The organism is Leptospira kanakyensis, from assembly GCF_004769235.1.
In the GTDB taxonomy this organism is placed as follows: Bacteria; Spirochaetota; Leptospiria; order Leptospirales; family Leptospiraceae; genus Leptospira_A; species Leptospira_A kanakyensis.
Genome location: NZ_RQFG01000019.1, coordinates 345,213 through 460,555, shown reverse-complemented (window position 1 = coordinate 460,555; position 115,343 = coordinate 345,213). Strand labels below are relative to the sequence as shown.

The window sequence follows — 115,343 nt, the reverse complement described above, 5'->3', positions numbered from 1 at the left end:
CAAATTGATGAACGTTTGTGTTTTGATGAAATCGCTTTGGAAAAGGATGTGGACGGAGTCACGACCATTTCATTTGGAAAGTTATCTATGAATAGTGAAGCCTATTACCCGTGCACTCCGTACGGAATGGTGTTATTACTTCAAGAATACGGAATTGATGTTTCTGGAAAACATGCCGTAGTTGTGGGAAGATCACCTATCCTCGGAAAACCGATGGCCATAATGCTTACGAACTTAAATGCGACAGTTACCCTTTGTCATTCTAAAACAAAAAATCTTCCGGAACTTGTGAAACAGGCGGACATTGTGGTTGGGGCTGTTGGTAAACCAGAGTTCATCCAAGCAGATTGGATCAAAGAAGGTGCAGTGATTTTGGATGCTGGTTATAATGTAGGAAATGTGGGAGATATCGAAGTTTCGAAAGCTAAGGATAAATCTTCTTATTACACTCCAGTTCCAGGAGGAGTTGGACCTATGACTATTTCTGTACTTTTACTTCAAACCATGTATAGTTTTTTAAATCAATTTTCACCTAAGTTGGATTCTCATGCCTCAAACAGTTAGTTTTGATGAATGTTTCCAAACAGTTCCGAAACTGGACCCTCCATCGGATTTAGATAGTTTTTGGAAAGAAGGGATTTCTGAATTAAAGAAAGTACCAATCAAAGCCACTTACAAAACGGTTTTGAAAGGATCTTTCATTTGGGAATCTTTGAATGATGTTAGTTTTCAAAGTATCGACAATCATGTGTTACATGGAAAGCTAGCGATTCCGAGAAAAAGAGGAAATAGGCCAGTTGTTGTTTATTTTCATGATTATTTAGCTGTTCCGGAAGAAATCCAAAAAGGATATTCTGATTTGGGTGTGGCCCAACTCCATATCACTCTTCGTGGTCATGGAGAAGAAATGATCCATGCGCCAGTGGATCCAGTCACGGGAAAGGCACCGATTGGTTGGACACCCAATTATTTTGCACATGGACTCGACCAAAAAGAAGATTTCTATATGCGAAAACTTTATTTGGATGTGATTCGAACCATTGAGTTCTTACGTTTGACTGACGGGATTGATGGTGATCAAATCATTTTACATGGTAAGTCCATTGGTTCTGCCCTTTCTGTATTTGGTGCGGCCTATTCCGATCGAATTAAGGGACTTATTTTAGAAACACCTTCCTTCTGTTATATTGATAAAGACCAAATTTCTTTAAAAGGAAATCCATGGATTCGGGAACTCACTCCCTTTTTAGAAAAAAGAGCCACCAAAAAAATTGATTATAAAAAGGAATTGGCGTATTTTGATGCGCTAAACTTTGCCAAAAAAATCAAAATCCCTGCTCTCTTCTCTTGCGGAATGGAAGATGTGATCTCTCATCCAAAATCCACTTTTGCTTTGTTTAACCATATGAACTGTGATAAACGGATGCAGTTGTATCCGACAGAAGGAAATGAAGCAGGGAAAGACAAACAACCACAAGCAAACTTAGAATTTGTAAAAGAAATTTTTGCCTTATGAGTTTAGTTCCCTTTGTATTTCAAAATTCAAAATCGGGAAAAAAGGAAACATTTGTTCCGAAAGATCCTTTGAATGTATCCATTTATTCCTGTGGGCCAACCGTTTATAATTTTGCACATATTGGAAACATTCGATCTTTTTTATTTGTAGATGTACTTCGCCGTTCTCTACTGCTCGGTGGATATAAACTCAACCAATCCATGAACATCACAGACATTGATGATAAAATCATCAATGAATCGATCAAAAGAAAAATTTCCGTCGAAGAATTTACAAAACCATGGACAGAGGCTTTTTTTAAAGATTTGGAAACTCTCCACGTCCAGAAATTAGAACATTATCCAAAAGCCACTGAGTCCATTGACGATATGGTAGGACTTGTAGAAACACTTCAGAAGAACGGCCTTGTTTACGAAAAGGATGGGAATTTATATTTTTCCATTCAGAAGTTTAGTCGTTATGGAGAACTTTCGAAAATCGACGTTTCGGGTATGAAGTCTGGAGTTCGGTATGATGCCGATGAGTACACAAAAGATGATGTTCGTGACTTTGTTCTTTGGAAAAACCAAAAGACAGAAGAAGAAAAATGTTGGCATACAAAAATCGGCACGGGCCGACCAGGTTGGCATTTAGAATGTTCGGCGATGATTCGCAAAGTATACGTATCAGGTGTGGACATTCATACCGGCGGGATTGACCTCCTATTTCCTCACCATGAAAATGAAGCCGCACAAAGTTATGGGGCATATCCTGAGGAAGAATTTGTCGGAACTTGGCTACACTGCGAACACCTTCTGGTGGACGGAGAAAAAATGTCGAAAAGTAAGGGAAACTTTTATACCTTACGTGATATTTTAGAAAAAGGATATGATCCAAACTCAATTCGTTATCATTTGATATCTGCACATTACAGAAGTAAGTTGAATTTTTCGCTTACTAAGTTGGAAGAATCCAAAACAGCAATGGAACGAATTCAAAATACCATCTACCGAGTGTTAGAAACTGGTAATTTGTGGGAAAACGTACCTAAATCATCAAAAGGTTTTGAATTTTCAAATTCTGAACTACAAAAAATAAATTTGGATTTTATGAATTCTTTGGCTGATGATTTGAATGTTCCGAAAGCCCTTGCTTCCGTTTTTGAACTGGTTCGGGTTGTGAACCAGTTTTTGGATTCCAAAACGGAGTTATCTGATTCAACATTCTTAAAAGAATCTTTGGCATTGTTTTATAAAACAAATGAGCTATTTGCTGTTTTTTCCTTTCAAAAACAAATCCAAACTTTGGATGGAATTTCAGAAGATTGGATTCTTGGCCAAATAGAGGCCAGAAAGACCGCCAAACAAAACAAAGATTTCTCTACTGCCGACAGAATTCGTAAAGAGTTGGAAGAAAAAGGAATCCTTCTCGCTGATACAAAAGAAGGAAACACCACATGGAAAAAAGCCCAGTAGAAATACTTTTTGGAAAACGTAATTTTTATGAATTTTTAGAGTCATTGGAGCAGATGGCGCCTGAACGTGGAATCAAAACCATTCGCGAGGTCATTGTCAAAGACTCCATGGGAACAGAAGAAAAACAAAGAATCCGAGGTTATATTCCTAATTCTGTAAAATTCACAACCGTTTCCACAAGGGAACTAGATCGAATTGCCTCAGATAAAAACCACCAAGGTTATGTCATCATTCGTACCAAACAAAAATCCTTTGCATCACTTGGATTCGAGCAGTTCAAACAAAATGTAGAAGCAGGAGAAGGCCCCGTACTCATTTTGGATCGAATCCAAGATCCAGGTAATTTAGGGAATATCTTGAGAACTGCCGAATGTATGGGCGTTAAACATGTGTTAATGTCTGATCGTGATACCTCCCCCATCACACCTGTTGTGGAAAAAGTTTCTGCAGGTGCAGTCCACCATTTACAAATCTATCGAGTGGCAAACCTCATGCATGGGATGGAATATCTCAAAAAAAATGAATATTGGATCCTTGCTACCGATGAAGAAGGTGAAGAATCCATTTGGGAAACATTACCAGATGCAACGCAAATGGCAATCATCATGGGAAATGAAGGTGAAGGAGTCAAACGTCTCTTATTAGAAGAAGCTGATTATGTGGCTAGAATCCCACTATTTGGGTCTGTGACTTCTCTTAATGTTGTTGTTGCATGTGGAATTACTTTAGATCGGGTACAAAATGTTTCGCGTTAGGCGAAATATTTTATCATATTTAGTTTTACTTATCATAGGGGTTTTTGTATTCCAATCTTGTGTTTATGATTTTTACAGAAAGGAGTTTGTATCGGAAAAACGGGTGAACAACGCTGCCTTGTTTCTTGCTTGGTTCGGCCTACTTTCCAATCCCAATCAAAAGTTATTTGGTTTTTCTTCAGGTTATTCTCGTAATCTTTCTGATTTACAATTCATTGGTTCTGAGTTTTTTCCAAAATCTGCAAAAAAGAAAATAGTTCTCATTCATGGTTGGAACCCAGCAGAAAGAGATGCTGATCCCATTACGGGTGATGAGAAAAAAATTCAGAATATAAAAAATACTTTTTCTAATGGTCTCATTCACTTTCAGGAAGGACGAGATTCAGCGAATTCAGAATTCGATTTTTATCTTTATACCTATCGAACTTCCAATAGTATACTTGTCAACGGACGCCAGTTTCATTCTACCTTACGTGGTTATTTTATCGATTCTGATCAAGTTTATATTGTGGCCCATTCCATGGGAGGTCTTGTCACAAGAGTTGCCTTGTCAAAAGAAGTGGGAGACCTTCCCTTTGTTCGGCTGGTTGTAACTTTGGGAAGTCCCCAATTTGGTTCTCCTTTTGCTACATCTAGTTTTTTAGCAAGTAATCCCTTCCTAAATGATTTGGGTAATTATCTTGTGGGTACTCAAGGTGGTTCGGAACTGGGTTATACCAACAATGGCACTGGACAAACGGCACTGGTGGGCGCAGAAAATTTAGTGTTGGATACACTGAACCAGTCTTTTCTAGATACAAACTTAAATAGTAAATTTATTAGTTTTGCTGGAGTGATGAGTAATTGTACAGTTGCTGAAACCTTTTATTATAATTCGGGTTGTAATATCTTATCGAATGCTGGTTTTACGCAATCAGATGGAATCGTGCCGGCTAATAGTGCCAGACTAGGAAACTTAACATACAAACAAATCAATGTAGCAGATTGTGATCATTCGATGATGGCTTTTCAAACTACGAATATTGATGATACTAAAAGCCGTAATCTGTTTACACAGGTGATTACGGAAATTCGATATTCACCTTATTAAGTAGAATTTACATTTCAGATCGATTTTGTAAGGAACGAAGGGATAGGTAAAGTCCAAGAAGTCCTAATAGAAAAAAGAGAAGTCCAATCAAAATTTCTCCATCCTTCCACATGAAACATTGGATAGAATACAATCCACCAAACACAAACGACAATCCAGAAAGAGTTCCAAGTAAAGATACATTCAACCTATTGGGATATATGATTTGTGTTTGATTCTCTTTTTGAAAGAGTCCCTTCCAAAAAAAATAAGGTGGTTTGGTTTTAGTGTAAAATTGAAGTAAGATATTACTACTTGTATTTGGAAATATGTAGGTCGAAAGGATGAGTAAAACAGCCGAAGAAACCGCTGTATAAAGAATCGAATAAGGAAATTCTATCTTTAAGTAAATAGAAAAAAGTAAATACAATAAAGGTGAAAGGATAAAAGCCAAAATTTCGGTCCAGGCAGAGATCCGCCAAAAGAACCACCTAGCAATTAAGATAAATCCAATCCCAGAAGATGCTTCGAGTAAAAACACCCATGCTCCTTTAATGGTTTCCATTCCGAAAACGGCAAGAAAAAAAGAACAAACAGCTGTTATAATCTGCACTGCATACGATACTTTTAAATAGTAGGAGTCGGATTTTCCTGGTTGTACCATTGGTTTCCAGAGGTCATTGACTAGATAAGAAGCTCCCCAATTTAAATGAGTGGCCAATGTGGAAAGATAGGCTGCAAGAAAGGCACTGAGCATAAGTCCAAACATCCCCTTAGGCATTCCCTCTTGTAAAACCATAAGAAATCCTTTTCCACTTTCCTTATCTGACAAATTTGGATAAAGAATTACGGAAACAAGTGCAACAAGAATCCAAGGCCAGGGACGAACAAAATAATGAGCAATCACAAACCAAAGAGAACCTTTGAGTGCTGCATTTTCATTTTTGGTAGCAAGGATTCTTTGAGCAATATATCCCCCACCACCTGGTTCAGAGCCAGGATACCAACTCGACCACCAAAGAACTGTTAGTAAGATTAAAAAATGATCCCAAGGGAGTGTTCCTGAACTTCCGTTGGGAAAAAATAAAATTTTACTGCTGTCAAGTTTGGATCTTAGACCATCGAGTCCGCCAATGGATGGTAAGTTGACCGCAAAATAAGCAAAGAGGATACAACCGATCCAAGCTAAAAAGAATTGGAAAACATCAATGTAAGAAATCCCGCGAAGTCCTGCGATCGATGTGTAAAAAACGCCAAATAACAATAAATAGATGAGTATATGAGATGGTGTCCATTCTGGAAAAAATACGGGAATGATTTTTAACATCGCGAGATTGACCCAACCAAGGATGACTAGGTTTAGTAAAAAACCAATGACAAAGGCTTTGATTCCTCGTAGGAAATTTGCTTCTTTCCCGCTGTATCTAAGGCCTATAAGTTCCAAATCAGTAGAGGCACCAGAACGTTTCCAAAGTTTGGAAAAGAAAAAAACGGTGACAAAACCACCAACCGCCATATACCACCAGATCCAATTTCCCGCAATCCCTTGACCTCTTATGATCTCTGTTACCGCAAGAGGTGTATCAGCAGCAAATGTTGTGGCCACCATCGCAGTGCCTGCAACAAACCAAGACAAACTCCCTTCGGCCTGGAAATATTCTTTTGTGGATTTTTGTTTCGAACGAAAACGAAGGAGAAGGAATAAAATGACTACAAAGGGAAATAAAAAAAGTAAGGTATCAAAAATGTGGAAAGGAATCATAGTCGCACTTTGATTCCCATCTCTTTCATAGTTTGTTTGGTTTCTTGGATAGAAAATTCTCCAAAGTGGAATATGGAAGCTGCAAGAACTGCATCTGCTCCGCCACGTAAAATGACTTCTGCCATATGTTCAGGATTTCCAGCACCACCAGAAGCAATGATCGGAATCGAAAGATTGGAGGTGAAGGATTTCATGAGTGTGATATCAAATCCGTCTTTGGTTCCATCTTTGTCCATGGAAGTCAGTAAAATTTCACCTGCGCCCATTTCGAAGGCTTCTTTTCCCCAATCGAGTGCATCTCTACCAGTTTCTAACCGACCACCATTCAAGTACACTTCGTACCTTTTTCTTTCTGGATGGAATTTGACGTCTATAGCGCAAACAATACATTGTGATCCATAAATTTCACTCGAATCTTTGAGTAATTTCGGATTTTGAAAGGCACTGGTATTGATAGAAACTTTATCCGCACCTTTATTTAATACTGCTTTTACGTCTTCTATGGTACGAATCCCGCCACCAACTGTAAAAGGGATAAAAAGTTTATTGGCAACTTGTTCTACTAAATTTAAAAGAATATCTCTTTTGTCGGATGAAGCTGTGATATCCAAAAAACAAAGTTCATCTGCTTTGTTTTCTTCATAAGCAACAGCACAAGAGACGGGATCTCCGGCATCAATTAAATTTACAAATTGAACACCTTTGACTACCCTTCCTCCTTTGATATCCAAACAAGGGATGACTCTTTTGGTTAGCTCATCCATGTTAGGTGATCTCTTTCGGGAGTGGTAATTTTGTAATTTCTAGTTCAGAAACAGATTTTGCATAACTTAAAAGTTTGGATTCATCAAAATGAGAAGAAGTAATTTGTAATCCAATCGGGAGCCCAGTGGAATCTACACCTGCAGGACAACTAATGGCAGGAACTCCTGCTAAATTGACCGAAGTGGTAAGGATATCTGCTTGGTACATTTGGATTGGATCTTTAGTTTTTTCACCTACCTTGAATGCTGTTGTAGGTGATGTAGGTTGGAAAATGATATCAACCGATTTAAAAAATTCTGCATATTGTTTACGAATGAGAACTCTTGCTTTCTGGGCTTTTCCATAATAAGCATCGTAATAACCAGAACTTAAGGAAAAAGTTCCGAGTAAAATTCGGCGTTTGACTTCGGGACCAAAACCTTGGGTTCTGGATTCAGAATACAAATCATCCAATTTTCCACTGCCTTCTTTGCGTAGTCCGTAACGAATTCCATCAAACCGGCTGAGGTTCGACGAACATTCTGCAGTAGCAATTAAATAATAAACCGGAATGGCATACTTTAAAAGGGAAAAATCAAGAGGAACGAGAGTGGCTCCTTTGGATTCCAATTCTTTTAAAAGATCCGTATAACGTTTGTTTACGTCTGGTGAAAAATTAAATTCTTCTGACTTCATCACTCCAATTCGTTTTCCTTTCCAATCAACAGAAGAAACTGAATTGGCCTCAAAGTGATTTACTTTGGCTGTGGTTTGGTCTTTGGGATCAAGACCTGAAATGATTTCTAGCAAATCGGAAATCCCTTGTAAATCATTGGAAAAGGGACCAATTTGATCTAGGCTTGATGCATAAGCAATGAGTCCATACCGAGACACACGACCATATGTAGGTTTTAATCCCCAGATTCCGCAGAGAGCTGCAGGCTGGCGGATCGAACCACCGGTATCTGATCCGAGAGAAACTGGTAACATAGAGGCTGCCACAGCTGCCGCCGAACCACCGCTAGATCCTCCAGGAATACGACTTGTATCAAAAGGATTTTTTGTGGTTTGGAAAGCACTGTTTTCTGTAGATGAACCCATGGCAAATTCATCCATATTGAGTCTAGGGAAGAAAACAAATCCTTTGTCTTTGAGTTTTTGGATTACGGATGCATCATAAGGAGAACGAAAATTTTCTAAAATTCGGGAAGAACAAGATGTGATTTCGCCAGTGATACAAATATTGTCTTTGATTCCAATAGGAATTCCATCAAACTCAGAAAGTAACTTTCCGGACTTCCTTCGATTGTCACTTTCTTCAGCTTGTTTTAAGATATGATCTTTATTGATTTCCAAAAATGCTTTTACTTTGGAATCAGCACCTTCGATTCGTTCGAGATAAGCAGAAACTAAATCTTTTGATTTTAATGAACCGTCATTTAGTTTGGCTTTGATTTCGGAATAAGTGAGAAATATTAAATCTTTCATGTTTCAATTACCTTGGGAACCACAACATAACCATTTTCATAGGAAGGAGCAATTTTAGCTAAATCATCTCTTTTTAAACCATTTTCAGCTAAGTCTTTTCTTAGTTCATAAAAGATTTGTTCATATATTTCATCATCACCTACGCTGGAGGTATCAAGGTTTTTGATTTCATCCACGTATTGTACAATCCGAGAAAAATCACTTAACATTGATGATACTTCCTTTTCTTCAATGTTAAGTTTTGCCAAGTTGGCAATGTTTTTTAATTCTTTTTCATCCATAAGTTTTCCTCAGTATGCATTCCTATCTATAATTGTTTTTAGAGGTGTGAGTAAAATGATTTTGATATCGAGAAGGAGTGACCAGTTTTCTATATAAAAAATATCTGCTTCGATTCGTTTTTCGATGGAGGTGTCTCCCCGAAAACCTTGCACTTGTGCCCAACCTGTAATTCCCGCTTTTGCTGCATGGCGTCTCATGTATTGTTGGTGTTCATTTCGAAATTTTTCTACATAAAAAGGACGTTCTGGTCTTGGCCCCACAACAGACATGTCCCCGAGTAATACGTTAAAAAACTGTGGTGTTTCATCTAGAGATAACTTTCGTAATACGGCACCAACGGCAGTGACACGTGGGTCATCTTTGACTGTCCAAAGTGTATCCGATTTTTCTTTTGTTTGCACAACCATGGATCGGAATTTTATCATTCCGAATACTTTGTTATCAAGCCCTACTCGTTCCTGTTTGTAAAAAACGGGGCCCTTACTTGTTAATTTTACAAGTAAGGCTATCAGAAGATAAAAAGGACTAAAAAGAAGAATGAAAAATAAAGAAAACAATATATCAAAACTTCTTTTAAGGACTAAATTATATCCTAATCGCAGCGGGATATTGCGAATAGAAATGATTGGAATTCCATCTAATACTTCCACTCGTCCTTTGGCTGTGACGATTTCTTCGTAACTAGGAATTACTTTTAAATCGATCCCATGGAAGTCAGCAATGTCTATGACTTCTTTTAAGGAATCTCCTTCTTCGTGGGAAAGTGCATAAACAATTAGATCAATATTGTTTTCTTCTACATAAGATTCCAATTTCCCAGTGGTTGTGACTGTATGAAGTTTTTTAGAAGATAAATTCTTTTTCCCTGCAACAAATCCTTTGACCGTATAACCGTAAATCGAATGTTTCCTAAGAGTTTCTGAGAAGTTACTCGCAGATTTACCTGTTCCAATGATGAGGACAGATTTTAGATTGAATCCTTTGCTGCGTAAATACTGCATTAGCGAACGTAAAACAAAATGAGAAAAGGAAGTTAGGATTACTGTACAAACTGCAAAGTAACCAATCACAAGCCTTGAAAAACTTTCTCCACGAAAGAAAAATAATAACGATAACACTACAAGTAAATTTAAGATGACTCCCGTGATGATCGCAAAGAGTTCATCGGAAAATGATAAACCTCTTCTTGGATGGTATAAATCAATCGATAGAAATGCCAAAACTTGTGAAAAACCAAGCACAATCCCTAAAATCAAATAATTAATAGGTTCGATTGTTTGGATTTGAAATGAAGAATCAGGAGATAGATAGTAACGAATGACATAAGCAAAGACAAAACTTGTAAGAGCAATGAAAAAGTCTGTCACTAGGAAAAGTAGTTTGAAGGATTGGCTTCTTTCTTTTAACATTTTAAACTCATATGTTATTCCGTTAAATCAGTGGACGTTCCATCAAGGGGACGTTTTCGGAATCTATACAATCGAACACGTGTCGCCTGTGCAGAAGCAGAATCTCCAAAACTGAAATTGGTTAAGTTTACTGAAAAGTATACTGATTGGTCATAAAAAGTCAATTGGTTGTTCATTGTAAGACCCCCTGGTAGAGCTCGTAAGTTCATACTGTAACCTAAACGATATTCCCAGTTATGGAGATCTAATTTTAAAGTCATCATAAAGCGGTTGATGTTAAAAACAGTTTTTTGTCTTTGGGTTTGGCCTTGGGCGCCTGTTCCCGCTGCTAAATCTTCCCAAATAGTCGTTTGGTCATAGTTAGTTCCTGTTTGTGAGGTATACAATTCAGGACTTGTATTCATTGCATAAAATTGGCCTTGTGCCAGGGCAGTCAAACGCCAAGGTTCTGTGACTCGGGAATCGAGTTCCAATTCCAATCCCGAATATCTTGTGACTTTTACATCTGTTTTAAAGAAAAATCGATAACTGTCTAAATACGTATCTTTGTAAACATGATACCAAGTAGATCCAATTTCTAAACTACGAAAGGCTCGAATGATAGGCCAAGAAAAACCACCCATTTTATAAGAAACTGTTAAGTTATTCGAAAGTGAGCGATTTTGCGGAGTGTGGTGGACGTAATCATTGTTTATGAATACACCAGAATAAAAGTTTCGTTTTCTTTCTAAAAGACTTGGTCTGCGAGTTGTAAATCCATCTACAAAATCAAAAAATCCACCAATTCTAACAACGGTATAATACCATCTTTGCATATTGGTAAGTCCAGGATTGTAAGTAGAAGAAAATTGTCGTAAGTCACGAATGGTTCTTACAGAAACATCCCAATCATTCAGAGCATAACTTTCTAAGGCAAATTCAGCTTCATGTTGACGTAAATTCCCAAGGATTGGATCTTTTGCCTCTGCTTTATCGGCATCTAAACGACGGTATGTTGTGGACAAAAATATTTCCGGAATCCCCATTCTTACAGTGTGTGCCTGACGGACATACTGGTAGGATTGTTGTTTTAACATGGTTGCATAAGCTTTGTTAATGTCGCGATCTGGACTATTCAATTCATTTCCAGATCCTGGATATTCCACTGTTTGTTTGGTGGCACCTACATAAACCGAAGGTGTAAAAGACATATAAGCACCCATAGCAATGGGAGAACGAAATCCCGTTTCACCAATTACGTTGGTTTGTGAACGTAAAACAAAATCTTGGTATTGGCTTCTTGGATCCACCACCCCTGTTGTTGGATTGGTTTTTTGTTGGGGAACACCGTAGATACGATTGATATTGGTTTGGAAAAATAAGTCCCAATAGATTGGACTACTGGTTCCAGGAACAAGTCCAATATTACTTGAGTTTCTAATCGTTACTGCAGGTAAAGTATCTTGAGCCGCAAAATACTGGTTAGCTTGGATTTGGTAAACCAAAGTTCGGCTCATTGCAAATCCAACACTCAAATCTCCTCGGTTTTCAGTATAACTTAAGTTCCAGTTCAGTAAGTTACGAATGAGTCCAAACCTTACATCTCGGTATGTGTAAAGTGACTGCAGGGAATTGGATGGTTGGTATCTGTTTCCAAATTCATAATCAAAATTTCGATTACTATAGTTTTCGTATTGTAACTGAACGTTTCTTGTATAATCCTTTGCAAAGTCGTTGAATTTAGCATTCAAACGAATGTCTGTTTTCCACCATGGGTCATAGTTAACGCCCGTATTACGATACGGCAATCCGCTATTTGGAAACATTTCTCCACGATCGACATTGTTTGTGGTTGCCACGGTTCCAATTCCATAATCTTTAAAACGATCTTCGTAAACAGGAGTGATCGCGTTATTTTTATAATTTGCATAACCAAGATTGATATTGTAATTTAGAAATGGGGATAATTTCCACATTTCTAACTGAGCGGCTTGGCCCGTTTTTTCATACATATCAAATCTAAATTTATAACCGTTTGCAAGAAAGATACTATTGGGATAAGAATCAGACCATTGGTATGAGTTTTGCCAAAACCAACCTTGGGTATTGTTTTTACCTATTTGTGTTGTGACTCCATTTCCTGATTCTGAATTGTATAAAAATGGAAGCCAAGCCATGTAAGTTCCACCTACTTTGTAGGAAACACTGTATGCTACGACTGACTTATCATCATGAATAAATATTTTCGAGGCTTGAAAGGATTCATGAGGAAGTTCCGCATTACAAGCGGTAAAGTATCCCATTTCTAAAAGGTATCTTTTTTCATCCAAACGTTTTAATTTTTGCCCAATAAAGTGAGATGGGAACATACTGAGTTTGGAATTATAAACTACACCTTGATTGATTTTTAAATCATAAATCATTCGGTCGCCATTGACTTTGGCATTACCGTCTTTGTATTCTACTCCACCCTCTGCATAAATTTCTTGTCTAGTCGCATCAATGGAAACAGAGTCTGCAACCAGTTCACCCGATTTGATTTTTAAACGTACTTTTCCCCGAAGGACAAGAACTCCACCTTTGGTTTTATCGATATTTAATAATTGGCCTTCTGCTGCATTTTGAATTTGGATGGGAGGACCTTTTTTGGGTTGTGAACTGAGTAATGATTCAGGAGTTAACGCCTGTTCTTCTTCGGGAACAAGAGCTTCCCTAAGCCTTTCTCTTTTGGTATAAATAGTTCCGGAAGGACTTAGTCCTAAATTACGAAGGTTGTCTTCCACCTCCCGGTCGGACATGGCATCCACTGATTTGCGAACCAGTCCTCTTTGGACTTGGGCTGTTGTTTGTTTTTTTTCTTCGTCTTGTGAATTTTTCCCAGGTCCTTGGGCCTCGGGAAATAGGAGTTTGATCCCATTGATATCCTGCGCCAGAATTTCCATTCCGAAGAGAAAACCATAAAATAATATAAGGAAACGAATGGATTTTTGCACAGCGGGCTTTGAAAGTATAGAACGAGAGTTTTACACCGGTCGAAAAAATCAATGGAAAACCAGCCTGAATTTCGATCCAGAATCTTGTATTTTACCGGAAAAAGAGGTTGCTTAACTATTCCTGTAATGGACATAATCAAATGGCTCAATCTTTGGGCATCCGGGAGTTTTGAATGGCAAAAACCTACTCTGGGGAACGTGTTCCAGGCACTTTGCGTTACAATCTCAAAGTCAAAGAGGGAAACACCGAACTTAATTTCCTGGTTCCTGAACCTTCCATCCAAATTCCTACGGAAGGGTTTGGTCCTGACGAAAGTGCCAACCGATTGGCCTTAGCCATCCTTCTTGACTTCACAAAAAATCCACAAACATCCTTTTCGTATTATAAAGATTTTAATTTTTTTCTCGCTGGTCTATTTTTGGAAGACAACTGGATGTTGCACTCGAGTCGGATCGAACTATTTTTTAAATTATTAGAAGAGACTCCCCGTTTTTCCAAACCACTTGTTTTGGGAAAACGTTAAACCACTGTTATAGTGGTTTGATGATGGGTAAGGTAAAAAACCAAGAAGATACAGCATCGTCTCGGTACATTTTCCCCTTATGTTCGGAGATGATACTTTTTGTGACTTCGAGAGAGTTCATTTGTGAAATTCCTTTCATCAAATCCTCGGATCCATTGTCTTTGATTTGAATCAGAATGTGGCTTGTTCCCTCTTCTTCTGCTTGTTTTAAAATGACGTTTATTTTTCTACCAATTGTATCTTCTCTAGTATTGACTCGGACCCGAGCATCTTGGATCAGATTGAGAAGAACCTGTTTGATTTTTTGAGGTTGGCAATATGCCAGAGGAACATCCCCAAGTTCAATTTCACATTGGATTCCTTCTTTTAAGAAGTATTGGTGAAGGAAGGAACGAGTGTCGTTAGCGATACTTCCCAAGTTGGAATAGTTCCATTGTGAGGAAGTGGACTGAGAATAGGAAACTAGGTTTTTTATGATTTTAGCAATTCGATCCGATTCTTCGGCAATTTTTGAAGCCTTTTCTTGTAAGGAATTACTTCCTAATTTTTTCGCTTCCAGTGCAATTAATTCTGCTAAATTCAAAATGGATGTGAGAGGGTTATTCACTTCATGAGAAATTCCTGAAGCCACAAGAGCAATGGTTTCCCATTTTTGATTTTCTGCAAGCCGACTCTCCACATTCCGGATGTGTTTTTGGACTTGTGATTTATAAATTGCCATCTCGACAGAGATGTACAAATCACGACTGTTAAAAGGTTTGATTAGATATCCAAAAGGTTCTGTGGCTTTGGCTCTATTGATTGTTGCTTCATCCGAATAAGCAGTTAAGTAGATAACAGGTATTTCTTTTGTTTTTTTAATAATGGTTGCAATTTCGATTCCGTCCATCGGACCGTTTAACATAATATCCATTAGGACTAAATCAAAATGTTCATTTTCAATATGTTCGATGGCATCATTTGCGTCAGAAACATAAGTGGCGTTGTATCCATATTGTTTCAGAGTGGAACAAATATTGATGGCAATGATCCGCTCATCCTCAACGACAAGGATTCTTTTAACGTCTGTTTCTTTATCTGATCCCACAACTGCTGTCATATTTTCTAAAACCGGATTCCTCTATCAAATAGAATAATTAGAGTTTGTCAACAGAATCCATACAACAAATCTCTGTATTGTGAATGAGGAATTAAACGAGGCCCAAAAGGCAGTCATTCTGTCTCCTCCAGGCGCTATCTTAGTGGTCGCTGGAGCTGGGACTGGAAAAACAAACACAATTGTTCATAAATTGGCCTCTCTCGTTCAGGCGGGGATCGATCCTAGTTCCCTCCTACTCCTTACCTTTACAAGAAGGGCTGCAAAAGAAATGATCAATCGTGCAAGTAGCCTTCTTGATTCAAGAATGTTTTCCGTACAAGGTGGTACCTTTCATTCCTTTTGCCACAAATTCCTTAGGAAGTATTCCTTAGCTGTTTCCCTTAATTCCAATTTTACAATTTTGGACGAGGATGATGCCGTAAGTTTTGTTGGAATGGCAAGAGACCAAATTGTCTCTAAGGATTCAAAAGTTAGGTTTCCCAAAAAAGAAACATTGGCAGAGATTTTTTCTGCCTGTTTTAATTTACAAATTTCCTTGGAAAAAGTACTTCAAAAAGACTATCCAATGTTTCTTGGTCTCACAAGAGAAATCCAAGAAATCAAAACCAAATTTGCAGAACTTAAACTAAAACATAATTCATTAGATTTTGATGATTTGTTGGACTTCACAAGAAAGATTTTGATGGAAGAAGAGTCCATTCGCGAACGGATTGGATTGCAGTATCAATATATTTTAGTAGATGAATACCAGGATACAAATCGTATCCAAGCACATATTGCATGTTTACTTGCTAGCAAACACCAAAACATCTTAGTCGTTGGCGATGATGCTCAGTGTATTTATGGTTTTCGTGGGGCCAACGTAAACAATATGTTGGATTTCCCAAAAATATTTCCAAAAACAAAAACGATCCATCTAACAAAGAATTATCGCAGTACACAACCCATTTTGGATTTGGCAAATGCAGTTTTGGAAAAAAGTAAAGAAAACTATAAAAAACAATTGGTTTCTTCTTTAACAAAACCAGTCAGTCCAAAACCTCAACATATAAAATTTGAATCGTCCGAAGAAGAAGCTACATGGATAACAGATCAAATTTTGGAATTGTATGAGAGTGATATTTCTTTATCCAAAATCGCCGTTCTTTTCCGTGCAGGTTTTTTATCGAATCTTTTAGAAGTCAAACTTAAGTCCAAACAAATCCCCTTTCGTAAATTTGGAGGAAAACGTTTTTTGGATTTGGCACATGTCAAAGATATGCTTGCTTACCTTCGTATCATCGAAAATCCAAGAGATGTACTTTCTTGGAATCGAGTTTTACTCCTTGAAAAAAATATCGGTAAAAAATATGCGCAAGTTCTTTATAAAAACCTTGAATCAATCAACTTTCAATATGAAACTTTAGAAACATCTCCCACGTTTTTTTTAGGTATTCCTGAAGCTCCAAAAGTATCATTTCAAAACTTAATCAAAATTCTAAATTCGAATTTAGATTTAGGAAATAGTATGGCAATTGTAGAAGTTGTCCTTTCACATTATTTTCCTATTTTGGAACAGGAATATGATGATTTTGATAAGAGAAAATATGATTTGGAGTCTTTTAAAATCTTAAGTAAATCCACACCAGTTCTATCTGATTATTTAGCAAACTTAACCCTAGATCCAACTGAAAAGTTAGATACAAATGCCCCAGAAAAAGAAGAAAATGAGTTTTTAACACTCTCTACAATTCATTCTGCCAAAGGATTGGAATGGGAATATGTATTTACCATACAAGTTGTCGAAGGTAGTTTACCCAGCTCTCGTATAAAAACCATCCAAGATTTGGAAGAAGAAAGAAGGTTGTTTTACGTAGCAATTACAAGAGCCAAACAAGGGTTGTTTTTAACTTCGCCTGTATTTTCTGATAAAAATAGATTAACAACTGTGAGTCGATTTTTAGCTGATTTACCAAATCTAAACGATTTAGTCGAAGAAGATTCCCCTAAAAATAAAGAAGAAACTTCTATAGAGGAAAATCCGAAACCAGAAAATGACAACTTTCAAGACATCCAACGATACTTTTTGAATTGATTTCCTAAAAACAATCCTCTACCATAGATTCAAATTTGGAGGACGTATGAAATTATCCTTTCGCCTTTTGGTTTGTAATCTTTTTCTTTTGTCCATGCTTGTGGCCTGTGCTTCACAAGACACAAAAGATGGATCGGACCAAACAAACGCAGATACAAAATCGAATTCACGAAATGCCAACTTAGAAGATCCTGAAAAAGGTGGAAAAAAGTTTGGTTGTATTGAAGGGAATTGTGTCAACGGAATCGGTAAGTATGTTTACGATAATGGCGATGTTTATACTGGCTCTTTTAAAAACGACCTCCGCGAAGGTGCCGGAAATTTCCTCTATTCCGATGGTGAAAAATTCAATGGTACTTATACGGAAGATAAAAAACAAGGTCCCGGTGAATATAATTTCAAAAACGGAGATAAATATGTAGGGGAATTCCAAAACGGACAAATCAACGGAAAAGGAACTTATAGTTTTAAGGACGGTAAGTCGGTTTCCGGTGATTTTACCTCTGATGGCCAAGAAGGAATTGGTGTTCTCACCGATGACGGAAAGGCAAGAAATTGTAAAATTGCAGGAAGAAAACTTCTCTGCGAATAATACTCACCTTACAGTTGGCAGTTGGGACGTTTTCCTTCTGCCTTTGCTTTCTCCCAAAGTGCCAACGCATTTCCCATCGCCGCATTTAAATTTTTCATTCGAGTCGCATCCGATGGGTGTGTCGATAAAAGTTCGTTTGGTTTGGATCCGCCAAGAGCACTCATATTTTTCCAAAGGTTCACGCTCTCCCTTGGATCAAATCCAGATTTTGCCATGAGTTCGAGTCCAATCAAATCCGCTTCCGATTCGTGTTCTCTTGAAAATGGCAACAAAACTCCAAATTTTGCACCAAGGCCTAAGGCACCAGCAACAGTCGGTTTTCCAAGGCTTTCAAGGATTTTGACAGATCCCCCTGCCAATTGGTTTTGGGAAACTCGTTCGTTTCCATGTCTTGCAATGACATGGCCAATTTCATGCCCAATCACAGCTGCTAGTTGGTCTTTGTTTTTGGCTACCGAAAACATTCCTGTATAAACACCAATTTTTCCACCAGGTAGTGCAAAGGCATTGGGAGTGTTATCTCTGAAAACAACAACTTCCCAGGATTCGACTCCCGTGGTATCTGTCGTTACGGCTAACTGTGCAGATACGATACAGTTTACATAAGAATTTGCAGAAACACTAGAATCAATTGGTGTTTTAGTTTTCATCTCCGAAAAGGCATCTGTTCCCATTTCATTCATTTCTCCATCTTTCACGAGGATGATTTGTCTGCGACCGGTGGGTGATGTACTACAGTGGATGAATGTTAAAACCACTAACAAAAGATAAAAATTTCGAATCATGTTTTTTCCTGTTTTGAATTGAACTTTTTGATAAATGGGACAATATCTTCGTTTCCAATGGGTTTGGATAACCAATACCCTTGGATTTTATCACATTGAAAAGATTTGAGAAGTTCTAGTTGTTCCAACTCCTCTACTCCTTCTGCCACTACGGAGTAACCTAGGTCATGTGCCATATTGATGATGGATACGAGTAAAAAACTTTCTTTCGTACCTACTTCCACATTGTTTAAAAAAGATTTATCAATTTTTAAAATGGAAAGTGGTAACTTTTCTAAGTAAGAAAGAGAAGAAAATCCAGTTCCAAAATCATCCAAAGCCACTTTCACACCAATATCAATTAAGTTAGAAAGGATTGGTACGGTTTCAGACAAATTTTTCATCGCCAAACTTTCAGTAATCTCTACTTGTAAAGAAGTATAAGGAATGTTTCTACGATTGTGTAAATCAACGATCCAATGAAAAATGTTTTGGTCAAAAAACACTTGAGGGCTTAGATTCACAGCAATAGAAATCGGATGGCCCTGTTTTAATTGAACTTCTTCAATGACATCTGCTGCTCTTTCCAAAACAAATTTGGTAATAGAAACGATGAGACCAGAATCTTCTGCAAGGGGAATAAATTCTCCTGGAGAAACCATTCCTCGTTGGGGATGTCGCCACCGAACGAGTGCCTCCCAATGCCCTATTTTATTTTCTTTAATGTCAAGGATGGGTTGGTAATAAACAAAAATTTCATTTTGTGTTAATGCCTTTTTTAAATCATTTTGGATTTCCAACTGGAAGTGGATTTTTTCCTGCATGGCTTGGTTAAAAACAGAAACCGTTCCCACTTTTTGGGACTTAGCATGGAACATTGCAATTTCTGCATTTCGAAGAAGGACATCTGCTTCCTTCCCTCCAAGTCCAAACCCAGAGATTCCGGAAGAAGCGGTTAAATAAATAGAATAACCACCGATGGGAATGGGATCTCCTAAACGTTCTAAAAGTCTAAATGCAAAGTTGACCCCTTCATCAATGGAAAGGATATGGGTCAGTAAAATGGCAAAATTATCAGCACCGAGTCTAGTAATGATGGCATCAGAATCAGAATATTTCTTTAGTCTCTCAGCAAAAATCTGAAGGACTTTGTCCCCTGCTTCATTTCCAAGTGAATGATTGATTCGTTTGAAGTTATCAATATTGATGCAGAATAAAATTGGGTATCCTGAATCTTTCATATTGTAGGCAAAGATTTTTTGTTCAATCCTCGCAAGAAACAAAGCTCTGTTTGGTAATCCTGTTAGGTTGTCATAAAATGCGTCATGAGTTAATTGTTGTTCCGCAAGTTTCCTATCTGTAATGTCATGATGAATGGCAATGTATTGGAATACAGATTTGTCTTGCCCGGTGAACGGAACGATGGTGGTATCCGCCCAATAATCGCTACCGTCTTTTTTGATGTTTCTAATTTCGCCGCGCCAAACCTTTCCTTTTTGAATGATTTCCCAGATTTTAGTCCAATCTTCTTTGGTTTTGTCGGTTGACTTCATGATCCTATGGTTTTGACCAATGAGCTCGGAAACGCTATAACCAGTTACTTTGGAAAATGCATCATTGACATAAGTGATGATCCCGTTGGCATCGGTGATAGAGACAATATTTGCCTGGTCCAACGCAAATTTTTGAAGTTGGATTTCCTTTAAGGATTGGTAAAGGAAAGTTTCCGTGGTGTTTTTTTCTTTTCTGTAGACTAGTTCCCTTCTTTCTCTTTCCAAAACCTCTGTTAAACGAAGTAGGTTTTTTCGATCAATGATATCATTGACCCCTGACTTCATATAACTTAGGTTTTTCGTGAATTCTTCAGAATCGCTGAGTAGAATCACTGGGATATCTAACTTTTTGTCGTTTAGATACTGTAAATATATGGGAATTTCCGAATGGAAGGGTTCTCTTGTGCTACAGAGGATGGCATCCCAATCTTCTTCGTGGACGGTGGTTTCCCATGATGGGAAGGATTCAACGACTCGGTATAGAGGGCTTAAGCCACCCGACTTCATTTCTCTTACGAGATCAAATACACTGTTAGAATCGTTTTCGAGTATTAGAACGCTGATTGGACTGCCCATTATTTTTGCCGGTGTGGCTTATCTCTCCCACTAAGAAATCGTATTTTTCTTAAAATCTCAACCTAAAAATGATTCGAAATTCTTTGGAAATTTCGTCTCATCTCTAACGTGCATCCTAAAACATTCGAAACTTGCTATATCAGAAAAGAATATTTAGAGCATGAGTTACGGAAATTACTCTTAGATATTAGCGATTTGGATTATAAAGAACTCAATGATTACGACAAAGGTGGTTATGATGGTTTCAACCAAGCAATCACCTTGGTTTTAAAAAAACTTCAAAACTAGGGTTTTTTCTAATCAAAATGGCAAAACATTGGAACGAATTAGTTTCTACAAAAATTCTTTACAAAATTGGCAAGTAAACAGATTGTATACGTGCCAGTAGGAAGTTCAATGAATTTCACAACAAAACAAGTTAAAAATCATACAGTTGTTACTCTAGAGGGTTCCCTCGATATTTACTCTGCACCCGCTTTAAAAAAAGAACTCCACAAAATCATCGATGACGGGGCGGAATCGGTAGCGATTGATATGGTCAATATCAAACTGTTGGATTCTTCCGGAATTGCCCTCCTTGCAAATCTCCAAAAGAAACTCAAATCAGAGGAAGGTCAGTTTTTCCTCTTAAACGTAAGCCAGGATGTGATGGTCATTTTGAAACTATCCAGTTTGGATAAGTTTTTTACAATCCTTGGCGGAGAATCGGAACTCCCGTAACCCCACCTTTGTTTCTCTCTAGAGCCGGAAGGACTTCACTTCCGCTCGCACGACTGGCTCTTCTGTCGATTTAGGTTTTGTCCAATCCCCATTTCCATTTTGGATCCATTGCCCAGCTTCCCGTTTTTCACCTGATCCTGTCACGAGTTTGATCTGACCCTGCTCTCCGGAAATTTTCACAGAAACCACCAAATCATAGGGCAAATTTAAACCAAAGGAACCAAGTTGTAAGGTTGCAAGATTTCCTTCGATTTTGACTTCATCACAAACCACTTCCCGACCATCTCGTAACTTAACTTTGAGTTTGGATGGAGTTTTGGAAACCGGTTTCTTAACGACGAGATTCTCTGTTTCTGGCGCTTTTTTGGTGATGGGATCAGGAAGATTTTCCGGGACAATAGGGATTTTTTCTTCCGAGACAACAAGGGCAAGTTTTGTAGTTTCCCCTTTGGAATCTTCTAGAGACTCTCGGATGTTTTCTTTGATTTGGTTGAGTTCTTTGGTTTCTTCGGCACTCAGATTGGTTGGTGTTTCTGCCTTTAATACCTTTTCAATGATGACTGGTTTTAATACTAAACTTTTTCCTTCTTCAATATTTTCAGCAGCTTTGGTATCACCTAACTTATTTGCTTCTTCTTTCGAAAAAGCCACAAGGGACTTGTTTTCTTGATAAAAATTTCCAATCAGTAACAAACGTCTGTTGGCACGAATCGCCACTTCTTTGTTATCTTTTTGTTTGACAAGTTGGATGTATTCTTTGACCGCATTGGATGTTTTTCCTAGTTCTTCCATGGCGCGGGCTTTGACATAGGATTGGTCTTTTGTGAGGATCGGAATGTTTTCTAAAGTTTTTAAAGTTTCTTCATAATCTCCACTTTGGAAAAGAGAATAAGCCAACTCTTCCGGAGATTTTTTTTTGTTTTTTAATTCTTCTTTTTTCTTTTCACCTTCTTCTAAAAAACTAATGAGAAGGCTGGCATTCTCCGCGTAATGGCTTCCTGGAAATAAATCAATGGTTTTGGTTAGTTTGACAAAAGCCTTTTCTCTTTCTCCCATCATCACCAAACAGTAACCATGGTGAAGGAGAGTGAATGCCATTTCATCGGATAAAGATGAGGTGATTGAATCTTCCAGTTCTTGGTATTTTTTGGAAGCAATAGGATACTTTCTTGTCCTTTCCATATAAAATGCAAACTGCAAACGAATGATTGTATTTTGTTGTTCTTCCAGTTCCAGTGCCGGTTTGAAATTTAAAAATCGAACTGAATTGATGACATAAAGACCAAACCTGTCCAAAGTTGCCATTTTTATATCCAAACCTTCTGTTTCGGAATTCATAATCCCCGATTCCAAAATGTTTACTTTTACCTCGGACATATAATCATCTTTGGAAAGGAACATTTGTTTCAAACGCTCTCTTAGAGTTTGAGATGAAAGTTGGTAATTCATTAGTTGGTCTCTTAAGATACCAAACCGTAGTTCTTGTAACTTAACACTTACGATGGCTTGGGAGGCCACTGCAAAGAAAAAAAACAGAATGAAAAAAAGAGAAAAAAAGAAAAACTTTCTCATTCCGGTACATCAAGGATAATCATCGTTACATCATCCTTATATTCCTCATGTTTTTCTTCGAGTAACTCCATTGCTTTTTCTACAATTTCAGAGTTGGAAAGATGGATGTTTTCTAATACGATTTCAGTGAACCTCTCGAGTCCGAATAGGCCCCCTTCTTTTATGGGAGTTTCTACTACCCCATCTGTATAAAGGACAATTTTATCACCGGGAAGGACGGGAAAAGAATCGAGCGAATATTGGATGTCATCACCCATACCGAGAGGAGGACCCGAACTATCGATATAAGTAATTTCTTTTGTAGAAGGACGGACAATAAAAGGAGCGTTGTGGCCTGCGTTGACAAACTTAACAACACCTGGTTCTTCAAAAACAACAAAAACACCAGTGGCAAAAAAGGAGGCTTGTAATCTGTTGGCAATGACCTCTCCCAGTTGGTTGATGGCTTGGATGGCAGAATGGTTTTCTTTCATGATGGCTTGTAAAGACATAGCCATAACAACCGTTACAAGGGCAGCAGATACTCCATGTCCAGATGCATCCGCCAAAAAAAATCCATAAAAATCCTTTTCAGGAATTTGGAAGTATTGGTATAAATCTCCCGAAACCTCTCGCATGGGACGGTATAATTTTCCAATATTGAATTTTTTAAATTTTTTAACAGATGGTAAAAAGAGCTCCTGCACTTCTTTACCAATTTGAAGTTCTTGGTTGATTTCTTCGTTCAGTCGTGTAATGGTTGTGACTTTGTTTTGAATTTCCTCAGCCATTAAGTTGAACGACTTTCCTAAACTATCCAACTCATCATTACTTTTAAAACTCCAATCTACCCTAGATTGTAAATTTCCAGTTGCCATTCCTTTGGATGCAACTTCCAAAGATCCAACTCGTTTGAAGATGGCACGATATACTAAAATCGCAAAAATAATGTGGAATACAATCCCCCAAAGGACAGCATATCCAACTTGAATATAGAGTTGTTTCAATCGGTCTTGGATCGAGGAAATATTAAAATGGGTAAAAAGGAAAACCTCTCTCGAATCGGAAAGTTTGACCGGTAGTAAAAAATCAACGGTAAAATCAGACTCGTTGAGATCTAAACTATAACGCGCCTTAAACAAGTTTCCTTCTTTATCAGAAGAAACTTCTTTTGTTTTTTTCAAAACAGATTCTTTGATTTCTCCTAAACCTTCTTTCGATTCGGGTTCCGATAAAATGATTTTTCCATTTGCCTCAAAAATAGAAAACTTGCCAATCTCGTATAACTTCAAAGTTTTTCGAAAGACATCGTAAGTTTCATCCCTTTCTCCAGAAAGCCCAATGGTTTGAATGTCCGCAAGGATGGTATTGGCTAGGTTTTCAGACTGAAATTGGAAGTTTTTGAGAAGTAAGTCGGATTGATTTTCGAAGATCATCACCGTAAAAAAGATGATATTGAGTAAGGCAAGAAGGGAATAAAAGAGTCCAATCTTAAAGCGTAAGGAATTCGTCGTTTTGATTTTGCTTTTGTTCACGGCAATTACTAGTATTGTCGATAATTAAGTGATAGAAATCTATCACAAAATTGAGATTTTCCCATTGGTTTTAGGCAGTTACATATCCTTTCTTCCCCGATTTCGGGTCATTCTAAGCCTTCTCCTTATTGGTTTTGGATGGTCTTCTGTTTTTGCAGATAAGATCCGCCTAAAATCAGGGGAAGTACTGAATGGTAAGGTCGTAAATGTGACTGCAACTCATGTCGAGTGGCAAGACCAAGGAAAACGTTATAAATTCTTAAATACCGAAGTACTCGGGATTGATGTCGGGTATGACGGACTCCCTGCCTGTGCGGATTACAAAACCTTTGGTGTGGAAGACTGCGACCTAATTCTCACCAAATTAAACAAAACAAGCGCTAGTTTCTCAAAAAAAAGTAGTCCCTTGGAATTGGAAATCATTCCCATCAAAAAAATATCCAGTTTGAGGATCAGCGCTGAATCGGGATTCCCGATGGAAAGGTACATTGATCCTGGGGTTAAGGGTAAATGGGTATTTGGAGATAAGGAACTCGTTGGAAATTTCAGAACATTAGAACGGGGAAAAATCATCATAGAAACGGAAACCAAAACCTTGGAATCCGTAGATTTATTGGATTTTAAATCTTTTGAAATTCAAAACAAATCAGTCATAGTCAAAGTGATCAAAGAAGAAACTCCCAAAGTCATTCCAGGGTATGCCCCTATCAGTGAAAAAAAATATGGTAAAGCAGCATTTATTTTTAGTGGAGCGTTTCTCTCCGGCTTAGGAATGTTATATGAATACAATGCTTCCGTAAATGCAATCAACAATGATATGGAATACATTCCTACCTCAGATGGAAGGGTTTTTGTTTTTGCCAATACTCTGAATACAGATCGATATGATTTCCATAGACAAAGGTTTCTCATGTATTCAGTAGTTTTTACCTCTATCATCACTTATAGTTTGATTGATAGTTTTTATCTGGGGACAATGGAATCTAAAAAAGAAAATGCACATACAAATGCAAATGGAGTGTATTTAAAACCATTTTTAGACATGAAACCGAATACAAATGTTTTTGGTGCCGCGTCCATGAACCAATTCCAAAAACCAAATGAAAGTTTGTTTTACGGATTCAGCTTCGAATCAAAATTTTAGTTTTGATCAAACCATCACTCGACGTAAAAATAAATTTTTAAAGTTTTGTCTGAATCTCACGTAATGCCATTTGAAGAGAAATCGAAATGGAATTTGATCCAATTGGCACATAGCTCCACAATTCCCTTCTTCGTTTTCCTTACACCAAAGGATGGTTCCAGAAAGTCCGACAAAACAATCCAAACCGATCCAAAGATCAAACTTTACTTTTGTATTTTCTGGATAAACTTGCGAAGTCGGAAGATAAAACATATTGGCTTGGATATGAAAGATAGCAGAATTTTCTTCCGAATCCTTTGTATGTAAATCAACAGAACTAAAAAGAGGAACTGCGAGCATTCGATCCCTAAAGAAATAAGGATTCAAAACTCCTGCGAAGAAAAACATTAAAGATAAAATGATTGGGTAAATGAAAAAAAGTGCAAAATAATCTTGGATGGCAAGATCGGGAAATTTTTGTGAAATCAGATGGGGATAGTCATATAAAAAATAAACAGAAAAAACACCGGGAACCAAAAAGAAAACTGTGAGAATGGTATGACGAAGGTTTGGATATTGTAAAAGTTGAATTCCGTCCGTAGATATATGTTTTTGAATGTTTTGAATCCAACCTTCATGACGGTTGTGCCTACTTAAGATCTCATATTGTTCCATAGTCATATTCATTAATTTTAATATATGTCCTGGAACGAGAATCCGCGACTTAGCAATGGTAAGTTCTAATAAAAAGAAAAGCGAAAGGATACAAATCGGAAGTGCAAACAGTAAGTTAATTTCTTGGGAGAGAGAAAGGTTATAAAATCCGTGGATCGCTACACAAACAGAAAATCCAAAAGTTAATTTTCCCCATTTGAAAATAGGGTTTTTGTGAAATAAAAACATCATCAAATAAGCACCGATAATGCCACCATTCATCATATGGATAGGGAGTGCCGTGATGGAACGAAGGACTTGGGACCAAAGACCTGTGTTAATAAAATATAAAATATTTTCAACAAAACCAAAACCACCACCTAACACAAGTCCGTAAAAAATTCCATCGGTAACAGTAAATTCATCTTGGTTTTTTCTAAAAAATAAATATATTCCGAGTAACTTTGCAAACTCCTCTACAAAAGAAGAAAGAAAAAAGGCATTCCAAATTGGGCCACCATTGGGATTAAATTGTAATAACCCTGCTTGTAAACCAATGGCAACTCCGGCGCTAAAAAAAGAAAAGGCGAAGGCTGTGTATTGTAAAAAGGATTCTGTAAACCTGTAAAAGTGAAACCGGTAAAAGGAATAATAAAAACCTAAGGTTAGAAAATTAATGAGAAAAATGACCAAACTGGAAACGGAAATTTGACTGATCATTTAGTATGATTAACGGCTAAGAAATACTGAAAATCAATGAGAATTGCTAACGAATTGGCAATTAAGTCAGACTTTTTACTGCCTTCCTTAGGCCTTCAATGGTGAGTGGAAACATGGAGATCACATCTTCAATGGCTTCGATGGTCGGTGCCCCCCAAAAATGTTTTGGTTCGGGATTTAACCATACTGATTCTGGAAAGTATCCAACTAGTTCCTTCAGTGATTCGAGTCCACTTTTTGCCTTTCTTTCTTTTTCATTGGGATTGGCACGATTGTAGGCATAGGGATTATAGGGGGTTCCCATCAGTTCATAGGGTGCCATATAGGCATCACCAACAAAGATCAGTTTTGTGTTCTTCCGAAATTTTTCTTCAAATTGTTTGAGTGAGATTCGAGTTTGGAATTCGTGATCCGCATAGAGATATTCATGAAAGATATTATGGAAAAAATAATTATGAACCTCTTTGAAATGATAAAGACCGCGACTGGCACTAAATAGTTTGCTAACCCGGTCGGAATGAGGGGTCATACTCCCTCCAATGTCCATAATGAGAACGAGACGAAGGGAGTTTTTACGTTCTCTTTCTTCGATGAGTTCGATTTCCCCTCCATTTTCACAAGTCCGGTCAATGGTTTTGTCTACATGGAGTTCCCTTCTCCCTTCCTTTTTTAAAAACCTAAGTTCTTTTAAGGCCAATTGGATGGAGCGAGTATCTAGGATTTGATCTTCACGGTACGCTTTGTACTTTCTTTCGTTCCAAAGACTTACCCCCGAACGACTTCCTTCTCCTTCCGTATTCCCACCAATAGAGATTCCATTGGGATTGAATCCAGAATTTCCAAAGGGTGAAGTTCCAGATGTTCCCACCCATTTGTTCCCGCCGTCATGGCGTTCTTTTTGTTCGGCTAAACGTTTTTTTAATTCTTCAATCACCTCTTCCATACTCAAATGGGGGGCATTGGCTTTTTCAGAATCAGTCAAATGTTTGGGAATGTTTTCCTCTAACCATTGGAAAAGTGTGTCTCTGAATTGAATCCGTTCTTCTTTCCAACTTCCAAAGGTTCTTGTGAAGGCAATGTCATAACTATCATAAAACTTTAGATCTTTGGCAAAATTGAGCCGACCTACACGATACAACTGATCCAGGTTCATATACCCCGAAGGGTCTGTGAGTTTTCTTACACTGGCGAGGAACGCAATGAGTTCTCCCGTAGAACAGGGAACAGTTTCTCGGCGTAGATTGTAAAAAAAATCTAAAAACATATCAGTTCAAATGGACTCGGTAGTCTTCTTCTGATTTGAATAAAGAACCTGCAAAAGGAATTTTACTGGAATCCAAAGTTTCACCTGAAACAAGTAATACTTGGATCCAATCCAAAAGTTCGCTTGTGGAAGGTTTTTTCCTTAAACTTTCGATCCTTCGAATGGAATAAAACATAGCGAGAGCCTTTTCCATAAATTCAGTTTCGATGGATGGGTAATGCGCCTTGATGATTTCTTTCATGGCTTCCCTTTTAGGAAATTCTATGTAATGGAAGATACATCGTCTGAGGAATGCATCCGGAAGCTCTTTTTCGTTATTCGATGTGATGATGACGATGGGTCTTTCTTTAGCGATGATATGTTCTTTTGTTTCTGGAATGAAAAATTCCATTTTGTCTAATTCTAAAAGTAAATCATTTGGAAATTCGATATCCGCCTTATCAATTTCATCGATAAGAACCACAGCCTTTTCTTTTTGAGAAAATGCTTCCCCTAGAGCTCCAAGCCGGATGTAGTTTTTTACATCTCTTACTCGGTGCATTGCTTCCTCTTCTGGAAAACGTGAATCATTCAAACGGGAAACGGCATCATAAAAATAGAGCCCCTCTTTGGCGAGACTTGTGGATTTGATATGCCAACGATAGAAGGGAAGTTTTTTAGTTTCTGCAAGGAAACTTGCGAGGAGAGTTTTCCCGGTTCCTGGTTCCCCTTTGAGGAGGAGTGGTCGTTTTGTAATTTCTGCCACTTGGACCGCTTCTTTCAGATCTTCGGACAGGATGTAATCAGCCATGGTTTCTACCTTTTGGACTCCAATCTTTTCGGAAAAACAGGGGAATCCACTAAAAATTGCTTTTTGTAAGAAATTGAATTCCCATATTGAGGAATTGGAACGATAGTAAATTATGGGCGATTTTGATAATACGAAACGGGCGATTGGCGTAGGGAAACTGGACGATTCCGCAAGAAAGGATATGTTCAACAAGTTTGTCAGTGCCGGAGGTGAGGTTGTAAAAGAAAAACAACCCCAAAAGGAAGAGGACAAAAAGAACCGTCCGGAACCTAAAGTAAGAACCAGTACGGTTTCTCGTGGGGGCGATGATAGTCGTTCGGGAAGTCGAGGTGGAAACCAAAACAAATCCGATCAAGGAAATTCAAAATCGCAAATTGATTCCAAAGCCCAATACGAAAAAGAAATTAGTAGTTTCTCTGCAAGGTTTGCAGTCAAACTCAAATGTTGGCTGGCACGGGTCACTCCCTTCGGAACCAGTGATCTCACTCCCAAGTTTATGCACGACTTCAGTATTCGCGCTAAACAAGCATTAATCGAATTACAATACAGTGGGAATGAACTTTTAGCCAACCAACAATACTCACCACAACTCAGTAAAGCCCTAGATCGTATCAATCCACTTCTTGTCGAACTCCTTGCTATGGGACAAAAACTTTATAATGGCCCTGAGTTAACAGACATTACAGATCCGATTATGGTGGCGCCAGAATCACCTGTTGCCATTGAACGAGTGAAAAGTCCCATTTATGCACTTTTTAAGAGGATGTACATCCTTTATCCTTACCAAGAAACTTTAAAAAAATCCTTTGTCCAAGCCTATGATGAATTACAAAAATTAGAAGGAAAACCTTCTCTCATTTATGCGAATAAAAAAAGAAAGGTAACTCAAGAAATTGACACTCTTTTTGAAGGTTTTTTTGACAGACTGTATCTTGTTGTCCTAAGAGGGGAAAATAAAAACATTCCGCTAATCTCCCGTTATATGGAAAATCTTTTAGGAATCAATCCTGAAGACAGACCGGGACAAAGAAAATCCGGAGAAAATGTTCCTGGTGGAAAACCAGTAGAAACAAAAGAAGATAAAAACGAAGAAACTAAGGATGAGGAAAAAAAAGAGGAAGAAGTTATCTTATCCAAAGAACAAGCTTATGGTTTGCGTTTAATGCAGATGTATTCCATTCCGAAACTTCGTAAAAAATTTGATCCGAAAAATGAATTTTCCCATATTTCTGATTCAGACAAAGCATTACTTGCCCTATTCTATTTTTACGAATTTGATGATGAATATTCTTTTGTAATGACTACAAAGAAAATTGATATCAAACCTGGTTCGATTAACGGGGTTAAGGTGGATTACCGTCAAAAAATGTTGGATATTTATGAAGGAACAAGGACCATCATTGATCAGTTCCGAATTTATAACGATATCATTAGAGAATTGGAAAAACACAAAGCAAACCCTGGTGCAAACTACATTGAAGCCTCTAAAAAATTAACAGGCATTGAACAAAAACGCACAGGTCAGTCTAGAACTGTAAGAATGGCTATTAAAGAATTCAGTTTGAAGTCGAGAGATTCCCTTCTTGTTCTCATCAAAGACATGAAAGGCAAAAAGGAAATCGTAGCAAATATGAATGATGTTTTGACCTTGGATTCGATGGAGTCGCGCAAAAGACTCAATAAAAAACCGGTCAAACAATGCATTATGGAATCATATTGTTATTTGATGGCTCTTTATGATCGCATTGAAACGGGAGATCTTTTTGGAGGTCTTGTGGAATTGACACCGGAACAAATGAAATCATCATTCGGTGTTGAATTGAATACAACAGCAGAAGCCAATGATTCTGAGCTTGCTGATTTAGAAAAAGAAGCATTGGAACCAAAGGCGGCCACGAAGTCTAATGAAGATTTAGAAAGTCTAGATGCTTCTGATTCATCTTCTAATGAAAAAAATGACAGTTCGGATGATCCTTTAGATGATGACATATTACCTACCGGGGATCCCTTTTAATGGCAGTCATCAAAATCGCAATTTATCAAAAGAACCTTCACAAACGTATTGGCTCGGAAGAAATTTCTAAAATCCAACAAACAAAGGCTCATTTTTTGCTTTTACCGGAAGGGTTCCCACATTTTTTCCAAGGAGAAACTCCTGAGATTGCTTCCAAACATGAAAAAGAATACCAAGACCAATTACTCGAAATTTCAGAAAGTTTTTCTGGTGTTATTTTAGGTGGAACTCACTACCGAAAGAATGAGGAAGGTAATTTAGTATCCGCCCTTCCCATTGTCCAATCTCTAGTCCTTGTTGATTTTTATGAAAAAAAATCCCCATCTAATCTGAATGAACCTGGTGTGGTAAAAGGAAAAACGGAATCCATTTTTATTATGGGTGGATTACGGTTCGGATTACTGGTTGGTGAAGATTTAGAAAACGAATCCATTTGGGACGAATTCAAAAAAGAAGATATCGAAATTGTATTTTATCTATCCGGCGAGGATGGAAAACGTTCTTATGAAGAAGATCTCACTTTCTTTGAAACATTGGCAAAACAAAAGTCAGTTCATTTAATCCGTGTTTGTGGCCCAACGGAAGGAAAACCTGCAAGAAGTCTTTATGCCTCTCCTTCTGGAATCAATTGGAAAGTGGGAAAAATGGAAGAAGATAAAGACGTTTTAAAAACTTTGTCAGTGAATGTGATGAGAAGTTATTTATTATAAACCACTTAAGATCCGAATGTTTATGACATTGAATGATAAGTGGTTCTCTGTAAAATACCTTTAGCGGGTTATTTTTTATCTAATTCTTTCCAGTCCATAGTAAGTAATAGAATTACTATTCCTATAGAAACACAAGAGTCTGCCACGTTAAAGGCAGGCCAACGGTCAAAAAGTAAAAAATCAGGCCATTCGAAGTCTAAAAAATCTACCACACCAATGTATTCGATTCCTGGTTTTTCAGGTGTGAATCCAAATCGAAATCCAACTCCTGGGATTTTGACAAAAAACTTATCTAAAAAGTTACCAAAAGCTCCTGCCATCACAAAGTTCCAACCCCAGGCATTTCCTAAATCAGCATTTTGCCAACGGTAAAATATCAAAAAGATAATGGCAAACCCTGTCGCAAAAAGAGACGGAAGTGCATTGTCTTGAAAAAGTCCAAAAACAAAACCAGTGTTAAAAGTTAAGGACAATCTAAAAAAATCACCTAACACGGGGATACTTTCATGGTAAAACATCTTTGTAATGATGATGTATTTGGAAATTAAATCCAAAAAAAGTCCAAAAGCTACAAAAGCAAGGTATCCTGGTTTAAAGACCGAAAAAAAAGGGGTTTTAGGTAGATTCATAAATTAGAGGTGGTCCGTTTATTTTTGTTTCCAATAACTGAGACTTGATTTGGCTAATGACCAAAAACTAAGTCCTGATAGTATATAAAATAATATGCTTGGTTCTTTCCAGAATTTTTCAGAATAATACATTCCGAAAAAGAAAAATATCGAACCCAAGGCCCCGAAGGTGAATATTTCTTTTAGCCTAAGTTCTTCTTTTTTGGTAGAATCGGGAGATTGGAACTCACCTCGGTTCCATTTGTATAAAAATTCATTAAACTCTTTTGGTAAGGAAAAGAGACTGGTGATAAATTCTTCACCTTCATCTTTCCAAAGTTTTTTCAAAGAACTCCCCTTTAAAACAATTTGTGAGAATGGTTTTTCCGCATAATCAATCATTGACCGGGTCGGATCCAAATAAGATGAATTGCCGAGTAACAAAGCAAGTACGCGGTGGAGACTAAGGAAATTGGGGGGAAGTTTTAGGCTTGAAAGAAGACGTTTCAAACTGACTTGAATTTCTTTTAAAAATCGAAGGTCCTCTGTCGGTCGAAGGGTATCAAATCCTATGTTTCGAAAGTGATCGGTGGAATCCAGAATTCGATTTAGTTTTTCAAGTGAATATTTAACAATTTGAATGAGTTCTTCTTTGGACAAAGAATCGGTAACAGCACCCAAATCAAACAAGGATTCTGTGATTAAGTGGTAGTCTTTTCGCATAGCACCAATTAATATTCTTTCTAAAATCCTAGTTTCTTCTTCAGAGATTGATTGTACGGCACCAAAGTCGATAAAACAAAGTTCTCCCGTTTCCATAAAAATTAGGTTTCCAGGATGTGGATCGGCGTGAAAGAACCGGTAATCAAAAATCATTAAGATATAAGCACGAATGAGTTTTTCTAAATTTGGATTCTTTTTTGTCTGAGATTCAAGAACATCTAGTTCATAGATTTTTTTTCCTTCTACAAACTCTGTCACTAAGGTATGTTTGTTACAAAGTTCCTCAATTGGATTTGGGAAAAAGAAATCCTTTTCTAATGCAAATAATTGTTTGGTGTATTTTAAATTTTTTAGTTCACTACGAAGGTCGAGTTCTGAACGAATCATAACATTGAGTTGTTCGCTGACTTCCTTTGCCGAAATTTTAAATACAAACCGGTCAATGAGCCATAACACTCTTGATAAAGTTTTTAAATCTCGAACGGCATCCTCTTCGATTCCAGGATATAAGGTTTTAATGGCTACTTTTTTCCCGTGGTAATAACCGATATGGACTTGGGCCGTGGATGCACTTGCATAAGATATTTTATCTAAATCGGTAAAAATTTCTGTCATCGACTTCTTGTAATCACTAAACCAACGTTTATCGATTTCATCAAATTCCCTGGGTGGGATTTTATCTTGTAAGTCTTGTAGTTCCCATAAAAACTCTTCTGGTAAAATATGGAATAAATTACTCACAAACTGTCCAATTTTGATATAAACTCCACCTAACTGAAAAAACAGGTTTTTTGTTTCTTTCCCTTTTCTTTTTAGAAATTGAATTCGAAGAGACTCATAGTTGGTTTGGCTTTTTAGTTTTCTTTTGACTTTTGTGAGTGTCAGGTATTCAAACCAAGTTCGAAGTACAAAAGAATAAATTGAGATGGACCTGTTCTTTTTCGATTTCATTGTTTTCGCCTATAAATGGATTCTATTAAGTTTAGAATCTCTATATTGTCAGAGATTGTTCCTTCCAAGGTATGTTTTTTACCACTTACAACTTGAAAAATTTCTTCATAAATCCCTATAAATGCATTGGAAATTTCTGGTTTTGGAAATTGTTTGGGGACGTACGAAACTAAACTTCGAAACCCTTTGTATAACGGCGAGGGCTCTGATTTGAAAAAAGCAAAACCGTCGTTGGAACAAAAAATCCTGTGGGTGTCCGTGTGTAGATCGAGCTCAAATTGAAAATAGTCTCGGCCCCCAGAAACATCTAAAAACACTTCTACTCCTGTTTTGGATTCAAACCAAGCAACAGCTCTTGATTCAATGGTTCCATTTTTGGGAATTTCTAATTTTGCATCCACTATCTTTGGTTTTCCTAAAATCCAATGGATAAGATCTACTGCATGGGTTCCGTCATGGAGGAGTGGCCCTCCTCCCAATTTCGAAAATGCGAGACCTGGATTTTTTGCCGAAGTGAATACTGAGGCTCGAATGGATTTCAGTTTTCCGAAGTTTCCCTTTGTTAGTTGGTCTTTTACAAACCTGTAACTGGGGTGGTATCGTCTTTCGTGGTTGATCCAAATTTTTGTTTTGTATTTTTTAGCTAAGGTTTGGATTCGTTTTGCACCTGCTTGCGATAAGGCCACCGGTTTTTCGATGAGTAAATTGGGGATTTCTGCACGGATACAATGGAGAGCCCATTCTTCATGAAAGGCACTTGGGGTTGATATCACCGCTAAATCGATGCCTTTAGGCAAAGATGTTTTTTTAGGGTCTGGAGGGACTGTTTTCGTGTCGGCATTCCAAAACGATTGGAAAACTTCTGATTTTTCTGCCTGACTGTCTAAACCCAATACAAATTCAAACCGCTTCCTTCCCCAGTCCGACTGCAAAACCCCCATATGAGTGCAGGGTTTTTTCCGAAAGGGATCCCTTTCCAAATCGGAACAAATCCGTCCTAGGCCGATCAGGAGGGTTTTGATTTTGGATCGTTTCATTTAACTTTTTCTTCCAAATCTTTCTTTCTGAAAGAAACTGGCGTAGAAGCTATGATCGCACCATTTGAATATTCCCTGTCAACTATTCTAAGTTTGTTTTCTAAAGACTTACATTGGGAACGGAAAGAGAATCCAAGTTTTCATTGGATCACAACCTCTTCTGCCGAATCAAAACCACGGTCTTTGTTTGTCCCTTTACGAGGAACAAGAGATGGCCATGAATTCATACCCGATGCTCTCTCGAAAGGTGCTTCCGGTTTCCTTTGCGAAAAAAACCATCCCATTTTAAAACAACTATCCACGTCGGACCGCACAAAGGCCATCTTTGTACCTGATACTTTAATTGCTCTAGGGACTCTTGCCAACTACCATAGAAAAAGGTTTCAACCGATTGTTTTGGCTATTACTGGGTCTTCTGGAAAAACCACGACCAAGGATTTGTTAGGTGGACTTTTTAATTTTTTAAATTCTAAATCTCTGGTTGTCACAGAAAAAAACTACAATAATGAAATTGGACTCCCCTTTACAATGTTTCGGATCAGAGAAGAAACAAGGGTTGTGATTTGTGAACTGGGAATGAACCACCGAGGAGAAATTGACAGACTTTCCAAAATTGCAGAGCCCACCCATGCCCTCATTACAAATATTGGTTCTGCTCACATTGAAAATCTAAAATCACGAGAGGCCATTGCAGAAGAAAAAATTGATATCATTAACGGAATGCCAAAGTCATCCGTACTTTTTGTACCCGACGATTTAGAATTTCTAGGCCGCGCCAAACTTCGAACCAAAAAACAAGGTGTCAAATTAGTCGTTTGGAATCATAAAAAAAATCCAAATTTAAAAGTTAAAAAAATTGAAACAAACGGATTTCTTCTGGAATGGAAGGGAAAATCGATCCAATGGAATCTCCCTGGGGAAAAACTACTCAGTAATGTGCGTGGGATGTTTGCCGTTGGAATCCATTTCCAAATTGATACACACCAAATCCTTAACACCATCCAAAAATACAAAAGCCCTGACAAACGGTTGAACATCAATCGAGGGTATTATACCATCATTGATGACTGTTATAATGCAAACCCTGAATCCATGCTTTCGAGTATCAGTGCTGCCGACCAATTTGCCAAAAACCAAAACATTGTTTGGATTCTTGGGTCTATGAAGGAACTAGGAAAATTTTCAAAATATTACCACGAACAAGTAGGGAAAGAAATTCAAATCTTAAACAAAGGAATCTTACTCGGGTTTGGTGAAGAGACAAAACCTATGGTAAAAAAAGTTTCTGGCGCGATTCATTTCACGGATGTAGAGGAACTTATTTTATTTATAAAATCTAAAATTCCAAAAAAATCTGTCCTTCTTGTAAAAGGTTCTCGTTCGATGAAAATGGAGAGAATTGTATCTGCCTTAGAAAGATTTAAGGGTTGATGCAGAAATGGCTTTTCCTAAATTACACGTATGCCTACAAATCTACCAAAAGTAGCTGTCATTATGGGTTCTCATTCTGATTGGGAAACCATGAAAGAAACCTGTGAAATTTTGACAGAGTTTGGAATTCCTTTTGAAAAGGAAATTGTTTCTGCACACCGCTCACCAGAACGTATGGTGGAGTTTGCAAAGTCAGCTAAACAAAATGGATTTGCTGTGATAATCGCTGGTGCGGGAGGGGCTGCCCACCTTCCAGGGATGACGGCTTCATTAACCACTTTGCCCGTGTTAGGTGTTCCTGTCCAATCCAAAGCATTGAATGGAATGGATAGTTTACTTTCCATAGTCCAGATGCCAAAAGGTGTTCCCGTTGCGACTCTTGCCATTGGAACGAGTGGTGCAGCAAATGCTGGTTTACTAGCCGTTCGGATTCTTTCTGTTATCGATCCTTTGTTACATGAAAAGTTAGAATCCTATGCAATCAAAAATCGAAACTTAGCTCTTTCAAAAAATAGCGAACTCATCTAAAGAGAAAATATATGAAAATTGGTGTTTTGGGATCTGGACAACTAGGCCAAATGATGTGTTTGGAAGCCTTACCTCTGGGTTATGATTTTTATTGTTATTCTCCTGATAAAGAATCACCTTCCGCAAAAGCTGGTGCTTTGGCAACAGTGGCTTCTTATGAATCATTCTCTGAAATCAAAGAATTTCTTTCTAAGATCAATGTTTTAAGTTTTGAATTTGAAAATATTCCAAAAACTACCTTAGAGTATTTAGAAACTTTTTCAGGACAAACTCCCATTTTCCCTCCTCCAAAATCTCTAATCATTGCCCAAGATCGGGCACTTGAAAAGACACATTTTCGTAAATTAGGGTTTCGCACTGCATCTTTTTTTCACCTAACAAAAGAAAGTGCGAAATTTGAAATTGCCATTCCCTATCCATGGATCATCAAAACTCTTAGATTTGGTTATGATGGGAAAGGTCAGGTAAAAATTGGAGACGCAGCCGATTACAAAGTTTTTTTAGAATCTGCCTTTGTTAAGGGAGAAGAAGAATACCTTATTGAAGAAGTAATTTCATTCCAAAAAGAAATCAGTATCATCCTCACACGTTTCCAAAATGGAGAAATTGTCTGTTATGGTGCCGTGGAAAATGAACACAAAAATCATATTTTAGATCTTTCGATTTATCCCGCCAGAATCCCCACTGGCCTTAATTTGGAAGCAATTGAAATGGCATCCAAACTTGCTGATTCTTTGGATTATGTAGGTACAATGGGTGTGGAATTCTTTTTAAAAGACAATCATTTGTATTTAAATGAGTATGCCCCTAGACCACACAATACAGGACATTTCACGCAAGACTGTCAAAGTCTTTCTCAATTTAGTTTACATGTTTCTGCTATCACCGGCAATCTTCCCCCAACAGATGTTAGGCCAAAACCTACACTTATGAAAAATATTTTGGGTAATGAATTTGAGGAAAGTTTATCCATTGCCCGCTCTCTTCTCAAAGATGACAGATACCAATTACACCTTTACGGTAAAAAAGATGCTAAAATAGGAAGAAAGATGGGACATATGAATTTTAAGGGAAGTTTAGAGGAAGTAAATCCTCTCTTCCATGATTTATAATTTAGGGTTTTCTTTTAATAACTGAAGGCCCCAGTCTCTCACATTTCCAGCACCTAAACAGAGTAACATATCGTCTTTTTTCAATTTGGATTGGATGACGGAAAGATCCAAATCCATCTCCCCTTTTAGAAATTCAGTATGTTCTTTATCTAAAAAAGGAATAAAAGACTCATGTGTGATTCCTGGAATTGGAGTTTCGCCTGCCGAATAAATGGGTAGAAGGAAAAGAACATCTGCTTGGGACAACGACATCGCAAGGTCTTTCAGTAACAATTCTGTTCGAGTGTAACGATGCGGTTGGAAAAGGACAACAAGCCTTCCCTTCGAGTTTAGTTTTTTCTTAAGAGAACGAATCACTATTTCAATTTCTGTGGGATGGTGGCCATAATCATCCATCACTGTAATTCCTTTCCAATCCCCTAGTGTTTCTTGTCTACGTTTTACACCAATATAACGGGAAAGGATATCTGTAGATATTTTGATAGAAACTCCTGCAATGGATGCGCCCACAAGAGCCACAAGGCCATTGGTGAGATAATGGACACCCGGGTATGGTAAACGGAGGGATAAGGATTCAAATCCCGGAAATTCAAATTCTAATCTATCATCTTTAATTTGGTAAATGACAGAAGTGAGTTTGTCTTTTAGGTTTGATTTTAAGTTTAGAAACCAATCTGATTTTGTATCTTCAGAATCTAAACAAAGATAAAGTTTGAAATTGGGATTTGTGGTAATGTTTTTTGTATAGTGTTTGAGTACATCCCGAATCCCTGGATCCGAAGCATAAAGGACTGTGGTTCCTTCCACTCCAAAACCCATATATTCAAAAAAAGCATCTTCTAAACGTTCACGGGTTTTATAATAATCTAAATGGTCGTTATCGATATTGGTAAGAAGGCGAACTTGTGCTTTATGTTTTAAAAAAGTACCGTCAGATTCATCTGATTCATAAACGGCAAATTTTCCCTCTCCCATTTTCCCCCCACGTTTTTCTAGAAGACTGGTGTCTCCACCAATCATAATGGTTGGGTCATACCCTTGTTCCGAAAGGATTTGTGAAACCATCGTTGTTGTGGAGGTTTTGCCGTGACTTCCTGCAACAGAAATTGACTTCTGGTTGGATACCAAAAGGTGCATAAATTCAGATCTATGTTTGAGTTGGATATTTTTTTCTTTAATTTCATCAAACACTTGTTTGTGTTTGTCGTTGATAGCAGAACTATATACCACCATTTCCATTCCCTCTAAGGAAATTTCGGAAATATCGTTTTTAATGATGGCACCACGTTCTTCTAAAAACTGGGTTGTGTCGGAATTTTTTTTATCGTAACCAAAAACGGAAAGTTTTAAATCGAGAGCCATATGGGCTAAACTCGACATCCCACTTCCACCAATTCCTAAAAATAAAATCGGACCTCTCATAAAAAAATCACTTCAGTCTTTATCAGTAAAAAAATAAGAAACGGTTTGGTAAGCTGCATTCACATTCGAAAGAGCTAAAGATACATGGCCCATTTCTCGTAAGATTTCGGAATGATCTTTCCATCCAAGTAGAATCTGTACAAGTCGTGTGGGGTCTTCCGATGTGGAATGAATGGTCACAGCTGCACCTTGTGATTCGATATAATTGGCATTTTCTTTTTGGTGATTGTCTGCTGCAAAGGGATAAGGAATGAGAATCATTGGGAGACCAAATACCAAACACTCTGCGAGAACACCGGCTCCAGACCTTGCTACCACAATATTGGCCCATTCATAATTGGGTTTCATATCATTTGCATAAGAAATGATTTCCGCGTTGCCAGAGGATTTAGACTTTGTTTCCTCATATAAGGATGTTCCAGTGAGTAATCTAAATTTGTATTTAGATGCAATCTCTGAATTTTCCATAGTTTTAAGAATCATTTGGTTGAGTTGTCTTGCCCCTTGCGAACCACCCAGAACAAGAACATTCACTGTATTTTTTTTCCCTTCGTGTAAATTTTCATTTTGGCGAATGTTTAAGTGTTCCGGGATGACACGTTTTCGAATCGGATTCCCAATTGTTTTTCCTTTGATCGCATAACCTTCGCTTAATGGAAAACTGAAGGCGATTTTTTTGGAAAAACGAGAGAAGATACGAGTGATTTTTCCTGGAACACAGTTTTGTTCACAAAGATACAATTGTTTTCGAAAAAGGATAGCATATAGGATCGAAGGAAGACTGGAATATCCTCCCATTCCAATCACCGCCCTTACTTTCAACCTGTGAAAAAGAAGGATGGTTTTCATAAATGGAAAAAGGAATAAAAGTGGATAAATCAAAGTTTTGATACCACCTAACTGAGGCACATTATGCCATAGAACTTCGCAAGGCGGATTCAAAAGATCGGGATTGTCTTTATTGCGGATCAGGGAATGCAAATATACCGCATCAAATCCAAAGGAAGAAATTTTTTCTGCCAGAACTTCTGCCAGGGCCACACCGGGCGATATATGTCCACCGGTTCCCCCGGCTGCAATCAATACGGAACCACTCATAATACCAAATTCTCTTTACTCGTGATGTTGGCAAGAATTCCGAATAGGATGAAAATTGTGATAAGAGATGATCCCCCATAACTTAAAAATGGCAGGGAAATTCCGGTCACTGGAACAATTCCTGTGATGACAAAGAGATTTAATATAGTTTGGAATCCAAAAAGGATAAGGATCCCTGATCCGAGAAAGAACCCAAGTTTGTCTTTTGTACGTAGGATTAAAAAGTAGATCCGAAGGAATAAAAAAATTACGACTGATAAAAATATAAGAAATCCTAAAAAACCAAAATCTTCCACAAAGGAAGCCATCACAAAGTCAGTATGGCTATAGGCCAAATAACGATGCGCATAACCGGAACCCACCGGACGACCAAAACTTCCTCCATCAAAAAATGCACGAAAACTTGTCACAAGTTGGTGCCCTTCATCAAACCGAAATTTATAAGGATCGAGCCAGATTTCTAAACGTTTTTTTCTATATCCCACCTGGGTGACAAGAACCACAAGGAGTGGCAATACAGAAGCACCTAAAATAAAGAGCCGTTTCATCGGAAATCCAGCCAAAAGAACAAAGAAAAATAAAACAAGAAGGAGTTCGATTGTCGTTCCAAAGGCGGGTTCGATTACAATCAATACTAAGGTGGCAAAAATCAAAAGAACAGAGACAATTTTTTTCCGATCCCACTTTACCTTTTTGAAATCAAAATTATAGAAAAAATATGAGGAAAAAAGTAAAATACTGATTTTTGAAAATTCCGAAGGTTGGATTTGAATCCCTCCAATTTGGATCCAACGATTAAAACTCCTTCCATAACTAGTTCCTACTGATTTGCCAAGGCCTGGAATAAAAACAGAAATGAGAAGTAACAAACTAAGGACAGAAAATAGAAAAGACCATCTAACTAAAAATTGGTATGGAATTTGACTAAAAACTAAAAAACTAAAAATTCCAATAAAACCCCATAACAATTGTTTGTTTAGGTAATAGTTGGAATCAGAAAATTCTCTTTCGGCGGGAATGACAGAGGCACTGTACATCACTACAATACCCATTCCAAAAAGCAAAAAAATTCCATATAGAACTGGCCCATCAAACCTCGAAGTTCCAAATCGAAAGAGGTTTTGAATCGGCCTATAGATTTCCATGCTTTCGATTGAACCTTGGTCGACTATTGGATCTTTAGTGTAGACAAAGTGATGATGGCAAGGATGATCCCAATGATCCAAAACCGAATCACTACCTTTTCTTCCGACCAACCGGACAATTCAAAATGGTGGTGTAAGGGAGCCATCTTAAAGATTCGTTTTCCAGTAAGTTTAAAAGATCCCACTTGTAAAATGACACTCACTGCTTCAGCGACAAAGATTCCTCCAAGGATCACAAGGAGGATTTCTTTTTTTAACATAATCGCAACAAGACCTAAGGTAGAACCAAGAAACAAAGAACCGGTATCCCCCATAAAAACTTGTGCGGGATGGCAATTGAACCATAAAAATCCAAGTAAGGCACCAGAAAGTCCAGCAAGGAAAACCGCATATTCATGCGAACCAGGTAAATAGGGAATGTGCAAATAGTTTGCTGCCGAAGGTGTTCCCGATACATAAGAAATGAGAGCAAAAGTCGCCGTTGCAATCACAACGGTTCCGGAGGCCAGTCCATCCAGTCCATCAGTAAGATTGACCGCATGCGAACTGCCTATCAAAACGATGATGGCAAAAGGAACAGCAAGTAGTCCCAAATTCCAAACAGGTCCTTTCACAAAAGGTAAAAACAAATCGGTAATTGTAAACACAACACCTTTCGTGGCATTTGTATTGGATTTGCCGGTAAAATAAAAATAAAGAGTGGTGATGGAAACAGCAAAGAAGATGGTCACAAGAAATTTAGTTCTTGCTCGCATACCCCCTTTGATTTTTTTTACGGACTTCATATAGTCATCAGTAAACCCAAGTCCTGCAAATAAAATGGCAGAGACCAGAAGTAACAAAACATTTAAATTAGAAAGATTTCCCCATAACAAAGTAGAGACGGTCAGAGACAGGATCATAATGAGCCCACCCATCGTTGGAGTTCCCGATTTTGCCGCATGTGACTGCGGACCATCATTTCGAACAGATTCTCGAAATTTTAAGGAAAGTAGGAAAGAAATCAAAGCCTTCCCAAAAAGAAAGGTGATGAACATAGAGGTAAGACCCGCCATCATGGCTCGTAGGGTAACATAACTAAAAACTCGTAAAAAACCATAATCGTTTCCAAACGATTCATAAATCCACTGGAACATTTTATTTCCCCTATCGCCTAAAGTCCTAAATTTTGAAATCCATTCTCTATTTCTTCGAAATCTACAAATTTTGTTTTTTCTTTTCCAATGATTTGGTAAGTTTCGTGGCCTTTCCCAGCTACCACTAAAATCCCATCTCGTTCGAGTAGTGCCACAGCTCTTTGGATGGCAACCCGTCGGTCAGTAATTTTTTCATACCTTTTGAAACCACGAGAAAATCCTGCTTCGATTTCATCCAAAATGGATTCTGGATTTTCGGTTCTTGGGTTATCAGAAGTAAGAATGACAAAATCTGATAATTTTTCCGCAATTTTTGCCATTAGCGGTCGTTTGGTGCGGTCTCTATCCCCTCCACATCCAAAAAGACAAATGAGTTGTTTCGGAGCAATTTCCACACAACTTTTTAAAATATTTTCTAAGGCATCGGGAGTGTGAGCATAATCCACAACGGCAATTCTGGATTTGTCAGGATAAGGAACCACATGAAACCTGCCTGGAACTGTGGGAATATTCTCCAAACAAGAAATCACTTCTTCCCAGGGAAATCCAAGTTCATAAGCAATTGCGAGAGCAAAGGAGGTATTAAAAACATTAAAATTTCCCAGGAGATTGGTTTTGATAGAACGAACTTCTACAAATGGTAAATTTTTTGCTTTTTTATGAAATCTATATTCGCTCTGCAATAACGAAAGTTTGGTGTTTGAGAAATTAAATTCCCCAGCCTTTCCAAAAACAAAAATCGGAGATTTTAATTTTGCCTTTTCGATTCTTTGGATCATCTCGGTTCCAAAAGGAACATCACCGGCCACAAGTCCGAATTTATTTTTTACAGATGATTGTTCTAAAAGTTGGAAAATTTTAAACTTACTTTCAAAATAATCATCCATATTAGAATGAAAGTCCAGGTGGTCTTGGGTCAGGTTTGTAAATCCAGCACAAGTAATTTCTAAACCTGCGACCCGTCCGAGTTTCAGTCCATGGCTACTCATTTCCATAAACACATACTCAATTCCTTCCTCTAACATTTGTTTGAGTAAAAGGTTGAGAGATGAGGCATCGGGAGTTGTATATCCAGATTCTAAAATTCGATCCATAATTTGGATTTGTACGGTTCCGATAAGAGCAGCATTTTTACCGACTTTTCTTGCTAGGTGGAAAAGGATAAAAGTTAAAGAAGTTTTTCCGTTGGTGCCGGTGATGGCGACAATTTTTAGTTTTTTCGCAGGATTACCGGCAAGAAAACAGGCGATTTTTCCGTGTGCTTCACCGACTGCATCTTCGGTCTCAAGGATCACGGGAAAAGATTCCAATCCTTTTAATTTTAAATGGCGTTTGGAGACAAGGACAACCTTCACACCAATCTCTTTGGCCATAACCAAAAAGGATTCTTGTCTTTCTATCGTATCATCGGGTAAAACAAAAATATCACTGGGTTTTAGTTTACGACTGTCTGCCCAGATATAATCCACTTCAATAGAGTTATCCCCTTGGATGAGTTTGATTTCGGGGATTCGTTTGATGATTTCAGATAATTTCATTATTTGTCTTTTGGATCCAAGTTTGGGATGGGAGGAAGTTCAATGGTGACTGTTCGGTTTCCTAAACTAATGGGTAAAAATTGGTAGGTTCTGCGGTAGAGAGTTTCAATTCGTTCGGCGGAAGTGTAGGCCACGATCCCAATTTTTAGTTCGTCGTTTTTACGTTTTAATTCTTCTTTTGTGGATGTTCGTTCGTGGATTTGTCTGGCTAGTTTTGCTTTGGTCAGTCCTTGCCAGACCACAAAATAAAAAAAGATGAGAAAGGGAAACAAAACCACCAAAGGTTTTAATGGAGAAAAAAAATCCAGGATTCGTCCCGGAATGTTTCCTATTTTTCCTTTCATCGTTCCCATCTCTTATTCAATATCGGTTCTATTTTTTGAATGCCCCGCAATTTTGCAGACCGAGAGGCACGGTTTTCTCTGATTTCTGTGTCGGTTGGGAGAATCGGTTTTTTTGTTAAAATTTCAAATTGGTCATTGGCTTTTAGGTCTCTGAATGTCCATTTTACAATCCGATCTTCCAATGAATGGAAGGAAATGCAGGCCAAAACACCTCCCGTTTTCAAACAAGCGGCAATATTTCTGATTCCTTTTTCAGCATGTAACAACTCTTCGTTGACCTCAATCCGAAGTGCTTGGAATATCCTTGTCGCAGGATGGGTTTCTTTGGGCCAAAACTTTCTAGGGATCGATGACTCCACAAGTTTTACCAGATCCGTGTTGGTTTCAAATTTCTTTTTATGTCTCGACTGTACAATGTTATTTGCAATCTTTAAGGCCCAACGTTCTTCTCCATATTCCCAAAATACTTTTTTCAGATGGAGGACTGTGCTATAATTAACTACATCGGCGGCAGTTTTCCTGCCCACTTGGGGTTCAAGCCTCATATCCAGGGGTTCTTCATTTTTAAAAGTAAACCCGCGACCAGAATGTAAAAAATGAAAAAGAGAAACTCCTAAGTCTACCAGTGCCCCATCAAGGCCAGGGCAATCCAAAGATTCCAATAGGTCTTGGTCCACTTCAGAAAAGTTCATTTGGAAAGCATGTACCCGATCGAGGGAACCAATGACGGATAAAATTTCTTTTTTGGCTCGTTCTAACATCACGCTGTCACGATCGATCAAAATGAGTTTGGCATTCGGAAAGGTCTGTAAAATGAGTTTGGAGTGTCCACCTTCCCCAGCAGTACCGTCAAGGAACCATTGGGGTTCGGGGCTATCCGTTTTTTGGAGTAAATCGATGACTTCTCTGGGAAGTACGGGAATATGAGGCGATTCTGACACTGTTACTTTCTTACTGTATACCTGTCAAAATCCTTGCAATCCTTTAATCCTTTAGGGAGATTGAAAGTACCAATGAGTTCCTATGAAGAACACTCCCATAGAAAAAACCTCTTCAGTATAGGGAAATTGGGTTATGCCAAAGGAGATAGACCCAATGTGGACTGCATTCTTTGTGGGGTGCGTGATAAAAACGAAATTGTTCCCAATCTGACCATTGCAGAAACAGAACTTTCAATAGTCTCCATTAACCTATTCCCTTACAATCCGGGACATATCATCATCTTTCCCAAACGTCATATCATTCATTACCTTGAACTAACAGAAGAGGAAGCTTTAGACATCCATAGACTCACACAAAAAGCCATGAGGATTCTTGAAAAACAATGGCGGGTGCAGGGATTTAATATTGGTTACAATCTTGGGAAAAATAGCGGGGGATCGATTCCGCATATCCATGAACATATCGTTCCTAGGTTTCCCAATGAGGCAGGTTTTTTAGACGTAATTTCCAATACAAGGATTGTGATCTACGAACCCTACCAAATGTGGGATGACTTAAAAAAACTTTGGGTAGAAGAAGTAACCGACTAATCTTTCTTCTGATAGATGGTATGCCCCAAAAACTTAAAACTATCTGAGATTCCAAACATCGTTTCCGAGTGTCCTAAAATCAAATATCCTTTTGGTTTCAAACTGACTTCGAAGTTTTGAAATAACGTTTTTTGGGTGGGTTTATCAAAGTAAATCACCACATTCCTACAAAAAATTAAATCCAATTTTTCGGTAATAGGAAAAGGAAAGTGTAAAAGGTTAATTTGTCTAAAGTCAATCAGAGCTTTCAAATGAGGTTTGGCTTCATAAAACACATGGTCTTTGTCTGAGGTTTTGATGAAATGTTTAGATTTCATGGCTTCCGAAACAGGTTCCAATCTTTCATCACGGTAAAGGCCTTTCTTTGCAGTGGCAATCACTTGCGTATCAATGTCTGAGGCGTAAATTTTACAATTCCAACCTGGTTTAGAATTAAAATATTCATAAACCGTTATGGCAATGGAATAAGGTTCTTCCCCTGTAGAAGAAGCAGAACACCAAATGCGTAATGTTTTTGGTCCACCCGCTGCAGCAGCTTGTTCGAGGGAAGGAAAGTATTGTGTTTTTAGAAATTCAAAATGATGGTTTTCTCGGAAAAAATCTGTTTTGTTTGTTGTTATGCGGTTGATGAGTTCTTGCATTTCATCAGTCGCAAATTTTGGATCAAGTTTTAGTTTAGCAACATAATTCTCAAAACTAACAATCCCCAATGTCCGAAGTCTTGCATTGAGCCTGGACTGCACCATGATTTTTTTATGCGGTGCTAAAAAGATACCTGCTTGTTTGTACACTAAATTCTTAATGAATTCAAATTCAGCATCACCGATTGTGTTTAAAGATGTTCGAAAGTCCAAGTTGTCCTCGTAAGTGATTCGACACCCTTTTCTATTTCTGACAAGTTGTTTTTTATAAGGGATACTAGATAATGAAAATAGGCATCGTAAAACACCTGAATGCCCGCCCCCTCACCCTCTATTTCGAGCGAACTTCCGGATATTCACCAGTTTACGAGAATCCGAGTGTCCTGATTGAACTCCTAAAAAAAGGAGAGTTAGACTGTGCTCTTGTTTCTTCTATTGAATGTGAAAGAAATCGTGAGACTTTGGACTACACGACAGTGGTCGGTGTCTGCGCAAGGGATGTCGTTCGTTCGGTCCTTTTTTTCCGTCATGAATCAGAACCGGGTGCACCAAAGGTAGTTTATACAGACAAAGGTTCTCGTTCGAGTGTGGCTCTCCTCCAATGCCTACTTTTTAGAGAATTTGGAAAGTTAGTGGAGGTGGTTCCAACCCCTGCTTCGGAAATTTCAGAGATGATGAAAGAGGGAAAAGGATCACATTTACTTTTTGGAGACCATGCTCTTTTGCAAACACCAGTTCCTGGCTATCAGGTGGTTGACCTTGCGGAATGGTGGAATCGTTCTACAGGATTGTATTTTTGTTTTGCTTTTTGGGCCTTTCCTAAAGGAAAAGTTTGGGATGACAGACTATTTTTAACGGCTCTAGAATACGGACTGAAAGAACTCGATTCGATCATCAAAGAAGAAAAGAGACTTCCCATTGCCATAACTGATAGGTATCTCAAACAAGAGTTACACTATATACCAGAGAGTAAAAATTTAGATGGGTTTGATTTGTTTATCAAAACCGCAAAAGAACTAAAACTCGTTTAAAAAAAACGAATTTTATATTCCCAGGTTTTGGAATCCGGATTTTCCAAAGTTTCTTGGAGAGGAATTTGGTAAGTTAAATTCCCTAGTCCAATGAATCCTCTGTTGGAACTACATTCTGAATCTTTGGGAAATAAAACCTTAAATTGTATACGTCCTTCTTTGAGAAGTCTGGATGTTTCCGAAATGATTTTTTTCTCACCCGCCCCGGCTTCTGTCACAACACTGTCTGTTAGGTTAGGAAAATCTCTTTTGATGAGAAGGGTTCTCGGTTTGGATTTGATAGAAAAGGTTCCGACAAGTACCCCTTCTAAATGTAAAGGGTCTTCAAAATCTAATTTATAAGATACTTTTCCTTTTCGTTTGAAATACATATCCGTTGTTTCTGATTTTTCTAGTTCGCGAAAAGTGAAATCCCTCACCTGTAGGTTGTTATTCGACTTTTTTTTGACGGACCCTATGATTTCTTCCTTGGAAGTCGGTAGGAATTTGATGAGTGAGTCGTTTGAGTCCTTTTTTAGTGGAACTGTATAGGTAATCTCCACTGTCCCGGAACTTTGTTTTCGAAACAAAATGGTTTCTTCGTATTCAAAACAACCAAAAAGGAATAATAAAATGAGGGTAAAAGGAAGGAAACGAAACACACCCTAGGCTTCCCATATAGAAAGCCTAGGGTCAAGGACTATTTGGAAACGGGGTAAGCCTCGTTTCCGTGTTCTAAAATATCGAGTCCGAGTAACTCTTCTTCTTCCGAAACACGAAGTCCCATAGTTTTTTTGATTACATAAAACATAAGGAAACTTGTCGGAAAAGCCCAAAGGAAAGCAGTCACCACACCGATGGCTTGGGCTGCAAACTGAGCAAAACCTGCTCCTGCAAAAAGTCCTGTTTCTATACTGAAAAGCCCTACCGAGAGTGTCCCCCAAGCCCCACAGACACCGTGAACGGAGACAGCACCAACAGGATCATCAATTTTGATTTTATCTAGAAATAGGACAGATACAATCACAAGCACACCGGCTACCGTTCCAATCACAACGGCACCTGTAATGCTTACGACATCACAGGGTGCTGTGATGGCCACAAGACCGGCAAGTCCCCCATTTAAGGTCAGACCAATTTCCGGTTTTTTAAATAAAAGCCAAGTGAGAATCATCGCAGAAATAGCTCCCGCACAAGCAGACATGTGAGTGACAACGGCAATCCTTGCAAAACTTCCACCTTCGATAGAAGTCGTCGAACCAGGGTTAAACCCAAACCAACCAAACCAAAGAATAAACACACCGAGAGCAGCCATAGACATATTGTGTCCTAAAATGGGATACACTCTGCCATCTGTTTGGAATTTCCCCATCCGTGGACCCACCACGATAGCTCCGGCAAGACCTGCCCAAGCACCGACACTATGAACGACAGTAGATCCGGCAAAATCATGAAACCCAACACCTTCACCCCCACCGAGGCCAAGAGATTCCAAAAATCCTATAGAAATTCCGTTGAGGCTTCCCCAAGCAAAAGACCCAAAGATCGGATAAATGAAGGCAGTGATGATGATGGAAAACACCAAATAGGCAGAGAACTTTGTCCTCTCTGCCATTGCCCCTGATACAATGGTCGCAGCCGTTGCCGCAAATACAATTTGGAAGATAAAAAAAGTATATTTAGCAGGATCCATACTTCCATCTTCTGCATTGATCAGACTTTCTGCAAAAGCAGGAACCCCCACCCCAAATCCACTTAAGAGTTGAGGTCCAAACATAATCGAAAAACCAACTACCCAATAGGCAATCGCTCCTACTGTTAAGTCAGAGAAGTTTTTCATAAGGATATTCACGGCATTTTTTGCCCTAGTGAATCCCGCTTCCACATAAGCGAATCCTGCTTGCATAAAAAATACAAGAAAGGCTGCGATACAGGTCCAAACCCAGTTTGACTCCTGTTTGGTTGTTTCTAACGCTAGTTTGGTTTCCGCTAAGGATGCCTTAATGGTCGCCATTTCTTTTGCCAATGTTTCTAGACTCTCTTTGTTGCCATCTGCCTCTTCAGCTCCCAAGGAGGAGGCAACCAAAAAGACAACTAAACTAAATAAAATTCCAAATCGTTTCATAAACTTTCCTTAACTAACTTTCTGCGAATGTGATTCTAACCTTAAAAGTGAAGTTTTTAATTCCATACTTTGAGGTGTGTTCTTTACGCCTTGTTGCAATACTTTGATTGCTTTTGGTTTCGCATTTTCTTTCAAATAACATTGTGCAAGTAAGATACTTGCTTTCGCAAAACTATGGTCACTCGAAAGAGCCATCTTTAACGCCCGTTTTGCTTCGGAAATCATTCCGGCTTTATAATAAGCCCGTCCCATCATAAAATGAGATGCTGCTGTATTATCCCCAGAGGTTCGTAAATACTCTTCCAAATACCGAATCGCTTCGTTGTATTTTCCGTCTCGGTAATACATTTTTCCCAAAAATACCAAAATTTCCTTCAAGGAAGAATCGATGCTAAAAGCTTTTAGGGCCTGAGCATAAGCCTCTTCCATTTTCATTTTGGAATTGGATTGTTTCGCAAGTTGGATGTAATGCGAAGCTTCTGGAATGGAATCCCCACAATAGAGGAATAAAAAACTTAAATCATCTCCATTGGGAACGTCACCTTGGTAAGCCCGAAATCTTTCAACAAAAGCCGCTGATAATTTTTTTAAATCTACCTTTCCACGACCTTCCATAACAAGTTTTTCTCTTTCGTCTTGTAACCACGTAAGGATTCGATCCACTCCCACTTCGTCTTTTAAATGGTTTCTTTGTTCGCTAAATCCATCTGAAATTAAGAGGAGAAAATCTCCCGGTTCCAATTTACCTTGTTTTTCTTCGTAATCAATTTTTCTGACAGGAAGAATTCCGAGAGGAACACCTTTGGTATCATACTGAATGAAGGTATCATCAGCAGCTTTGTAATGTAACATACGTTGGTGGCCTGCATTTACATAACCAAAAGTATAATCGCTAAAAATACGAACCATAAAGGCAGTGAAGTAAGTAGACTCTGGAAGTTGTTCTCTAAGTTTTTCACCAAGTTCTTCCATAATTTCCGTAAGTCCAAGTCCAGCCATTACCGATCTACGAAACTGGTGGTGGATGGCCATGGTGACAAGGGCCGCTGGAATTCCATGTCCCGACACATCAATGTTAATTGCTGTAAGGGAATGGCCTTGTCTCACAATGTCCACCAAGTCTCCACTGACTTCTGCCATTGGCTCATAGTGACTTGCAAAATAGATTCCGTTCCAAGCACTTAAATCTTGGGGGAGAATTTGGCTTTGGACATTTCGTCCCATCTTCAAATCCCATTCTAACTGATTTAAGATGGCAGCCTCTCTCGCTCTTGCGGTGACAAGTCCTTCAATCAGCCTGACCCCATAAAGGGCTAGGGCCAATTGAGAAGTGAGGGCTTCGAGAATTTCTAAGTCATCAGTGATGTAAAAATTTTCACGTTCACTTTCTACGGCGAGTGTCCCAAGAATTTCTTCCTTTTGCATGATGGGAACACACATAACCGATTTTGTTGTTTCGCCCTCATCAAAGAAGTGGGCAGAGCGAGTGAGGTCATTGACTAGAACCGGTTCTCTTGTTTCAAAAACAGATCCGGAATACCCTTCTCCTGCCACTAAGTTCCGGCGAGGAGGTTCTGTTTCTTTGACAAACTTTACAGGAACGAGGAACTCTCCATCCCAAAGTCGGAGCGTAGTATTGTCCGACTCAAAAATTTCCTGACAGATCAGGATGACTTTGGAAAAGAGTTGGTCTTCTCTATCTAAATTAGCAAATTCTTTGGATATGTAGAGAAGGATCGCAATTTTATCTTTGTCTGTTAATCCTCCCACGACTTTGTTTTGTCCGCGGAAGTTGACGAGCATTCGTTTGGAAACTTTGAAATCAACCATATAGGATACCTTTCTGATTTAGATGCAAGTATCGTACCGACGATGCATCTCGCCTAAAGAAGTCAGAATATCATATATTTCTCTACATTATGTTCTAAGTTTGAGCGAAAGGAGTAATCTGCATTTATGGAAACCATCCAATTTGCTTATAGTTTAAGCAAATGCTGTTCATCATTGGAACTGAATCTGGATTTGTGCTGCCGCTCTGGTCTCTGCCCCCTCTCTTTCGGGAACACTGAGGCCCGATCTTTGCACAGAAACCGAATACAAATACCCTTCCCCTAACTCAGATGGAAAAATGGAACCTGCAATTCCTAAAGAGGCAGTATAAAATCCTCTCAAACTAGAATCAGCTCGGAACTCACGACCGAGTCCTGTGAGAACTTGGAAAGATTCTATTTTCCCTATCGCTAAACCTATGTTACCTGCATACATAGTTCGAATGGGATAAACATTAGAATTTGTCGCCCCGTTTAAAGAGATATGAGACCGTTCAAAAAAAGTACGATTCCCTTCGATTTGTAAATCAATCATTTCGGTAATTTTGTAACCAATACCAACTAATAAACGTTCCGGAAGTTTTTCCTTTAATTTTTCCGATCCTAAATATTTATCATACCTATAACTTCCGGGAGACTCTAAAATAACACCGAGTCGAAAATTACCGTATTGGAAGGCAGTGGATGCAGATACGTTCCATGAATAGGAACTATAGCCCCCAAGCCTTCCTGAAACTCCAGGCCCTAGGTGAAAGGCAAATGATAAGTATTCATTTAGTTTCCAACTGACAAAACCTTGGAAGGCATAATTGGAAAACCTTTCATCTGCAGGAAAGGAACGAAGGAAAACAGGTTTTCCTCGAAATCCAAATCCCAAGGAATCAGAATAAGAAAAATATAAGGCACCAGATAGATACAAGGGAGAAATTTTTGAATTCGCATAACTTGCGTTTACACCCGCATCAACTAAATGTTTTCCAGTGTCTGCGAGAAAGGCTGTATTTCCATAAAGACTTCCCATGGAGTTTTTGGTAACCACACCAGAGGAAGAAAGACCAAGTAAATATGCCGAAGGGTGTGCGGATTCATTACCAGAAATTTGTGCAAAGATACTTCCTGATACAAAGGGAAAGAGAAAAAAACTAAGGGAGAGGAAGTAGTATTTTCTTTTGAAAATCATTTACTGCCATTACTCCAAAGATTTATTGGAAAGAAAAGGGATTTCCCATGACAAAACCAATGTACAAACAATTTCGATCACCCCAAGGTTGGTATTCCTTTCTTTTCCCAGCCACTTGGGAACATATGGTCGTTGAGGAAATTCCTGCTTTTTTCCATCCCGACGGTGGGGGTGCACTACAGGTGTATGCCTTTGAATCAAAACAGGAAGATTTTAACGTAGACTACGAGTTAGAAAACTATTTAAAAATCCATGAAATTGACTACGATGCCGAAAACGTAGCTGTTTTTGAAAATAACGAAGGTTCCTCCATTCGCGCCTGTGAATTCTTAAAAGAAGACCGAGTTTGGATGGTTTATATGGTGGCCAATCATACAAGAATGCTCCTTGTGACTTACAACTCCGACGAAGAAGTGGGGGATGAACTTTTCCAACAACTAACCAATATCATTAGTTCGGTTCGATTTTTGAATTAATTTCTTTCCCTTTTTTACTTTACAGACAGAAAATTTAGCTTAGTCTCTATTCCACTCGTTAGTGTTGAAATTAGGAGACAATATGAAAAAAATAGGGTACGGAATTGGAGCAGCGATTGCAGCAATTCTCCTCATCGTAATCATCGCGTTAGTTTTTGCTGGGAGTTTCATCACCCCTAGTTTTCTTGTCAAACAAATCGAATCATCCATCAATGTGCGAGCTCATGTCGAATCTGTTAACATCAGTTTGTTCAATGTTCTTTCTGGAATCGAGATCGAAGGAATCATCCTTGCTCCGCGCGATGAAGTAGCAAACAAAGGAACACCTCTCGAGGAAAGAAAATCAAAACCCAAGGGTCTCATTCAGCTTGGAAAAGCGGATGTAAAAATTTCCTTTTTAGCCCTTCTCACGAAAACTTTAAAAGTAAATAAAATTGTTCTAAAAAAACCAGAGATCTCTCTGACTATGAATGAAGATGGTGGGAACAATTTAACTTCTCTTTTCAAAACACCTAAAATTGTAGATGGAGAAAAGAACCCAGCACTTTCCCCAGAAGCCTTAGCGGAAAAAAAAGCAGCAGAGGAAGAAGAAGCAAAAGAAAAAGCGAGTGCCCCTCCTTCTGGCCCATTTTCGATCAAAGACATTCCGATTGCCATAAAGATGGGACTTGTAGGGATCCAAGAAGGAACCATCCAAGTGAATATGCGTAAAACGGGCCAACAAATACAAATTCAAAAATTGGATTTAGAATTAAAAGACATTGATATTGATGGAAGCGATCTTGAGTCGCATAACAATGTTAATGTGAATTTTGATGCGGATGTCACAATCATTGGTAGAAACAAAAAAGAAGCAGCTAAGTTTCTATTGGAAACAGAAGGAAAACTAACACCTTTTGTGGTCAAAACGGGACTTGTAAATCCAAAAGTCATTTATGAAGTCACAATGAAAGAGGACTCTTTTTTGTCTGGGTTTGCTGCGTTTGATGCCATTGCGGGCGAACTTCCAGCATTAAACCAAGCGGGATTAAAACTGGATAAACTAAAGGAAAAAGCAGAATTGAAAAAAGACGTTTCCTTTAAAGTGGAATATAGTAATGGTAAAGTCACCTTCCTCGACGAACCAACCTTCCCAACTAAAAACTACGACTTACAAATCACCAAAGGATCGTACATCATCACCACAACAAACTACCATGAAATGAGAATGGGTATGCTTTACGATGAAGACGAATCTAAGAAGTCACTTGCATCCGTAGATGAAAAAATCAAACAAGCCACCAAAGGCCAAGGGGATCCCAAAGCCCTTCGCAATAAAATTGTTGGTAATCTCGTTAAAGACGAGAGGCTTTTCATTCCCTTTCGCACTTATGGAGACATTCGCAATCCAAATGTAGAACTTGGGGTAGGACTTGGAACTCTCACCGATCTAATTGGCGGAGCAGTCAAAGAGGTGATCAAAGGCAAAGCTGGTGACGCTTTGAAAAAAATTCCAGGTGCGGGAGATGCACTCAAAGGATTGGGATTTTAATCGTTAAAACGGCCTTTCCGCTTTGCTCTGTGTATAAAAAAAGGGACTAAATATTTAGTCCCTTTTTTGTTTGGTTTTAGAAATCAGTTAGAGTTTTGAATTCTACTTATCTTCCGCCGCCAGATCTTTTTCTCATGCTCGCATCCAAAACTTTTTTGCGAAGGCGTAAACTTGCAGGAGTCACTTCCAGAAGTTCATCATCATCTAAAAATTCAATGGATTGTTCCAAAGTGAGTTTCTTTGGTGGAACAAGACGAATTGCTTCATCCGATCCAGAAGCCCGAACGTTTGTGAGTTTTTTCTCACGAACTGGGTTTACTTCTAAATCAGAATCCCTGCTGTTCATTCCAAGAATCATACCAGGGTAAACTGCTACTTGTGGTTCAATGAAAAGATCCCCACGTTCTTGCACCTTCCATAGTGCGTAAGCAGTGGATTCTCCAGAGTCCATAGAAATGAGAGCACCGTTTTTACGACCAGGAATTTCGCCTTTGTATTTATCAAAACGTAGGAAACGGCTAGACATTACCCCTTCTCCACGAGTTTCAGAAATAAAATGACCTCTAAATCCGATCAGTCCTCTTGTGGGAATGGTGTACTCCACACGGGTGATTCCAGAAGTGTGAGCGTCCATTCCTGTTAACTCACCCTTACGGCGGTTTAGCTCTTGGATACAAGCACCTGAGTATTGGTCAGGAAGGTCCATCACGAGGGTTTCATAAGGTTCAATCTTTTCCCCAAGTTCGTTTTGTTTGATGATCACTTCTGGACGAGATACTTGGAGTTCGTATCCTTCTCGTCTCATGTTTTCAATGAGGATGGATAAGTGGAGTTCCCCACGTCCTAAAATTTTAAAACGATCTTTGTCTTCTGTTTCTTCCAAACGAAGAGCCACGTTCGTTTCGAGTTCGCGGTCAAGGCGTTCTCTTAAGTTACGTGTGGTAACAAATTTACCTTCTTTCCCAGCAAACGGTGAGTTGTTGACCATAAAGAACATGGAAACAGTTGGTTCTTCTACTTGGATGGCAGGAAGTGGAAGTGGATTTCCTAAATCACAAACTGTATCCCCGATGAATACATCTGGAATCCCAGCCATAGCTACGATATCTCCAGAGCCCGCTTCATCGATTTCGTAACGAGTGAGTCCTTCGTAACCGTAAAGTTTTGTGATTTTATAATTAGCAGTGCTTCCATTTGTTTTTGCAAGTGTTACATCAGCACTTTTTTTCATAGTTCCTTGGTAGATTTTACCAATGGCAATACGACCAACGTATTCATTATAATCAAGAGCTGTGACTTGGAATTGGAGGGCTTTGTCACTTTCGTTTTTAACCGCAGCCACATGTTCCAAAACTTTATCTAAAAGAGGTTCAATGTTTGATCCAGGAACTTCTGAAAGTTGGTTTACCGCCCAACCTTGTTTTGCCGAAGCATAGATGATAGGAAAATCTAACTGTTCTTCGGTGGCACCGAGATCACTAAACAAATCAAAAACTTTGTCTACTGAATATCCAGGTCTTGCCCCTTCGCGATCCACTTTGTTTACAACCACAATCGGTCTGTGCCCAAGTTGGAGTGATTTTCCAAGAACAAAACGAGTTTGTGGCATCGGACCGTCGAAAGCATCGACAAGTAATAATGTACAGTCTGTCATGGACAGAACTCGTTCCACTTCCCCTCCAAAGTCAGCGTGACCTGGAGTGTCTACGATATTAATGCGAGTGCCTTTGTATTTTACCGAAGTGTTCTTGGCAAGGATGGTAATCCCTTTTTCCTGTTCCAATGTGTTGGAATCCATGAGTCTTTCTCGGTCTTCTTTTGCGGTTACGGCGCCCGTATGGCGAAGGATACAATCTGTTAGTGTCGTCTTACCGTGGTCGACGTGTGCGATGATGGCGATGTTGCGAATTTCCATTGTTTTTACCAGAAATTCTAATCCAGTTAGGCTGTAAATGGGGATTTCAGTTTGACAAGAGGTGCCTATCAGAAAACCTGGTAAGAACTACATTCGAGAAAGAGATTAGGATAGTTATATGTTCGCCATCATTGAACTTGGAGCCAAACAATTTAAAGTGTCTCCTGACCAGGTATTCGTCGCAGAAAAAACAGGAAACTCGGTTGGAAGCACAGTAGAAACGAAAGTCCTACTCCTTTCCGATAACAACAAAGTGAACATTGGTTCACCAGCACTTTCCGGTGCAAAAGTGACTTTGAAAGTATTAGAAGACTGCAAGGGTGATAAAATCCACGGTTTCAAATACAAAAAAAGAAAGAACTACAAGAAGTCTTGGGGTCATAGACAACAACTCCAAAAGCTACAAGTAGTATCCATCAACGGATAATTGATTTATAGTAAGATTTTTAAAGATTTAGGAGGGAAAATCGCAGGAATCCAACTGGAAGGACATTCTCCCAAGGACTTAGGTTCGAAAGGCGAGAATCTTTTGTGTGCAGGGGTCTCCACTCTGGTTCAGAGTGCTCACTCTTACTTGGCATCACAAGGCAGTTTGGAAACGGAAGAAAAACGAGACGGTTATTTAAGGTTTTTAGTGAAACCGACCCAAAGAGATGGCTACCAAAGCCTACTTTCCATGGTTGAGTTTGGATTAAAATCTTTAGAAAACTCTCATTCCCAAGCGATTTCCATCCAAAACGAAATAATAAAGGGGTAAACAATGGCTACAAAGAAAGGTGGTGGATCCACAAAGAACGGTCGTGATTCGGTATCGAAGAGACTTGGTGTAAAAGTTTACGGTGGACAATTTGCCATCGCTGGTAACATTATTGTTCGCCAAAGAGGAACTGAATACAAACCCGGAAAAAATGTTGGGATTGGTCGTGACCATACCCTTTATGCACTTGTTGACGGTGTAGTGACTTTCGAACACGTAACTAGAGAAAGACAACAAATCTCCGTTTACCCGAAAGTGTAATCCTCTCCTACAGATGAGAGGACAAAACCCGTTTTAGGATCTCCCTTGAACGGGTTTTTTTTTGACCAAAGGAATATATGAGCGGATTTATCGACGAAGTACCCATTCAAATTCGAGCCGGACACGGAGGGGCAGGTTCTGTCCATTTCCACAAAGAGAAATTTGTAGAATTTGGTGGACCAGATGGTGGTGATGGGGGCAAAGGGGGCGATGTCATCTTTGTTGCCGAAGGTCGGATGATGACTTTGGAAAATTACCTCCCTGACCGTATGTATGCTGCCCAAGACGGAGAACCAGGACTTGGCCAAAACCGAAATGGAAAAAACGGCGAAGATCTGATTCTCAAAGTTCCTGTCGGAACCCAAATCATTGATTCTGTTACCATGGAACTCATCTATGATTTCAATCACGACGGCGAAAGTTTTACCATTGCTACGGGGGGACGCGGTGGAAAAGGAAATACCTTTTTCAAAACCTCTGTCCAACAAGCACCTCGTTATAGCCAACCCGGAGAAGACGGTGGAGAGCTTTCCCTCATATTAGAATTAAAATTACTCGCAGACATTGGAATTGTTGGGCTTCCTAACGCAGGTAAGTCGACCCTACTCGCAAAAATAACACATGCACATCCTAAAATTGCGGGTTATGCCTTTACTACTCTTTCCCCTAATCTTGGTGTGGTGCATAGACATGAAGATTTGTTTCGTTACACGGTAGCGGACATTCCTGGAATCATTGAAGGGGCTTCTCGTGGTGTGGGACTTGGGATTAGTTTTTTAAAACATATTGAACGAGTCCAAGGGATTCTTTTTCTTTTTGATGGTGGTAATTTACAACTCGAAGAAGAATTGGAAATGTTACGTAGTGAACTTGGAAATTACAACCAAACTCTTTTAAATAAAAAATTCTTAATAGTCATCAACAAAATGGATATTTGGGATGGTGACCCCGAATTCACAGCGGAGATCCAAAAGAACTATTCCCATTTAGGCGAAATCATTTGTATTTCTGCCGACAAAGAATCCAATTTAGAATACCTACTCGAACGAATTGACAAAGTATTTTTTGAAGACAAAGCAAAGTTAGTTTATGAAAACACGTAAGGATTTTTTAGACTCCATAAAGAAGGCCAAACTCATTGTGATCAAAATCGGAAGTGCTCGTGTTTCCGGTGAAGAATCCAAAATTAACGATTTTTTATATGATCTTGTTGGTGACATTCGCACACTTCGAGACCAAGGAAAAGAAGTAATCCTTGTTTCTTCTGGTGCTATTGCCCAAGGGAAAAAACTTCTGGTGGACCAAAGTGGCTCCCTTTCCTTACCCAATGGGAAAACCACATTGGCCGAAAAACAGGCATTTGCTGCCATGGGCCAAAACAAACTCCTCAATCTTTACGAAAGTTTTTTTAGTCGAGTGAATGTTCCAATTGCGCAAATTCTTTTTGGAAGAAAAGATTTAAATGAGGAAAAGAGTTTTACAAACCTAAAACAAACTTTCCGCCAACTCCTGGATTGGGGAATTTTACCCATCGTAAATGAAAATGATTCTGTTTCCACAGAAGAAATCAATTTAGGTGATAACGATATCCTATCTGCTATTGTTGCCTCCATTGTTGGAGCGGATCTTCTTCTCATACTTACTGGTGTGGATGGATTTTTAAAAGACCAATCTAAAATTGATTTATTCACTGAAATCACTAAAGAAACGGAAAAATTGGCAACGGGACCATCAGGACCTGGAACCGGTGGTATGTTTACTAAAATCAATGCCGCAAAACTTTTGTTACCGTACGGAATTAAAACGGGAATTGTGAATGGTGAGAAAAAACACGCAATCGCGAAGTTTTTTGAAGTAGAAAACTTTGGAACTTTGGTTGCCGATTCCTCTTTGTCACACCGAGTTCCCAATGCATCAGAAATCCAAACTCATTTTTTTTCCTTTCAAGCGGAGTGAACCATGGCAGATGAATTAACAAATTATGCGAAAGATTTAGCAACAAAAGCCAGACTAGCAAGTAGAGCTCTAAAAGGTCTTACCACCTTAGAAAAAAATGCTGTACTGGTGCGAGTGGAAGAACTGCTTGTCCAAAATGAAGCCGCGATCATCGAAAAAAATAAACTCGATATGCAGAATGGAAAAGAGAAAGGTTTGTCCTCTGCCATGATGGACCGCCTTCTACTGGATTCCAAAAGAATTAAGAACATGGCAAAGAGCATCGAAGAAATTCGGAATCTCCCAGATCCTGTGGGGGAAGTGGTTCGTGGAACCATCCTTCCCAATGGACTGGAACTGCTCACGAAACGTGTGCCGATCGGTGTGGTCATGACAATTTTTGAATCAAGGCCCAATGTGATCATCGATATTGCATCCTTGTCTTTTAAATCTGGGAACGCGTGTATTTTGCGCGGTGGTTCGGAAGCCTTTCATTCGAATTTAATCCTCTCTTCTTTATTCCACAGGGCAATTGAAGAAAAGAAGTTACCTGGTGTGACAAAAGAAGTGGTAACATTTGTAGAGAATACAAATAGAGAGGCTATGGTTCCTTTTTTCCAATTGGATGATCTGATTGATGTGATTGTTCCTCGTGGCGGCGAAGCCCTCATTCGTTTTGTTTCGGAAAATAGTAAAATTCCTGTCATCAAACATGATAAAGGGGTTACCAATCTATATCTATCAAACCATGCAAACACAGAGATTGTACTTCCCATTTTAATCAATTCGAAAGTACAACGACCTGGGGTTTGTAATGCTTTGGAAAACCTACTCATTCATAAAGACTATCCGAATATAAAGAAATTATTGGAAGATTTAGAATCTGCGGGAATCCAAATCCTCGGGGATGAATCCACTATCAAAGTTTTCCCTTCCGCCAAACAAGCATCAGAGGAAGACTTTTATACAGAATTTTTGGATACTAGACTCAGTGTTCGGATCGTATCTTCTGTTGGCGAAGCCATGGAAAATATTCGAAAATACAGTTCCGGTCATACAGAATGTATTTTATCGGAAGATGTAACAGAGATCCAAACTTTCCAAAAGGAGCTGGACAGTGCTGCGATTTTTGTCAACTGTTCCACCCGCTTTCATGATGGTGGTGAGTATGGACTTGGGGCTGAAGTGGGAATTTCAACTGGCAAACTCCATGTGCGTGGTCCCATGGGTCTCGTCCACTTAACAACAACGACAACTTATGTTACGGGAAGTGGACAAGTCCGCGCCTGAAAATGGAGGTTTTGTTTTTTGGAGGAAGTTTCAATCCACCCCATTTGGGACATCGGCACGTAATTGAAACCATTTCCAAATCCTATCCGGACGCCCTACTTTATATTTGTCCAAATTTTGTTTCACCCTTTAAGGAGGGTGGAACAAAATTTAGTTCCACAGAAATTTGGGAACTTTGCCTTACCGAATTTAAAGGTTTCCTTTCAAAAAATGTGTTCCTTTGGGATGAAGAAATTAAAAAACCAAATACAAGTTATACGGTTGATAGTTTAAAAACTCTTCGTGTTCTCCATCCAAATACAAAAGTTTCGCTTGTGATGGGGGAAGACAATTTGGTTTCCTTTGACAAATGGAAATCCTATTTGGAAATTTTAGATATGATTAATCAAATCATAGTTGTGCGTAGAGTGACTCCCTACCCTAAAGAAATTCCAATACCTAATTTTTTACCGCAGTCAAAAGTAACAGTGTTATCAAATCCAGTTTTGCCTGTCAGTAGCACTGAGATTCGTCATATCTTTCATGGAAATCTAGTGAATGAATATCTTCTTCCCCAAACCAAGGAACTCATGCTTAAGTTTTTAGACTCGAAAGGGGAAGGGTTTTTCAATGAAATAAATTCCTAAACCAAATGCCTCTTTTGAGGATTGGATTTCATTTTTTACAGAAGAAATTCCAAATCATGTCACGGAAACTCGCCTTCAACATATATTTCGGGTTGCCGATTACGCAGAATCTCTGGCAAAAATTCACGGGTATCCGGATCCAAAGAAAGCGTATTTGGCGGGGCTTTGTCATGACATCACCAAACAAAAAAAGCCGGAAATCCATACGGGACTCTTCATTGAATTTTCTTTGGATGTAACTGGAATTCCCTCGCAAGCCCTCCATGCATTTTCAGCTCCCTTATGGCTTGCGAAAGAATATGGTTTTTCGGATCTTGAAATGACAAAGGCCATCTCCTCTCATACTTTAGGCAATCGTTCTCCCGAACTTTTGGACCAAATTCTATATGCTGCCGATTTTTTAGGATCTGACTTTGCTTTCAGGCAACCGGACCTCCCTCTATGGGTAGAGAAAACGAAGGAAAATCTGAGTTATGGTGTTTTTATGAAAGCCTTTCAAACCATTTCCTTTCTTATGGAAAAAAAGGAAGTCATCCATCCCTATACGTTTCAGACGTACAACCAATCTGCCAATTTATTAAAGGAAACCAAATAGATGTTACGTGAAGCTCCTAAAAAACAACCAATCCCCGCGAAAACTCTTTTGATTGCTGCAGGTTCTTTCTTTTTGATTGCCCTTCTTTTTTTAGTTTTCCGCTCCAAAGGTGGATTTTCTCTGGATCAAAAATTGTCACAAAGCAAACGCCTTCCCATCCTCTTCTCTGTCTTAGGTGATAAGGATGAATATTTGTTTTCTTTGTATGCGGAATTTTACCCCAATGAAAAAAAAGCAGCGCTTTTTTTTGTGAACCCTAAAACCAGTTTTGATGATGGAGAAAAATCTCTCAAAGAAAAAGGAAGTTCTGCCCCTTCTTACGTTGAATCTGTTCTAGAGGATACATTAGATTCCAACATTCCTTTTAAAATCGTTTGGACCAAAACACAATTTCAAAATTGGATTAATTTACTAGGTGGGCTTGGTTTTTTCTTTGAACCAAAATCCCTTCATGTAACAAAAAACTACGCAAGAAACAAACAAACGTACATTCTCGATGGAGAAGATTGTTTTGATTGGATGAGCTCACTTTCCGATGAATCCATGATTTCTTATATCCGAAGGCTTGAAATTCAAGAAACAGTATTTTTAACTTTTCTCGAGGCCATTCACGAAAAAAGAGACTTACTAGGAAAACAAAGAGTCGCATACCTCCACAGCCAAATGACAACCAATCTCTCCACAAAGGAATGGGAAACGTTGGTTGACTTTTTGAAAAAAGAAAAAATCCATTTTGGAGTTTCTGAAGTTCCTGGAGAACCTACGGGACGACCTAAACAAAAAGATGAAATTCTAAAAGCCAATGAAGAAACGGTAAAGGTAGCCTTTCATAAATTTACAAGTGAACTTAGATCCCTTTCTTTTAGCGAAGGGGAAAGAGCTCGGATTGAAGTCCTGAATGGGACCCCAAAAAATGGGCTTGCCAGATACGGTAAGGTGCTCCTGAATGATAAGGGTCTGAAAGTCCTCTCCGTTGACAATGCCTGGGATTCTAGTTTTAAATCCAGTATCATCCTTAACCGCTCCGGAAACACACAGTACACAGATATCATCTCCGACACTTTCCAAGGGCGAAGGGTTTACTTCGCACTGAGAAAGGATTTGGGGCTTGATGCCACTGTGATTCTTGGGGAAGATTTTCAAAATTCCAAGGACTAAAATGCCGAATATCAGTACAGAGACATTAGAACATCTCAAAAAAATCAAACAGACGTTAATTGACAAAAAATGTGAAAACATTCAGTTTTTGGATTTGAAGGACGTCCATAGTTATTTATCTTTATTTGTACTCGCAACTGTCAAAACCGAAACACAAGGAAGATCTTGTGCGAAAGACATCGATAAGTACATGAAACCTTTAAAACTCGCAGTCAAAAGACAAAACCTCGCCGACCTTCCCAAAGATGCTACGGGATGGATCCTTTTGGATTACGGTGAGATTTGTGTTCATATCATGACAGACGAAATGAGAACTTACTATTCGCTCGATCGTCTCTGGGGCGACGCCACTCCTATTGTTGTATAAGAGTGAGTGTTTCTTCCCAATTGTCTTTTGGCAATTCACAAGAAAAATTTCGACATACGTAATATAAAATTCCAGAACCAGCTCCTCTTCCTGTAAGGAGTTCTAGTTCCTCTCCGAGTGACTTTGCTTTTGATTCTTCGACCACAAGCCAAACCACATTAGGATCCTTTAAAGCAGCTAATTTTTTCCGAATGGATCCAACTTCTTCAGGATCCTTGTCTTTATAAACCACAAGAACTTCCTTGGATGGGTATTGGAATTTTTGGAACGCCGAAATCATCGAAGGATAACTGAGCGAATTTTGTGTGAGTTCAGGAAGAAAATAAGCAAAAATGGAATTCGCTTTTTTTTCCAAATTTTTGTTTTTATATCCAAACGAATGTAAAAGATAAAACAAATGTAAGATGGTAGAATTACCGGAAGGTTCCACTCCATCATAACCTTCGATGGTTCTGACAATCAAATCTTCGTTTCCATGATAGGATTCGTAAAAGGGACCAACTGTTGATTCGAAATTCGAAAAAACATAATCCAGCGATTTTTTTCCTTTTTGGTATGCTTCGATGTCTCCATCTAACTGAAAGAGTTTCATCGAAACCCAAATGAATTCAGTGTAATCAGGAAGTGTTCCAAAAAATTTGGCTTCTCCTTCCCGAAATCGTCGAAGGATTGAGCCATCTGCACCTACCAATTGGTTTCCGATAAACTGGTAAATCTTTTTGGCATCGTTTAGATACTCATTCTCTCCCGAAACTTCGTAAGCAGACAAAAGAGCTCGGATCCAAAGACAATTCCAAGAAGTGAGGACTTTGTCATCCCGCAGAGGCCGAACCCTTTCGTTTCTTTCTTTTAATAACTTTGCTTTGGCTTCCCCAAGTTGTTTTAAAAACTCTGGTTTAAAAGAGATCCCGTCGACATAAGGATTTTTCCCTTTCCAATACACATTTAAGATATTCTGGTGTTCAAAATTTCCTTCTTCGGTTACATTCCAAAATCCTTGGATTTCCTCTGAGGGAACTAGGGAGTGAAATTCCTTATGGTTCCAAATATAAAATTTTCCTTCTTCCCCTTCGGAATCCGCATCTTCAGCGCTTGCAATCCCACCGGAGTCCAAAGTCATATCCCTTTGGATATAAGTCACAATTTCTCGAATTGCATCCATAAAGAAAGTTTCCCCGGTTGCTTTGTATAATAAAGACAGGGCTTCGACATATAAGGAATTATCATACAACATCTTTTCAAAATGTGGGACAAGCCATTCGTGGTCTGTCGCATAACGACAAATTCCACCCCCAACTTGGTCGTAAATCCCTCCAGATTTCATGGCATAAGCCGTGTTAAAAGCCATCTCGAGAGCCCTTGGGTCTTTTTTTAGTAAGTAGAATTCCGTAAGGAAACTTAGGGCCATACTGGGAGGAAATTTATTTACTGAATTGGTTTTGAATCCAAAAAACTCTTTATCGTACACTTGGAGGTATCGTTCAAAATTTTTTTCAATGATTTCTTTAGCTGGGAGTTTTCCTTCATTGGGTCTAGTTTCATTGTCTCGTAAATACTGTGTCAAATCGCCGGCAGCTGTGACGAGTTCTTCTCTTTGGTTCTTCCAAGCCTCGGAAACCAACCGAAGAACCTCTTTGAAACTGCGTTTCCCGTAGCGATTTTCCGGAGGAAAATAAGTTCCACCAAGGATTGGTTCCTTTGTAGGGGTAAGAAACATATTTAAGGGCCAACCCCCTTGGGTTCCCATGGCGTGCAGTGCGTCCATGTAAATTTTATCTATGTCCGGTCGTTCTTCCCTGTCTAACTTGATGCATACGAAATCACGGTTTAAGACTTCTGCTGTGGAATCATCTTCAAAGGATTCCCGTTCCATCACATGGCACCAGTGACAAGTCGAATATCCAATGGACAAAAGGATGATTTTATCTTCTTTTTTGGCTTTTTCGAAGGCTTCCGTTCCCCAGGGAAACCAATCTACGGGATTGTGTGCATGTTGTAACAGGTAAGGACTTTTTTCATGAACCAGACGATTCGGTTTTTTCGACAGATTTGCCACAATGTTCTCCCGGAAACTAAGGTTTCTCCACGTAGCTTTTTACATTTTAGGTTGATTGACAAGATTGATTTTTTCATCTTGTCTCTGTAAGGGGTTTAAGAAGTTTCCATTGAACAGTCACAATATTTCTACCCCGTATTTTTTTATAAGTCCTCGAAAGTTGACCAGCTGGTTAATATCTTTTAGCCTTTTAAGTTTCCCTATTTTTGCGGAATCTGATTTTGACGAGGATGTCAAACGGATGCAGCTTTCCCAGTGGGAAAATGGCAATACCATTCCCGAATCGCTCCAGGCGGGAAACGGTCCGAAAAAACTACGACTCAGCATCGCCCAAGCCATCGAGCAAGTCATTGAGAACAATACCATTGTTCAAAATGCCAAATTGGAAATTGTCAAAGCAGACAGTCCCGAATGGAAAAACGAATCCAAGTATGCCTGGAAGGCCTTGGCCAGTATCCAGTCGGCCAAACAACTTTTTCCAAGTAACAGAAACAACATCTTTGCGGGAACAATTCGTTCCCAAGATAAAATTTCAGCAGGGATCGAAAAACAATTCAAAACAGGGACTTATTTCAAAACAGAAATCAGCACGATTCGTTATGACGTAAATGCCTTTGAAGATCCTGCTTCACAAAGTGGATTTGGAAGTTTACTCGCGGCTCCTCCTATGTATACGGGCGCCGTCTCTGCGACTCTTTCCCAAGAATTACTCAAATATGGGTTTGGGAAAAACGAAGAGGATAAGGAAAAACTTTTAAAAAACCAAACCCTGCTCGTTCGAGAAAACTATATCAATATCTTAACACAACTTGTGGTTAAGATTCTAGTTGATTACTGGTCCCTAAGCATTGTGGACTCACGGATTGCCACTTACGAAAAAGTTTCTAAAAATACAGAAGAGATCAGGCGCCTTACTTTAAGAAAAACAGGACTTGGTCTTTCGGAAGGATTCGAAGTCAACCAGTGGAACCAGGCTTATCTTAGAACTCAGTCACTTTTAGAAAAATCAAAAGTCGATCGTATTGAAGCAGAAAGAAATTTAATACGTATTCTCAATGTGGATACCGGATCTTCTATTGAAGGTGTCACTGATCTTAGTGAAACTTTACCAACAGGAATCAACCTAAAAGCAGACAAAGAGTATGCACTTTCCAGAAGGACTGATTTCCTTATGTTAAAAAGGGAAAGAGAAATTGCAAAACTGGCATTGAGCACTGCTCTTGCAGAAGACGATCCTTCACTTCTTGCCAGTTTTTCTTACAGTTCCATTGGTCAAAATTTTATTTCTCCTCAAGACAATTTCATCGCACGCCAAAGAGGGATCACGTCTTGGAATTACCCACAAATTCTTGCAGAACTAAAGATGTCCTACCCTCTATGGGATTTAGGAATCAAAGCAGGAATTCGAGATGCAGAGACCAACCTCAAAGTAAACGAAATGAAAATCCAGAACCTGGAACAGGAAATTTCGCAAGAAATTGACAACCGACATGAAGCACTTATCTCAAGTCATGCTCTTCTAAAAGACCTGATCAAAACAAGAAAGGAAACTGAAATTTTTTACAACGGGCTTATGGAAAGGTTTCGCCAAGGTCGGTATACGGCTGTTAATGTAAAAAATGCACTCGATAGTTTGGCAAATGCAGAACTTGCGGTGACCCAGGCAAAAATCAATTTTAATATAAATTTAGTTCGTTATGAGTTGGCAAAAAATTCTCTTTTTGAGAAATATGGACTCGATCTTTATTCCATTTTGGAAGAGGTCGAAAAAAGAGCCAAATTAGAAACTGACAAATTATGAAACTCCTTCCTTCACACAGAAAAGAGGAAATGGTTCGGTACAGACGAACTTTCCACCAGTTTCCGGAACTCAAATATGAGGAAAAAGAAACTGCTTCTTTTGTGAAGGAACATTTAGAATCTTTAGGTTTTCAAGTGGAATCAGGGATTGCTGAAACGGGGCTTGTGGCCCTTTTCGATTCAGGGATACCTGGAAAAACCATCCTCGTCCGAGCCGATATGGATGCCCTCCCCATCCACGAAGAAAACAACCACGAATACAAAAGTAAAAACCCCGGAAAAATGCACGCCTGTGGCCATGACGGTCATACGAGCATCCTTATGGCATTGTCTTCAGAACTAAAAACTACTTTTTCAGAATTTGTTCCCAAAGGTCGGGTTCTCCTTTGTTTCCAACCGGCAGAAGAAGGTGGGTCTGGGGCAGACAGGATGATTGCTTCGGGAATTTTGGACAGGTACCAAGTAGACTCTGTATTTGCCCTCCACGTCTGGAATCATATTGATCTTGGTAAAGTGGGCGTGGTGAACGGAACCATGATGGCCTCTGTGGATGAATTCAAAATCACAGTGAAAGGGACCTCTGGACACGGCGCCATCCCCCAACACACGGTGGATCCCATTGTTGTGGGGTCTCATTTAGTCACAGCCTTACAAACCTTAGTTTCAAGAAACGTAGACCCACTTGAACCTTGTGTGGTCACAGTGGGGTCGTTTCATTCCGGAAATGCCTTTAATGTCATCCCGGAAACTGCTACCCTTCACGGAACGGTTCGCACGTATTCTAAATCAGTTTATGAAATGATTCCCAAAAGGATGGAGTCCCTTGTGAACCAAGTGGCAAGTGGCTTTGGTGCGAGGGTAGATTTCGAATACAACCGCATCGACAAACCAACCATCAACGATCCGGCTATGGCTGACATTGTCAGAACTGCTGCAAAAAATGTTCTGGGAGAAAATTGTCTTACGGAAGAAAATACAAGAACCATGGGTGGGGAAGACTTTTCTGCCTTCCTTATGGAACGCCCTGGATGTTATTTTTTTATTGGATCTCGGAACGAAGCCAAAGGATTCATCCACTCTCACCATAGTTCTTTTTTTGATTTTGACGAAGACGCCCTCCCTGTTGGTCTTTCTGTCATGAAAGAAGTCATTAAAACCTATCTTTTAAATTCCCATTAAACAAAAATAAATCTTGCTTCTATTTCTGGTTACTTTAATAGTTAGATATCTAACCATTTTTCGAGGATTGTAATGATTTCATTCGAACAAGTTGACGGAATCGGATTTATCCGATTGGGCATTAATGACAAGAACAGTTTTTCCAACGAATCGTTTTTAGAATTAAAAAAAGCGATCCAAACCGCAAAAGAATCCAATTCCAAAGCCATTGTCTTAAAAAGTGACTCCCCTGGGTCTTTTTCCTTGGGTTTGGATCTGACTACTGTCAGCACCATGGATATGTCAAAAGACCTGGCACCATTCTTAAATTTATTTTATGAGAACTTAGAAGGTTTATTCACTCTTCCTGTTCCTACCATCGCAGAAATCTCAGGCCATGCTTTGGGATATGGAGCTATGCTTGCTCTAGTTTGTGATTACCGTTATGCGACGGAGGACATTCGTTTTGGATTGCCTGAAGTGAAAATTGGAATCCAAGTTCCTTCTTTTATTTATGCTCTTCTTGGGGAAGCTGTCGGATATGATGCGGCAAAACGCCATGTGTTACTCGGAGATGCTTTCAAAGCAAAAGAAATGCCTAGTTTGTTTGAAGAAATCGCAGGAACAGAGGAAGATTTGAAGAAAAAATCAAAATCCCTCCAAACTAAATTAAAGAAAAATTCTTTGTCTGCAATGAAAGATACAAAATCAGGAATTCTGAATGTACAAAAAAATATATTAGCCTTAATTGCACCAGACATCAAAGCAACCGTCCAAAGCATTCAATCCAAAGATGCACAAGAAGGAATTTCTGCTTCTGTCCAGGTTAGAAGACCAGTTTTCACTTCTTAATATGAAAAGGAAAGCTTCGATTTAGTTTTAATCTTTTTTTCGTATGTGTTTGTAAATCTCTTCGAGGATAGGATACAATATGTCCTCGTTTTCTTTTGAGATTCCCCAAGTTTGTAACGAAAGAAGTTTGGCAGAGATTGTCACAATTTTCTTTCGTATTTTTTTTCCATCCTTAGAAAGAAGTAAGGCCCATTCTCTACCGTCGCTCGGGGACGGATTTCTTTCTACAAGACCTTCTTTCACCAACCGGTTCACAAGCACTGTACATGTCGGTTTTGTTTTTTCAATCGTTTTGGCAATTTGTGTCATATTGATCGGAACAGTGCTACGTAAAAGAAAGGTAAGGATTTCAAAATGCGAAGTGGTGAGACCCGGGTATCCTAACTTTTCCATTTCCAGTCGAACAATTTCAGCGATTTCGGAACTGATTCGATCAAAATAACGGACAGAACGAAATCGTTTCGGAAGTTCTCTACTCATGAATTACCAACAAACACAAAAAATGTGAATTGTTTATGCCTTTAAAGCTTCAATTTCAGAAATTTCTTTAGGAATTGATTCTGTTAGATTGATGGGTGTTTTTCCATGGATCACAATGTCGTCCTCGATCCGGATTCCGATCCCTCTAAATTCTTTAGGGATCGAATCATCCGTTGGATCAAAATACAATCCGGGTTCTACAGTAACCACCTGACCATCCTTAAGCGGTCGAGATTTTCCTTCTAAAAAATACCTTCCCACATCGTGAACATCCATTCCCAAGTAATGTCCTGTTCGGTGCATATAGAATTTTCGATAGGTTCCCTTCTCTATGATCTCTTCTAAACTTCCTTTTAGTAAACCCATTTCCCGAAGGCAGTCACTTAAGAAACGAACTGTTTTTTCATGTACTTCATTGAATGGAGTTCCAGAAACAGAATTCAGAATCGCATTCTTTTGTGCATACAAAACAATCTCATAGATAGTTTTTTGAGCTTCGGTAAATTTTTTGCCTACAGGAAAAACACGAGTCACATCGGCAGTATAATAATTCCACTCTGCCCCCGAATCCACAAGAACCAAATCCCCTTCTTTTAAAACATCATCATTACTGACATAGTGAAGGATACAGGCATTTTTTCCGGAAGCAACGATATGACCATAACCTCCACCAATGGAGCCGTATTTTAGATACTCTTGGTCAAGGAGTGCTTCCAATTCGTATTCATACATCCCTGGTTTACTTTCTCGCATAATGCGCATATGGCCAAGTTTTGTGACTTCCGCTGCATTTTTTAAAAGCGAAATTTCTTCTTTGGATTTGGTGAGCCTTTCCTCATGTAAGAAATGTGGGTGTTCTATGCGGTGTGGACCAAATTTTCCCTCGCGAGCTCTTTCCGAAAGATTCCTACATTCCGTAATGAGTTCTCGGTCACGATCTGGGTTCTCTCCAAAAAAATAATACAAAGTATGATTTCCGATGAGGATCGCAGATTTTTCTTTTTCCCAATCATTCAAATCATAGGAAAAATCTAAACCTAACATAGATTTGATCTTTTCTTTTCCGAGTCGGATTCCTGTCCAAATTTCTTTTTCTTTATCTTTGGGTAAACAGAACATCCCTGAAACTTCCTTCGTAATGACAAGGATCGAATCTTCTTCTGTAATTCCCGTTAAGTAATAGAAATCGGAATTTTGACGGAATTTATATTCCACATCTCTATTTCTAATTTTATGGTTTGCTGCAAATAAGAGAAAAATTTCACCCGCTTTTAACTTTTTTTGAACGTTAACAATTCGGCTGCGGTATAACTTACTGTTGTAATCTTTTACTTTTTTATCAGGTAATTTCATGAGAGATGACTTCCTCTAAGGCCTCAAAAATACGGACAGGGTTTTGGTCCATCATACAACGGAAATGCCCTTCAGGACAAATTCGTCCGCCGTGGATCCCACATGGCCTACAATTTAAACCTTTTACCTCCATGATTTTATGTCTATCGGAAAGGCTTCCGTATCCAAAGGCCGGGATGGTTGCCCCGTAAAGCATTACGGTCGGAGTATTAAATGCAGAGGCAAAATGAATGGGACTGGAGTCGTTAGAAACAATGGCGTTTGCATTTCGAATCCAAACCATTAGTTCTTTTAAATTTGTTTTGCCCACAAGGGAAAATAAACGTTCTCTTTCCCTTAATTCCAATGGTTCCGTTTTCATCAGACGAAAGATTGTATTTTCAATTTCCAAATCAACCTTACTACCAATAAGAATCACAGTTTCTTTTCTTTTGCGTAAGATTTGGGTGATGACACTGACAAATTTTTCTTCTGGCATCCGTTTGGTTTCCCAAAGGGATGATGGTGCGATGAGGATGTATCCTTCATCACTTGTCAGGATTCCCTTTTTTTTGGTTAGGAAGGAATCCTCTTCTAGTTGGCCTGGAAATAGATAAGGCCTTCTTTCTCTTCCGCTTGGATAATCATAAGCTTCAAATAATAGTGAAAAAAGTTTTTCCACTTCATGGGGACCTTGTTTGGGTCTTTGTACAGTCCTTGTATGTAAAAAAGAAAATCCAGATTCTTTGTATCCAATCCGAATGGGTGCACGTGTGAGGTAAGACAATAAACTGGATCGAAAAGAAAAATGGGCTGAATATACTTTGTTAAAGGATTCTTTTTTTAACAAACCAGCAAAATGCAGAAACGCAAAAGGATTTTTTTTAATCCTTTTTTTGTCCAATGACCAAACCTTAGTTAGATCGGGGTTATTTTCCAAAACAGACTCAGTACCTGCATTCACAAGTACATGGATTTCCGCCCCTGGGTGTTCTGTTTTTACCGCATGGAAAAACGAAGTAGATAGGATCAGGTCACCTAAAAAAGCAGTTTGGATGATCAGTATTTTTTCGGGCATCAGTCTCTTTCTAATATCGACACAAAGTTGTTTGTAGCAAGTCCACCTATACTTTGTGCTACTGCCAACCGCTTTTCAGGCCATTCCTCAAAGAAGCGACAAAGTTCGACAATTTGTGCGAGTCCCGAAGCACCCACGGGATGGCCTCGTGATTTAAGCCCACCAGACGAATTGATAGGGATTTTTCCCTTAGGATGAGTGAGTCCCGCCTTGACTTGGAATAAAGCTTCTCCTCGTTTGAAAAATCCAGCATCTTCCGCACCCACAAGTTCAAAGGGAGTGAAAGCATCGTGTAATTCCGCAAAATCAATATCACTCGGATCCACACCTGACTCAGCATAGGCTTTTTCAAAAGCGATACGATTGGCAAGAAAACTGGGATCTGCTGAAGTTAAAAAAGGAGCGGTTCCGGAACCCATCCCTTTGACAGAAATGGAACTTGGGTTTTTGGAGAGGATGAGGGCTGCCGATCCATCAGACAAAGGTGAGATATCATACAAACCTAAAGGGCTTGCGATTTTTGTTTGGTTTTGGTATTCTTCCAGGCTTAAATTCTTCTTGATATGGGCTTTGGGATTCAAGAGGCCATTGTCATGAAGTTTCTTCGCGATCGCAAAAAGATCTTCTTCTTTGTATCCGTAGTCATCCAAATACTTACGAGTGATCATGGCCCCACCCTGTGCCATGGACATTCCTAAAGCCCTTTGTGAATCAGAAAGAACGGAACCTAACAAAAGATTACTCTCTTCTCGGTTGAGTTGGCTCATAAGTTCAGTTGCCACAACGAGTCCATGGTCGTATCTTCCACTGAGAATCAAATTCACTCCCAATTGAAAGGCAGAGGCACCAGAAGAAGATGCCGTTTCCATTCTTATGGAATAAACATCGCGAAGTCCAAGTAACCCAGGAAGTTTGGCGGATAAATGGTACTCTTTATTATAAGAATCAGGCGAAAAACTAGCGTAGATAATGAACTGAATTTTGTGAGATTGAAACTCATGTACAGATTGTTTTGCGGTCGCAAAGGATAAATCAAGTTGTGATCCTTTGTGTTTTCCGAATACACTCAATGATGGATTGTGAATGTAAACTTTCTTCATTAGAATATACTTTACGCTTGCCTATTCTATGAAAACCAATTATCTTTCCAATTAAAGAGAGAAAATGAGGCTACCCATATGAAGGGAAAAAAAGAAGTAATCGACATTTTAGCGGAAGTTCTAGCTGCAGAACTCACAGCCATCAATCAGTATTTTATTCATGCAAAACTCTGTAAAAATTGGGGTTATTTGGAACTGGCGGATTACCTCAGAAAAGAATCCATCGAAGAGATGAAACATGCTGATGAAATCATCGAAAGGATTCTGTTTTTTGATGGAACTCCTGACTTACAAAAATATTTAAAAATCAACGTAGGCCAAACAGTTCCGGAAATGTTGGAACATGATTTACAACTCGAATACAATGCTGTAGAACGATTGAATCGAGGGATTGATATCTGTGTAACTTCCAAAGACAATGGAACAAGAGAACTTTTGGAAAAAATCCTTGTTTCCGAAGAAGAACATATCGATTGGATTGAAACACAAAAATCCATTATTGATTCGATTAGCATCCAAAACTACTTGGCTCAAAAATTAGGAGACTCGGAATAAAACCTACTCACCCCACTTACCATGCCATTTGCGGAGAAGGACTATCTCCGCTTTTGGAATCCGAATTAAAAACTCACCATCTCAAAATAGGCAGCTCCAATCGGGGCGGAGTTTTTTTTTCCGGCAAAAAGGAAGATGTCATCCAGTTTGCCATTCATACAAAATTTGCCTCTAGACTTAACTTACAGTTATTACATGACAATGCAGAAACTTATGATGAGTTTTATGCCAAAGCCAGTGAACTTCCTTGGGAAAAATACATTGGCCCAGAAGTTAGTTTTCGAATTGATGCAGAAACCAAGGACAAATTAAAAAACTCAGAGTTTACCATGCATCGTATGAAAGATGCAGTACTCGATCGTTTGCGAAGTAAAAAAATCCCTCTTCCTGAAATCGAAAAACGTATGGCAGACATCACCATCGTTGTCCGGTCTCATACAGATAAATTTAGCATTGAACTTTCATTTTCCGGGGATCCTGTCGGAAGACGAGGATATAGACTCTTTGCAGGAAACGCTCCTGTTCGAGAACCCATTGCACAAGCTATGCTCGAAGTCTCTGGTTGGAAAGAGGGAAATACTTTAGTGGATCCAATGTGCGGGTCAGGAACCATTCTCATTGAAGCAGCTCTTAGAGAACGTCTTTACGGCGAAATCAATCGGTTTCTATTTGCCGAATCACCAGTTTTTCAGATTTTATTTCCTACTTATGTATTTTCCGAAAGAAAAATGGAAAAACCAAACTCTCCTCATCTTTTTGGATTTGATGTGGATCCAGAAGCGATTCGCATAGCAAAAGAAAACGCTTATGAGGCAGGAGTCGAAGACTTTGTTTCCTTTGAAGTGGGAAACTGTTTGGACCTAAAAAACACATTTGGAGACAAAGGTCATGTGGTCACAAATCCGCCGTATGGGGATCGGATTGGAAAACCAATGGATGACCTAAAAGAGATGTACTTCCAATTTGGAAAGGTCATTAAAAATGAGTTTGGTGGTTGGAAGTTTACGGTTCTTTCGGGAGATTTTTCTCTCCTTGGGAAGTTTGGACTCAAAGAAAACGCACATTTAAGTTTGAAACATGCAAACCTCAAGGCAAAGATTGTAGATTATGAGATTAGAGGGGGGAAATGAACTCCAAAGACGTACTCAGCAGAGTCTTTGAAATCACAAGAGATCCAAGAGATGGACTTCTATTCTTAAAAGAATTCCAATCTTTATCTCCCGAATCGTTTGCGATTCTGTATGCCGACTCAGAAACTATTTTTAATAGTTCAGAGGCTTTATTTTCAGATCTAAAACTCCTCTACCAACTCGATCTTTTTCCCTTTGTTGTTTTAGAAGTAGATAGTTTCCAATACTTAAAGGTTTTTTTCCCACTCGAACAAATGAATGCAGATGGAGAAAGGAGTCTTGGTTTTTCCTATCAAGTGGTAGATCGAAACCAACCACTCAAAGAAGAAGTCATCAGTAGCATTCGTCAGAAAAAAATTCCTATCCTACTTTGGGATGATGAATCAGAAAAACTTTCAGCACTTTTGGATCGTTGTCGCTCCATCCTCCATTCTTCTAAGGTTATTTATGTTTCCATCGATGGTCCACTGAAAGATCCAAATACAAATAAGGTAAAATCCATCTTACAGAGTGACTCGCGGTTGACCTTACCAGAGGGAACAGCTATATCTAGATCACAAAATGAATTCATACAACTTTCTGAGGATCTATTGTCAAAAATAGAGGATCCAAAATTTAGTATTGTTCTCACTTCCCCATTCACTTTGCTTACAGAACTTTTTACAGTTAAGGGAAGTGGAACTCTCGTTAAGCGAAAAAACAAAATCAAAGTTTGCCATTCTACAGATGATGTTGATATGCAAAGAGTTTTCCAACTCATTGAGGAATCTTTTGGAAAACCATTAAAACCTGAATTTTACAAAACTAAATTTGATGTTTTATTTTTAGAAGAATCTTACCGGGCCTGCGCTTGGATGCAAAAAACAGAACATGGATTTTTACTTTCTAAATTTGCTGTCAATGGTGTGGCAAGAGGTGCAGGTGTCGGTCGAGACATTTGGGACCAAATTTTGGAACGTTGCCGTCCCCTATTTTGGCGAAGTAAACCGGACAATAATATCAATAAATGGTATATGTCAGTCGCACAAGGGATAGAAAAAGATGATAGTTGGTATTATTATTGGTTGGGGCTGGACCAGTCACTCATCCCAGCAACCATCCAAACATTAAAAGCACAACCGGAAGATTTTTTTTCCAAAGTAGTATAGCCAAATGTTGTCTAAAAATTCAGTTTTAGTTTATGATGGAAACTGTGGGTTTTGTACCCGCCTTGCCAAATCCATACGTGAAAAAACAAAGGATCAGGTTGCCATTGTTTCCTTTCACCAACTAACAGACACAGAACTTCATTCCATCCACAAACAACTAAACAAAGATCTTTGTGCGGGAGAAGTCCAATTCATCGAATCAGGAAATCGTTACCCTGGATTTTTTGCCGTTAGACAACTTTTTTGGAAAATGGACAAATACAAATACTTTAGTTTCCTTTTGTATCTGCCCCTAGTTCCATTTCTCGGAATGGCAACAATGTATCTGTTAAAACGGTTTCGAAAGAACCTAACTTAGAACACGTTCTTTGTCTAAACGAGAAAGTCCTGTATAAAAATCTTCCCGCGCGGCAAGAGCGAGTAAATTCCCTTCGATCACTTGTTTTTTTGATTCGTCCGTGATTGCTGTTTCCTGAATGAGTTCAAACATTCGTTGGCTATGGCCTTCATCTGCATCCAAGTTCACTTGAAAAAATTTACCTTCTGGCAGTGCCATTTCTGATTTTAGTTTTTTGTAGGCGAGAGCAATCTGCGAGTATTCTAATTTGAGTAGGTATTCATTCGCAGGTCCAAGTGCCCCTAGTCCATAAAAGAAACCTTTTTCAATGATGGATTCCATTTTATCCAAGTAGGTTTTTGTTTCTGGTAATAACTTGTGGTTTTCAAAATCAAAGTTTAGTTTTGTTAAAAATTCAATTAGAATCGAAACATGGGTGTCTTCTATTTTTCCTTCTCCAAGTTCCCCCCAAATATTTTCCACAAGGACAATCTTTGCATTTTGGTCTCTAGTTTTCGCGGCTACTAGTAAAAACCAATCTACAAATCCAATGGAGACAAAATATTCCTGGCTAAGCCATAAAATTAAGTCATTAAAACTCATTGAAATATTTCGTTCTAATAACCATTGCGATTTAAGGACAGGATGGGTTTCCACATCCTGTTTTAAAGTTTCGACGATGTTCATAGGTTTCTATCCTTTGCGTAATTGTAACGATGATGATGTTGGTATTCAGAAAATCCCAGATCCAAACAATGGTTTAGGAGTTCTGAGTATGTTTTTCCACCGTTTTCCCATAACAAAGGCAAGGTGGAGTAAATAGAAGAAAATCCAGGAGTCGCATTTACTTCTAGTAGATAAGGAAAGTTTTTTTCCAATTTAAAATCGATACGAAGGTATCCAGAACTTCCGAGTAAATCGGCAATTTGAATGGCATAAGTCTGGAGCGACTTAGAAAGTCCTTCTGGGACTATAAAATCCAAAGATTCTACAAAACTTTCTTTTGATTTAAGAAGATCACTGTAAACTGATCCCGGATATTCGACAAACGCCGGTATTGTGGCTTCGTAATTTCCCTTGTTTCCAAGAACTCCGATTGTGAGTTCCCTTCCCGATAAATAGGATTCAACAATTACCTTATTGTATTTGTCGACAAGGGCTGGCACTACCTCATCCCAGTCTGCAGCTGTTTGGATGAGGTTTTTTTCTCCAATTCCAAGGCTCGAGCCCTCTCCATTCGGTTTGACAAACAATGGAAAATTTTCGATCGGTTTTTGTTTTGGATCATCCACTAACCAGAAATCAGCCGTTGGAATTCCAAAAGACTTTAAAAATAGTTTGGTTTTGTATTTATCCAGAGTGAGGGTTTGGACTGCCGCTGAACTTCCTGTGTGAGGGACTGCCAAGTATTCGCATAACGCTGGTATGTAGGCCTCGCGATTCGGAGACTGATATCCTTCTACCAAATTCCAAACCATCCAATGGGTTCTTTCTGTTACAGGAATCCCACTTAAAACAGAGGCAATCTCGGATGGATTTGATAAAACCGCCACATCATATCCTAATGTTTGGATGGTTTTTTCCATATTCTGAATGGTCTCTTCTGATTCCCATTCTTGGCAGAGTTCAGGAGTTTTTGGATCATACAAATCGCAAGCGAGGATGACGGTGCGTTTCATAGACCTAGTTTCTCCAAATCCTCTTCACTTAATACAGGATAATAGGATTCTTTATTTGAATCTATTGGTTCAAAGGAAAGGTGGATTTTTTTAGTGACCGCGGAACGAAAAACATGTTGGCGAGTTTTAGGAATATAACCCAAATACCAGTTAGGTGCAATGGTGATTTTTCCTCCACCACCAGGAAGGTCATTCACAAACTGAGGGATTCCCATCCCACCAATTTTGCCCCGCATATATTCTACAATTTCTATCCCACGGGCAAGCGGAGTGCGAAACCCTCTAGAACCAGGGATCAGTTCTGGATCATAGAGATAATAGGCACGGATGCGCATCTCCAGGAGTTTTTTATGAAGAGTGAGCATGGTCTCTTCGTCATCGTTAATCCCTTTCAAAAGAACAGACTGGTTTCCCACAGATACACCTGCCTTCAATAAACGAAGGATGGCTGCTTTGGATTCCTTTGTGCATTCGATGGGATGGTTGAACTGAGTATTACAAAAAATAGATAGTTTGTCGTTGTTATATTTTTCAATGATTTTGCACAGTTCCCCTGTGATGCGAAAAGGCAAAGTGACAGGATTTCTTGTACCTAACCTACAAATCTTAACATGAGGGATGGAATTCAGTTCCGACAAAATCCATTCCAATCGGGAATCTGCTAGATTCAAGGGATCACCCCCGCTAATCACAACATCCTCCACTTCTGAATGGTTTCGGATGTATTCGAATGCCTTTTCCAAATCTCCTTTTTCCATTCTTTCTTCATTGGAAGAAACCTTTCGACCTCGCATACAATGACGGCAATACACACTACAAGAATGATTGGAAAATAATAACACCCGGTTCGGATACATATGAGTGAGCCCACGAACAGGGCTTAGTCGTTCTTCATCCAAAGGATCAGAACTTTCTTCAGAGGAAAGCACAGCTTCTTCGGAACGCGGAACAATCATCCTACGAATGGGGCAATTCGGATCATCAGGACTGGACAATGAAAGATAATAAGGTGTGGTAGATACATGCAAACGAATGGTTTCACGGATTCCGATTTCTTCCGATTCTGTTAGTACAAAGTACCGAGAAAGGTCTTCCCCTTTCACTCGGTTTTGTAACTGCGAGGTATGATCCGTCCAATTTGTCCGGGAATACAACTCTTCACGCGCCCGAAGAACTTCTGATAAACTGCTTTGCACGAGCATAACTTCCAATTCCTTACTTGCCAAGAGACCACCAAATTCTTTTCTGGTGGTAATGCAAGAAAACCGCCTGGGGGAAATCCGCATGGTCGCCTTCGATGTCGATGGGACCTTATTTTCCTCAGAATCCATAATCTTTAAGACGTACGTGCAGGCAATCGAAGAGTTTGCTGCCAAGACGGGAAAAATCGCGTCCTTACCCACCCATGACCAGATTATGAACGAAATTGGGAAACCAGTGCGAACCATTTTTGCCAATCTTCTTCCCAGTTTGCCGGAAGTGGAAAGAGATACCATTTCCGCGCGAGTCCTAGATCTCCTTTGTGATTCCATTCGGAGTGGCGGCGGGGACTTTTATGCTGGCGTAGGTTCTACCATCCATTACCTAAAAGAAAAAGGTTATACCATCACTTGCGCTTCCAATGGAAGGAAAGCCTATATCGAAACCGTTTTAGACACGGCAGGTGTATTACAATACTTTGAACCCATAGTGGTCATCAACCAAGACACCATCCATACCAAGGGTGAAATCCTCGCTGAGTATGTTCGCAAATACAATTTAGAGCCTAAGTCTATCGCTATGATCGGGGACAGGTTTAGTGACTGGGAAGCTGCCAAAGAAAATGGTTGTCCCTTTGGATTTTGCACTTATGGACATGGCCTTCCCGGTGAAATTCCGGATTTCCATTGGAAATTCGACGATTTACCAACTTTAAAAGAGTTTTTTTAAATTCGAATTTCTCTACTTTTCCGACATTGATAGTGTGGCGGTACTTCCCCAAATCCAAGAAGATAAATGGAAATCTTTACGCTATTTACTTGGCGGGATTTTTCTTGTACTAGTTCTCATTGAAAAATCTATGGGTTTTGATCCCAAAGCCGCTGGAAATTTATTTCCTAAACAAGGGTTTCGTAACATTGGAAAAACCCAAGAAAAAACAAAATTCGCGGAACCATCAGACCCTTTTAGCAAAGAAACCTGGGAAGACGATTTAAATTGGGAAGAAGAAGTTCTCACTCAAACCTTTCCAGATTCTGAATCCAATAAAAAAACCCGCACAAAACTCGTTGATGATTCCATTCCCGAAATCACTCTTCCGGAAGACAGGTTTCCTGGCGCCGGCAAACGCCTGCAAGTGGATGCGGGTTATTTACCTGTATATTTTCTAAAATTCTATGGAACAGGGAAAAATAGCCAGTCCCAACTCGTCAAACTCACCCGTGAATTTCCAGGTGGAGATCCCATCCCTTTTTTATTCCAAGAACTCACGAAAGGTCCAAGTGCAGAAGAAAAGGGAAAAGGGATTTTGTCAGCTCTCTCCAAAAAAGTTCGTATGGAACCTAATTACCGATTGGAAAATGGAATCCTTCATATTTCTCTTTCCGAAGACATTCACTACGGCGGAAGTATGGAAATCCTAAAAGACAGATTGGATCAAATTTCCTTTACCATGGTTGGTAATTTTGGAATCAAAGGGGTCATCCTTTATTCCAATGGAGAAAGGATTCGTAACTTAGGAAGTGACGGACTCACAATCCCTGAAGTACTCGCCAAATCCCAAAGAAAGGTAATCATTTTCTGATCCAGTAAATGGTTTACAGATCCTAGATTTTCTGTATCCTTAGCTCTGGTTCCATATGCGTAGGCATACATTCAAAAGGTATTTTTTTGTGTTTCGTAAAATGTTTTTACGAATCTATCATCCTGCCTTCACAGCCACAAATATTTCTGATATCGGTTCTTCTTTACAAATTTTCAGTGTGATGACAGCTGTTACCTCTATCATCTCCTTACTTTTTGTGGATTCTCTTGTCCGCACGAAGGAAGCCAGTTTCTGGATTGCTTTTTTTCGAATTTCTTCTCTCGGGATTTGTTTCTTTGTTTATCTATTTGGAAAAAAAAGAGTTCGTTTATTCCAAAGGTACATCTATGGAATCACGAGTTTAGTACTCATTGGCCTAATCCTACTTTATATTCCTATGATGGTTTACGATAAACCAAACCACGCTTACTATTTGTTCGGCTCAGCCATTGTCATTGCCAGTGCTTCCATCCTTTTATGGATTGAGCCCTTTCGAATTTTATTATTATCTACTTTGTATATTGTCGTTTTTATTCCCTTGCATTTAAACTTTTCGCGTATCCAGGGATTTGATCGTTTCATCTTTTATCAAGACGTACTCATTGTTTTCTTTTTACTGGCCTTTGGATTTGTAGCTAACTTACTCATCAACTACTGGAGGTTTGAGGAATACCGAGTCAAAGCTAGATTAAGAATCACCGTTGGTAAATTACTTCGAATCAACCAAAAGATCGAAGACTTATCACGAGTGGATTCGATGACTGAACTTTTTAACAGAAGGCATTTGTTAGAACAGTTTGATCTCTATAAAAAAAGATCTAACCGCGAAGGATTTATCATTGGACTTGTGATTTTGGATTTGGACAGATTGAAAGCCATCAATGATAAGTATGGCCACAAACAGGGAGACCTTGCCATCCAAGCCTTTGCAAAAACTGTAAAATCTAGAACGAGAATTACAGACATTGCGGCAAGGATTGGTGGAGATGAATTTTGTTTGTTAGTTTCTCCAATCGATAAAGAAGGATTGGAAATACTCACAGAATCCATCCGCGAGAAATTAGAGCGTTTGCAAATTCCCATCCACAACCAACCCGGGGAATCTTTGACCTTAACGGTATCCATTGGGGCCACACTCTTCCGTCCCGAGGACGATCCAAGCTTTGATGAACTTTACCACAAAATCGATACCGCCCTTTATACCTCAAAAAATGAGGGCAGAAACCGAATTACCCTAATCGAATCTTAAAAAAAAATGATCGACAAGTTTTACGAGAATCCGTAGAATTGAAATTGAGACTGATTCTCAGTTTATGTCCATTACGGATAAGGTGTAAAATTTCGAAAGATGGGGAGCGTAATCCCCCATCTTTTTTTTTTACCCAAGTGCTTAAGTGGAGACCGGAAAGGACAACAAAGCCAATCGGATGATTAACCTAGATCCACTCCCACTTGGTTGCAGTCATATTCTTCCGCATAGAGTAAGTCCCGGCGCACTGGTTGGAACCCACCTTCTGTCAGAAATTTACGTGCCTCTTTTTCTGTTTTCAATCCAAAGGAACGAAGGACATTTTCTTCAATCACAACTGATGAGATATCATCGGCACCTGAATAAAGAGCAAGCTGTCCTACACCCTTTCCAAGAACCATCACTGAGGTTTCGATATGTTTGATATTGTCGAGGAAAATCCGGCAAATTCCCAGAACCTTTAGATATTCATGTGTGGGAACCGGCCTTACTTTGAACCTTTTGGTTTGTGGTTGAAAGGTCCACGGAATGAAGGATAAAAATCCTCCCGTGCGGTCTTGGAGGTCACGCACCACAGTTAAGTGTTCGATCACTTCTTCTTCTGTTTCTTCGGAACCAAAAACTACATTTGCTGATCCGAGAAGTCCCACCTCATGGCAGGTTTCCATCGCGCGTACCCATTCGGATACAGTTGCTTTTTTGGGAGAGATGATTTGGCGCATTCTTTCTGTGAGAATTTCCGCACCGGCACCAGGAACGGAATCAAGGCCTGCTTCTTTTAAAATCAAAAGCACCTCTCTTAATGGTTTTCCTGTGATCGTTTCTAAATTAATGATTTCTACTGGGGAAAAGGCACGAATGTGCATCTTCGGGTATTTGGATTTTACAGTGCGAATCACATCCAAGTAATAATCGAAGGGAAGGTTTGGATAAACCCCACCTTGCAGGAACATTTGGTCTGCCCCTTCTTCCACGGCATAATCCATTTTTTGGAGGATGTCTTCTTTGGAGAGAACATAACCTTTTCCATTCCCAATTTCATCCATAAAGGAACAAAAACTACATTCCACATTGCAATAGTTGGTATAATTCACAACGCGGAACATTGTGTAACTCGCCTGAGTATGGGGCCTGATTTTCTCTCTCAAATACCGAGCCACCATTTGGATCTTTAAAAAATCTCCCGATTGATAAAGGATGAGAGCCTCTTTCGGGGAGATTCGTTTGCCTTGTACAGCGTTCAAAAGGACGGCATCTGCGGGGTCATTTGGGCTAAATGAAAACGAGTCTAAGTTCATGATCTCTACCTACTTAGACAGGAAATCTGCTGATAGATCCCTGTAAAAACCGAATTTTCCTGGACATTCATTTTTCTATACAAATCCTAGGAAATACCAAACACCTTAAGGGCATAAACATAAATGGATATCGGAAGAATACTCTTTCACCTATTATTCACAGCATTTTTCGTAGTGGCAAACATTGTCTTTGTCCGCGCCATCCTTTATAGGCTCGGACTGATCTTCAATGGTCGTCCTGCTTTCTTCAATGAAGATGCTAAAAAGAACCTAAATATCGGATTCCGTTTAAAGAGTTTTCTAATAAACGTAGTCCTCCAAAAGAAAAACTTCCGAGAACCAGTGCGCGGTATCATGCACGCGTTTGTTTTCTACGGATTTCTCGTGTACACCATCCACACAACAAGCCAAATGATTGCTGGTGTGTTTGGTTATGTAATGGATGATCCTTACAAATTTGCTCTTCCTGAATTTCTTTTGGGTGAAGCTGCCAATCATATCTACGAACAAGCAGTAAACTATGTTTCCATTCTTGTGTTAACTGGTCTTGGATTCTTTGCTTGGAGACGTTGGATTAAAAAGGCAAAGGGCCTTGATGTTCACTCTCCAGCTTCTGCTATTGTGATCAGTATGATTGCAACTCTTATGGTTACCACCTTACTTGGGAATGGTGCTAAGACTGTTGCGGCAACTTACTTCACTCATGCAGGTCTTATTGATGGAGCCATCGGATCCGTTTGGGAATCCATTGGTGTTGCAAACTCTTCTGCCGACATCGTTTTCCAAATTATGTGGTGGGGACATATCATCACTGTGTTCTCGTTTATGTTGTATGTTCCTACATCCAAACACGCTCACTTAATATTTGCTCCGTTTAACTACTTCCTTGCAACAGACACTCCTAAAGGCCAACTATCTAAACTCAATTTAGATGATGAAAATGCCGTTTGGGGATCAAACCGCGTAGAAGATTTCCCTTGGCCAAACCTACTCGATGGTATGTCTTGTATTGAATGTGGTCGTTGCCAAGTAGAATGCCCGGCTAACAGAACTGGAAAAGTTTTAAATCCTAAAGCGATCATTGTAGAACTCAAACACCAAATGTTAGAGAAGATGCCAGAAGTTGCGGCTGCTCGTGCAGGCAAAACTCCTGAAGAAGGTGCTGAGGCAGTTGCTGCTTTAGACACGGGAGTCATCAACTCACACGAAGGTTTAAGTGAAGAAGCACTTTGGGGATGTACTACTTGTTATGCGTGTGTTGAAGCATGCCCTGTGGGAAACAACCAAGTAAATGCCATCATTGAAATGCGCCGTCACTTAGTTCTTGCAGAATCAAAAATGAGTCCTGAACTTCAAAAAGCCTTCACAAACATGGAAAACAATTCCAATCCATGGGGTGTGGGAGCTCATACAAGAGCAGACTGGGCTGATGGACTTGGTGTTAAAGTTCTTTCAGAAGCAGAAGACAAAAACGTGGACGTACTCTACTGGGTAGGTTGTGCGGGTGCTTTTGATGAAAGAAACAAAAAGATCTCTCGTGACTTTGTTAAAATCATGCAAAAGGCTGAAGTAAACTTTGGAATCCTTGGAACCGAAGAAGGTTGTTCTGGAGATTCGGCTCGCCGCGGTGGTAACGAATACCTCTACCAAACTCTAGCGCAAACAAACGTAGACACTATCAACGGTTACGGAATTAAAAAAATCGTGACTGCTTGTCCACACTGCTACAACACAATCAAAAACGAATATCCACAATTTGGTGGAAACTTCGAAGTCATCCACCACTCGGAATACATCAACCAACTCTCTAAAGATGGTAAAATTGATGTGAAAGTGGCTGATGATGCAAACACAGGAAAATATACTTACCACGACTCTTGTTACATCGGTCGTTATAACAACAATTACGACAACCCTCGTGATGTTGTGAAAAAAGTATCCGGTGGAAAAATCGAAGAAGCAGTCGACCATCACTCCAAAGGACTTTGTTGTGGTGCGGGTGGTGCGCAGTACTGGATGGAAGAACATGTGGATGAATCCAACCCAGAAAGTACACGTGTGAATAGCAAACGTACAGGACAACTTCTGGATACGGGAGCCACTACCATTGCAACTGCTTGTCCATTCTGTATCACAATGATTACAGATGGTGTCAAAGCGGCTGAAAAAATTGATTCTGTAAAAGTAAAAGACATTGCAGAATTAGTTGCCGAAAACATCGACTAACAAGTCTAATGATGAGGATTGTATGAATTTTCAAAATTTCCTCATCTTTAGTAATCTGTATCGAAGGAAAAGGTGGAAGGAAACTTCCGCCTTTTTTATTGGGGATCCAATCCGGTTCCCTTTCTCTTTTTATCTTTTTGTTTTTATCATTTTAGCACACTTCTCTCCTATTTCACTTTCTGCAGAGTCCAAACAAACCATCCATCCACCAGAAGGTGATGGGATTACCATCATTGTGGAAAAAGGACAAACTCTCAGCATCATTTCCAAAACCTATTTAGATGATCCGAGAAAATGGAAGGAACTTCTGAAATCCAACCAAATCGACAATCCCAATCTCATCATTCCTGGAATGAAATTATGGATTCCTAAAAGTTTGGGTAAAAAACCACTAGCTGACATCCAAAGATATTCAGGAAAAACAGAAGTTCTAAAAGTCTCGCAAAAAAGTTCTGATTGGGCAGGAGCCACACTCGGAGAAGGACTTTATGCCAAAGACGAAGTCAGGACTTTTAAAGAATCCGAGGCCCAGTTTCTTTTGTTATCGGGCTCACGGTTTGAAATTACAGAAAACAGCCACGTGATTATGGAAAAAGGAAAGTCTGATACAGAACCAGATGAACTTTACTTACGAAAAGGAAGGATTCGTTCCCTCATTCAGAAAAAACCATCATCTAACCAACGTATGTTTCTTCTAAAAACGGATTCGGCAGTTTCCGAAGTCCGGGGAACAGACTTTGTGACTGAGGTTGATTCCTCAGGAAACACAACTTTAAGTTGTTACGAAGGCCTTGTGGCTGTAACAGCCGAAAATGTAACTGTGAATGTTGCTTCCGGATTTGCTACCTTTGTAGAAAAAGGAAAACCTCCATTAAAACCATTTACTTTACCGGACCCACCAAAACCAAAAGAAGAATGAATCCTATAATTCTTTTCCGCGCCTGTCTATTTGTCTGTTTATTCTTACTTGCCAGTATTCCTATCTTTTCCGAATCAAAAACTATCAAATTTACTTTAGAACCAGATAGAGATGATATCATTCAGTATGAATTTGAATTATGGAAACAAAGTTCTTTTGATTTAGAAATTCCATTTCGCGTTTTATCCAATCCAGGGAAAATCCAACTTTTTATTCCCAATGGATATGAATACTTTCGGATCCGTGCTGTTGCCAAACGCCAAGTCCGCGGGTTTTGGACGGATTTATATACAGTCAGCACATTTGGACAACCGAAACCGAAAGAACCAACAAAAGTGCTTTCACGTAAACCTAACACGGCAGATGTGCTTGTTCCCATTAGCAATGCAAAAGGAACCAATCATTTCTTTTTGACTGAAAACAAAATCCAAGTAAAACCAATCCTCACACATCCAATGAAAACATCAGTTCGGTATCGTTTGAACGGTGGTGCATGGAAGACAACCAAACTACCCGAACTTAGTTTTTCAAAAGATGGTGATTATAAATTGGAATACCAGGTCACCAATGAACTAGGAGTTTCTGATTCTATGCAGGTTTGGGAATTTAGTGTAGACAACACACCACCAAAAACTGAATTTCATTGGCAGCCAGAAACTTATAAAAAGTCATCAATTCAATACGTTTCCAAGAATTCAAATCTCCAACTGACTGCAATTGACGATGGATCCGGTCTTGATACCATTCGCTTTCGGACTACCTGTGGAAAAATTCCACAATCAGATTGGTTTGAATGGGACCAAAAAAATTCCTGGATGGGTATTCTCAATTCTTGTTTTAATGATTTGGAAATTGAAATTTCAGCAATCGATCGATTGGGTAATGAAGAAATTCCGAAGAAAATTTATCTAAAACGAAATCACCAAGGAAACTAATCCGTGTTTTCTGGACAAAAAATTCGTGAATTGGCGGATAATTTTCTATACGTAGTCAAATCAAAATCCTTTCTTAAATTATTTCTTTCTATCATTGCGTTTCTAATCATTCCCTATTTCCTTTTGATTGCATCAATGATTCATTCTAGGTATAGAGAAGCATTGGATTGGAACCAAAGATTTCAACTCATTCGGATCCAACTATTGACAATTGATTTAGAAAACCAAATTCGTGATCAAATCAATTCTGACCTTACCAACAAGAAGAATATTGGGTACCTCCCCCTTACAGAGTTTTCCCAAATCCAATCTCATTGTTTCCCGATCACAAAAGAGATTCTAGAAAAACAGGAATTAACTCTTGTTCGCTGCAAGTGGGAATCAGAAACCAATTCTTACCTAATTGTATCCAACGGAAAATTTTTATCGATCCATTCAGCAAAGTTTTTGGAGGATGCCTTACTTGATTCACCCTATAGTGATTCCAATGAAGGTCTTTTTATACTCAATAGTTCCGGAGATTTTGGAATTTCAGGATTTATAGAAGATGATTTTTTGGTTTCTGAATTTTGGAAGTCTGATGTGAGTTCATTTCTCCAAACCCAGTCCAATTTACCCTCTCTTCATGAATCAATAAAAGAGGAAATGGATTATTTTGTGGTAAGTTTTCCTATGTATGACCTACCGCTCCACCTATTCATTGTCAGTCCCAAAGACCTTGTACTCGTTCCAATTAAAGAATCATTAAAAAGAAATATTTTGATTCTAATTACTCTATTTGTATTATCTTTTCTGTTTTCAATCGTTATCTCTCTTAGAGAAATTGAATCGAAACAAAAACTTAGACTTCTATTACAAGAATATCCTTATGCAGCAATCCTCTTTGACCCCAAGGGCAAAATTTTATTAGAAAACCAGGAAATTGAACCGCAGCTCTTTGTATCAAATCTATACAAAGATCAACTTTCCGTAAAGGAATGGATTGAAAAAGAAGTAAGTTTGTTTTTAAAAAACGATTTCAAATTCCAAAATGATATGCAGAACCTTAGGAAAGAAGAATCTGAATTTTATTCAGAGGATGGCTCTGTATATTTACTCGAGATCACATACCAACTTTGGTTTTTGGAAGAAAAATATAAATTTGCCAGTGGTGCTCTTGTTCTTGTTCAAAACGTAACAAAAAAACGTTTAGAATTTGAAATGGAGATGGATTATGCAAAGGATTTACAAAAAAAATACCTTCCTAATCAGATTATCATACTCCCGCACCTAGATTACGAGGTCTTATACAAACCTCTCATCCAAGTCGGTGGTGACTATTATGACTATATTGATTTAGGAAACAACCGATCGATTTTTGCCCTTGGTGATGTGATTGGTCATGGCGTAAAAGCTGCGATGATGATGACTGTACTTCGTGTTTTATTTCACCAAATTGTAAAAACAGAATCAGATCCGAAACTCATCTTAAAACGAATGAATGAAGGTGTGTCTGCCAATTTTCCAGATCCTTATGCATTTGTTCCCTTTATTTTTTTGCTTTTTGATTTTAATAAAAACACAATTCAATATGGCAATGCAGGCCATCCAGGAATGATACATCATTCGAAACAAAAAATGGAATGTTATGAAAAATTAAATCCTATGTTTGGGATGTTAATAAACAGAGAACCAAAAATCCTAGAACTTCCTTTAGAAAAAGGAGATCGTTTTTATCTCTTCACCGATGGGTTAAAAGACGTAGAAAATGCTAAGAGGGAAAAGTTATATGAACCGGAACTACTTCATTTTTTTAATTCGGTCGGAACCAAACATATGTCACTCATCAAACAAGAGTTAGAACTTAAAATCAAAGCCTATTCCGAAGGAATCCCTTTCCTAGATGATATTACCTGGATTGGGATTGAAGTGATTTAATCTTCCAAAGGAGGATTGTCTAAAAGTTCAATTCCTTCGTTGTTTTTGTGGAAATAGTTCATATCCCATTCTGTATCAAATAGAAGTGCCATATTTCCAAATAAATCTTCCACCAAATTAGCGTTTGATGGAATTTTGGAACGGTCATCCTTTTTCACCCAACGAGAAATTCCATAGGGAAGGATATGAATGGAAGTATCTGATCCATATTCATCCTTCAAACGGCGTTGGAAAACTTCAAATTGTAGTTTACCCATGGCTCCGATGATAGGAACACCACCACCAATCGTTCGTGAGGTGAATAGATGCAGGATTCCTTCTTCTGCCAATTGGTCGAGGCCTTTTTTGAAAGACTTTAGCTGTAAGGTATCCTTACAGGAAATGGTAGCAAAAAGTTCAGGAGCAAAACTGGGAAGCGGACGAAGCGGTGGTGTATTTCCTGTAGAAAGTACGTCTCCAATTTTATAAGTTCCTGGATTCACAAGTCCAATGATATCTCCTGGATATGCCGTATCTACCGTGTTACGATCTTGGCCAAAAAAAGCAAAACTAGAAGATAATTTAACCGGTTTGTCTAAGCGGTTATGATTTACATTTAAGCCCCTTTCAAACACACCGGAACAAATTCGAAGGAATGCAATTCGATCTCTATGTGCTTTGTTCATATTGGCTTGCACTTTGAATACAAAGGCACTAAAAGGAGCATTGATTGGATCCAAATAATTTCCATCCCGAAGTGGGATATGGTCAGGACCGGGTGCCAATTCTAAAAATTTATTTAGGAAAAGTTCAATTCCAAAGTTGTTGACCGCCGAACCAAAGTAAACTGGTGTTTCCTTTCCCAGTAAAAAATTATTTTTGTCAACTTGGCCAATTCCATTTTCTACTAAATCAATTTGTTCACGGAATGCAGTGACAATTTCAGCATCAAATTGTTCATCCAAACTTGGATCATTGGGGCCCGCCATACGAAAGACTGCCTTTTGTTTTCCCCCAGGAGTGCGGTCAAAAAGATAGAGCTGCTGGTCTCTTAAATCATAAACACCTTTAAAATCAAAACCCGTTCCCAGTGGCCAAACATCGGGAACAGCCTTGATCCCAAGCACCTTTTCGATTTCATCCAAGAGTGCATAAAGATCCTTAGTGGGACGATCCATCTTATTGATAAAGGTGATGATAGGAATCCCCCGATCCCGACAAACGCGAAATAGTTTGATGGTTTGTGGTTCGACACCCTTTCCAGCATCAAGAACCATTACGGCTGTATCTGCTGCCATTAAAGTTCGGTATGTGTCTTCCGAAAAGTCCTCGTGCCCCGGTGTGTCCAAAAGGTTTAAAATACTGTTTTTATACTCGAATTGTAATGCAGCGGAGGTGATCGAAATCCCCCTCTCCTTTTCCATTGCCATCCAATCGGAAGTCGCCGATTTTCCTTCCTTTTTGGCCTTTACGGCACCGGCAAGTTGGATGGCACCTCCGTATAGAAGGAGTTTTTCTGTAAGGGTTGTTTTTCCCGCATCCGGGTGGGCAATGATGGCAAAGGTCTTTCTGCGGCGGACTTCGCGTTCTATCAGTTCAGGAGACATAACTTGGTTTCCATGTTGTCTAAATTTAAGATTCTGTCGAGAATAAAGAGGATTCTCTGGTTGCAAATCCCAAGGAAGGGGTTGACTTGTAGATTATGTCCCATTAGATTGGGGGTGGAGGGAGTGTCTTTGAGAAAGTTACTATCGTTTTTCTTTCTATTGGTGAGCACACAAATTTTCCCTCTGGACTTTCCCAACTTTTCCTTGGGGGAAGAGAATGCCAAGGAAGAATTCAAACGAGGTCTTACTTATAAAAATTTAAGAGAGTATTCTGCCGCAAAGGAACGTTTTCAGAAGGCAGTCAATTTAAAGAAAGATTTCCATTTAGCACGCCTGGAACTTGCAAACAACTACTATCTGTTAGGTGAGTGGGAAGAAGCCTTAGACGAATTAGAAATTTTAACTTCCAAAGCAAAAAACGATCTCCTCATCGTAAACAAAATTGAAGCCCTACGACTTGCCATTGCCGGCGGCGTGACTGATAAAGAAAAAGTATATTTCAAAACCATTGAAGGGGATTCGATTAGAGGTTACCGGTTTCGTAATCCAGTGGATATTACATTCGATGAAGATGGAAACTTTTATGTAGCTGGGTTTGATACATCCAATATCATTAAATTTAATGCAGCGGGTAATCCACTTTCCAATTGGAGAGGAGGAATTACTAGAAAATTAGAACGTCCTGTTTCATTGGCATATTTTAGCCAAAAAATCTATGTGGCGGACTTTGCCCGGGATGAAATTTTAATTTTTGATTTGTCGGGGAGTTTTATCTCATCCTTTGGTGGTTCTGGAAAAGGCCAAGGCCAATTCCGAGGCCCCTCTTCTATTTTCATTGATCAAAGCGGAAATCTTTATGTTGCGGATTCAGGTAATGCAAGGATTCAAAAATTTAATTCGAATGGAAAGTTTGTTTTAGAGTTCCACGGATCTGGAAATTCTAAACTAAGTAATCCCTCAGGAATTACTGTTCATGATGGAAAAATCTATGTTGTAGATAAAGAAAATTTACGAGTCATTGTTTTTGACGGAGATGGGAATACTTTAAACACAATCGAAAAACCAGAATGGAAAAAACCAAGAAGCATTCGGATTTTAGATAACCAAATTTTCCTTACCGATGAACTTACAGGAATTTGGACCTACTCATTATTACATGGTGAGTGGAGGCAACAGAGTAAGTTTCGAGATAAAAAGGGTGTTTATCGGGTTTTGTTTCGTCCATTTGCAACAAATATGGACTCAACAGGAAGTTTGTATTTTGTTGATTTTGGAAAACATAGAATCGATATATTCTCTCAGAAAAATCACTTACTTTCCAATTTAGACTTAAAAATTGAATCAGTGGATACGTCCGGATTTCCTGACATCCATATTTATACCCGTGTTCGTAACCGTGCCGGGAAAGAAATTATTGGAATCGACCGTTTGAGTTTTAGAATTTTCGAAAATGATAATATGACTCCCCTATTTTCCTTGGCTAGAAAAAATAAACTTAACGATAAACTAACTGTAGCTATGGTTTATGAAAATAGTGAGGGATTTAAAAAAGGAAAACTTGCTCTAGAAGACGGACTGTTTCCTTTTTTTCGATCTTTACATGATACAGATAAAATTTCTTTGTACCGCGCCGGAAAAGATAGTAATTTGGTTTTACCTGAAACGGTTTCCTTAAGAGATATCTTAGCAAAAATTAGAGATAGTGTTTCAGAAGAAAAATATAATTTTGGTAAGGCAAGTATTGCTGCATTACAGAAATTATCTCTAGAAACCGGACCACGAGTCCTTGTTTATTTGGTTTCCGGCGAAAGCAGAGAAGAGAGTTTTTTACAATACCAAAAATCAAGAATTGTTGCTTTTGCAAAAGCCCACTCCATTCCTATTTATGTTTTAACAGTAAATCCAAACACATCATTGGAAGAATCATGGTCTGATATGACTGGGCCAACAAATGGCAGTTATATTGTTTTGGACGGTGAAGGAGAAGAAAGAGAACTGTATAAAAAACTAAAATCTCATATAGACTATCGTTATATCCTTTCCTATAAAACCGATACCAATCCTGAGTTAATCAATCGTTACATTAAACTTGCCATTGGTGTGGAACATAGAGGTGTAAAAGGTAGAGATGAAGGGGGATATTTTGTTCCAGAACCTCGCTAAATTTATTTTAATTGTCTTATTTGGAATTGGATTCATTTCACCTTTTGCCTTACTTCAGTCGGAACCAAATGCTTTAGAAGATATCGCTGAAGGAAAACAGTTCCAATCAGAAAACAATTGTCGAAAGGCCATTCAATTTTACCAATCCGCATTACAGAAAAACCGTAACTCCCTTGAGGCAAAACTTGGAGTTGCTGATTGTAGTTTCAAATTAGGAGCCTTCCGAGAAAGTAAAAAATTCTATTTAGAAATTTTAGATAGGGAACCAAAACACATTCCCGCAGTGACGGGACTTTCTGAGATTTATTTATTGGATTCGGATTATCCTACGATTTCAAAACTCATCGACCCACTGCTTGTGGAATTTCCCAATCATACAGCTCTACGGATTACCGAAGCAAAAACCCTACAGAAACAAGGGAAAATAGATTCCGCTATCTACAAAATCAAAACATTAGGATCAAAACTTGGTGATCCTTCCGAATTGTTACGGATGTTAGCTGAACTTTACTTCACAAAACAGAATTATAACGAATCCTTTAACTCTATTGATTCTTATACAAAAAAAGAGGCTAATGATCCAGAAGGTTTTGCATTTAAAGCAAAAGTTCTTTTGTACCAAAATTATTTCCGCCCCAACCAATTAAAATCAGTATTACCAACTGTTGAAGAGACCCTTCAAAATTCTCTAAATCTCGATCCCAAGGGAGAACAAGCGAGATTTTATTCCGTTTACCATGATATCATTTTAGCCAATTTTTTATCTGACAAAGAAATCAAAAAACGGGCATTTCGCACTATTTATGAATTGGCAAGGGAATTTCCAGATAACCAACTTTATCATAGTTTAGAAGCCAATTTGGCTTGGGAACTGGGTGAAACTAAATTTGCTAGTTACCACTATCGTAGAGCTTTACAACTAGATGATTTAGATGAAATTTTACGTTTTGAAGCAGAAGAGTATTCTATTGTTTCAGAAAAAGAAGAATCAAAATTAAGGAGGGAACTTGGCGATTATAGAAGAGATCGTTTTTATTCCGAAAAACATTCTTTTTATCACAAAAGTTCCTTATTTCATTTAAAAAGAGCGAAAGACCTAAGCCCGCAAACACCTGTCATCCGAAAGGAGTTACTGGAATTTTATAACCAAACAGGTGAAGCAGTTAAATATACAAATCTATTGTTACGTTTGAGAGAAGAAGATCCGAATTCCTTTAAACTCCAAAACAAATTAGAATTTTCTATCAAAAATCTAAAGGAATCCATCGAATTCAAAGAAGGATTCCTCCAAATTGATCCCAATTTAATCCAGGAAAATACAGTTCGTTATAGCCCGGAAGTTTATGTATTCGATATGGAATCCAGTTTGCCTTTTCCTTACCATTTACAAGCTGGGAGATTGTTAGGAGAAGCGATACGTTACAATCTAAAACAAATACAATCCGTTCGTGTTGTGGATGGAAATGAATTTAATTATATCCGAGGGTTACTGAAAGAAACAAACTATCATCCCTTTTCCCAAACCCTTCCTTTTGCCATCGATAACTTACACCTTTTAGATTCGAAACGAAGAAACGCAGTTAAAATTCGGTATGTTGTCCACGGGAAATACCAAATCAAAGATGGAGACATTCGTTTAGATATTTCTTTGTATGACAGAGACAGTTTACGAGACATTGCCACTTGGTCGACAAATCAAAAAGGACGCGATAGTTTACCCACAGTCATCCATCGTATGGGAGAACGAATTAAGGATTTACTTCCCAAAGAAGGAAAAATCCTGAAAATCAAAAAAGATGAAGTGATTGTTTCTCTTGGAAAGGATGATGGATTACAAAAAAATTCAAAGTTAGAATTTCAAAGGAAAGGTAAAACTTTATTCCAAGGAGAAATCATTGAACTTGGAAAATCGATTTCTTCTGTTAAACCCAATATCCGTGGTTGGGAAAAAGAACTGGCAACAGGAGATGATGTCATCCTTCCCACGGACTCTCGTAAAGAGACGAAAGATAAGTAAGGATCTCCTCCGAAATTCGTTCTTCTTTTTCTTTTGTTAGGTTAGGAATTTCTAATTGGCAAAGATTTTTTTGAAAATATGCAGAAACGACTCCTTCCTTTTGAAAACAATTTCTTAAAATCGGACGTAGTTTTGAAAAGTTTTCTGATTCTAGATAAAGCGGTTTTTCAGAAAATATATAGTTAGAGACCAATTGATGAATTTCTGATCGAGGTGATTTTTTCCATTCTAAATCTACATTTGGATAAAAGTAGAATTTTCCAAATTCGAATCGAAGTTCTCCTAAAGATAATAATGTTTCGCATGTTTGATTTTCAAAACTTACAAATTCATGTTTCAACTCAGCTTTATCAGTAAACGTAACCATTACATTGCCGATTCCTGTTTGGTCTCTATAAACTTTTAAAAATAGAATTTGTGGTTTCCCTACCCGATTAGATTCCTCTTCAATTCTTTTTTTACTTTCTTCAGAAATCGTTATATTCTTTTTACTTTTTTTAAACGGATACCACATCTTTTGTCTTCATTTTCCTTCTAACTAATATGAATACATTTGTTTACAGGTCTAGTTTTCCTATTTCAAAAGAACTTTTATTCCAATTCCATGAAAATCCCATTGGCTTTCAAACTTTGGTAGGTGGACAAAAAGGAGTCAAAATCATCAAAGCTCCGAAATCAATTCAAATTGGAGAAGAAGTTATTTTGGAAATGAAAATCCTTCCATTTTGGAAATCAGTTTGGATTGCAAAACATATATCTTACAGTAAAAATAACTATTTTCAAGATCTACAAGAGAAAGGGCCTTTTAAAAAATTTCAACATTTACATCTATTTTTAGACGATGCCGAAGGTATTAACTCAAGTATCCTCTCAGATGAAATCCAAATTGATTTTTTCCTATGGCCAATCTCTAAATACTTTTTATATCCTATTCTTTATTTTATCTTCAAAAAAAGACATGGGACCACAGCCAAACATTTTGGAGTTAAAGAAAAACTAATTTTTTGCAGGTATTCTTGATCCGTAATCAATGAGTTGTCTGTTATATTCTGTTTCCATTAAAGGAGATGAAATCAAAAAGTCAGCGCTGGATCTGTTACAAGCCATTGGAATATTATACAAAACTGCAATGCGAAGTAATGCCTTAACATCTGGATCATGTGGTTGTGCAGAAAGTGGATCCCAGAAAAAAACCATAAAATCAATTCCGTCTTCCACAATTTTTGAACCAATCTGTTGGTCCCCGCCAAGAGGTCCTGAGATGAATCGAAAGACAGGAAGGCCTATTTGTTCATGAATCAACTTTCCAGTGGTTCCAGTGGCAGAGAGATGGTGTTTGCTTAAAGTTCCTTTGTTGTATTTCACCCAATCCAAAAGATCTTCTTTTCTGTTGTCGTGAGCAATTAAAACGATCTTTTTGGTGATTTCCATTTTTCGTTGAATTAGTACCATAGATTGATAGTTCTTGCCAATATCTAGGATTCAAGGAAAGTTTCCCTGTAAATGAAATTTCCTAGTTTATTTTTAGCGATTTCTTTGTTTTTCCTAGGATCTTATTCTCTTAGCTCCAAAGATACAAAACAAACGGTTTCAACAGAAACCCGTGTGGAATCCATTTTGCCATCCACACCGGAATCGGGTTCTCCTTGGGGAGAAGATTCGAAAAAACTGGAAACCATTCCCATTCTGAATTTAATCGATGAAAAAAACTCTCAAAAACGTTGGCAAGACGCCAACAAAGAATATGCAAGTGCTATCGATCTGTTTGAATTGGGAAAAAAAAACATCGATAAAAATAGAGAAGATTCAAAAAAGGAAGTTTATTACGAAGATCGATATGAATGGCAGAAACAAATTCGAAGGGAAAATAAAGAAAAAGAATTTCAAAAACAAACATTTGACCTAAGATCACAAACTGTTGCTAAACTTGTGAAAGGAATGAATCTTTTGGATAAAATCGAAAATCCAAAGGTAAAAGAAAGTGCCCCCTACCTCGATTTAAAATCCGGGATCTATCGAGAATATATCAAACACCAAGAAGCTTTTAAAAATTACTTACAAGTCATTGATTTTACTCATCGTTATATGGAACTTTCTTCAAAAAATGAAGCGGAAGCGGAACCACATAGACTTCTTGCTTTGTCTTATGAAAAAATGGAACAAACAGCCATTAAATCAAAAAACCAAGAACTATATTACGAATTTAAAGAGCTAAAGAAAAAACATTTGTTGCGATTTGCAGAAATCCACTATGGGCAGGATTCAAAAGAATACGCTGTCATAGAAGAAAAAGTAGGAAAAGATTTTTAAATCAAACCAAGTTTCTTCTTTAAAGATCTGTTCTCTTCGACTAGTTCTTTGATCTCTTGTTCCGTATATTCAAACAAACGATCTTGAGCACGCAAAATTTTGTCTAAATTCATCTCTTCGATCCGCGAATAGTTTAAAACTTGTTCTGTTGCTTTTTGTAGTTCAAGCGCTTGTTTCAATTCCTTTTCTCGAAGTTCATCTAGTTGTTGGCTGGCCTTCACTCGTTCGTGAAGTTCAATCAACTCTTGGTTTTTCATATCGTTTACTTTTTCTAAGGCAGTGTTGATTCCAGCTTGGGATCGTTTCACTAGTTCCTCGTATTGTAAAATAGAACGTAAGGCTTCATTTTCCTTTTTGGATTCTTCGTATTCTTGGTGGGCCAAGGAAAATACACCTTCAAAAAATCCAACATTCTCCAAACAAGAATTACCAATGTCTAACGCGGCTGCTTTGTAAGATTCAGATTGGATGGTTCTGTCTAAAATCATCCTAAGTTCACGAACATGGAGTGGGTTTTCTAAAACTAAATATTTTGGGTGCGATTGGACTATCTCTTGGATTTGGTCAGCTCCATCGGGAGAAGAAACCAGAATCAAAGATACAAAAGGACTACCTTCAAAAGAAGTAATGGTTTGTTGGATTTGTTTCCATTCAGCAAACGAAACTTGCACAAACAATATATGTATATCACTAGGAGTGATCGCAATGCGATCGAGCTCACTCAAGTCCATTTGGTTGACTTGGATCTTGATTTTTGAATGTTTCCAGAGCTCAACCGGAAATGGGCGCCCGTGTGAAAGATTCCAAATATAAGATGTTTTCAAACCAGATCTCCTGTATTTCCAACTGATTCTATAGGACTGTAGTGAGAGGAATTTTCTAGCAAATTTTGTCTCATTTGTCTTTTCGAAACCGATTTTTTATCGATTCAAGTCGTTCTTCAAGCTGGTCCCGAAACCGGTAATAAAAGCCCAATCGACTCCGAATGGACTCCGGCAACTTAGCATCAGTGCGTGAAATCATAATGTATATGGAAAGGGTGGCAATCACAATATTTGCAGACCATGGCCCTACCCAATCCGGAACATTTTCCTTGTAAGAAATTCCGGAACCGAAAATAAAAAAAGTATAATAGATCAAAAGAAAAATAACGGCTAAAGTGAAACTCATCCCTTTTCCGGAACGTTTGACAACGAGGCCCAGAGGGAAAGAGAGAAAAAAGAAAATTTGGCAAGAGATGGGAGTTGCGAATCGTTTATGAATTTCTACATTAAAACCCGTGAGTGTTTTTTTGGATTCATTTAGGAGTTCGGAAAGCTGCGTGAAAAGGGCAAATTTTTGGGCCATATCTTCTTGGTTCCCAGAGGTAGCACCAACAATGAGCTCATACTTAAACTGCTCGACCATTTGTTTCAAACCACCCACACCTTTGATCGAAAGTCCGTATTCCTTTAGAATTTCTAAACCGGGGATTTTTTCGAGTCCTTCGGATTCAATGGCATTTCGAATTTCAAACAACATGGGTAAGGAAAAGGTATCAGGTTTTACATTGATACTCATTGTTTTTGTGTCTTTTTTCGCAGGAGTGTTATAATCCATCTCCCCATCCATAAAGTTTGTGATACCGATGGCACTTGTTTCAGGATCCCACTCAATGACATAACCTTTTCGCAAACGAACAGACTTTTCGTATTCCCCGCTTAGATTTTTTTTCTCAACTAACAGACCTTCTTTGGCGTTGATGATCTGTAACATTTTGGATCCACCCATTGGAACCGCCAAATTGTTTACCATAATGATGTCAGTTCCATCTGCAGAAATTGCCCATTCTCGGATTTGGACATTACTCAGATTTCCGCTATCATCGATTCCGCCGGAATACATGGTTCGCCCCTTCTCTGAAAAAAAATCCTGGGTTTTATCTCCTGAGAATTGACCTGGTTGGATGGCAAGTAACGGATTGTAGGTGGCAATCCAATTATCAAAATCCTTCATCTTACGTGTGTTTTCTGGTCCCAAATAAAAATTCAAATACCCAACTATTAGGGTCATTAAAAAACCAAAAACTAGAAAATTGGAATAAATGTATGGGAAAGAAACACCGGACGCGCGCATCGCAGTAATTTCTGAATCTCCAGACAAACGACCTGCTGCCATAATTCCTGACATGAGACAAGCCATGGGAATGGTCATAGGAAGAGTGTTTCCAAAAACATAACCCATATAGTCAAGGAGACGGAAAAAATCGACACCCTTTCCCACAAAAAGACCAATCATCTTTTGGATGGCAACTGCCATATAGATCATGGTAAAAAAGGAAAGAGCCACTAAAAAGGGGCTTAGAATTTCCTTTAGAATGTAAATGCGAAGGATGGACGGTTTGAAACGTTTCCATTTACCCAAACGATCCGTATCCACCATAAAACCTGGTGGTAAGTCTGATTTGGAATGAACTCTTACAGTTCGTAAATCAACAGGTTTAGACAACTAACTTTCCTTTTAAAGTTGCACTTGTTGCTGATTCGATCTTAACAGTTACTGTTTTTCCAATCCAATCAGAAGGATTTGTAGATGAACCTTCTGGAATTGGGAATACCACCATACGTCCGCAATGAGAACGACCACATAACTCTAGTTTGGATTTTTTAGAAGTGTTTTCAATGAGAATAGAAAACTCATGCCCAATTTTAGATTGGTTTTTTTCATGAGAAATTTTGGTTTGAAGTTCCACAAGTTCAATCAGTCGTTTGCTTTTTGTTTCTTCAGTGACATCATCGATAAATTTTCTTTTTGCAATGGTTCCTTCTCGTTCTGAGTATTTGAACATATAAGACATATCAAACTTAACTTTTTTCACGACTTCTAAGGTTTCCTGAAACTCTTCTTCTGTTTCTCCTGGAAAACCAACGATAATATCGGAAGTGATTCCAATGTCTGGAATTCGGCTTTGGATACTTGCCACTAATTCCAAATACTCTTCTTTCGTATAACTTCGTTTCATATCTCGTAATACTTTTGAACTTCCTGCTTGTAGTGGCATGTGGATTTGAGAAGAAAATCGTTCTTCTTTTGCCATAAGAGAAATCAAATGATCAGGGAAATCTTTTGGATGAGGACTTGTAAACCGAACCCTTTCTACTGTGGTCTCAGCGAGAATTTTTTCGACAAGCGCACAGAAGTCAGTGTCTTCATAGGAATAACTATTTACATTTTGTCCAAGAAGTGTGACTTGTTTGACACCCATCTCTTCTAATTTAAGAATTTCTGCAACGATGGATTCCGGTTCTCGACTTCGTTCCCGTCCTCGCGTATAAGGCACAACACAAAATGTACAAAAGTTATTACAACCACGCATGATGGTCACGAAGGCTTGAATTCCATTTACCACTTTGGGTTCTAATTCATCGTATGTCTCAGTCCGAGAAAGACGCGTTAGTTGAACATCCCGTTCTCCCCCTCTAATTTTTTGAATGAGTTCGGGTAGAGTTCTGTAATTGTCAGGTCCTACAATCAAATCTAAAGGAAGTTCTTGGTGAAATAAATCATCCCCTAAGTTCTGAGCCATACAGCCAAGAACACCAATGACCAGGTTAGGATTTTTTTTCTTTAGGTATCCTAGAGATTGTAACCTACCATAAATTTTGGCATGTGCGTTTTCTCTAACAGCACAGGTATTTAAAAAAATAATGTCGCTATCTTCAATTGTTTCGGCTGATTCGTAATTTTCTTTCCGGAATAGTTCTTTTACAATCCCAGAATCATATTCGTTCATTTGACAGCCATAGGTCTCCATATAGACCTTTCCCAGTTGGATGGGGTTTTCTGTAATTGGATTTTCTGTCAAAGATGGGTTCATAATGATATGTTTTTCCAGAAAATTTCCTTGTAAAGCAAAGAAGATAGGGACTAAAAAGGGTATATGGCCTGGACAAAACGGGAAACTTATTACGCAATCTTAGGGGTCACCAAAGAATCCACGAACGCAACCATCGAAGCCATTTACCTAAAGGAATTGGAGTTTTGGCAAAGGCTGGAGGGAGCAGGCATTTTAGAGGCCAAGGAAAAAATCCTAGAACTAACACGGGCCTACCTCACCTTAACCAACCCGATCAAACGAAAGGAATACGACTCACAATTGGACTTTGACTTTGTCTTGCTGGATGGAAAGGCAAAAGATCCGGAAATGGAGGAAGCCTACGATGTGTACCGATTGGGCCATAACAAAACCTACCAAGAAATTTTAGTAGAGTTCTCAAAGTTTAGAGAGGAGATGGGCGACACACTTTGGGTTTTAAAAAAAACCACAATTTATATGGTTCTCAATCTACTTTTATATTCAGCTCTCATTCTAATCCATTCGCTTTGGATTACAAATACTGATGAAGAAAAAAAATGGATCGATGCCGCTTCTGGTTGGGGTTCCGGAATTTTTCTTGTTTTGAGCGCTGTTGGATATTTGGTTTTTCGTTTCCGTTTTCTAAAAAAAGAATTAGAAAAACGGAAAGAAAAAAGAACCTAACCTAACGAACAGTTTTTGGAAATAGAATTGGTAGTAAATTGGGGAAACAAGCTCCACTCAAATGGAGAGAGTCCACAAAATCCTTACAAATCCAACGAGGATCCGTATTCGGGTCTACTACTGTAAATTTGGAATTCGGAGTTTGTGCTGCAAGAGACACTGCCTTTTGTATCTCTAAGTTAAACTTCTCCAAAAGGCCATCTGTTGCCATCCTTCTTCGAAGTGCATCGGAAACTGCTGGGAAATAGACAATCACAGGAATTCCCGTTCCCTTTAATAACTCTAACATCTTTTTAAAGAAATAGATTTGTGTCGGAGCCAGTGCCTGTCCACGTAGGTACTGATTGTACATGGCCTCAGCATCTTTTTCTAAAAAAACATCCATATTTGCAAACTTGATTTCGTTGGGCAATGCTCCAAACTTTACGCGGTTTACATGTTTGATTTTATCGATATAGTTTCGTTTGTGATCCTTACCAGTAATTCCAACGGACATACCAGGAAAAAAACCAACTTCAATTTCTTTATTATTGGCTTTGATGGCTGTTGGATCCAAAGGATATTTATACAAAGCAAACAATTTTTTTAATAAATAAATTTCGACTTCATCAGTAGAAAATCCCTTGGCAGAAATTTCCCAAGGGTTTTTGGATCTGGTTCTGTATAAATCGATTTGGCTAAGAACATATTCATTGTCATAAGAACCATTGAGAGAATAATCAATGGCTGCTTGTGAAAATAGAAGTGGGTCGACCTCAATCAAAACATAACGGAGAGGAAGTTTTGACTTTAATGTCCTTTCTAACCAATAGGCTTGAAAACTTGGCGGACCAAAAGGAGCTGCAAAATTAAAGGAATTTGTGTTTGGAAAAAATAATTCCAACATTTCCGAATCAAATTCACCAGACCTTGAACTTCCAAGAATCAGTCCAATTTCCTTTGAAGGATTCTTTTTTCTTTCCTCCAACATCACCTCAAAGAGATCTTCTTTTAATTCATAAAATTTTCTTTCAATTTTTTTCCAACTATAGGTGTTCTCCACAATGATTGGCAAAAAGAAAATTTTATCCAAAAGAAAAAGCGAAAGAGAAAGAAGGATGGGATAAAAAACGACTGGAAATTTAAATTTAGAGTTCATATTAAAATTGGAAGTAAATAAATTCCGTTCCTCCTGGTGCAAGATAACCTAATAATATGGTAACAACTAAAGAAAATATTAATAGAAATCCAAAAGAAGTTTTGGTAGACCAATTTTCTCTTGGAAAACTAGGTTTGGTTTGTAAGTAATTAAGTAAAAAAGTAAGAATCAAACTATAAAGAACAAGTTCTGATTTATTTGTTCTTTCCCCAGCCGAACCTGTAAAAACGTTTACATACATGGATAATGCATTCTGAACAGAGGGGGCATTAAAAAACGGAATCGATAAAACAAAAAACAAAAACGTATAAACAAATCCCGATATTTTTTTCCACTTAGGGAGTTTGATTGTTTTGTCTGGTTTTCGAATGAGTTCAATTTTTCTTTCTAAACTCAACATAAACCCGTGTAAAAATCCCCAAATGATAAAAGTAAAATTGGCACCATGCCAAAATCCAGCCAAAGTGAAGGTTACAATTAAGTTTACATAACCTCGGTATTCGCTAACACGGGATCCACCTAACGGAAAGTAAATATAATCTTTGATCCAAGTCGCGAGTGTCATATGCCATCTTGTCCAAAGTTCGCGAACGGAAGTCGAAAGATAGGGAGCGTGAAAGTTCTCAGGTAAATTGATTCCGAGTAATTTACCAAGTCCCCTTGCTAAGTCCGTATAACCACTGAAATCACAAAATACCCTTGCCGCATAACCAAAAATTGCGATTAAGTTTGTGACTCCATCATACTGATCGGGATTTTGAAAAACAGGTTCAATGACTGGAGATAAATTATCAGCGAGAACTACTTTTTTGAAAAGTCCTAAAAATACTAAGTAGTAACCTTCAAAAAGTTGTTCCTTCTTTGCATTCCAAACTTCTAACTGATAAAAAAATTCTCCGTGACGGACAATGGGACCTGCGACCAACTGCGGAAAGAAAAAGATAAACAGTGCAAACTGCAAAAAATTTGGATTTTCTTCTGCGTTCCCCCGTTTGATATCAATGGTATAAGCAACCATTTGGAAGGTATAAAAACTAATCGCCAGAGGTAAGGTAATGGAATCGACACCGAACTGAGAGTTGAGGAAAGTTTGGATGGATTCGGGTGCAAAGAAGAATGAACCAGTAAGTTGAAAAAGAAGAGCCCAAAGGAAATAAAAATACTTAAATAGAAATAAATTTCCGAAGTTGACAAACAAAGAAACTGGATACCAAAAGGATGATTTGTTTTTTAAGATTTGTTTATTAAAAAAATGATTTAATACAACAATCGCAAAGAAGTGGAAGGCAAAGGGAATCGACCAAGCTGCATAAAACGCTAAAGAAGCTAAAAACAAAAAACCCAATCTAAGTTTGCCACGGAAGACCCAGTGTAAACAATATACGACAAGGAAAAATAAGAGAAAACCAAGGGATGTAAATTTCATTCTAAGATTTCACCAATGTATGAGATCATGTATCGCCATCAACCTGAATCACAAGTCCTTTTAGGTATTCTCCTTCGGGATGGAAGACAGAATAACCATGGTCTGGGCTCTGGGTTAGATGGTGCAAAATTCTAACTCTTTTTTTGGCATCCTTAGCGGCGCCGAATACTATTTTTTTGAACAAATCAAAGGAAATATGTTGCGAACAGGAGAAGGTAAAAATAAGACCACCTGTTTTGATTTTTGCCATAGCTCGCATATTGATGTCTTTATAACCACGGCTTGCTTGAACCACAGTGGAAATACTTTTGGTAAACGCTGGTGGATCCAAAATGATCAAATTATAAAGTCCAGATTCCATTGTTTTTAAATAATCAAAACTATCTAAAACGAGTCCTTTGTGTCTAGAGTCTGGCCCTTCGGAGCTAAGCCCATTTAAATTCAAATTTTTTTCACAAAGTTCGATTGCTTGTTTAGAGATATCTAAACTATGGACTAATTTTGCATCAGCTAACAAAGCGTAGAGAGAAAAGGCACCAGAATAAGAAAAAGTATTTAGGACTTTTTTATCTTTCGCATAACGAGAAAGAAGAGCTCGATTTTCTCTTTGGTCGATAAAAAAACCTGTTTTTTGGCCTTTCGTGATATCTGCTATAAATTTGATTCCATATTCAGAAAAAACAGGTTCGTCTTCCTTCCCCTTATGAAAAATAGAATTAACGTCGAGTTTGCCTTCTGATTTCTCACCTTTTTCAAAAATAGTTTCATATCCTTTACTTTCCAAAAAAGAAACAAGTAAACTTCTCAAACTCAAGGCACCAGGAGTTTTCAATTGCATAACAGCTGTTTTATCATAACAATCAACTACTATTCCTGGAACCTGATCTCCTTCCGAATGAAATAACCTAAACCCCGTTGTATCTTTGGGGAGTAGTTTCTTTTTAGATTCATAAATGGAATCCCATCGACTGAGCCAAAAAGATCCTTCCCGACCATCCAACTCTAAGTCAAAAGAGAACAAACGTACACGGATTTGACTTTTAGGATCATAATGACCCCAGGCTAAAAATTTATGTTCCCAGGATTCCACTCGTACAATGGAACCAGGAGTCAAACCATCTTCTTCTGAGGCGATGGCCCCAGAGAAAATCCAAGGATGAAAATTTAATATTGCTTTTTCTTTATTCTTCTTTAATCGAATGACCATTTTGTATCCATTTGGAAACATTACACAGTTAGGAACGTAAGAGTTCGTTTATATATGATAAAACCGATCCTCATTTTTCTTGTCTTTTCTTTTTCCCTACTCCATTCGCAAACAATCACAAATTCTACTACAAAAACAATGGAAGTAGTGTCACTTGATTCCAAGGGAAATGATCCAGACAGTCTTTGGTTTATGAAAGACGAAGATCTGAGTACAGAAGAAATCTCATCCATTACGGAATCTAACTTCTCCAAAATTCAATGGAAACGCGTTTTTATCCCGGGTAGTTTATATACAAAAAAAGAAGACTACTCTTCTAAAAAAATTGTTACCATCGCCAAGTGGATTCAGTTTCCAAACGACCAGTCCACACAGTATACGCTCAGGCTCGGTATCATTAATGACCGGGATAAAACTTATCTCAACGGACATTTGATTGGGAAAACTGGTCTATGGGATTCATCTGATCCGCAAGCCTATGACAAACTCAGAATTTATCATGTTCCTGCAAATTTAATCCAATACGGAAAAAAAAATCTATTAATAATAAAAATCCAACCTTATTTCGGAAACTCAGGTGGTATTGAACAAGATGAAACCCTTCTTGGTCCGACAGAAAAAATCACTTCCAGGTTTTATAAAGATGAATTTATCAAATTACTGTTTTTAACAATTTACTCCACTGTTGGAGGTTATTTCCTCTTTTTGTTCATTCGCAGGAGGAAGGATAGAGAAAATTTATTTTTTGCACTATTTTCATTTTCATTCGTAGTTTATAATTTTCTAAGAAACCAACTTAAATATGAGTTTGGATTTCCATTTTTAGAAATGAAAAAAATGGAATACATGACAATATTACTTTTGATACCATTTATGTATCATTTTCTTAGAACATTGTTTGATGAAAGATATAGCATTCTTGGAAAAATTTTAGATGGATTACAACTCGGATTTTTTCTATATTTTGCATTCACTCACAATATTGAAAATTTCAGTTTTTTACTTTCAAATTTCGTACAACCTACTTGGTTAATTTATGTTATACTAATTTTTGCCATTTTATTCAAACATTTACGAAAAAAGGAAAGGAGAGCTTTTTACATAACTATTGGGATCACCATTGTTTTATTTGCTGCTATCGTTGATTTAGCAACCAATCGGAATTACTGGGTATTTCCAAGGATTATGGGTTATACTTTCCTTGTATTTAATATATCTCTTGCCATCATCTTAGCCAACTCCTTCGTAAAACTAAATGAAGAGGTGGAAGACCTAAACAAAAACCTAGAAAAAAAAGTAGAAGAAAGAACTGATGCTTTGAACGAATCACTCAATCAGTTACAAATTCTAAAGGAAAAACAAGATGGAGATTATTTTTTAACCTCACTTCTCATCCATCCCCTTGCCAGAATCGACAATCGCCTTCCAGAAATTAAAATTGAAACCTATGTAAACCAAAAGAAAAAATTTCAGTTTCGCGGAAAGGATGGAGAAATCGGAGGAGATATCTGTGTTGTGGGCACAGTGCAATTAGAATATGGCGATTATACTGTTTTTGCCAATGGAGATGCCATGGGTAAATCCATCCAAGGAGCTGGTGGTGCCCTGGTATTTGGAGTTGTCTTCCAAGCTGTACTTTCTCGTGCAAAGTCGAGTTATACGAAATCTAGACCTCCCGAACTTTGGTTAAAAGATCTTTATGTAGAACTCCAATCTGTATTTGTAAGTTTTGATGGTTCCATGTTGTCAAGTGTGGTTCTAGGAATGGTAGGAAAGGATGGTTTCGTTTATTATATCAATGCAGAACACCCTTGGAGTATTCTTTACCGCGATGGAGTTGCCTCTTTCATTGAAACTGAACTTTCCATGAGAAAACTGGGTTTTCCAAAAAATGACCATTATTTCCAAATCAAAACCTTTTCTTTGTTAGCGGGAGATGTTTTACTCATTGGATCGGATGGGAGAGATGATTTAGGACTTGGCCAGGAGGAAGAAGAATTTCGTTCCATCAATGAAGACGAAACATTAATCTTACGATTAGTGGAAAGATCAGAATCAATCCTTCCGTCGTTAGTGAACGAAATAAAAAATAGCGGCGAAATTACAGACGACCTTTCTTTTTTAAAGATAGAATTCTCCCCGGCAAACCCGAGAATGTCACTTCCTGATTCGATAAGGAACGAATATTTGGAAATCAAACAGAAAACCAAACAAGGAAATTACCAGGAAATCCTCGAACGATTAACTTCTTTGATGCAAAATTATTCCCACCCAACTTTCTTTGCATTAGCTGGAAAACTCCAATACCAACTAAAGAATTGGATACCTGCAATAGAAAATCTAAAGTTAGCGTCGAAAAAAAATCCCGTCCGCGAAGATTACCTTTTTATGACAGCAAGGGCATTATACAAAAATGGACAATATGCAGAATCAGTTATATGGTCGGAAAGGTTATTTTTACGAAACAAATTTCACAAGCAGAATACAAAGTTATTTATGTATCTGCTTGATCAAACGAATCATGTGGATAAAAAAGAATTTTACTTAGGTTTTTTAACCACGAAGGAAATATAAAGTTACAAGAAGGCCAAGAAGGATACGATAAATTCCAAAAGATAAAAAACTCCTTCTACGGATAAAAGCCATAAAAAGTCTTATGATAAAGTAACAAATCACAAAAGATATAACACTTCCAAATAAAAGCAGTCCAATTGTCTCGGAATTTAATATGGCTCTATGTTTGTAAAGTTTGTAAATTCCTGCTAATGTCAAAACGGGGATTGCAAGAAAAAAAGAAAACTCCGCAGAATCTTTTTTGGATACACCGAGTGTCCTAGCCGTGATGATGGTTGCTGCCGACCTGGATACACCAGGGATAAGGGCAAAACATTGAAAGACTCCAACAAAAATGGATTCTTTAATTCCAATTATTTTCCCATCGCCTTCGTCATAGTGTTTCCATTCCACAAAAACCATAACGAGTCCACCCACTAACCAAGAAAGTCCAAGGATGAGAAGTAAGTCAGGTCTCATTTTGATCTGATCCAAACTACTTTTAAAAACAAAACCTAAAATCAAAATGGGAAGGATACCAATGATTAAATTACGATAAAATTCAAATCCAGATTTATCTTCGGATTTCTTTGTAAGGAAAAGAACCGCTCCTTTGGTCTGTTTCCAAAGAAGTTGGAAGTACAAAACAACCACGGATAGGATGGCTCCTGTTTGGATGAAGATATCAAATAAATCTTCAAAGGCTTCATGGTCGACTGTTAGATTTTGAAAGGGGAAAAAGTAACTGAAGAGGAAAAGGTGTCCCGTAGAAGAAACAGGAAGGAATTCCGTGGCAGCTTCGATGATGCCACGGAGAAACGCATTTAAAGTATTGTCCATTCCGACTTATTTTTTCTCGTCAGCTGGTTCTTCCACTTTTTTCTTAGGAGCAAGGTATGCGTCTAAATCAAATTTATCGTTACGTTTGATTGTTACTTCTTCTTTGATTCTTTCTACTACTAAAGGAAGTTGTTCCCGGGTTTGTAATTGTTTGATTTGTGCCTTTGCAAAAGTAAGACATTTATCAATTGTTAGGTTTGCGATATTACGATCTAATCCACGAAGTCTTTCGCATTCTGCCTTTGCTTGTTCGTCAGTGATTTGGATTTTTTTCTCTACTTGTTCAGAAACATACATTTGTGCAATGGTTTGCATCTCAACTTGTTTGATCACTTCTGCCACGTCCGGACGAGAGATATAACCATTTTTTTCAGCAACAAGGCGAGTCATGATCATTTGTCGGTAGGTTTGGTAGAAATTTTTCTTTTGGAGTTGGTAATTCAAATCTTGGAAGTTTTGAGGAACTTCTGCGATGTCTTTTTCAATGAATTCCAAAAGGGTCTTTTTTTCGATATTTTGCAAACGGCTGATGGAATCAAGAGCTGTGTCGTACGCCGCTTCAAAGTCTTTTACTGTAATTTTATGGTTATCCAAAGTTTCGATGACCGGAGAGGAGTCCGAACACTGAACGAGGAAAAGTGATGCCAAAAAAACAAACAAAGGAAGGATTTTAGTCATATTATTTTAGTGCCTGAAAGGATTTGTGATGATGGTTTCGCCAATTCCCGCAATGTCTATCCTTTTTTGACGAAACCAGTTTGATTCCCCTGCTTAAAAATTAAGCGGCTAAAAATTCTAAAAGAGAAAGTAGTTTTTTGATTTTTTGCAAATCTTCCCTTTCCGGAATCGTATAACGTAATACAGATGGCTCTTGAGGGGAGATGAGAAGCCCTTTAAATTTGGCCATGGCCTGGATCACACGGTCTGGATTTCCCCGAAAATAGGTTCCACATTTGAATAGAATTTCCTCGGGTTTTTCGGTCACAAATTCAAATCCTAAGTTGGATGCCAAAGTTCGGATTTTCTCTAATTCCACAAAGGTTTTGGCAATTTGCGGAAGTTCTCCAAACCGGTCTTCCATCTCCAGGGAAAGTTCCTCAATTTCGTCCAAATTCGCGGAACCTTCAAAACGTTTGTAGAATTCAATTTTTTGTTTTGTGTCTGAGATAAAATCATCAGGAAGATAAAAGTTGGTTTTTAGATTTACCGCTGTGCGAACTTCCACTCGCACTTCCTCTCCCTTGATCCGAGAAATGGCCTCTTCTAACATTTTTACATAGAGGTCAAAACCCACTTCCATGATATCACCCGATTGTTCTTTTCCTAATAGGTTTCCTGCTCCCCGAATTTCTAAATCGCGCATCGCAACTTTAAAACCGGAACCTAACTCTTGGTATTCGAAAATTGTGTTTAATCTTTTTTCTGCAAGTTCGGTCATCAGTTTTTTAGAAGGATAAAACATATAAGCATAGGCCTTTCTATCAGAACGACCAACGCGCCCCCTAATTTGGTAAAGTTGGGAAAGTCCAAACATATCGGCTCGTTTGACAATGAGAGTATTGACATTTGGCATATCAATGCCCGATTCAATGATTGTGGTAGTCACTAAAATATCGTATTTACGTTCGTAAAAATCAACAAGGGTTTCCTCAATTTCATCTTCTGTTAATTGTCCATGTAGAATCCCTACCGAAATTTCAGGAACCAACGAACGAACATAAGCTGCCTCTTCCTCAATTGATTCCACACGGTTGTAAAGATAGAAAATTTGTCCTCCTCGTTCCATTTCCTTCCGGATGGCCTCTTGGATCAAAGTATCATCTTCTTCTAAAACATAAGTTTCTACACTTTGTCTGTTTTTTGGTGGAGTGGAAATGATAGACAATTCTCGAATTCCCGTTAGAGCCATATGTAAGGTTCTTGGAATAGGAGTTGCTGTTAGAGTTAAAACATCTACAAGGTTCTTGAATTTTTTGATGGCTTCTTTGTGAGTGACACCAAACTTTTGTTCTTCGTCAATAATTAATAGACCTAAATTTTTTGGTTTTACCTTAGAAGAAAGAATTGCATGTGTTCCAATGAGCATATCAATTTTTCCTTCAGAAAAATTCTTTAAATCTTCCCGAATCTCAGCCGCCGAACGAAACCTGGAAACAAAGGCAATTTTTACGGGATAGTTTTCATAACGTTGTTTGAATGTATTAAAATGTTGTAAGGAAAGAATGGTTGTGGGGGTAAGAAGCATCACCTGTTTTCCGGCCATAATTACCTTAAAGGCAGCACGAATCGCTACTTCTGTTTTTCCATATCCTACATCACCACAAACCAAACGATCCATTGGTCGAACCGATTCTAAATCTTGTTTCACAGACTCGATGGCAGTGATTTGGTCAGGGGTTTCTTCAAACTCAAAAGCTGCCTCGAACTCTTCTTGCCAAATGGTATCGGGTGGAAACGCAAATCCATTCAACTTCATCCTGTTCGAATAAAGTAACACTAGTTCTTCGGCTAATTTATCAACAGATTCTTGGACACGGTCTTTTGCCTTTTTCCAAGAATTTTTTCCGAGAGTATCAAGTTTGGGTGAATCCGTTCCCCCAATGTATTTTTGAACCAAAGAAATTTGATCCAATGGAACAAATAAACTATCTCCACCAGCATACTCTAGTTTTAAAAAATCCCTTTCCTTTCCATCAGCTTTGGTTCTTTCAATTTTAACAAAGCGGCCAACACCATGATTGACATGAACAACGTAATCACCTTCTTTCAAATCAATGAAAGATTCGATCATTTGGGAGGCTTGTTTTTTATAACGAGTTTTCCTTTTATACTGGCGGCCAAATAAATCATTGTCCGTAAAAATATAAACATTATCCTCTAAAACATGAAACCCACGTTTGAGATCAGAAATTACTAAATGAATCCCTGGATTCATTTTATCGAAGGGAATGGGAAGTGGTTCTTCTGAGTCAGAATGCGCTGTTTGTACTTCGTCTTCAGAGAATAAACCTTTCAGGCGCATCATTTGTGCGGAAAAGGATGAAGTAATGAAGATCTTATTTTTTGGATCTTCCGTAAGTAATTCTAAAAAGTATTCCTTTGCCTCTCGGATTTTCCCTCGAAATCCTTTAACTTCAGTGATTGGTTCATAAGAATAATTTCTTTGGTTGTCGGGCAAAAGAGAAAAACGGATTCCTGGTGTATCATCAGAAGTAAGAGTGTTCCACTCTTCCCCAAAAGATAATAAATCTTCGGGTTTTAAACAAAGGGACTCCTCTTTCTTTTTATCATAGAGAGTGTTGTATTCTCTCTCCATTCCATAAGAACGTTCCTTGGTATCAAAGAATCTCGGAAAAATTACAATTGGTTTTTTGGGAAAAAAATTAAGGAAACCTTCGTGTTTGCGAACCAAAGGCAAATGTTCCTCTATAATTTCCAATTCCGAATCAATCGGAAGACGTTTGTCTTTATGTTTTTCCAGTTCCTCTAGGTATTTAAGTTTTTCCTCTCGACTAACGATAGTTTCATTCGCAGCCGTAATAATGATTTCATTGATTTTTGAAATGGATTTTTGGGTATTGGGGTCGAAGGTTCTAATTTCATCGACAGTATCTCCAAAAAAATCGATCCGCACCGGGTTTGCTAAATAAGGAGTATAAATATCTAAAATTCCACCCTTCAAACTAAAGTGGCCAAATTGTTCACAAACCTCTTCCCGGTGGTAACCTAAATGTACCAATTCAGATAATAATTTATCGAGTGGAAAATCTTTTCCCAACTTCAATGAAATCGATTTTCCTTTTAAACTTTCACTGATAGGCAGTTTCCGTAAAAGCGCTGATACAGAAGTTACGACAAGAGAACGATTGCCAGAGAGAATTCGATTGATGGTTAAAATCCGATCTCTTTTCCATTCTACTTGCCACTTAGTATATTCATAAGGAATGTTTTCAGGCCCTGGGAAATAAAAGATTTCATCTTGTGGCAAAAAACTAAGGAGTTCACGGGAAAAACTTTCGGCATCTTGGTTTGTAGGAAGGACAATTAAAAAGGTAGAATCTGTTTTGAGTGATTCATACAAAGACCCAACGACAAAGGAGTGTGCCGACTCCGGAATTCCACTTAAATTCACTAAAGAGGATTTGGAATCAGAGATTACATCTTTAGCACTAAATTTACGATCTTCGATTTCTTTTGCCATACTGATTAATTAGGAATGGGAATGATTTGATTGTCTATGAGTCGCACTTCACCAACGAACACAGCCAAGGCGAGTAGAACCTCACCAGATAATTTTTCTTTGGATTGAAGATCGATTGGATCCACTACTTCCAAGTAATCAATCCGAAGAGAAACCCCTGTGAGTAAAAAATCACGAAGGATTTCTTTTAGTAAGTGAATATCCCTTTCACCGCCAAGGATTGTTTTTTTTGCGAGCGCAAACATACGAGGAATGAGACTTGCTGTTTCTCTATGTTTTTCAGACAATCTTACATTTCTCGAACTCATCGCAAGCCCGTCACTTTCTCGCTTTGTGGGAACACCTACAATTTCCAAAGGAAAATTTAAGTTTTCTACCATAGCGGAAATGACTCGGAACTGTTGGTAGTCTTTGAGTCCAAAGAAGGCTTTTGTTGGCTCCGTTAAATGGAAAAGTTTAGAAACAATTTGTAATACACCTTCAAAATGCCCGGGCCTTGTGCGACCACAAAGATTTTTTTGTAACTCAGGGATACTTAAAAGTATGGGAGTTTTTGTTTCTGGATACATGGTTTTTACATCCGGTAAAAAAACCAAATCTACCCCTTTCTCTTCGCATAACTTTAAATCGGTATTCGTATTGATTGGGTAATTTTCGAAGTCTTTAGGATCATTAAATTGGGTTGGATTGACAAAGATAGAGACAACGGTTTTGTCTGTTTGTTTTTTGGAAGTCTCTACTAAATCCATATGACCTGCATGTAAACTTCCCATAGTGGGACTAAATCCAATCGACAAACCATCTCTCTTCCAAGAGGTAATTTGATTTTTTAATTCGATGATATCCGATACAACGATCATATAGAATCCTCTGTACGAACTTTAACACTGGTTCCGTGTTCTTCATCCAAACCTTCCAATTCAGACATTAACTTAACAAAAGGATATAAGGTTTCTAATGATTCCTTTGTGACTTCTTGAAAAGTGACTCGTTTTAAAAAGGTATCCACACCTAACGAAGAATAAATTCGGCTTCCGCGTGCAGTGGGAAGGATATGGTTGGTTCCACTGATATAATCACCCATAGCCACAGGAGAATATGGGCCAATAAAAACACTTCCCGCATGTTCGATTTTTGAAAAGACGGACTCATTGTTCCTTGTTTGAATTTCTAAATGTTCCGGAGCCAGTTCATTCGAAAACCAAATACAATCTTCTAAATTATCAAAAACTAAAATGGCAGAATTTTTATAGATAGATTTTTGTTTCATCTCTAAACGTTTCGGGCGCTCGACAAAAGCTTTTTCTAATTCCTCGCTCACTTGTTTGGCAAACTCT

At 38.5% G+C, this 115,343-nt stretch carries 102 protein-coding genes and 1 pseudogene (2 of these 103 cut by a window edge); 50 read left to right on the top strand and 53 right to left on the bottom strand.

The annotated features are described in order from the left end of the window. The 5 genes in view from folD to EHQ16_RS16475 are tightly spaced (each overlapping or abutting the next) and all read left to right on the top strand, a layout consistent with a single transcriptional unit that may run on beyond the window. Positions 1–564, top strand: partial view of a bifunctional methylenetetrahydrofolate dehydrogenase/methenyltetrahydrofolate cyclohydrolase FolD gene (gene folD / locus EHQ16_RS16495; RefSeq protein ID WP_135632300.1) — the 3' portion only. It extends 312 nt beyond the left edge of the window; only the last 564 of its 876 coding nucleotides appear in the window; its start codon lies off the left edge, out of view; the stop codon is at positions 562–564. Then, positions 548–1,516 (top strand): acetylxylan esterase, encoded by a 969-nt coding sequence (locus tag EHQ16_RS16490; protein ID WP_135632299.1) that lies wholly within the window; start codon positions 548–550, stop codon positions 1,514–1,516. The genes folD and EHQ16_RS16490 overlap by 17 nt, the downstream gene beginning before the upstream one ends. Then, entirely contained in the window at positions 1,513–2,970 is a 1,458-nt protein-coding gene (gene cysS, locus EHQ16_RS16485) for a cysteine--tRNA ligase (protein WP_135632298.1), read from the top strand. Before EHQ16_RS16490 ends, cysS begins: the two co-directional genes overlap by 4 nt. Next, on the top strand, positions 2,952–3,725 hold the full coding sequence (gene rlmB / locus EHQ16_RS16480; RefSeq protein WP_135632297.1) for a 23S rRNA (guanosine(2251)-2'-O)-methyltransferase RlmB: 774 nt from the start codon (positions 2,952–2,954) through the stop codon (positions 3,723–3,725). Before cysS ends, rlmB begins: the two co-directional genes overlap by 19 nt. Then, positions 3,712–4,815 carry an esterase/lipase family protein gene (locus EHQ16_RS16475; protein WP_135632296.1) on the top strand — a complete coding sequence of 368 codons (1,104 nt, stop codon included), beginning with the start codon at positions 3,712–3,714 and terminating at the stop codon, positions 4,813–4,815. The genes rlmB and EHQ16_RS16475 overlap by 14 nt, the downstream gene beginning before the upstream one ends. A gap of 7 nt (positions 4,816–4,822) precedes the next feature. Here the strand turns inward: EHQ16_RS16475 and EHQ16_RS16470 are convergent, their stop codons facing one another. Genes EHQ16_RS16470 through EHQ16_RS16445 form a run of 6 tightly spaced genes read right to left on the bottom strand, consistent with a single transcriptional unit; the run spans position 4,823 to position 13,400 of the window. Beyond that, positions 4,823–6,556, bottom strand: coding sequence for a sodium:solute symporter family protein (locus tag EHQ16_RS16470; protein ID WP_135632295.1), 1,734 nt, complete (start codon positions 6,554–6,556; stop codon positions 4,823–4,825). Further along, positions 6,553–7,320 (bottom strand): imidazole glycerol phosphate synthase subunit HisF, encoded by a 768-nt coding sequence (hisF, locus tag EHQ16_RS16465; protein WP_135600298.1) that lies wholly within the window; start codon positions 7,318–7,320, stop codon positions 6,553–6,555. Before hisF ends, EHQ16_RS16470 begins: the two co-directional genes overlap by 4 nt. A 1-nt stretch (position 7,321) precedes the next feature. Further along, positions 7,322–8,788, bottom strand: a complete 1,467-nt coding sequence (gene gatA / locus EHQ16_RS16460) for an Asp-tRNA(Asn)/Glu-tRNA(Gln) amidotransferase subunit GatA (RefSeq protein ID WP_135632294.1) — start codon at positions 8,786–8,788, stop codon at positions 7,322–7,324. Then, positions 8,785–9,069 (bottom strand): Asp-tRNA(Asn)/Glu-tRNA(Gln) amidotransferase subunit GatC, encoded by a 285-nt coding sequence (gatC, locus tag EHQ16_RS16455; protein ID WP_135632293.1) that lies wholly within the window; start codon positions 9,067–9,069, stop codon positions 8,785–8,787. Before gatC ends, gatA begins: the two co-directional genes overlap by 4 nt. A 9-nt stretch (positions 9,070–9,078) precedes the next feature. After that, a complete protein-coding gene (locus EHQ16_RS16450; protein WP_135632292.1) occupies positions 9,079–10,479 on the bottom strand; it encodes an undecaprenyl-phosphate glucose phosphotransferase in 1,401 nt (466 codons plus the stop codon). A 14-nt stretch (positions 10,480–10,493) separates the two neighbouring features. Then, positions 10,494–13,400, bottom strand: coding sequence for an LPS-assembly protein LptD (locus EHQ16_RS16445; protein WP_135632930.1), 2,907 nt, complete (start codon positions 13,398–13,400; stop codon positions 10,494–10,496). A 224-nt stretch (positions 13,401–13,624) separates the two neighbouring features. On the opposite strand from EHQ16_RS16445, the gene EHQ16_RS16440 reads away from it, so the two are divergent. Beyond that, positions 13,625–13,975, top strand: a complete 351-nt coding sequence (locus EHQ16_RS16440; RefSeq protein ID WP_135632291.1) for a hypothetical protein — start codon at positions 13,625–13,627, stop codon at positions 13,973–13,975. A gap of 7 nt (positions 13,976–13,982) precedes the next feature. Here the strand turns inward: EHQ16_RS16440 and EHQ16_RS16435 are convergent, their stop codons facing one another. Then, positions 13,983–15,074 (bottom strand): ATP-binding response regulator, encoded by a 1,092-nt coding sequence (locus EHQ16_RS16435; RefSeq protein WP_135632290.1) that lies wholly within the window; start codon positions 15,072–15,074, stop codon positions 13,983–13,985. Positions 15,075–15,153: 79 nt separating this feature from the next. Here EHQ16_RS16435 and EHQ16_RS16430 point away from each other — a divergent pair, with 79 nt between their 5' ends. Next, a complete protein-coding gene (locus EHQ16_RS16430; RefSeq protein WP_135632289.1) occupies positions 15,154–17,148 on the top strand; it encodes an ATP-dependent helicase in 1,995 nt (664 codons plus the stop codon). A gap of 46 nt (positions 17,149–17,194) precedes the next feature. Beyond that, positions 17,195–17,740 (top strand): MORN repeat-containing protein, encoded by a 546-nt coding sequence (locus EHQ16_RS16425; protein ID WP_135632288.1) that lies wholly within the window; start codon positions 17,195–17,197, stop codon positions 17,738–17,740. A gap of 8 nt (positions 17,741–17,748) precedes the next feature. On the opposite strand, the gene EHQ16_RS16420 is transcribed toward EHQ16_RS16425, so the two are convergent. Together EHQ16_RS16420 and EHQ16_RS16415 are read right to left on the bottom strand one after the other, a co-directional pair. Continuing rightward, on the bottom strand, positions 17,749–18,525 hold the full coding sequence (locus EHQ16_RS16420; protein WP_135632287.1) for a M48 family metallopeptidase: 777 nt from the start codon (positions 18,523–18,525) through the stop codon (positions 17,749–17,751). Continuing rightward, a complete protein-coding gene (locus tag EHQ16_RS16415; protein WP_135632286.1) occupies positions 18,522–20,633 on the bottom strand; it encodes a putative bifunctional diguanylate cyclase/phosphodiesterase in 2,112 nt (703 codons plus the stop codon). Before EHQ16_RS16415 ends, EHQ16_RS16420 begins: the two co-directional genes overlap by 4 nt. Before the next feature lie 108 nt (positions 20,634–20,741). Here EHQ16_RS16415 and EHQ16_RS16410 point away from each other — a divergent pair, with 108 nt between their 5' ends. Together EHQ16_RS16410 and EHQ16_RS16405 are read left to right on the top strand one after the other, a co-directional pair. Next, on the top strand, positions 20,742–20,921 hold the full coding sequence (locus EHQ16_RS16410) for a hypothetical protein (RefSeq protein ID WP_135632285.1): 180 nt from the start codon (positions 20,742–20,744) through the stop codon (positions 20,919–20,921). Between the two features lie 108 nt (positions 20,922–21,029). Then, positions 21,030–21,353 carry an STAS domain-containing protein gene (locus tag EHQ16_RS16405; RefSeq protein WP_002974097.1) on the top strand — a complete coding sequence of 108 codons (324 nt, stop codon included), beginning with the start codon at positions 21,030–21,032 and terminating at the stop codon, positions 21,351–21,353. Positions 21,354–21,371: 18 nt separating this feature from the next. On the opposite strand, the gene EHQ16_RS16400 is transcribed toward EHQ16_RS16405, so the two are convergent. Next, on the bottom strand, positions 21,372–22,925 hold the full coding sequence (locus tag EHQ16_RS16400) for a tetratricopeptide repeat protein (RefSeq protein ID WP_135632284.1): 1,554 nt from the start codon (positions 22,923–22,925) through the stop codon (positions 21,372–21,374). Next, the gene (locus EHQ16_RS16395) at positions 22,922–24,439 is read right to left on the bottom strand and encodes a PP2C family protein-serine/threonine phosphatase (RefSeq protein ID WP_135632283.1); all 1,518 of its coding nucleotides are present in this window, start codon (positions 24,437–24,439) and stop codon (positions 22,922–22,924) included. Before EHQ16_RS16395 ends, EHQ16_RS16400 begins: the two co-directional genes overlap by 4 nt. A 28-nt stretch (positions 24,440–24,467) precedes the next feature. Here EHQ16_RS16395 and EHQ16_RS16390 point away from each other — a divergent pair, with 28 nt between their 5' ends. After that, complete coding sequence (locus EHQ16_RS16390; protein WP_244242115.1) at positions 24,468–25,583, top strand: LB_137 family protein; 1,116 nt, start codon at positions 24,468–24,470, stop codon at positions 25,581–25,583. 6 nt (positions 25,584–25,589) lie between these two features. On the opposite strand, the gene EHQ16_RS16385 is transcribed toward EHQ16_RS16390, so the two are convergent. From EHQ16_RS16385 to EHQ16_RS16375, 3 genes are all read right to left on the bottom strand, one after another. After that, the gene (locus EHQ16_RS16385) at positions 25,590–26,936 is read right to left on the bottom strand and encodes a PrsW family glutamic-type intramembrane protease (RefSeq protein ID WP_135632282.1); all 1,347 of its coding nucleotides are present in this window, start codon (positions 26,934–26,936) and stop codon (positions 25,590–25,592) included. A 61-nt stretch (positions 26,937–26,997) separates the two neighbouring features. After that, positions 26,998–28,200 carry a VWA domain-containing protein gene (locus EHQ16_RS16380; protein WP_135632281.1) on the bottom strand — a complete coding sequence of 401 codons (1,203 nt, stop codon included), beginning with the start codon at positions 28,198–28,200 and terminating at the stop codon, positions 26,998–27,000. A gap of 1 nt (position 28,201) precedes the next feature. Next, positions 28,202–28,990, bottom strand: a complete 789-nt coding sequence (locus EHQ16_RS16375; RefSeq protein ID WP_135632280.1) for an AAA family ATPase — start codon at positions 28,988–28,990, stop codon at positions 28,202–28,204. A 112-nt stretch (positions 28,991–29,102) separates the two neighbouring features. On the opposite strand from EHQ16_RS16375, the gene EHQ16_RS16370 reads away from it, so the two are divergent. Then, positions 29,103–31,004, top strand: a complete 1,902-nt coding sequence (locus EHQ16_RS16370) for a hypothetical protein (RefSeq protein ID WP_135632279.1) — start codon at positions 29,103–29,105, stop codon at positions 31,002–31,004. Then, complete coding sequence (locus tag EHQ16_RS16365) at positions 31,004–31,714, top strand: amidohydrolase (RefSeq protein WP_135632278.1); 711 nt, start codon at positions 31,004–31,006, stop codon at positions 31,712–31,714. The genes EHQ16_RS16370 and EHQ16_RS16365 overlap by 1 nt, the downstream gene beginning before the upstream one ends. A 68-nt stretch (positions 31,715–31,782) precedes the next feature. On the opposite strand, the gene EHQ16_RS16360 is transcribed toward EHQ16_RS16365, so the two are convergent. From EHQ16_RS16360 to EHQ16_RS16350, 3 genes are read right to left on the bottom strand one after another with little or no spacing between them, the layout of a single operon-like run. After that, positions 31,783–32,343 (bottom strand): lipoprotein signal peptidase, encoded by a 561-nt coding sequence (locus EHQ16_RS16360; protein WP_135632277.1) that lies wholly within the window; start codon positions 32,341–32,343, stop codon positions 31,783–31,785. A gap of 18 nt (positions 32,344–32,361) precedes the next feature. Continuing rightward, on the bottom strand, positions 32,362–33,996 hold the full coding sequence (locus EHQ16_RS16355) for an ABC1 kinase family protein (protein WP_135632276.1): 1,635 nt from the start codon (positions 33,994–33,996) through the stop codon (positions 32,362–32,364). Next, positions 33,993–35,033: a Gfo/Idh/MocA family protein gene (locus EHQ16_RS16350; RefSeq protein ID WP_135632275.1), complete on the bottom strand. Its 1,041-nt coding sequence runs from the start codon at positions 35,031–35,033 to the stop codon at positions 33,993–33,995. The genes EHQ16_RS16355 and EHQ16_RS16350 overlap by 4 nt, the downstream gene beginning before the upstream one ends. 51 nt (positions 35,034–35,084) lie before the next feature. Here EHQ16_RS16350 and EHQ16_RS16345 point away from each other — a divergent pair, with 51 nt between their 5' ends. Genes EHQ16_RS16345 through EHQ16_RS16335 form a run of 3 tightly spaced genes read left to right on the top strand, consistent with a single transcriptional unit; the run spans position 35,085 to position 38,104 of the window. Then, positions 35,085–36,464: a UDP-N-acetylmuramoyl-tripeptide--D-alanyl-D-alanine ligase gene (locus EHQ16_RS16345; protein WP_135632274.1), complete on the top strand. Its 1,380-nt coding sequence runs from the start codon at positions 35,085–35,087 to the stop codon at positions 36,462–36,464. A 30-nt stretch (positions 36,465–36,494) separates the two neighbouring features. Further along, entirely contained in the window at positions 36,495–36,992 is a 498-nt protein-coding gene (gene purE / locus EHQ16_RS16340; protein WP_135632273.1) for a 5-(carboxyamino)imidazole ribonucleotide mutase, read from the top strand. Positions 36,993–37,003: 11 nt separating this feature from the next. Continuing rightward, positions 37,004–38,104 carry a 5-(carboxyamino)imidazole ribonucleotide synthase gene (locus EHQ16_RS16335; RefSeq protein ID WP_135632272.1) on the top strand — a complete coding sequence of 367 codons (1,101 nt, stop codon included), beginning with the start codon at positions 37,004–37,006 and terminating at the stop codon, positions 38,102–38,104. Here the strand turns inward: EHQ16_RS16335 and murC are convergent. From murC to rsmH, 7 genes are read right to left on the bottom strand one after another with little or no spacing between them, the layout of a single operon-like run. Next, positions 38,099–39,526: a UDP-N-acetylmuramate--L-alanine ligase gene (gene murC, locus EHQ16_RS16330; RefSeq protein ID WP_135632271.1), complete on the bottom strand. Its 1,428-nt coding sequence runs from the start codon at positions 39,524–39,526 to the stop codon at positions 38,099–38,101. The two genes, EHQ16_RS16335 and murC, sit on opposite strands and share 6 nt — an antisense overlap. A 12-nt stretch (positions 39,527–39,538) precedes the next feature. Next, complete coding sequence (locus EHQ16_RS16325; RefSeq protein WP_135632270.1) at positions 39,539–40,624, bottom strand: UDP-N-acetylglucosamine--N-acetylmuramyl-(pentapeptide) pyrophosphoryl-undecaprenol N-acetylglucosamine transferase; 1,086 nt, start codon at positions 40,622–40,624, stop codon at positions 39,539–39,541. Beyond that, positions 40,621–41,769 carry an FtsW/RodA/SpoVE family cell cycle protein gene (locus tag EHQ16_RS16320; RefSeq protein ID WP_135632269.1) on the bottom strand — a complete coding sequence of 383 codons (1,149 nt, stop codon included), beginning with the start codon at positions 41,767–41,769 and terminating at the stop codon, positions 40,621–40,623. Before EHQ16_RS16320 ends, EHQ16_RS16325 begins: the two co-directional genes overlap by 4 nt. Before the next feature lie 23 nt (positions 41,770–41,792). Continuing rightward, a complete protein-coding gene (gene mraY / locus EHQ16_RS16315) occupies positions 41,793–42,905 on the bottom strand; it encodes a phospho-N-acetylmuramoyl-pentapeptide-transferase (RefSeq protein WP_135632268.1) in 1,113 nt (370 codons plus the stop codon). Positions 42,906–42,922: 17 nt separating this feature from the next. Next, a complete protein-coding gene (locus tag EHQ16_RS16310; RefSeq protein ID WP_135632267.1) occupies positions 42,923–44,443 on the bottom strand; it encodes a UDP-N-acetylmuramoyl-L-alanyl-D-glutamate--2,6-diaminopimelate ligase in 1,521 nt (506 codons plus the stop codon). Continuing rightward, positions 44,443–44,796 carry a hypothetical protein gene (locus EHQ16_RS16305; protein WP_135632266.1) on the bottom strand — a complete coding sequence of 118 codons (354 nt, stop codon included), beginning with the start codon at positions 44,794–44,796 and terminating at the stop codon, positions 44,443–44,445. Before EHQ16_RS16305 ends, EHQ16_RS16310 begins: the two co-directional genes overlap by 1 nt. After that, on the bottom strand, positions 44,784–45,728 hold the full coding sequence (gene rsmH, locus EHQ16_RS16300) for a 16S rRNA (cytosine(1402)-N(4))-methyltransferase RsmH (RefSeq protein ID WP_135632265.1): 945 nt from the start codon (positions 45,726–45,728) through the stop codon (positions 44,784–44,786). Before rsmH ends, EHQ16_RS16305 begins: the two co-directional genes overlap by 13 nt. Positions 45,729–45,800: 72 nt before the next feature. Between rsmH and EHQ16_RS16295 the strand changes: the two genes are divergently transcribed. Beyond that, a complete protein-coding gene (locus EHQ16_RS16295) occupies positions 45,801–46,319 on the top strand; it encodes an HIT family protein (RefSeq protein ID WP_135632264.1) in 519 nt (172 codons plus the stop codon). On the opposite strand, the gene EHQ16_RS16290 is transcribed toward EHQ16_RS16295, so the two are convergent. Next, a complete protein-coding gene (locus EHQ16_RS16290; protein ID WP_135632263.1) occupies positions 46,316–47,173 on the bottom strand; it encodes a CheR family methyltransferase in 858 nt (285 codons plus the stop codon). The two genes, EHQ16_RS16295 and EHQ16_RS16290, sit on opposite strands and share 4 nt — an antisense overlap. Positions 47,174–47,244: 71 nt before the next feature. Here EHQ16_RS16290 and EHQ16_RS16285 point away from each other — a divergent pair, with 71 nt between their 5' ends. After that, a complete protein-coding gene (locus EHQ16_RS16285) occupies positions 47,245–47,991 on the top strand; it encodes a menaquinone biosynthetic enzyme MqnA/MqnD family protein (RefSeq protein ID WP_135632262.1) in 747 nt (248 codons plus the stop codon). Here EHQ16_RS16285 and EHQ16_RS16280 read toward each other — a convergent pair. The 4 genes from EHQ16_RS16280 to EHQ16_RS16265 form a co-directional block, all read right to left on the bottom strand. Then, on the bottom strand, positions 47,988–48,632 hold the full coding sequence (locus EHQ16_RS16280; protein WP_135632261.1) for an LIC11874 family lipoprotein: 645 nt from the start codon (positions 48,630–48,632) through the stop codon (positions 47,988–47,990). The two genes, EHQ16_RS16285 and EHQ16_RS16280, sit on opposite strands and share 4 nt — an antisense overlap. Before the next feature lie 38 nt (positions 48,633–48,670). After that, positions 48,671–50,095 carry an ammonium transporter gene (locus EHQ16_RS16275; protein ID WP_135632260.1) on the bottom strand — a complete coding sequence of 475 codons (1,425 nt, stop codon included), beginning with the start codon at positions 50,093–50,095 and terminating at the stop codon, positions 48,671–48,673. 9 nt (positions 50,096–50,104) lie between these two features. Further along, positions 50,105–51,925: a GAF domain-containing SpoIIE family protein phosphatase gene (locus tag EHQ16_RS16270; RefSeq protein WP_135632259.1), complete on the bottom strand. Its 1,821-nt coding sequence runs from the start codon at positions 51,923–51,925 to the stop codon at positions 50,105–50,107. A gap of 171 nt (positions 51,926–52,096) precedes the next feature. Continuing rightward, positions 52,097–53,104, bottom strand: a complete 1,008-nt coding sequence (locus EHQ16_RS16265) for a hypothetical protein (RefSeq protein WP_135632258.1) — start codon at positions 53,102–53,104, stop codon at positions 52,097–52,099. A gap of 47 nt (positions 53,105–53,151) precedes the next feature. Between EHQ16_RS16265 and EHQ16_RS16260 the strand changes: the two genes are divergently transcribed. Further along, positions 53,152–53,580 carry a hypothetical protein gene (locus EHQ16_RS16260; protein WP_135632257.1) on the top strand — a complete coding sequence of 143 codons (429 nt, stop codon included), beginning with the start codon at positions 53,152–53,154 and terminating at the stop codon, positions 53,578–53,580. 82 nt (positions 53,581–53,662) lie between these two features. Next, positions 53,663–55,111, top strand: a complete 1,449-nt coding sequence (locus EHQ16_RS16255; RefSeq protein ID WP_135632256.1) for an AsmA family protein — start codon at positions 53,663–53,665, stop codon at positions 55,109–55,111. 106 nt (positions 55,112–55,217) lie between these two features. Here EHQ16_RS16255 and typA read toward each other — a convergent pair whose 3' ends face one another. Then, positions 55,218–57,026, bottom strand: coding sequence for a translational GTPase TypA (typA, locus tag EHQ16_RS16250; RefSeq protein WP_135632255.1), 1,809 nt, complete (start codon positions 57,024–57,026; stop codon positions 55,218–55,220). A gap of 118 nt (positions 57,027–57,144) precedes the next feature. On the opposite strand from typA, the gene rplU reads away from it, so the two are divergent. The 10 genes from rplU (at position 57,145) to rsfS (ending at position 64,015) form a co-directional block, all read left to right on the top strand. Further along, positions 57,145–57,453 (top strand): 50S ribosomal protein L21, encoded by a 309-nt coding sequence (gene rplU, locus EHQ16_RS16245; RefSeq protein WP_135632254.1) that lies wholly within the window; start codon positions 57,145–57,147, stop codon positions 57,451–57,453. Continuing rightward, entirely contained in the window at positions 57,454–57,783 is a 330-nt protein-coding gene (locus EHQ16_RS16240) for a ribosomal-processing cysteine protease Prp (protein ID WP_135632253.1), read from the top strand. Positions 57,784–57,786: 3 nt separating this feature from the next. Beyond that, a complete protein-coding gene (rpmA, locus tag EHQ16_RS16235; RefSeq protein WP_100742967.1) occupies positions 57,787–58,044 on the top strand; it encodes a 50S ribosomal protein L27 in 258 nt (85 codons plus the stop codon). Positions 58,045–58,121: 77 nt separating this feature from the next. Continuing rightward, a complete protein-coding gene (gene obgE / locus EHQ16_RS16230) occupies positions 58,122–59,147 on the top strand; it encodes a GTPase ObgE (RefSeq protein WP_135632252.1) in 1,026 nt (341 codons plus the stop codon). After that, positions 59,134–60,000 carry a glutamate 5-kinase gene (gene proB / locus EHQ16_RS16225; protein WP_135632251.1) on the top strand — a complete coding sequence of 289 codons (867 nt, stop codon included), beginning with the start codon at positions 59,134–59,136 and terminating at the stop codon, positions 59,998–60,000. The genes obgE and proB overlap by 14 nt, the downstream gene beginning before the upstream one ends. Before the next feature lie 3 nt (positions 60,001–60,003). Further along, entirely contained in the window at positions 60,004–61,269 is a 1,266-nt protein-coding gene (locus tag EHQ16_RS16220; protein ID WP_135632250.1) for a glutamate-5-semialdehyde dehydrogenase, read from the top strand. A gap of 2 nt (positions 61,270–61,271) precedes the next feature. Then, positions 61,272–61,895: a nicotinate-nicotinamide nucleotide adenylyltransferase gene (locus EHQ16_RS16215; RefSeq protein WP_244242114.1), complete on the top strand. Its 624-nt coding sequence runs from the start codon at positions 61,272–61,274 to the stop codon at positions 61,893–61,895. After that, positions 61,888–62,490, top strand: a complete 603-nt coding sequence (gene yqeK / locus EHQ16_RS16210) for a bis(5'-nucleosyl)-tetraphosphatase (symmetrical) YqeK (protein WP_341867439.1) — start codon at positions 61,888–61,890, stop codon at positions 62,488–62,490. The genes EHQ16_RS16215 and yqeK overlap by 8 nt, the downstream gene beginning before the upstream one ends. Beyond that, on the top strand, positions 62,491–63,648 hold the full coding sequence (locus EHQ16_RS16205) for a LytR C-terminal domain-containing protein (RefSeq protein WP_135632249.1): 1,158 nt from the start codon (positions 62,491–62,493) through the stop codon (positions 63,646–63,648). Between the two features lies 1 nt (position 63,649). Continuing rightward, positions 63,650–64,015 (top strand): ribosome silencing factor, encoded by a 366-nt coding sequence (rsfS, locus tag EHQ16_RS16200; protein WP_135583415.1) that lies wholly within the window; start codon positions 63,650–63,652, stop codon positions 64,013–64,015. Here the strand turns inward: rsfS and EHQ16_RS16195 are convergent. Further along, complete coding sequence (locus EHQ16_RS16195) at positions 64,002–66,071, bottom strand: thioredoxin domain-containing protein (RefSeq protein WP_135632248.1); 2,070 nt, start codon at positions 66,069–66,071, stop codon at positions 64,002–64,004. The genes rsfS and EHQ16_RS16195 overlap by 14 nt on opposite strands. 241 nt (positions 66,072–66,312) lie before the next feature. Between EHQ16_RS16195 and EHQ16_RS16190 the strand changes: the two genes are divergently transcribed. The 3 genes from EHQ16_RS16190 (at position 66,313) to EHQ16_RS16180 (ending at position 69,881) form a co-directional block, all read left to right on the top strand. Continuing rightward, positions 66,313–67,872, top strand: a complete 1,560-nt coding sequence (locus EHQ16_RS16190) for a TolC family protein (protein WP_135632247.1) — start codon at positions 66,313–66,315, stop codon at positions 67,870–67,872. Beyond that, positions 67,869–69,050, top strand: coding sequence for a M20 metallopeptidase family protein (locus tag EHQ16_RS16185; RefSeq protein ID WP_135632246.1), 1,182 nt, complete (start codon positions 67,869–67,871; stop codon positions 69,048–69,050). Before EHQ16_RS16190 ends, EHQ16_RS16185 begins: the two co-directional genes overlap by 4 nt. Before the next feature lie 72 nt (positions 69,051–69,122). Then, positions 69,123–69,881 (top strand): enoyl-CoA hydratase/isomerase family protein, encoded by a 759-nt coding sequence (locus tag EHQ16_RS16180; protein WP_135632245.1) that lies wholly within the window; start codon positions 69,123–69,125, stop codon positions 69,879–69,881. Between the two features lie 27 nt (positions 69,882–69,908). On the opposite strand, the gene EHQ16_RS16175 is transcribed toward EHQ16_RS16180, so the two are convergent. From EHQ16_RS16175 to EHQ16_RS16160, 4 genes are read right to left on the bottom strand one after another with little or no spacing between them, the layout of a single operon-like run. Next, positions 69,909–70,361: a MarR family winged helix-turn-helix transcriptional regulator gene (locus EHQ16_RS16175; protein ID WP_135632244.1), complete on the bottom strand. Its 453-nt coding sequence runs from the start codon at positions 70,359–70,361 to the stop codon at positions 69,909–69,911. 33 nt (positions 70,362–70,394) lie between these two features. Then, on the bottom strand, positions 70,395–71,714 hold the full coding sequence (locus EHQ16_RS16170; RefSeq protein WP_135632243.1) for an aminopeptidase P N-terminal domain-containing protein: 1,320 nt from the start codon (positions 71,712–71,714) through the stop codon (positions 70,395–70,397). Further along, positions 71,701–72,771, bottom strand: a complete 1,071-nt coding sequence (gene waaF / locus EHQ16_RS16165) for a lipopolysaccharide heptosyltransferase II (RefSeq protein ID WP_135632242.1) — start codon at positions 72,769–72,771, stop codon at positions 71,701–71,703. The genes EHQ16_RS16170 and waaF overlap by 14 nt, the downstream gene beginning before the upstream one ends. Further along, positions 72,771–73,871, bottom strand: coding sequence for a thiolase family protein (locus EHQ16_RS16160; RefSeq protein ID WP_135632241.1), 1,101 nt, complete (start codon positions 73,869–73,871; stop codon positions 72,771–72,773). Before EHQ16_RS16160 ends, waaF begins: the two co-directional genes overlap by 1 nt. 78 nt (positions 73,872–73,949) lie before the next feature. Here EHQ16_RS16160 and bfr point away from each other — a divergent pair, with 78 nt between their 5' ends. Genes bfr through EHQ16_RS16140 form a run of 4 tightly spaced genes read left to right on the top strand, consistent with a single transcriptional unit; the run spans position 73,950 to position 77,062 of the window. Next, positions 73,950–74,426, top strand: a complete 477-nt coding sequence (gene bfr, locus EHQ16_RS16155) for a bacterioferritin (RefSeq protein ID WP_135632240.1) — start codon at positions 73,950–73,952, stop codon at positions 74,424–74,426. A gap of 53 nt (positions 74,427–74,479) precedes the next feature. Next, positions 74,480–75,556, top strand: a complete 1,077-nt coding sequence (locus EHQ16_RS16150; RefSeq protein WP_135632239.1) for a THUMP domain-containing class I SAM-dependent RNA methyltransferase — start codon at positions 74,480–74,482, stop codon at positions 75,554–75,556. Then, positions 75,553–76,704, top strand: coding sequence for an acetylglutamate kinase (locus EHQ16_RS16145; protein WP_135632238.1), 1,152 nt, complete (start codon positions 75,553–75,555; stop codon positions 76,702–76,704). The genes EHQ16_RS16150 and EHQ16_RS16145 overlap by 4 nt, the downstream gene beginning before the upstream one ends. A 4-nt stretch (positions 76,705–76,708) precedes the next feature. Further along, positions 76,709–77,062: a DCC1-like thiol-disulfide oxidoreductase family protein gene (locus tag EHQ16_RS16140; protein ID WP_135632237.1), complete on the top strand. Its 354-nt coding sequence runs from the start codon at positions 76,709–76,711 to the stop codon at positions 77,060–77,062. Here the strand turns inward: EHQ16_RS16140 and EHQ16_RS16135 are convergent. Genes EHQ16_RS16135 through EHQ16_RS16125 form a run of 3 tightly spaced genes read right to left on the bottom strand, consistent with a single transcriptional unit; the run spans position 77,054 to position 79,922 of the window. Then, the gene (locus EHQ16_RS16135) at positions 77,054–77,728 is read right to left on the bottom strand and encodes an iron-containing redox enzyme family protein (RefSeq protein ID WP_135632236.1); all 675 of its coding nucleotides are present in this window, start codon (positions 77,726–77,728) and stop codon (positions 77,054–77,056) included. The genes EHQ16_RS16140 and EHQ16_RS16135 overlap by 9 nt on opposite strands. Beyond that, positions 77,725–78,720: a D-alanine--D-alanine ligase family protein gene (locus tag EHQ16_RS16130; RefSeq protein WP_135632235.1), complete on the bottom strand. Its 996-nt coding sequence runs from the start codon at positions 78,718–78,720 to the stop codon at positions 77,725–77,727. Before EHQ16_RS16130 ends, EHQ16_RS16135 begins: the two co-directional genes overlap by 4 nt. After that, a complete protein-coding gene (locus tag EHQ16_RS16125; RefSeq protein WP_135632926.1) occupies positions 78,717–79,922 on the bottom strand; it encodes a KamA family radical SAM protein in 1,206 nt (401 codons plus the stop codon). The genes EHQ16_RS16130 and EHQ16_RS16125 overlap by 4 nt, the downstream gene beginning before the upstream one ends. 82 nt (positions 79,923–80,004) lie before the next feature. On the opposite strand from EHQ16_RS16125, the gene EHQ16_RS16120 reads away from it, so the two are divergent. The 3 genes from EHQ16_RS16120 (at position 80,005) to EHQ16_RS16110 (ending at position 82,751) form a co-directional block, all read left to right on the top strand. Continuing rightward, on the top strand, positions 80,005–80,649 hold the full coding sequence (locus tag EHQ16_RS16120) for an HAD family hydrolase (protein WP_244242113.1): 645 nt from the start codon (positions 80,005–80,007) through the stop codon (positions 80,647–80,649). 34 nt (positions 80,650–80,683) lie between these two features. Continuing rightward, a complete protein-coding gene (locus EHQ16_RS16115; protein WP_135632233.1) occupies positions 80,684–81,502 on the top strand; it encodes a GerMN domain-containing protein in 819 nt (272 codons plus the stop codon). Between the two features lie 88 nt (positions 81,503–81,590). Beyond that, positions 81,591–82,751 carry a GGDEF domain-containing protein gene (locus tag EHQ16_RS16110; protein WP_244242112.1) on the top strand — a complete coding sequence of 387 codons (1,161 nt, stop codon included), beginning with the start codon at positions 81,591–81,593 and terminating at the stop codon, positions 82,749–82,751. Between the two features lie 182 nt (positions 82,752–82,933). Here the strand turns inward: EHQ16_RS16110 and mqnC are convergent, their stop codons facing one another. After that, entirely contained in the window at positions 82,934–84,049 is a 1,116-nt protein-coding gene (gene mqnC, locus EHQ16_RS16105; protein ID WP_135632231.1) for a cyclic dehypoxanthinyl futalosine synthase, read from the bottom strand. Between the two features lie 123 nt (positions 84,050–84,172). Between mqnC and EHQ16_RS16100 the strand changes: the two genes are divergently transcribed. From EHQ16_RS16100 to EHQ16_RS16085, 4 genes are read left to right on the top strand one after another with little or no spacing between them, the layout of a single operon-like run. Further along, positions 84,173–86,275 carry a (Fe-S)-binding protein gene (locus tag EHQ16_RS16100; protein WP_135632230.1) on the top strand — a complete coding sequence of 701 codons (2,103 nt, stop codon included), beginning with the start codon at positions 84,173–84,175 and terminating at the stop codon, positions 86,273–86,275. Positions 86,276–86,297: 22 nt separating this feature from the next. After that, entirely contained in the window at positions 86,298–87,194 is an 897-nt protein-coding gene (locus EHQ16_RS16095) for a FecR family protein (protein WP_135632229.1), read from the top strand. Beyond that, positions 87,191–88,129, top strand: a complete 939-nt coding sequence (locus EHQ16_RS16090; RefSeq protein WP_135632228.1) for an LBF_2017 N-terminal domain-containing protein — start codon at positions 87,191–87,193, stop codon at positions 88,127–88,129. The genes EHQ16_RS16095 and EHQ16_RS16090 overlap by 4 nt, the downstream gene beginning before the upstream one ends. A 3-nt stretch (positions 88,130–88,132) precedes the next feature. After that, entirely contained in the window at positions 88,133–90,046 is a 1,914-nt protein-coding gene (locus tag EHQ16_RS16085) for a PP2C family protein-serine/threonine phosphatase (protein ID WP_135632227.1), read from the top strand. Here EHQ16_RS16085 and EHQ16_RS16080 read toward each other — a convergent pair. After that, complete coding sequence (locus EHQ16_RS16080) at positions 90,043–91,632, bottom strand: peptide chain release factor 3 (protein ID WP_135632226.1); 1,590 nt, start codon at positions 91,630–91,632, stop codon at positions 90,043–90,045. The genes EHQ16_RS16085 and EHQ16_RS16080 overlap by 4 nt on opposite strands. A gap of 129 nt (positions 91,633–91,761) precedes the next feature. On the opposite strand from EHQ16_RS16080, the gene EHQ16_RS16075 reads away from it, so the two are divergent. Both EHQ16_RS16075 and EHQ16_RS16070 read left to right on the top strand, forming a co-directional pair. Next, the gene (locus EHQ16_RS16075) at positions 91,762–93,795 is read left to right on the top strand and encodes a 6-bladed beta-propeller (protein ID WP_135632225.1); all 2,034 of its coding nucleotides are present in this window, start codon (positions 91,762–91,764) and stop codon (positions 93,793–93,795) included. A gap of 10 nt (positions 93,796–93,805) precedes the next feature. Continuing rightward, on the top strand, positions 93,806–95,812 hold the full coding sequence (locus tag EHQ16_RS16070; protein ID WP_425269961.1) for a tetratricopeptide repeat protein: 2,007 nt from the start codon (positions 93,806–93,808) through the stop codon (positions 95,810–95,812). On the opposite strand, the gene EHQ16_RS16065 is transcribed toward EHQ16_RS16070, so the two are convergent. Next, a complete protein-coding gene (locus tag EHQ16_RS16065; protein ID WP_135632223.1) occupies positions 95,769–96,326 on the bottom strand; it encodes a hypothetical protein in 558 nt (185 codons plus the stop codon). The genes EHQ16_RS16070 and EHQ16_RS16065 overlap by 44 nt on opposite strands. A 29-nt stretch (positions 96,327–96,355) precedes the next feature. Here EHQ16_RS16065 and EHQ16_RS16060 point away from each other — a divergent pair, with 29 nt between their 5' ends. Continuing rightward, entirely contained in the window at positions 96,356–96,832 is a 477-nt protein-coding gene (locus EHQ16_RS16060; protein WP_135632222.1) for an SRPBCC family protein, read from the top strand. Here the strand turns inward: EHQ16_RS16060 and EHQ16_RS16055 are convergent. Next, the gene (locus tag EHQ16_RS16055) at positions 96,809–97,264 is read right to left on the bottom strand and encodes a methylglyoxal synthase (RefSeq protein ID WP_232227652.1); all 456 of its coding nucleotides are present in this window, start codon (positions 97,262–97,264) and stop codon (positions 96,809–96,811) included. The two genes, EHQ16_RS16060 and EHQ16_RS16055, sit on opposite strands and share 24 nt — an antisense overlap. A gap of 51 nt (positions 97,265–97,315) precedes the next feature. Between EHQ16_RS16055 and EHQ16_RS16050 the strand changes: the two genes are divergently transcribed. After that, positions 97,316–98,122: an FcpA-related putative periplasmic flagellar protein gene (locus EHQ16_RS16050; protein WP_135632221.1), complete on the top strand. Its 807-nt coding sequence runs from the start codon at positions 97,316–97,318 to the stop codon at positions 98,120–98,122. Here the strand turns inward: EHQ16_RS16050 and EHQ16_RS16045 are convergent. From EHQ16_RS16045 to miaB, 3 genes are all read right to left on the bottom strand, one after another. Then, on the bottom strand, positions 98,119–98,946 hold the full coding sequence (locus EHQ16_RS16045) for a hypothetical protein (protein ID WP_135632220.1): 828 nt from the start codon (positions 98,944–98,946) through the stop codon (positions 98,119–98,121). The genes EHQ16_RS16050 and EHQ16_RS16045 overlap by 4 nt on opposite strands. Positions 98,947–99,016: 70 nt before the next feature. Beyond that, entirely contained in the window at positions 99,017–100,609 is a 1,593-nt protein-coding gene (locus tag EHQ16_RS16040; RefSeq protein ID WP_135632219.1) for an LptF/LptG family permease, read from the bottom strand. After that, the gene (miaB, locus tag EHQ16_RS16035; protein WP_135632218.1) at positions 100,602–101,978 is read right to left on the bottom strand and encodes a tRNA (N6-isopentenyl adenosine(37)-C2)-methylthiotransferase MiaB; all 1,377 of its coding nucleotides are present in this window, start codon (positions 101,976–101,978) and stop codon (positions 100,602–100,604) included. The genes EHQ16_RS16040 and miaB overlap by 8 nt, the downstream gene beginning before the upstream one ends. A gap of 63 nt (positions 101,979–102,041) precedes the next feature. Between miaB and EHQ16_RS16030 the strand changes: the two genes are divergently transcribed. Next, positions 102,042–102,641, top strand: coding sequence for a J domain-containing protein (locus tag EHQ16_RS16030; protein ID WP_135632217.1), 600 nt, complete (start codon positions 102,042–102,044; stop codon positions 102,639–102,641). Between the two features lies 1 nt (position 102,642). Here the strand turns inward: EHQ16_RS16030 and EHQ16_RS16025 are convergent, their stop codons facing one another. The 3 genes from EHQ16_RS16025 to EHQ16_RS16015 are packed head-to-tail and all read right to left on the bottom strand — an operon-like array spanning position 102,643 to position 106,412. Continuing rightward, on the bottom strand, positions 102,643–103,779 hold the full coding sequence (locus EHQ16_RS16025) for a DUF1574 domain-containing protein (RefSeq protein ID WP_135632216.1): 1,137 nt from the start codon (positions 103,777–103,779) through the stop codon (positions 102,643–102,645). 1 nt (position 103,780) lies between these two features. Beyond that, positions 103,781–105,205, bottom strand: coding sequence for an MBOAT family O-acyltransferase (locus EHQ16_RS16020; protein ID WP_135632215.1), 1,425 nt, complete (start codon positions 105,203–105,205; stop codon positions 103,781–103,783). Positions 105,206–105,230: 25 nt separating this feature from the next. Then, entirely contained in the window at positions 105,231–106,412 is a 1,182-nt protein-coding gene (locus tag EHQ16_RS16015; protein ID WP_135632214.1) for a class I SAM-dependent rRNA methyltransferase, read from the bottom strand. 54 nt (positions 106,413–106,466) lie between these two features. Here EHQ16_RS16015 and EHQ16_RS16010 point away from each other — a divergent pair, with 54 nt between their 5' ends. Beyond that, on the top strand, positions 106,467–108,986 hold the full coding sequence (locus EHQ16_RS16010; RefSeq protein WP_135632213.1) for a SpoIIE family protein phosphatase: 2,520 nt from the start codon (positions 106,467–106,469) through the stop codon (positions 108,984–108,986). On the opposite strand, the gene EHQ16_RS16005 is transcribed toward EHQ16_RS16010, so the two are convergent. From EHQ16_RS16005 to hisD, 5 genes and pseudogenes are all read right to left on the bottom strand, one after another. After that, complete coding sequence (locus tag EHQ16_RS16005; protein ID WP_135632212.1) at positions 108,966–109,805, bottom strand: undecaprenyl-diphosphate phosphatase; 840 nt, start codon at positions 109,803–109,805, stop codon at positions 108,966–108,968. The genes EHQ16_RS16010 and EHQ16_RS16005 overlap by 21 nt on opposite strands. A gap of 6 nt (positions 109,806–109,811) precedes the next feature. Next, positions 109,812–110,483, bottom strand: coding sequence for a lipoprotein LipL31 (locus tag EHQ16_RS16000; RefSeq protein ID WP_135602823.1), 672 nt, complete (start codon positions 110,481–110,483; stop codon positions 109,812–109,814). 100 nt (positions 110,484–110,583) lie between these two features. Continuing rightward, positions 110,584–113,961, bottom strand: a pseudogene (gene mfd, locus EHQ16_RS15995) (transcription-repair coupling factor); the annotation flags it as partial. Between the two features lie 50 nt (positions 113,962–114,011). Next, entirely contained in the window at positions 114,012–114,866 is an 855-nt protein-coding gene (panC, locus tag EHQ16_RS15990) for a pantoate--beta-alanine ligase (RefSeq protein ID WP_135632210.1), read from the bottom strand. Continuing rightward, a protein-coding gene (gene hisD / locus EHQ16_RS15985; RefSeq protein ID WP_135632209.1) for a histidinol dehydrogenase crosses the window boundary here: on the bottom strand, positions 114,863–115,343 show its final stretch. Its footprint extends 812 nt past the window's final position; only the last 481 of its 1,293 coding nucleotides appear in the window; its start codon lies beyond the right edge, outside the window; the stop codon is at positions 114,863–114,865. Before hisD ends, panC begins: the two co-directional genes overlap by 4 nt.

Coding starts and splice junctions, on each gene's coding strand:
- EHQ16_RS16135 (WP_135632236.1), bottom strand. CDS start 77,728: ATGAACATCGTCGAAACTTTAAAACAGGATGTGGAAACCCATCCTGTC.
- EHQ16_RS16005 (WP_135632212.1), bottom strand. CDS start 109,805: ATGGACAATACTTTAAATGCGTTTCTCCGTGGCATCATCGAAGCTGCC.
- EHQ16_RS16065 (WP_135632223.1), bottom strand. CDS start 96,326: ATGTGGTATCCGTTTAAAAAAAGTAAAAAGAATATAACGATTTCTGAA.
- EHQ16_RS16270 (WP_135632259.1), bottom strand. CDS start 51,925: ATGGTTGATTTCAAAGTTTCCAAACGAATGCTCGTCAACTTCCGCGGA.
- EHQ16_RS16015 (WP_135632214.1), bottom strand. CDS start 106,412: ATGGTCATTCGATTAAAGAAGAATAAAGAAAAAGCAATATTAAATTTT.
- panC (WP_135632210.1), bottom strand. CDS start 114,866: ATGATCGTTGTATCGGATATCATCGAATTAAAAAATCAAATTACCTCT.
- rplU (WP_135632254.1), top strand. CDS start 57,145: ATGTTCGCCATCATTGAACTTGGAGCCAAACAATTTAAAGTGTCTCCT.
- EHQ16_RS16380 (WP_135632281.1), bottom strand. CDS start 28,200: ATGTTTTTAGATTTTTTTTACAATCTACGCCGAGAAACTGTTCCCTGT.
- EHQ16_RS16130 (WP_135632235.1), bottom strand. CDS start 78,720: ATGAAACGCACCGTCATCCTCGCTTGCGATTTGTATGATCCAAAAACT.
- EHQ16_RS16335 (WP_135632272.1), top strand. CDS start 37,004: ATGAAAATTGGTGTTTTGGGATCTGGACAACTAGGCCAAATGATGTGT.
- EHQ16_RS16010 (WP_135632213.1), top strand. CDS start 106,467: ATGATAAAACCGATCCTCATTTTTCTTGTCTTTTCTTTTTCCCTACTC.
- rpmA (WP_100742967.1), top strand. CDS start 57,787: ATGGCTACAAAGAAAGGTGGTGGATCCACAAAGAACGGTCGTGATTCG.
- EHQ16_RS16090 (WP_135632228.1), top strand. CDS start 87,191: ATGAATCCTATAATTCTTTTCCGCGCCTGTCTATTTGTCTGTTTATTC.
- EHQ16_RS16120 (WP_244242113.1), top strand. CDS start 80,005: ATGGTCGCCTTCGATGTCGATGGGACCTTATTTTCCTCAGAATCCATA.
- waaF (WP_135632242.1), bottom strand. CDS start 72,771: ATGCCCGAAAAAATACTGATCATCCAAACTGCTTTTTTAGGTGACCTG.
- mraY (WP_135632268.1), bottom strand. CDS start 42,905: ATGTTCCAGTGGATTTATGAATCGTTTGGAAACGATTATGGTTTTTTA.
- EHQ16_RS16160 (WP_135632241.1), bottom strand. CDS start 73,871: ATGAAGAAAGTTTACATTCACAATCCATCATTGAGTGTATTCGGAAAA.
- EHQ16_RS16440 (WP_135632291.1), top strand. CDS start 13,625: ATGGCAAAAACCTACTCTGGGGAACGTGTTCCAGGCACTTTGCGTTAC.
- EHQ16_RS16470 (WP_135632295.1), bottom strand. CDS start 6,556: ATGATTCCTTTCCACATTTTTGATACCTTACTTTTTTTATTTCCCTTT.
- miaB (WP_135632218.1), bottom strand. CDS start 101,978: ATGAACCCATCTTTGACAGAAAATCCAATTACAGAAAACCCCATCCAA.
- EHQ16_RS16025 (WP_135632216.1), bottom strand. CDS start 103,779: ATGAACTCTAAATTTAAATTTCCAGTCGTTTTTTATCCCATCCTTCTT.
- EHQ16_RS16445 (WP_135632930.1), bottom strand. CDS start 13,400: ATGGAAATTCTGGCGCAGGATATCAATGGGATCAAACTCCTATTTCCC.
- EHQ16_RS16285 (WP_135632262.1), top strand. CDS start 47,245: ATGAAAATAGGCATCGTAAAACACCTGAATGCCCGCCCCCTCACCCTC.
- EHQ16_RS16100 (WP_135632230.1), top strand. CDS start 84,173: ATGGATATCGGAAGAATACTCTTTCACCTATTATTCACAGCATTTTTC.
- EHQ16_RS16275 (WP_135632260.1), bottom strand. CDS start 50,095: ATGAAACGATTTGGAATTTTATTTAGTTTAGTTGTCTTTTTGGTTGCC.
- EHQ16_RS16205 (WP_135632249.1), top strand. CDS start 62,491: ATGTTACGTGAAGCTCCTAAAAAACAACCAATCCCCGCGAAAACTCTT.
- EHQ16_RS16030 (WP_135632217.1), top strand. CDS start 102,042: ATGGCCTGGACAAAACGGGAAACTTATTACGCAATCTTAGGGGTCACC.
- rsfS (WP_135583415.1), top strand. CDS start 63,650: ATGCCGAATATCAGTACAGAGACATTAGAACATCTCAAAAAAATCAAA.
- EHQ16_RS16400 (WP_135632284.1), bottom strand. CDS start 22,925: ATGAGAAAGTTTTTCTTTTTTTCTCTTTTTTTCATTCTGTTTTTTTTC.
- EHQ16_RS16415 (WP_135632286.1), bottom strand. CDS start 20,633: ATGGGCAGTCCAATCAGCGTTCTAATACTCGAAAACGATTCTAACAGT.
- EHQ16_RS16050 (WP_135632221.1), top strand. CDS start 97,316: ATGAAATTTCCTAGTTTATTTTTAGCGATTTCTTTGTTTTTCCTAGGA.
- EHQ16_RS16345 (WP_135632274.1), top strand. CDS start 35,085: ATGATCGCACCATTTGAATATTCCCTGTCAACTATTCTAAGTTTGTTT.
- EHQ16_RS16450 (WP_135632292.1), bottom strand. CDS start 10,479: ATGTTAAAAGAAAGAAGCCAATCCTTCAAACTACTTTTCCTAGTGACA.
- EHQ16_RS16185 (WP_135632246.1), top strand. CDS start 67,869: ATGAAACTCCTTCCTTCACACAGAAAAGAGGAAATGGTTCGGTACAGA.
- EHQ16_RS16215 (WP_244242114.1), top strand. CDS start 61,272: ATGGAGGTTTTGTTTTTTGGAGGAAGTTTCAATCCACCCCATTTGGGA.
- EHQ16_RS16000 (WP_135602823.1), bottom strand. CDS start 110,483: ATGACTAAAATCCTTCCTTTGTTTGTTTTTTTGGCATCACTTTTCCTC.
- EHQ16_RS16350 (WP_135632275.1), bottom strand. CDS start 35,033: ATGAAACGATCCAAAATCAAAACCCTCCTGATCGGCCTAGGACGGATT.
- murC (WP_135632271.1), bottom strand. CDS start 39,526: ATGAGAGGTCCGATTTTATTTTTAGGAATTGGTGGAAGTGGGATGTCG.
- EHQ16_RS16420 (WP_135632287.1), bottom strand. CDS start 18,525: ATGATTCGAAATTTTTATCTTTTGTTAGTGGTTTTAACATTCATCCAC.
- purE (WP_135632273.1), top strand. CDS start 36,495: ATGCCTACAAATCTACCAAAAGTAGCTGTCATTATGGGTTCTCATTCT.
- EHQ16_RS16490 (WP_135632299.1), top strand. CDS start 548: ATGCCTCAAACAGTTAGTTTTGATGAATGTTTCCAAACAGTTCCGAAA.
- EHQ16_RS16145 (WP_135632238.1), top strand. CDS start 75,553: ATGAACTCCAAAGACGTACTCAGCAGAGTCTTTGAAATCACAAGAGAT.
- EHQ16_RS16375 (WP_135632280.1), bottom strand. CDS start 28,990: ATGGCTGATTACATCCTGTCCGAAGATCTGAAAGAAGCGGTCCAAGTG.
- EHQ16_RS16310 (WP_135632267.1), bottom strand. CDS start 44,443: ATGAAATTATCTGAAATCATCAAACGAATCCCCGAAATCAAACTCATC.
- typA (WP_135632255.1), bottom strand. CDS start 57,026: ATGGAAATTCGCAACATCGCCATCATCGCACACGTCGACCACGGTAAG.
- EHQ16_RS16220 (WP_135632250.1), top strand. CDS start 60,004: ATGGCAGATGAATTAACAAATTATGCGAAAGATTTAGCAACAAAAGCC.
- EHQ16_RS16365 (WP_135632278.1), top strand. CDS start 31,004: ATGGCAGTCATCAAAATCGCAATTTATCAAAAGAACCTTCACAAACGT.
- EHQ16_RS16020 (WP_135632215.1), bottom strand. CDS start 105,205: ATGAAATTTACATCCCTTGGTTTTCTCTTATTTTTCCTTGTCGTATAT.
- EHQ16_RS16140 (WP_135632237.1), top strand. CDS start 76,709: ATGTTGTCTAAAAATTCAGTTTTAGTTTATGATGGAAACTGTGGGTTT.
- EHQ16_RS16055 (WP_232227652.1), bottom strand. CDS start 97,264: ATGGTACTAATTCAACGAAAAATGGAAATCACCAAAAAGATCGTTTTA.
- EHQ16_RS16190 (WP_135632247.1), top strand. CDS start 66,313: ATGCAGCTTTCCCAGTGGGAAAATGGCAATACCATTCCCGAATCGCTC.
- EHQ16_RS16180 (WP_135632245.1), top strand. CDS start 69,123: ATGATTTCATTCGAACAAGTTGACGGAATCGGATTTATCCGATTGGGC.
- bfr (WP_135632240.1), top strand. CDS start 73,950: ATGAAGGGAAAAAAAGAAGTAATCGACATTTTAGCGGAAGTTCTAGCT.
- EHQ16_RS16370 (WP_135632279.1), top strand. CDS start 29,103: ATGGGCGATTTTGATAATACGAAACGGGCGATTGGCGTAGGGAAACTG.
- EHQ16_RS16255 (WP_135632256.1), top strand. CDS start 53,663: ATGAAAAAAATAGGGTACGGAATTGGAGCAGCGATTGCAGCAATTCTC.
- EHQ16_RS16060 (WP_135632222.1), top strand. CDS start 96,356: ATGAATACATTTGTTTACAGGTCTAGTTTTCCTATTTCAAAAGAACTT.
- EHQ16_RS16405 (WP_002974097.1), top strand. CDS start 21,030: ATGAATTTCACAACAAAACAAGTTAAAAATCATACAGTTGTTACTCTA.
- proB (WP_135632251.1), top strand. CDS start 59,134: ATGAAAACACGTAAGGATTTTTTAGACTCCATAAAGAAGGCCAAACTC.
- EHQ16_RS16355 (WP_135632276.1), bottom strand. CDS start 33,996: ATGAAATCGAAAAAGAACAGGTCCATCTCAATTTATTCTTTTGTACTT.
- EHQ16_RS16265 (WP_135632258.1), bottom strand. CDS start 53,104: ATGATTTTCAAAAGAAAATACTACTTCCTCTCCCTTAGTTTTTTTCTC.
- EHQ16_RS16095 (WP_135632229.1), top strand. CDS start 86,298: ATGAATTTTCAAAATTTCCTCATCTTTAGTAATCTGTATCGAAGGAAA.
- EHQ16_RS16475 (WP_135632296.1), top strand. CDS start 3,712: ATGTTTCGCGTTAGGCGAAATATTTTATCATATTTAGTTTTACTTATC.
- EHQ16_RS16170 (WP_135632243.1), bottom strand. CDS start 71,714: ATGAAATTACCTGATAAAAAAGTAAAAGATTACAACAGTAAGTTATAC.
- obgE (WP_135632252.1), top strand. CDS start 58,122: ATGAGCGGATTTATCGACGAAGTACCCATTCAAATTCGAGCCGGACAC.
- EHQ16_RS16295 (WP_135632264.1), top strand. CDS start 45,801: ATGAGTTCCTATGAAGAACACTCCCATAGAAAAAACCTCTTCAGTATA.
- EHQ16_RS16435 (WP_135632290.1), bottom strand. CDS start 15,074: ATGACAGCAGTTGTGGGATCAGATAAAGAAACAGACGTTAAAAGAATC.
- EHQ16_RS16325 (WP_135632270.1), bottom strand. CDS start 40,624: ATGAGTGGTTCCGTATTGATTGCAGCCGGGGGAACCGGTGGACATATA.
- hisF (WP_135600298.1), bottom strand. CDS start 7,320: ATGGATGAGCTAACCAAAAGAGTCATCCCTTGTTTGGATATCAAAGGA.
- EHQ16_RS16305 (WP_135632266.1), bottom strand. CDS start 44,796: ATGGGAACGATGAAAGGAAAAATAGGAAACATTCCGGGACGAATCCTG.
- EHQ16_RS16175 (WP_135632244.1), bottom strand. CDS start 70,361: ATGAGTAGAGAACTTCCGAAACGATTTCGTTCTGTCCGTTATTTTGAT.
- EHQ16_RS16385 (WP_135632282.1), bottom strand. CDS start 26,936: ATGATCAGTCAAATTTCCGTTTCCAGTTTGGTCATTTTTCTCATTAAT.
- EHQ16_RS16320 (WP_135632269.1), bottom strand. CDS start 41,769: ATGGAAATCTATAGGCCGATTCAAAACCTCTTTCGATTTGGAACTTCG.
- gatA (WP_135632294.1), bottom strand. CDS start 8,788: ATGAAAGATTTAATATTTCTCACTTATTCCGAAATCAAAGCCAAACTA.
- EHQ16_RS16260 (WP_135632257.1), top strand. CDS start 53,152: ATGACAAAACCAATGTACAAACAATTTCGATCACCCCAAGGTTGGTAT.
- EHQ16_RS16125 (WP_135632926.1), bottom strand. CDS start 79,922: ATGCTCGTGCAAAGCAGTTTATCAGAAGTTCTTCGGGCGCGTGAAGAG.
- EHQ16_RS16425 (WP_135632288.1), top strand. CDS start 17,195: ATGAAATTATCCTTTCGCCTTTTGGTTTGTAATCTTTTTCTTTTGTCC.
- EHQ16_RS16360 (WP_135632277.1), bottom strand. CDS start 32,343: ATGAATCTACCTAAAACCCCTTTTTTTTCGGTCTTTAAACCAGGATAC.
- EHQ16_RS16080 (WP_135632226.1), bottom strand. CDS start 91,632: ATGTCTCCTGAACTGATAGAACGCGAAGTCCGCCGCAGAAAGACCTTT.
- mqnC (WP_135632231.1), bottom strand. CDS start 84,049: ATGAACTTAGACTCGTTTTCATTTAGCCCAAATGACCCCGCAGATGCC.
- rlmB (WP_135632297.1), top strand. CDS start 2,952: ATGGAAAAAAGCCCAGTAGAAATACTTTTTGGAAAACGTAATTTTTAT.
- gatC (WP_135632293.1), bottom strand. CDS start 9,069: ATGGATGAAAAAGAATTAAAAAACATTGCCAACTTGGCAAAACTTAAC.
- cysS (WP_135632298.1), top strand. CDS start 1,513: ATGAGTTTAGTTCCCTTTGTATTTCAAAATTCAAAATCGGGAAAAAAG.